Consider the following 115,343-nt stretch of genomic DNA (forward strand, 5'->3'; position numbering starts at 1 on the left):
TGGTTTGTTTTTTACTCAGCAAAAATAGAGGAATAAAAAGTTGCCTAAAAATACTTTGAATAATTAATATTTATAGTATCATAGAAATATTTTGTACATTGAAAGTGAAAAAGATAGCGTATGAAAGAAGAATTTTTACACTTTTTGTGGCAATACAAATTATTTAACAAAGCAAGCTTAACATCAGTAAAAGGAGGAGTCATTGAAGTTCTAGATTCAGGAAGTTATAATACGAATTCAGGACCAGATTTTTTAAACGCAAAATTGAAGATTGATGATCAGTTATGGGTAGGAAATGTTGAAATTCATATAAAGTCATCAGATTGGTATGCGCATCATCACGAGGAAGACGCAAATTTTGATGCTGTTATTCTGCATGTGGTTTGGAGTTATGATGCTGATGTGTTTATGAAAAATAATCTTCCTTTACCTACGGTAGCTTTGGAAGAATTTGTTCAAAAAGAAGTGTTAGAGAACTATCAAAAATTGTTTTCAGCAGAACAACGGTGGATTCCCTGTGAAAAACAAATCAATGAAGTAGATTCCTTTTTATTGAATAATTGGTTAGAGCGTTTGTATTTTGAACGTTTAGAAAACAAGTCAGTTTTTATAAAAGAATTACTTCAGCAATCAAATAATGATTATGAAGCGGTGCTGTTTCAGTTGTTAGCCAAAAATTTTGGATTGAAAGTAAACGGAGCAACTTTTTTACAACTGGCACAATCGTTTGATTTTTCAGTATTGAGAAAGGTTCGATTTAACGAAGAACAATTGTCTGCTTTATTGTTTGGACAAGCGGGATTTTTAGAAGATGAAGTTGAAGATGGTTACTATCAACAACTACAAAAAGAGTACAAATACTTACAGCACAAACATCAGTTACAGCCTTTAGCAAAAAATCGATTTCAATTTTTTAGAATGAGACCGAATAACTTTCCAACGATTCGGATAGCGCAGTTTATGGCGTTATATTTCAGACATCAACATTTGTTTTCTCAAATACTAGAAGTTTCTCGTTTACAAGATTTTTATATGTTGTTTTCGGTGGAAGTGAATGACTTTTGGAAAACCCACTATACGTTTGAAACTACTTCAAAAAAATCACCGAAAAGATTAACTAAATCGTTTGTTGATTTATTGGTCATCAATACGATTATCCCTTTAAAATTTGTGTACGAACAAGAAAGAGGATCGGTAAATGAAGAAAAATTATTGCAGTTGATACAACAATTAAAACCAGAAAAGAATTCAATTATCAGCAAGTTTTCAGCGTTGAAAATTGTACCGAAAAATGCTTTTGAAACTCAAGCTTTGTTAGAATTGAAAAACAACTATTGTTCAAAGAAACAATGCTTGCAATGTGCTGTTGGTAATGGTTTATTGCGTAAATAAAAAATCTCGTGAATTTAAAACTCACGAGATTCATCTATATTCTTTTATATAAAAAGCGAAGCAGTCTATCTTCTACCAAGATTAGTATAAACTTTTAAATTTAGCAGGATTCGCTTCGTGCATAATTTCATATACTTTTTCAAAAATATCTTCTGCAGATGGTTTAGAGAAATAATCACCATCAGTACCATAAGCAGGTCTATGTGCTTTTGCTGTTAATGTTTGTGGCTTACTATCTAAATGCCTGTAACCATTTTGATTTTCAACAATTTCTTGTAATAAATACGCTGAAGCTCCTCCAGGAACATCTTCGTCAACAACTAATAAACGATTTGTTTTAGCTACCGATTTAACTGTATCATGATTCAAGTCAAAAGGTAATAAACTTTGCGCATCTACAATTTCTACATCTATACCTACTTGTGCTAAATCTTTAGCAGCTTCTTCAACAATTCGTAGGGTAGAACCATAAGAAACAATGGTGATATCATTTCCTTCTTTGATAGTTTCAACAACACCAATTGGAGTTTTAAAATCTCCTAAGTTTGTTGGTAGCTCTTCTTTTAAGCGGTATCCGTTTAAACATTCTACTACTAAAGCAGGGTCATCACCTTCTAATAAAGTGTTGTAGAATCCAGCAGCTTTCGTCATGTTACGAGGAACTAATACATGAATTCCTCTTACGTTGTTTATTATTCCACCCATTGGTGAACCTGAATGCCAAATTCCTTCTAAACGATGTCCACGGGTACGGATAATTAAAGGAGCTTTTTGTTTTCCAAAAGTACGGTAACGTAGCGTTGCTAAATCGTCACTCATAATTTGTAAAGCATATAATAAATAATCTAAATATTGAATTTCAGCAATTGGACGTAAACCACGCATTGCCATTCCAATACCTTGACCTAAAATGGTAGCTTCTCGAATTCCAGTATCAGAAACACGTAACTCACCAAATTTTTCTTGTAAACCTTCTAATCCTTGGTTTACATCTCCGATATAACCAGCATCTTCACCAAAAATTAATACTTCAGGGTGTTTAGCTAAAATAGCCTCGAAGTTATCACGCATAATAATACGTGCATCTACCATATTTTTTTCTGAAGCATAGGTTGGAGCTTCGGCAGGAATATTTTCAGTAGCTAATTCAGTTTCACTTAATAAATGAGCTGAATATTTTACAGCAGCTTTATCAATTGAAGTTTTAATAAAGTTTTGAAGTGCAGTTTTTTCAGTGAAATCTTCATCTCTTAAGTAACGTAACGTTTTACGAGCAGCTACTAAAATATCTTTTCTAATTGGTTCAGAAATTGCGGCTAAATCATTTTTATATTTTGAAATGAAAGAACCGTTGTTACTTTTTTGTGCAATGGTATCTAACAAAGCAATAGCTTCGGCTACTTCTGCTTTTATTTCGTTTGTATATGCGCTCCAAGCATCACGTTTAGCTTTACTAACTTCTTTTTTCGCTTCTTTTTCAATATTGATTAAATCTTCTTCAGAATCAATAAATTTTAAAGTTTCTCCGTCTTCATTTTCTAATTCAAACTCTAAAATCCATTTACGCATTTGAGCAATACAATCAAATTCTTGCTCCCATTGTAAACGCTCTTTCGATTTGTAACGTTCGTGAGAACCAGAAGTAGAGTGTCCTTGAGGTTGCGTTAATTCTTTTACATGAATTAATACAGGAATATGTTGCTCTCTTGCAATTTGAGAAGCTTTGTTATAAGTGTCGATTAGCTGAACATAATCCCATCCATTTACTACAAAGATTTCATACCCGTTACTTTCGTTTTCACGTTGGAATCCTTTTAAAATTTCAGAAATGCTTTCTTTGGTAGTTTGATGACGTGCGTGTACTGAAATTCCGTACTCATCATCCCAAACATTCATCACCATTGGAACTTGTAAAACACCAGCTGCGTTGATTGTTTCAAAAAACAATCCTTCACTTGTACTAGCATTACCAATGGTGCCCCAAGCAACTTCGTTTCCGTTGATTGAAAAATTAGTGTGTTTTTCTAATCCTTCAACGTTTCTGTAAATTTTAGATGCTTGTGCCAATCCTAATAAACGAGGCATTTGTCCTGCAGTAGGAGAGATATCTGATGATGAATTTTTTTGAGCGGTTAAGTTTTTCCAGTTACCGTTTTCATCTATAGAATGTGTTGCAAAATGTCCTCCCATTTGACGACCGGCAGACATAGGCTCAATATCAATATCAGTATGTGCGTATAATCCTGCAAAAAATTGTTGTGGAGTTAATTCTCCAATAGCCATCATAAAGGTTTGGTCACGATAATAACCTGATCTGAAATCTCCATTTTGAAAAGCTTTAGCCATAGCTAACTGTGGTACTTCTTTACCATCTCCAAAAATTCCAAATTTAGCTTTACCTGTTAAAACTTCTCTTCTTCCTAATAAACTACATTCTCGACTAATACGAGCAATTCTATAGTCCTTTAAAACTTCATTTTTAAAATCTTGAAAAGAAAGCTGTTGAGTATTAGCTATTTCGGTATTTTGCATCATAATCATCTAATTTAGGTATGGTTACAAAGATAGGTTTTTTAGTTGAAATTTAAAAATTTCTCTTTTCATTGCATATTTTTCAAAAATAAAGCGGAAAATCAAAAAATATTGAAGTATCTATAATATACCTCTTCTAATAAAGTTATAAATCTGATCAATATCAGTCGTGATGATAAACCTAATTTTTGAAGGATAGGCTCTTTTATTGATTTCAAAACCTTCATTGGTGTAAATAGGAAGATAAAATTCAAATATTTCAGGAAGGAAGTTTAATCGAATACCGTTTTCATAAAAAAACTTTGGAGAGGTATTTTTGTTTTTTAACATGGCAACGTCATTATAAATTTCTGCCCACTTCCATACGCTTACACTGGTATTAATAGATGTTATAAGTTGATTAGCAAAGTATGGTTCTTTAAATTTAGATTTAAAACCTCCTTGACCAACGACAAACTGCTGACTAAAGATACCTTCACTTTCTGAGCGACCAAATAAATTTTGCTCAAACAAGTAATCATTTCCGCGATTTAATCCAAAGCTAAAGTAATTGCCTTCTGTTTTGTTTGATAAGAAGAGTCCTCCAAAAAATCGAACTTCATAGCTTTTGTTAGCAGAAAAGAATTTTTTATACCTAATGTCGGTTGAGATTTTACTGAAGCTTGAGTTTAATTCGGCGTTTAAAGCATATCTAATGCTTTTTATTGCATCAAACTTGTTATTGATATAACGTAAGTTGAAAATATTATATTTGTCTTTGTCACTTTTGATTTCACTGGAAGGAACTTCTTTATTGACACTAATTAGACGTGCAGTGAATGACTTTGAACTAATATCACGAAGTGAATTTCTTCTAAACTGAAAATTGATAAATGGGAAGAATGTGTTATACCCTAGCTCAGGGGCATAGTGAAAGTTACTTCCGCCAATTCCGTAACGTATTTTATATAGGTTAGGGCTTTTAAGAAAGTGATTGTAGGAAACTTCAAAAGAGCCTGTCAAATTCTGGCTTTTTGTACTGTAATTAGGAGTGATGCTAAATTCAAAATTTCTATTAATGATTGACTTGTTATTGATGTTAAAACCTAATATCAATCCATCATATAAATTATATTTAAAATCAGGATAATAAAATAATTGATTATAATAAGGGTTTTCAAAATCTTTAAAAAGACGAAACTTTAGAGGTTTATTAATGAGGGTGTTGTTTACATTTTTGAAATTATCTAATAAATTAAATTCTGGGTAGATATTTTCATAATTTAGTGCTAGCTTTTTAAAATCACCTCTTTTAATTTTTACTGTTTTTATTGAGTCAACATCAGTTATCCATGTTTTAAATTTAATCTTTTTATTTTGAATTCCATATAAAGCTACTGGAGCAGAGAAGTTTCTTTTGTTTTTAATAGTTATATATAGAGAATCTTTGTTTTTTGAAAAAGAAACGTTATTTATTTTATAATCTATTTTTTTGTTAGTAGTAATATAATCTCCAAAAAACCACTGTAAATCTTTAGAAGTGTTTTTTTGAAGAATATTAGCGAAATCACTATTATTCGAAGGTTTAAGTTGATGTTGAATATAAAACTCTTTTATAGATTTTTTTAAAATAGTATCTCCAACAAAACCTTGAAGGTACTTAAAACCAAGTCCTGCTTTATATTTACTAACAATTTTTTTATTGAAATTAGAAAGAGAATCGCTAGAAATGGTTAAAGGTTGATCATAGAATTTACGGGAGCTAAATTGATAAATAAGAGCATATTTATCATTTTGCTTTAATTGAGAGATATTGTATGATTTTATAGGCCAATACTTGGAGTATTTACCTAAAAGAGTGACATTGGGGTAGTATTCTTTGATGTATTCCATCATTAAAAAGGTTTGTAAGCCATCTGTTAGCCAATAGTCTTTTCTGGTATTTTGAATTATTATATCATCAAAATATTTTTGTACTAAAGCTTTAAAAAAGCTTGTTTCCCATCTAAAGTTATTAGGGTAGGGTTTCAACCATTTAGGAAGTCTATAAATTTCATTCAAAGAATTTTTACTTACAGTACGAACATCAACAAGAATTTCAGGGTGTGGATGTTTTCCAAAGAAGCTTTCAATAAACTGTATTTGCCTGTTTATAATTTGAGTAGTTTCCATGTTTGATATACTATTTAAATAGGCGTCAGTTTTTATTTCTTTATCTTTTATTTTGAAAGATTTGAATGTTTTAATGGAATCTATATGTAATATAATATCTTTTTTGTTAGCTCCGACTAAGTAGTAATCAGTAGAGTTTTTTCCGTCAGTTTTATATTGATATAAGTTGCTTTCAACAAAATGATTTTTAGGAACTTCAATAGAAATGTTATAGCTAGAAAGGTTTTCGTATAAATCATCTAGATTTATGTTACTCATGAGGTGCCATTCACCATCAAAAACTGCAGGTGTTATATACCAAAAGCGTAAATGATACCCTGTTTTCGTTTTTCCGTACTCTGTATATTTAGCGTTTGGAATTTTTAGAAAATAAGATGTTTTTATAATTAAACTGTCTTTAGGTTTTAGCTCTTCATTAAGGTGGATTTTGAGGATATCAGGTTGTTTGTTTTTTTCTTTATAGGTGACAGGTTTGTTGTTAACAGTCAAGTTTTTTATATAACTAAAACCTTTGTCTTTATCTTTGGAGAAGTGGAAATCATTTTTATAATCTTCAATAAAACGTTTAGCTAATGGAGTATTATTATTAATAAAACTATTACCCCAATTATGTAGGTAGAATTCCGTTGTACTTGAAGTAGATTTGTTGAAGTAAATTATTTTTTGTTGAATATGAAGAAGGTCATTTTTTACATCAAGAGTGGCTTTGATATCAACTGTGTTTTTTTGAGCTGTTATTTTAAAACAGTACAAAAAAAATATACATATAAAAAGGATTGTTTTTTCTTTCAACATTAAATAAAAAAGCTCGATGTAAATTCAACGAGCTTTAAAGATAAATATTTTTAGAAATTTGGTTTTAATTGGTATTTAGCATAGAATTTATTGAAATGTTCAACAGCTTCATCAGCAGTATCAACTACCCTGAATAGATTCAGGTCTTTTTCACTAATATTACCTTCTTCGATTAAAGTGTTTTTAATCCAGTCTAATAAACCTCCCCAAAACTTTCTACCTACCAATACAATAGGAAAACGACCAATTTTGTTGGTTTGAATCAACGTAATTGCTTCAAAAAGCTCATCCATAGTGCCAAAACCACCAGGCATAACCACAAAACCTTGAGAGTATTTTACAAACATTACTTTACGAACAAAAAAGTAATCGAAGTTCAGGTTTTTATCTCGATCGATCCAAGGGTTATCATGTTGTTCGAAAGGAAGATCAATGTTTAACCCTACTGAGGTTCCTTTACCACGATGAGCACCTTTGTTACCTGCCTCCATTATACCTGGTCCACCACCTGTAATAACACCAAAACCACTTTGTGTTAATTTATAGGCGACTTCTTCGGCTAATTTATAATATGGATCATCAGTTTTTGTACGGGCAGAACCAAAAATAGATACACAAGGTCCTATTTTACTTAGTTTTTCATAACCTTCTACAAACTCAGACATGATTTTAAATATAGCCCAAGAATCGTTTGTTTTTATTTCGTTCCAAGTTTTTTGTTGTAATTTTTCTCTAATTTTTCTGTCATCATTCGGACTCATAATTCTTCTCTTTTATATTAAATAACAAATTATTTGCTGAAAATTTAAATTTTAGCAAGCCTGCTAATTTAGCGGTTTTTAACAATAGAAAAAAGGTAAAAGAAAAAAACTACCTAAAAGGTAGTTGTAGTGTGGTGTTTGAAAAAATATATTTTAGTGCTCTTTTTTATAAAGTGTTTTAAATGCTTCATGTACTGCGGGATGTAGTATGGTTGCATGATCTTCATCATAATCTGGTTTATAAATACAGTTGATGTCACTTTTACTATCGAGTTTTTTTGCTAAAGAGTCAGCAATTTCATTCATAGCAGGATGCTCTTTTCCAACAGATAAAAACACGTTTGGATTAGAAAACTGCTGATTGTTTAACAAACTATCAATGTTTTTTAGCATTCGGTATTCGTTCCACCATAACGACGGACTTACAATAATATAATCGTTAAACATACTTGGGTTTTTTAATAAAACCTCCGTAGCTAATAAGCCTCCTAACGATTGACCAATTAATGTTGTATGATTGTTGGTTTTATAGTTTTTGTTGATGTGCGGTTGTGCTTCTTCCTTTAAAAAACGAATGAATTTCTCTGAGCCTCCATGGGTAGGAAAATCTTTACGATCTAAGCTATCTTTACTCGGGTGTGTAAAATCTCTATTTCTATCAATATTTTCAATACCTACAACAATTGTGGGTTGCATTTGAGCTGATAATTGCATAAACTGAACCAGTCCAGCAATGTGTTTAAAATCCTCTTCTTTAGAGCCGTCTAACAAGTAAATAGTATTATAGGTTCTAGTCGAGTCAGGGTGATAGCCATGAGGCAAATAAATGTTTAAATTTCTGTCTTTATTTAAAATAGAAGAGCTTAAAGTAGCTACTTCACCGATAGAAATTTGCTCTTTTTTATTTTCTGTTTTAACCTCTTGTTTTTCTGTATTACATGCAATTGAGGTAAAAAGGAATAGAATGTAAAAATAATTCTTCATCATAGCTTGGGTTTTTAGTTTAGTTCTTTCTTTAAAAATTTTGCAGTATAACTTGTTTTATGTTTAGCAACCTCTTCAGGAGTCCCAAAGGTTAATACTTTACCACCTTTTTTACCACCTTCCATACCAATGTCAATAATGTAATCGGCGAGTTTGATAACATCTAAGTTGTGCTCAATAATTAAAACGGTGTTTCCTTTATCTGCTAATTTGTTTAATACTTCCATTAATACACGGATATCTTCAAAATGAAGCCCAGTTGTTGGTTCATCCAGTATATAAAAGGTATTTCCTGTATCTCTTTTTGATAATTCAGAAGCTAATTTAATGCGTTGGGCTTCACCTCCAGAAAGAGTAGTGGATTGCTGTCCGAGTGTAATGTATCCTAAACCAACATCTTTAATTGTTTTTAACTTTCTATAGATTTTAGGAATGTGTTCAAAAAATGCTGTAGCTTCGTTAATTGTCATTTCTAAAATATCAGAAATTGACTTTCCTTTATAACGAATTTCTAAAGTTTCTCGGTTAAAACGTTTTCCTTGGCAAGTTTCACACTCTACGTGAACATCTGGTAAGAAATTCATTTCTATTACACGAACACCACCACCCTGGCAGGTTTCACAACGTCCACCTTTTACATTAAAACTAAAACGACCGGGTTTATACCCTCTAATAGAGGCTTCTGGAGTTTTTGCAAATAAACTACGTATTTCGCTAAACACCCCTGTATAAGTAGCAGGGTTTGAACGTGGAGTTCTACCAATAGGAGACTGGTCAATATCAATAACTTTATCAATGTGTTCTAAGCCTTCAATTTTTTTGTAAGGCATTGGTTTTTTTACTGCTCGGTAAATGTGCGCGTTTAAAATAGGGTATAGAGTCTCATTAATTAAGGTAGATTTTCCACTACCAGAAACACCTGTGACACAAATCATTTTTCCTAAAGGAAATTCAACGGAAACATTTTTTAAGTTGTTTCCAGAAGCGCCTTTTAACGAGATTGTTTTCCCGTTTCCTTCACGACGTTTTTTAGGAACCTCAATTTCTTTTCTTCTCGATAAATAGTCAGCAGTAAGGGTATCGTGACTTTTTAAATCGTCAAAGTTGCCTTCGCTAACAATTTCTCCTCCATGTCTACCTGCACCAGGACCAATATCCAAAACAAAATCAGCATTCTTAATCATATCTTCATCATGTTCAACCACTAAAACAGAGTTTCCAACATCACGAAGTTTAATTAAAGAGTCAATTAATTTTTGATTATCACGTTGATGTAAACCAATACTAGGCTCGTCTAAAATATATAAAACACCAACTAGTTGTGAACCTATTTGTGTAGCCAATCGAATACGTTGGGCTTCTCCACCAGAAAGAGATTTTGAAGTTCTGTCTAATGTTAAATAATCTAACCCAACATCCAATAAAAATTGAATTCGAGTACGTATTTCTTTTAAAATTTCAGCAGCAATAGTTAGTTGTTTTTTCGATAACTTGTTGTCAACTTTTTGAAACCAACTGGCTAATTCTAGCACATCCATTTGTGCTAAGTCACTAATGTTTTTGTCGGTAATTTTAAAATGAAGTGCTTCTTTTTTTAAGCGCTTTCCATCACAAATAGAGCAAGTAACTTCATCCATAAAACCTTTTGCCCAACGCTTGATGGAAGTGCTTTCTGAGTTTTTGTACTGATTTTCAATAAAGGCAATGATACCTTCGAAGTCAATCTCATAATTTCTGGTAACTCCCGCAGTTTTTGATTGAATTTCAAATTTTTCTTTTCCTCCATGAAGAATAATCTCCATAGCTTCTTTAGGAATACTTTTTATAGGGTCGGTTAGTTTAAAGTTATAACGCTCAGCAATAGTTTGAAGTTGTTTAAAAATCCAACTGTTTTTTTGTTCACCCAAAGGTGCAATTCCTCCATTTTTTATAGAAATGTCATTGTCTGGAATTACTTTTTGATGGTTTATCTCGTTGGTAATCCCTAGTCCGTTACAGTGTGAACAAGCTCCTTTTGGTGAGTTGAACGAAAAAGTGTTAGGTTCAGGGTTAGGGTAAGCGATTCCCGTAGTAGGACACATGAGTTCACGACTAAAATAACGAGGCTTTTCATCATCAACATCAATTACCATTAAAATATTATCACCCGTGTACAAGGCAGTTTTAATAGTCTCTTCTAGACGTTTTTCAGCAGCATCATTCACGGCTAATCGATCGATAACGACTTCTATATCGTGCGTTTTGTAACGATCGAGTTTCATGCCCTTTTCAATTTCTCTAATTTCTCCATCCACACGAACACGAACAAAACCTTGTTTAGAAATTTGTTCGAATAATTCACGATAATGCCCTTTTCTCGATTTAATTAATGGTGCAAGAATGGCAATACGTTTGCCGTCAAAATCTTTTAAAATCAATTCTTTGATCTGCTCGTCAGAATAGCTTACCATTTTTTCACCTGTATTATAGGAGTAAGCATCTGCTGCGCGGGCAAACAGTAAACGAAGGAAATCGTAAATTTCAGTAATCGTTCCTACAGTAGAACGAGGACTTTTATTGGTTGTTTTTTGTTCAATAGAAATTACAGGAGAAAGTCCGTCTATTTTATCAACATCTGGTCTTTCTAAACCGCCCAAAAACTGACGTGCATAGGCAGAAAATGTTTCGATATATCGACGTTGTCCTTCAGCATAAATGGTGTCGAAAGCTAAAGAAGATTTCCCGCTACCACTTAAGCCAGTAATTACAACTAGCTTTTCACGAGGAATTTTAACATCAATATTCTTTAAATTATGAGCTCGAGCTCCGTAAACTTCTATGTATTCTTGTTCTTTCAAAGTGAGGATTTTACCAAAAACAGCAAAGTTACCAAAACCAAATTTATTTTGAAGCAGCGATTATCAACAAATAAACTGAAAAGAGTATATTGCGAATAAAACTTAATTAATAAATGAAATTTATCCATTCTGTACGACATTTTTTTGAACGACACGGATTCAATGTGTCTTCACGATTTGCAGACCGTTTAGGTATGCGAGCTACTAATGTTCGTTTATTTTTTATTTATATATCATTTGTTACTGTAGGTTTGTCATTCGGGTTGTACTTAACCATGGCGTTTTTATTGCGTTTAAAAGATATGATTTACACCAAAAGAACTTCCGTTTTTGATTTATGACAAACACCGTATTTCAATCAAGGTTATATAGAGCAATTATTCTTTCCTCGTCAATAGTGGCGCTTGGTGTGTTGGGGTATATCCTGCTTTTTGGATATTCGTTTGTCGATGCACTTTACATGACTACTATTACAATAAGTACCATCGGATTCGGAGAAGTGCATCCGTTCGGAGTAGGAGAAAAACTCTTTACCATAGGTTTAATAATATCGAGTTTATTTGTCATTGGTTATGCAGTTTCATCGTTTTCAGAATATTTAATCAGTGGGCAATTTTTTCATCAAATAAAAGTAAAAAAAGTGCAAAAAAAAATAGAAGAATTACAAGGACACACTATTGTTTGTGGTTATGGGAGAAATGGAAGACAAGCTATTTCGAAATTAAAAAGTTATAAAAAACAAATAGTTGTGGTTGAAAAGTATGAAGGAATCGTTAAACAGTTAGATGAAAAAGGGGTGTTAACAATTGAAGGAGATGCTACGCTTGACGAAACTTTATTGAGAGCGGGTATAATGAATGCCGATAATTTAATTACAGCATTACCTTCAGATGCCGATAATTTATTTGTAGTATTAACAGCAAAACAGTTAAATAAAGATTGTAAAATTATAAGTAGAGCTTCGAAAGAAACATCTTACAATAAGTTAAAAATTGCAGGGGCTGATAATGTGATTATGCCCGATAAGTTGGGAGGCTCGCATATGGCATCTTTAGTAGTAACTCCAGATGTAATTGAGTTTGTAGATAGATTAACTATTGAAGGAGAAACTACAGCAAACTTAGAAGAAGTAGCTATTAATGATTTGCCAGAAAAATACTTAGATAAAACAATTTTAGATTTAGATCTTCGTAAAAAGACCGGATGTACCGTTATCGGTTACCGTACACCAAGTAAGGAGTATATTATAAATCCTGAAGCAGAAGTAAAGCTAGAAGCGGGGGGGAATCTTATTGTTCTGGGACGTCCAGAGCAAATAAAAACTTTACGTAGGTTGTTTTAAAAAAGAGAAAAACAAGACAGTTTGATTGTAAGGTTACTTTGTCTTTTCTAAGTTCTAACTGATGATATTTCTTTAAAATCCTGTCATAATAATTGCGAAAAATAAATTAAAATACTTTCTTTTTTACTTTATAAAAAAGTCTATAAACTTAAGGTTTGTAAATGGGAGGCGAAGAATAGTGCTTAAAGTACAGTAAAAACTAAGGGGTAAAAAAAACAGAAAAAAATACATCTAAACCCTTACTGAAAACCTAAGTAAGATTTACAAAAAATTAAAGAAAAACTAATCTTATATTCATATTTAACGATTAAAACTTGTCGTAAGTTCATTTTTTTATGATATTGCGAGCACTAAATCAAAAAAACTAATATATACATTATGAATAAAAGATTACTTGCATTGCTGTTTTTAATTACGCCGATGTTAACATTTGCACAAGAAAAAGGTTTGGATCAACAAATTGATGAAGCGTTTAAGCCTATATCTGATTTTTTTAGCAGTGTAATTTTCTTTCCTGTATTCGGAACTCCTTTTGTATTGATTTTGTTAGTGGCAAGTGCCGCTTTTTTTACGCTCTATTTTGGGTTTCCAAATATTCGTCACTTTTTTACAGCAATTAATGTTGTAAGAGGGAAATATGAAGATATTGAAAAACATGGTGCGCAATTATTGTATGGTGAAGATGGTATAGCTCAAGGAGTAGATATGAATGAGGTTGATGATATTGAAGAGCACATAGAGAATATTGAAAGCTTACATAGTGACTTAGAAATCGATGGAGATATAAAAGATACCATAAGAGATGAAAGTCATGAAGGAGAAGTGTCGCATTTCCAGGCGTTAGCAACAGCTGTTTCAGGTACAGTTGGAAATGGTAATATTGCAGGGGTTGCTTTGGCAATTGCTTTAGGAGGTCCAGGAGCTACTTTTTGGATGATTATTTGCGGTTTGTTAGGGATGTCAACAAAATTTGTTGAATGTACTTTAGGAGTTCATTACCGAGATGTCGGTAAAGATGGAACTGTTTATGGAGGTCCAATGTACTATTTATCAAAAGGATTAAGAGAAAAAGGTTTTGCAACTTTAGGTAAAATTGCAGCTGGTGCTTTTGCAGTGTTTTGTATTGGAGGATCTTTTGGTGGTGGTAATGCTGCTCAATCAAACCAAGCAACAATTGTAATTAAAGAATTGTTAGGGTTAGAAAGTACAGCAGCCGGAGCTATAATAGGTCTTGTGTTGGCAATTTTAGTAGGAATTATTATTATTGGAGGAATTAAAAGAATTGCTTCGGTTACTGAAAAAGTAGTTCCTTTCATGGCGTTGTTATATTTATTAGCTTGTTTGTATATTTTAGGAGTTAATTTCTCTTTAATTGATGATGCTATTTCTTTAATTATTACTGAAGCATTTAACCCAACAGCAATTGGAGTTGGTGGTGTTATTGGTGTGTTGTTAGTAGGTTTTAAAAGAGCAGCGTTCTCAAATGAAGCTGGGGCAGGTTCAGCTTCTATTGCACACTCAGCAGTAAAAACAAAATATTCTGCATCTGAAGGTTTAGTGGCATTATTAGAGCCGTTTATAGATACTGTATTAATATGTACAATGACAGCGTTGGTTATTATTATCTTTAACTTTGGAGGAGCTTTTGAATACGGAGGAGATGGTACAGGATCTGTGTTTATTGATGGTGTAGCCTATGAAGGAGCAGGAATTACTTCTAAAGCATTTGCAGCATATATACCTTATTCAAATGTGTTTTTAACTGTTGCAGTAGTGTTATTTGCAGTATCAACGATGATTTCATGGTCTTACTACGGGTTACAGTCTTGGAAGTTTTTATTTGGTAGAGGTAAAAGAGCTGATTTAACATATAAATTTTTATTCTTAACTTTCGTGGTAATTGGTGCTGCGGCTAGTATGAAATCTATTTGGGATTTTTCAGACGCAATGATATTTGCAATGGTGTTTCCTAATATGGTAGGTTTATACTTATTAATGCCAGTAGTTAAAAAACAATTAAAAAGATATCTAGATGCTATTAACCTAAAAAAGGAAGCAATTGAAGATTAAAAATTAAGAAGATGAAAATACTTAAACCCCATTTCTGGTATAACAAACGACAAAGAAATGGGGTTTTCTTTTTATTACTTGTAATAGTTGTTTTACAACTTATATATGTATATGTAGATTTTTCTTCGGAAAAAGTAGAAGACGTAAACAAAAAAGAGTTAGTGGCTTTTCAAAATACTATTGATAGTTTGAAAAGAATTGAAATGGATAAAAGAAAACCTAAACGATATCCTTTCAATCCAAATTATATAACAGACTTTAAAGGTTATCAGCTAGGGATGTCGGCAGAGGAAATTGATAGATTGCACAATTATAGAAAACAAAATAAATGGATTAACTCAGTTAAAGACTTTAAAGAAGTAACAAAGATTTCTGATAGTTTGTTGGCTATAATTTCTCCATACTTTAAATTTCCAGACTGGGTAGTGAAAAGAGAAAATCAAAAGAAGAATAAAACTGCTGAAACGAGTTCTTTCGAAAAACCTATATATAGCAAGATATATAAAACTTCCACCAACGATATTAATAAAGCTACACAACAAGATTTTGAAACTGTTAGTGGTGTAGGAGAAGTGCTTGCTACGAGAATTATAAAGTACAGAAATAAGCTACAAGGATATTCGCTTTCGTCTCAATTGTATGAGGTTTGGGGGTTGAATAAAGAAACTGCTAACGAGGTATTAAAAATATTTAAGATTATAGATAAACCAATTATAGAAAAAGTAAATGTAAACACTGCTACTTTTAAAGAAGTACTGAAAAATCCATATATAGATTATGAACTATGTAAAAAGATTTTTGAGTATAGAGATGAGGTGGCAGAACTTCAAAATATTTCAGAATTAAGAAATATTAAAGATTTTCCACTAGACAAATACGATAGAATAGTTATATATTTGGAAGCACAATAACAAACAACAAACAATTAGAGAACGAATGAACAGTATGTATTTTACTGAAGAGCACGAGTCTTTTCGTCAAAGTTTTAAAGATTTTTTACAAAAAGAGGTTGTTCCGCATATAAATAAATGGGAAAAAGAAGGAACTGTTGAACGTTTTATCTGGAAAAAATTCGGTGAAATGGGATACTTTGGTTTAAATCAACCAGAAGAATATGGTGGATTAGGTTTAGACCTTTTTTATACAGTAATCTTTTTAGAAGAATTACAAAAAGTGAATTCAGGAGGTTTCGCAGCTAATATGTGGGCGCATGCTTATTTAGCCATGACACATGTAAATAAAGAAGGAGACGATCGTATTAAAAGAGAATACTTAACACCAAGTATCGAAGGTGATAAAATAGGATGTTTATGTATTACTGAACCTTTTGGTGGAAGTGATGTGGCTGGAATGCGAACTACAGCAGTAAAAAAAGGAGACACCTATGTACTTAACGGCTCAAAAACTTTTATTACAAATGGAGTGTATTCTGATTATTTAGTAGTAGCTGCCAAAACAAACCCTGAAGACAAGCATAAAGGCATGAGTATTTTTATGGTTGATAGAGATACTCCAGGAATCTCATCAACTAAATTAGATAAATTAGGTTGGAGAGCTTCTGATACTGCTGAAATCGCTTTTGATAATGTGGTAATTCCTGCTGAAAACTTAATGGGTGAAGAAGGAAAAGGATTTCCGTATATCATGCAACACTTTGCGTTGGAAAGATTAATTATGGGAATTAACGCGCATGCACGTGCAGAATACGCTGTTGATTATGCTGTGCAATACATGAGTGAACGTCAAGCATTCGGTAAAACATTAGATCAATTCCAAGCCTTACGTCATAAAGTTGCTGAAATGGCAAGTAGAGTAGATATGTGTAAAGAATACAACTATTCTATTGCGAAACGATTAAATGACGGTATTTATGTGGTGAAAGAAGCAAGTATGAGTAAATTACTGTCAACTAAAATGGCAGATGAGGTAATTTACGATGCATTACAATTGTTAGGAGGTTACGGTTATATGGAAGAATATCCTATGGCACGTTTACTTCGAGATAGTCGTTTAGGACCAATCGGTGGGGGAACTTCTGAAATCTTAAAAGAGATTATCGCAAAAATGGTAATAGATAAAAAAGAATACAAGCCAGCTACCTAGTATTGTTAATTTCCAATTTTGCGAAAATGCGTCCTCGCATCGCAAAAATGGTAATAGATAAAAAAGAATACAAGCCAGCTACCTAGTGTTGTTAATTTCCAATTTTGCGAAAATGCGTTTTCGCATTGCTAAAATAGTAATAGATAAAAAAGAATATAAACCAGCAACATAAGTTGGTCGAAAACTACTGAGTAAGAATCTTGTTTTAGATAACAGGATTTTTTTTATAAAAGAAGTTTAAAAATGGTTGGTTTTCAATCAATACTTTGTATCTTTGCCGTCCAATAAATTAAAAACAACATAATCTTCTGATATACTGTGTTTTATCAAAAGGTTTTAAAAATATAGAAAACTACAATGAAAGGGGGTGCAAAAATATGTTAATCATTCCAGTTAAAGAAGGAGAGAATATCGATAGAGCGTTAAAACGTTATAAGCGTAAATTTGATCGTACAAAAACGATGAAGCAATTACGTAACAGAAAGCAATTTACAAAGCCATCTGTAGCTAAACGTGCTCAAATGATTAAAGCATCTTACGTTCAGAGATTAAGAACTCAAGAAGAAGTAGGATAGTAATCATCCTTATAATGTATAAAAACCTGTGTTGATCACAATACAGGTTTTTTTTGTACCTTCATTTTAATAAAAAGAAAGATATATGTTTATTGAAGCTTTTTTAGAATACTTAGCTTATGAAAAAAACTATTCGAAACATACTATACAGGCATACAAAACAGATTTAATTGTATTTAAAGATTTTTGTGAGGTTGAATTTGAACAAGAAGATTTAGAAAACATACATTATAACCAAATACGAACATGGATTGTTAGTTTGGTAAATAGTGGTGTTTCTAATAGAAGTGTAAATAGAAAGGTAAGTTCACTAAAAACTTTTTATAAGTTTTTACAAAAAATAGGTGAAGTAACGACAAATCCGTTAGCGAGTCATAAAGCGTTAAAAGTTCAAAAGAAAATTCAAACACCATTTGATCAAAATGAAGTAGAAGAGGTGTTGAAGTTACTAAATGAAGCTTCCGATTTTGAATCTATAAGAGATCGATTAATTGTTGAATTATTGTATTCAACAGGAATGAGAAGAATTGAGTTAATAAATGTTAAAGAGAAAGATGTAGATCATTCAAGAAAAACAATTAAAATTTTAGGAAAAAGGAATAAAGAACGATATGTAACAATCTTGCCTTCAGTCTATAGAACATTAAAGGAATATTTATCCGAAAAAAAAGTATATAAAATAGAAAATGAAGAAGCACTTTTTGTAACTAAAAAGGGAGTTAAAATTTATGAAACTCTTGTTTACCGAATAATAAATTTGTACTTTAGTAGGGTGTCGACAAAAGCAAAAAAAAGCCCTCATATTTTAAGGCATGCTTTTGCAACGCATTTATTAAATAACGGTGCGTCGTTAAATTCGGTTAAAGAATTACTAGGGCATTCAAGTTTAGCCGCCACCCAAGTATATACGCATAATAGCTTGGAGCAAATAAAAAAAGTGTATAATAAGGCTCATCCTAGAGAGTCAACGTAAAAGATCGAAGAATTATGAAGGTATTCACGCAATCAGTAAATTTCTCAGCAGACAAAAAATTAATAGATTACATTGAGAAAAAAGTAGGGGGATTAGAAAAGTTTCATGATAAGATCGTTGATGCAGAAGTATTTTTGAAAGTGCAAAAAACGAGTGAAAAAGAAAATAAAATTACAGAAGTAAAAATTAATATACCAGGAGACGAGTTAATGGTGAAAAAGCAATGTAAGACGTTTGAGGAAGGTGTTAGTGTTTCTATAGAATCTTTAAAAAGACAGTTGCAAAAGGCTAAAGAAAAAAAGAAAGATGCTCTTGTGTAAAAAAACAAAAAAAATAATTGAAAAAAGTTTTAAAAATCAAAAATTACTTTTTACATTTGCAGTCCGTTAGAAATAGCGGATTGTTTTTTTATAACAATTGCCGATGTAGCTCAGCTGGCTAGAGCAGCTGATTTGTAATCAGCAGGTCGTGGGTTCGAGTCCCTCCATCGGCTCTAAAAGAACAAAAGTTCATTAAAATTTTGATTTAAGATTTTAGGGGAGATTCCAGAGCGGCCAAATGGGACGGACTGTAACTCCGTTGTCTTACGACTTCGCAGGTTCGAATCCTGCTCTCCCCACAAAAATCTTAAGAAGCAAAATTGCGGGAGTAGCTCAGTTGGTAGAGCGTCAGCCTTCCAAGCTGAATGTCGCCGGTTCGAACCCGGTCTCCCGCTCTAAATTCGTTGCCGACATAGCTCAGTTGGTAGAGCGCATCCTTGGTAGGGATGAGGTCACGGGTTCAAATCCCGTTGTTGGCTCTATTTTAGAGTTTATTTGACAAGAGTTTAAAAATAACACTAAATATATTTAACTAAGAATTAAAATTAATAATCATGGCAAAAGGAACTTATGATCGTTCGAAACCGCACTTAAACGTAGGTACTATTGGTCACGTAGATCACGGTAAAACTACTTTAACTGCTGCAATTACTAAAGTATTAGCAGATGCTGGATTTTCTGAGCAGAGAGCTTTTGATCAAATCGATAACGCTCCAGAAGAAAAAGAAAGAGGTATCACAATTAACTCTTCTCACGTAGAGTATGCAACAGCTAACCGTCACTACGCGCACGTAGACTGTCCAGGTCACGCCGACTACGTAAAGAACATGGTAACTGGTGCTGCACAAATGGATGGAGCTATCTTAGTAGTAGCTGCTACAGATGGTCCAATGCCACAAACTCGTGAGCACATCTTATTAGGTCGTCAGGTAGGTATTCCACGTATCGTTGTTTTCTTAAACAAAGTTGATATGGTTGATGACGAGGAGTTATTAGAGTTAGTAGAGATGGAAGTAAGAGATTTATTATCTTTCTATGAGTATGATGGAGATAATGGTCCTGTTATTGCTGGTTCTGCTTTAGGTGCGTTAAACGGAGAGCAAAAATGGGTAGATACAGTTTTAGAATTAATGGAAGCTGTTGATACATGGATTGAAGAGCCGCCAAGAGATACTGATAAAGATTTCTTAATGCCAATCGAGGATGTATTCTCAATTACTGGTCGTGGTACTGTTGCAACAGGACGTATCGAAACTGGTATCGTTAATACAGGAGACCCTGTAGAGATTATCGGTATGGGAGATGAGAAATTAACATCTACTGTAACTGGTATCGAAATGTTCCGTCAAATCTTAGATAGAGGTGAGGCTGGAGATAATGCAGGTATCTTATTAAGAGGTATTGATAAGTCTGATATTAAGAGAGGTATGGTAATTTGTAAGCCAGGTTCAATTACTCCTCACGCTAAATTTAAGGCAGAGGTTTATATCTTAAAGAAAGAAGAAGGTGGACGTCACACTCCATTCCATAACAACTACCGTCCACAGTTCTACGTACGTACAACTGACGTAACTGGTAACATCAACTTACCTGACGGAGTAGAAATGGTAATGCCAGGAGATAACTTAACTATTACTGTAGACTTAATTCAGCCAATCGCATTAAACGTTGGTTTACAGTTCGCTATCCGTGAAGGAGGTAGAACAGTAGGAGCTGGTCAGGTAACTGAAATTTTAGACTAAATTATAGTTTAATTATAAATTATAAGGAGTCTCCTTATTTGTGAGACTCCTTTGTAAATACGGGTTTAGCTCAGTTGGTAGAGCACTGGTCTCCAAAACCAGGTGTCGGGAGTTCGAGCCTCTCAACCCGTGCAAAATTAAAAACGAGTTGTAGTTTTACTGCAACTCGTTAAAAGGATAAAATATGAGTAACTTTGTACAATATGTTAAAGATTCTTTTGAAGAATTAAACACCAATATGACATGGAGCTCTCGTGAAGAGGCTCAAAAGTCTACAGTGGTAGTAGCGTTATTTACAATTGTTTTTGCTTTAGCAGTAGCAGGGATAGATAAGGTTTTTCAAACAGGATTAGATAATTTCTTTAAAATGTTTTAATGATGGCTGATTCGGTGATGAAATGGTATGTTGTAAGAGCTATTGGAGGTCAAGAAAATAAGGTTAAAACTTACATCGAGACAGAAATAGCACGTCATGGGTTGTCTGATTATGTAAACCAAGTAATCGTTCCAACTGAAAAAGTTATTCAAGTACGAAATGGAAAGAAAGTAAACAGAGAACGAGTTTATTTTCCTGGTTATGTAATGGTAGAAGCTAATTTAGCAGGTGAAGTTCCTCACGTAATTAAATCAGTAACTGGTGTTATTGGTTTTTTAGGTGAAACAAAAGGAGGAGATCCGGTACCAATGCGTAAATCAGAAGTAAATAGAATGTTAGGTAAAGTTGATGAACTTTCTGTTAAAGATGAAAATGTTGCAATTCCTTACACAGTAGGAGAAACTGTAAAGGTAATTGACGGACCTTTCAACGGATTCGATGGAACTGTTGAAAAGGTAAACGAAGAAAAGCGTAAGTTAGAAGTAATGGTTAAGATTTTTGGAAGAAAAACACCATTAGAGTTAAACTATATGCAGGTAGAGAAAATATAATAGTTACACCTATATTTTGATGGGTTTAAGCTTCCAATTTAAACTCGTCGTTAAATCTTAAACAATGGCAAAAGAAGTAAGTAAATTAGTTAAACTACAAGTTAGGGGAGGTGCAGCGAATCCGTCGCCACCAGTTGGACCCGCTTTAGGTGCTGCCGGTGTTAACATCATGGAGTTCTGTAAGCAGTTTAATGCTCGTACACAGGACAAACAAGGTAAAGTATTACCTGTTGTTATAACAGTTTATACAGACAAATCATTTGAATTTGTTGTAAAAACTCCACCAGCCGCAGTACAATTATTAGAAGCGGCCAAAATTAAGAAAGGTTCAGGAGAGCCTAATAGGAAAAAAGTAGCAAGCGTTTCTTGGGATCAAATTCGTGGAATTGCAGAAGACAAAATGGTAGATATGAATGCCTTTGAAGTAGAGTCTGCAATGAGAATGATCGCTGGAACAGCTCGTTCTATGGGATTAACAGTAACAGGTGATGCACCTGCTTAAACTTTAAAAGATATTTAGAAATGGCAATTACTAGAAAGCAAAAAGAAGCTCGTGCTAAGGTAGATAGCTCTAAAGTTTATAGCTTACAAGATGCATCAGCATTAGTTAAAGAGATTACAAACGTAAAATTTGATGCATCTGTTGATTTAGCAGTACGTTTAGGAGTAGATCCTCGTAAAGCTAATCAAATGGTTCGTGGTGTTGTAACATTACCTCACGGAACTGGTAAAGATGTAAAGGTTTTAGCATTAGTTACTCCAGATAAAGAAGCAGAAGCTAAAGAAGCAGGAGCTGATTATGTTGGATTAGATGAGTACCTTCAGAAAATTAAAGGAGGTTGGACTGATGTTGACGTTATTATTACTATGCCAAGCGTTATGGGTAAATTAGGTCCATTAGGACGTGTATTAGGTCCTCGTGGTTTAATGCCTAACCCAAAAACTGGTACAGTAACTATGGATGTTGCAAAAGCGGTACAAGAAGTAAAAGCTGGTAAAATCGACTTTAAAGTAGATAAAACTGGTATTGTACACGCTGCAATTGGAAAAGCATCTTTCGATGCTACGAAGATTGAAGAAAATGCAAATGAGTTATTACAAACATTAATTAAATTAAAGCCAACAGCGGCAAAAGGAACATATATTAAAAGCATTTTTATGTCTTCTACAATGAGTCCTAGTGTTGCTATAGATGTAAAATCTGTATCGTAAGGCAGTTAAAACTTTTTAATTATGACTAGAGAGGAAAAATCACAAGTAATACAAGATTTAACAGCACAATTAGCAGATACAAGTACCATCTATTTAGCAGATATTTCTGGTTTAGATGCTACTACTACATCTAACTTACGTAGAGCTTGTTTTAAAGCAAACGTACAATTGGCTGTTGTAAAAAACACATTGCTTTCAAAAGCAATGGAAGCTTCTGATAAAGATTTCGGAGAGTTACCAGACGTATTAAAGGGTAATACTTCAATGTTAATTGCTGAGGCAGCAAACGCTCCAGCAAAAGTTATCAAAGAGTTCAGAAAAAAATCAAAAGATCGTCCTTTATTAAAAGGAGCGTATGTTGAAGAGGCTGTTTATATTGGAGATGACCAATTAGACGCTCTTGTTAACATTAAGTCTAGAGAAGAACTTATTGGAGATATTATTACCTTATTACAATCTCCTGCTAAGAATGTTGTTTCAGCATTACAATCAGGTGGAGGTAAGTTATCCGGTATCTTACAAACATTATCAGAAAAATAATTTCGCGCACTAATAAACTAAAATAATAAAATTTTTAAAAACAATTAAAATGGCAGATTTAAAAGATTTCGCAGAACAATTAGTTAACTTAACAGTAAAAGAAGTTAATGAATTAGCTGATATTTTAAAAGAAGAGTATGGTATTGAGCCAGCAGCAGCAGCAGTAGCAGTAGCAGGTCCAGCAGCAGGTGGTGGAGATGCTGCTGAAGAAAAAACTGAATTTGACGTAATCTTAAAGGCAGCAGGTGGTTCTAAATTAGCAGTTGTAAAGTTAGTTAAAGAATTAACTGGATTAGGATTAAAAGAAGCTAAAGCAATCGTTGATAGCGCTCCAGCACCAGTAAAAGAAGCAATCTCTAAAGATGAGGCAGAAGGTCTTAAAAAGTCTTTAGAAGAAGCAGGAGCTGAGGTAGAGCTTAAGTAAGGCTATACTCCCGATTTAAAACGGGGAAAACAATTAAGGTTTAGGTACTAAAAACATATGTTTTTAGGCCTAAACCATTTTGTGTATATATTCGTTCTTTATTTTTCACAATAAATTACATTGTGATTTTACGATTATAAAGTGCTGATTTTAATCAGTAAAAGCAATTAAAATTGCAGTGTTGAAACGGTTAAGTTTCAAAAATAATATTTTTAATTAAAAATAGCATATCTTTTGGCAACGATAAATACTACTGAAAGAATTAACTTCGCGTCTTCGCAGTTAGGAACTGATTATCCAGACTTTTTAGATATTCAGGTAAAATCATTCCAAGATTTTTTCCAACTGCAAACTAAAGCAGAAGAACGTGGAGAAGAAGGTTTGTACAAAACCTTTATGGATAACTTTCCGATTACCGATACACGTAATCAATTTGTACTAGAATTTTTAGACTACTTTGTAGATCCACCAAGATATAGCATTCAAGAATGTATAGAGCGTGGTTTAACTTATAGCGTACCTTTAAAAGCACGTTTAAAATTATATTGTACCGATCCTGAACACGAAGATTTTGAAACAATAGTTCAAGATGTTTATTTAGGTACAATTCCTTATATGACAAACTCTGGGACATTCATTATAAATGGAGCAGAAAGAGTTGTTGTATCACAATTACACCGTTCACCAGGTGTATTCTTTGGGCAATCTTTCCACGCAAACGGAACCAAATTATACTCTGCAAGAGTAATTCCATTTAAAGGTTCTTGGATTGAGTTTGCTACCGATATCAATCAAGTAATGTATGCTTATATTGATAGAAAGAAAAAATTACCAGTAACAACGTTATTCAGAGCCATAGGTTTTGAAAGAGATAAAGATATTTTAGAAATCTTTGATTTAGCAGAAGAAGTAAAAGTTTCTAAAGCTGGATTGAAGAAAGTATTAGGGCGTAAATTAGCGGCGAGAGTATTAAAAACTTGGCACGAAGATTTCGTTGATGAGGATACAGGAGAAGTTGTGTCGATTGAGCGTAACGAAATTATTTTCGACCGTGATACTATCATAGAAAAAGAACATATTGATGAAATAATCGAAGCTGGAGCTAAGACAGTCTTATTACATAAAGAAGATAATCAGCAAGCAGATTATGCCATCATCCACAATACATTACAAAAAGACCCTACAAACTCTGAAAAAGAAGCTGTAGAGCATGTATATAGACAATTACGTAATGCTGAACCGCCAGACGAGGAAACTGCAAGAGGAATTATTGAAAAATTATTCTTTTCAGAGCAACGTTATAGTTTAGGTGAAGTAGGACGTTTTAGAATGAATACTAAACTTCAGTTAAATGAAGATTTAGATCAAAAGGTATTAACAAAGAACGATATTATAACTATCATTAAGTATTTAATTGAGTTAATCAATTCAAAAGCTGAAGTAGATGATATCGATCACTTATCTAACCGTCGTGTTAGAACTGTAGGAGAGCAATTAGCAGGTCAATTTGGTGTAGGTTTAGCTCGTATGGCACGTACAATTCGTGAAAGAATGAATGTTCGTGATAACGAAGTGTTTACTCCAATCGACTTAATTAACGCTAAGACTTTATCTTCAGTAATTAACTCTTTCTTTGGAACGAACCAGTTATCTCAATTTATGGATCAAACCAATCCATTAGCAGAGATTACTCATAAGCGTCGTTTATCAGCTTTAGGACCTGGAGGTTTATCACGTGAAAGAGCAGGTTTCGAGGTTCGTGACGTTCACTATACACACTATGGTCGTTTATGTCCGATTGAAACACCTGAAGGACCAAACATTGGACTTATTTCTTCTTTAGCAGTATATGCTAAAGTAAACAATATGGGATTCATTGAAACTCCGTATAAGAAAGTAGATAATGGTACAGTTTCTTCTGAAGAACCTATTTATTTAAGTGCTGAAGAGGAAGAAGGAATGAAAATAGCACAATCTAATTTACCAGTAGCAAATGATGGTAAGATAGAAAGTGAAAGAGTTATTGCTCGTGAAGAAGGTGATTTCCCTGTAGAGAGCCCTGAAGTAATTAACTATATGGACGTTGCTCCAAACCAAATTGCTTCGATTTCAGCATCGTTAATTCCTTTCTTAGAACATGATGATGCGAACCGTGCATTGATGGGATCAAACATGATGCGTCAAGCAGTTCCATTGTTACGTCCAGAATCTCCAATCGTAGGTACAGGTTTAGAACGTAGAGTAGCAAAAGACTCTCGTATCTTAATCAATGCTGAAGGAGCAGGAGTTGTTCAGTATGTAGATGCCGACAAAATTACAATTAAGTATGATAGAACAGAAGAAGAGCGTATGGTAAGCTTCGATTCTGATGAGAAATCATATGACTTAATTAAGTTTAGAAAAACCAACCAAGGTACAAACATTAACTTAAAGCCAATTGTAAAAGTAGGTGATAGAGTTGAAGAAGGACAAGTACTTTGTGAAGGATATGCAACACAAAAAGGAGAATTAGCTTTAGGTAGAAACATGAAAGTAGCCTTTATGCCTTGGAAAGGGTATAACTTTGAGGATGCGATTGTGATTTCTGAAAAAGTAGTTCGTGAAGATATCTTTACTTCTATCCACATTGATGAATATTCATTAGATGTTCGTGATACGAAGTTGGGAGCAGAAGAATTAACAAACGATATTCCTAACGTTTCTGAAGAGGCTACAAAAGACTTAGATGAAAACGGAATGATTCGTATTGGAGCAGAAGTAAACCCAGGTGATATCTTAATTGGTAAAATTACACCAAAAGGAGAATCTGATCCAACTCCGGAAGAAAAATTATTACGTGCTATCTTTGGTGATAAAGCAGGAGATGTAAAAGATGCATCATTGAAAGCTTCTCCTTCATTAAGAGGTGTTGTAATAAATAAAAAGTTATTTAAACGCGCAGTAAAAGATAAAAATAAGCGTGCTCGTGATAAAGAAGCAATAGCAGCTTTAGAAGCATCTTACGTATCTAAATTCCAAGCGTTAAAAGATACTTTAGTAGAAAAATTATTCAACTTAATATCAGGTAAAACTTCTCAAGGAGTATACAATGACTTAGGAGAAGAGGTGTTACCAAAAGGTAAGAAGTTTACACAAAAAATGTTAAATTCTGTTGAAGATTTTACACATTTAAGTGGAACTTGGACTACCGATAAGGATTTAAACGATTTAGTTGTTGAATTAGTTCACAATTATAAAATTAAAGTAAACGACTTACAAGGAGTTTTACGTCGTGAGAAATTTACAATTTCTGTAGGAGACGAATTACCTGCAGGAATCTTAAAACTTGCTAAAATTTATGTTGCTAAGAAACGTAAATTAAAAGTAGGAGATAAGATGGCAGGACGTCACGGAAACAAAGGTATTGTTGCACGTATTGTACGTCAAGAAGATATGCCTTTCTTAGAAGACGGAACACCAGTAGATATCGTATTAAACCCATTAGGGGTACCATCGCGTATGAACATCGGTCAGATTTATGAAACTGTTCTTGGATGGGCAGGTCAAAAATTAGGTCAAAAATACGCAACTCCAATTTTCGATGGGGCTTCTTTAGATGAAATTAATAAATTAACAGACGAAGCAGGAATTCCAAGATTCGGTCATACATATTTATATGACGGAGGTACAGGTAAACGTTTCGATCAACCAGCAACGGTAGGGATAATTTATATGATTAAGTTAGGTCACATGATTGAAGATAAGATGCATGCACGTTCTATCGGACCTTACTCATTAATTACACAACAGCCATTGGGAGGTAAAGCTCAGTTTGGAGGTCAGCGTTTTGGAGAGATGGAAGTTTGGGCACTTGAAGCATATGGTGCATCAAGTATCTTACGTGAAATCTTAACTGTTAAGTCTGATGACGTATTAGGTAGAGCTAAAACTTATGAAAGTATAGTAAAAGGTGAGGCTATGCCAGAACCAGGTTTACCAGAATCGTTTAACGTATTAATGCACGAACTTAAAGGTTTAGGATTAGACGTTAAATTAGAAGAATAATCACAGTGAAATGTCTCAGAGCTTTTGCTCTGAGGCAAATCATTTTTTCAATATCAGTCTTATTATAAGACATTTATTTTTAATTCGAATCCATTATCATGGCAAGAAAAAACGAAAAATACACTGTTAAGAAGTTTAACAAAATTTCAATAGGTTTAGCGTCACCTGAGTCTATTTTAGAGGCTTCTAAAGGTGAGGTGTTAAAACCAGAAACTATTAACTACCGTACACATAAACCAGAAAGAGATGGGTTGTTTTGTGAGCGTATCTTTGGTCCTGTAAAAGATTACGAGTGTGCGTGTGGGAAATACAAAAGAATTCGATATAAAGGTATCGTTTGTGACCGTTGTGGGGTTGAAGTTACTGAGAAAAAAGTACGTAGGGATAGAGTAGGTCATATTAACTTAGTAGTACCTGTAGCACATATTTGGTATTTTAGATCATTACCTAACAAAATGGGGTATCTTTTAGGACTACCATCTAAAAAGTTAGATATGATTATTTACTACGAACGTTACGTAGTAATTCAACCAGGGGAGGCTAAAAACGCTGAAGGAGAGCCATTACAAAAAATGGATTTCTTAACAGAAGAAGAGTATTTAGATATTTTAGATACACTTCCGCAAGAAAACATGTACTTAGAAGACACTGATCCTAATAAGTTTATCGCTAAAATGGGAGCAGAGTGTTTAATTGATTTATTAGAAAGAATCGATTTAGATCAACTATCTTACGAGTTACGTCATAAAGCTAATACAGAAACATCCAAACAACGTAAAAACGAAGCATTAAAGCGTTTAAATGTTGTTGAAGCTTTTAGAGATTCTCAAAAGAACAGAGAAAACAATCCAGAGTGGATGATTATGAAAGTAGTTCCGGTTATTCCACCAGAATTACGTCCATTAGTTCCATTAGATGGTGGTCGTTTCGCTACTTCTGATTTAAATGATTTATACCGTCGTGTAATCATCCGTAATAATCGTTTAAAGCGATTAATGGAAATCAAAGCGCCAGAAGTAATTTTACGTAACGAAAAGCGTATGTTACAAGAGTCGGTAGATTCATTATTTGATAACACACGTAAATCATCTGCAGTAAAAACGGAGTCTAACAGACCATTAAAATCATTATCTGATAGTTTAAAAGGTAAGCAAGGACGTTTCCGTCAAAACTTATTAGGTAAGCGTGTTGATTACTCTGCACGTTCGGTAATTGTTGTTGGACCAGAGTTAAGATTATTTGAATGTGGATTGCCAAAAGATATGGCAGCAGAACTATACAAGCCTTTCGTTATTCGTAAGTTAATTGAAAGAGGTATTGTTAAAACTGTAAAATCTGCAAAGAAAATTATAGATCGCAAAGAACCAGTTGTTTGGGATATCTTAGAAAATGTAATTAAAGGACACCCAGTATTATTAAACCGTGCTCCTACCTTACACCGTTTAGGTATTCAAGCATTCCAACCAAAATTAATAGAAGGTAAAGCAATTCGTTTACATCCATTAGCATGTTCGGCATTTAACGCGGATTTTGATGGGGATCAAATGGCGGTTCACTTACCATTAGGGCCAGAAGCTATTTTAGAAGCTCAACTATTAATGTTAGGTTCTCATAATATCTTAAACCCAGCAAATGGAGCTCCTATTACTGTACCATCACAAGATATGGTATTGGGACTTTACTATATGACTAAAGAAAGAAAGTCAACTCCTGAAGTACCAATTAAAGGTGAAGGATTAACTTTCTACTCTCCAGAAGAGGTTATAATTGCCTTAAATGAAGGAAAAGTAGACCTAAATGCAGGTATTAAGGTTCGTACAGAAGATGTAGAAAACGGAGAACGTGTAGTTAAAATTATAGAAACTACTGTAGGTAGAGTTTTATTTAATGAAGTTGTACCAGAAGAAGCAGGGTTTGTTAATGAAGTTTTAACTAAGAAATCGCTAAGAGGTGTAATTAGTAGAATTTTAAAAGTTACTGATATACCTGCCGTTGGAAAATTCTTAGACGAAATTAAAAATATGGGATATAAATACGCTTTTGAAGGTGGTTTATCATTCTCATTAGGTGATATCATTATTCCAGAAGAGAAACACACCATGATTGCTGAAGCAAACAAGGAAGTAGATGGTATTGTCATGAATTATAACATGGGTATGTTAACGCAAAAAGAGCGTTACAACCAGGTAATTGATGTTTGGGGGTCTACCAACAACCGATTAACTGAATTATCGATGAAGCGTTTACGTGAAGATCAACAAGGATTTAACTCAGTATTTATGATGTTAGATTCAGGAGCGCGTGGATCGAAAGAGCAGATTCGTCAGTTAACAGGTATGCGTGGTCTGATGGCTAAACCTAAAAAATCGACTTCTAGTGGTGGAGAGATTATTGAAAACCCTATTTTATCGAACTTTAAAGAAGGTTTATCAATTTTAGAATACTTTATCTCAACGCACGGTGCTCGTAAGGGTCTTGCCGATACAGCATTAAAAACAGCCGATGCAGGTTATTTAACACGTCGTTTAGTAGATGTGTCTCAAGATGTTATTATTAACGAAGTAGACTGTGGTACTTTAAGAGGGTTAGAAATTTCTCCTTTAAAGAAAAACGATGAAATCGTTGAATCTTTAAGTGATAGAATTTCTGGGCGTACAACATTACATGATGTATATCCACCAAACTCAGATGAGTTATTAATAGCTGCAGGAGAATTAATTACTCCAGTATTAGCTGAAAAAATTGAAGCTGCAGGTGTAGATACAGTTGAAGTTCGTTCTGCATTAACATGTGAGTCAGAAAGAGGAATTTGTGAGAAATGTTATGGACAAAGTATGTCGACTGGTAAGAAAGTTCAAAGAGGTGAAGCAGTTGGTGTAATTGCAGCACAATCTATTGGAGAACCAGGTACACAGTTAACATTACGTACGTTCCACGTTGGAGGGGTAGCAGGAAATATCTCAGAAGATAATAAGTTAATAGCTAAGTTTGATGGAGACATAACTATTGATGATTTACGTACCGTAAAAGGTAAAGACGCAGCAGGAGAAGAAGTAGATATTGTTATTTCTCGTACTGCTGAAATCAAGATTATTGATAAGAAAAACGGTGTTGTATTAAGCACAAATATTATTCCTTACGGTTCTATCATTTTTGATAAAGATAGAAAGACAATTAAGAAAGGAGATGCAGTATGTCAGTGGGATCCATTTAACGGAGTTATTGTTTCTGAGTTCGGAGGAAAAGTTAAGTTCGACAATTTAGAGCAAGGAATTAACTATTCTGTAGAAATTGATGAACAAACAGGTTTCCAAGAAAAAGTAATTACTGATTCTAAGAACAAGAAAATTATTCCTTCATTAATTATTGAAGATGCTGATGGTAACGCTTTACGTTCGTACAGTTTACCAGTAGGAGCACACTTAATGGTAAGTGATGGAGATAAAGTAGAGTCAGGTAAAACATTAGTTAAAATTCCTCGTAAGTCTGGTAAAGCAGGAGATATTACAGGAGGTTTACCACGTGTAACTGAGTTATTCGAAGCGCGTAACCCTTCTAATCCAGCTGTAGTAGCACAAATTGATGGAGTTGTATCGTTTGGTAAGATTAAGCGTGGTAACCGTGAAATTATTATCGAGTCTAAAACTGGAGAGATTAAGAAATACTTAATTAAGTTATCTAATCAAATCTTAGTTCAAGAAAACGACTTTATCAAAGCAGGGATGCCATTATCTGATGGAGCTATCACCCCTATTGATATTTTAAATATCAAAGGACCTTCAGCAGTTCAAGAATACTTAGTAAACGAAATTCAAGAAGTATACCGTTTACAAGGGGTAAAAATTAACGACAAGCACTTCGAAGTAGTAGTACGTCAAATGATGCGTAAAGTTAGAATTATTGATTCAGGAGATACTTTATTCTTAGAAAATCAATTAGTTCATAAAACTGATTTCATCAAGGAGAATGACGCTATTTACGGAATGAAAGTTGTTGAAGACGCTGGAGACTCTGCAAACTTAAAACCAGGACAAATAGTTTCAGCTCGTCAATTAAGAGATGAAAACTCTTTATTACGTAGAGAAGATAAAAACTTAGTAGTAGCACGTGATGCCCAACCAGCAACAGCTGAACAAGTATTACAAGGTATTACAAGAGCATCGTTACAAACGAAGTCATTTATCTCAGCTGCATCATTCCAGGAAACAACTAAAGTATTAAATGAAGCCGCTGTAAATGGTAAGATTGATACCTTAGAAGGATTAAAAGAGAATGTAATTGTTGGTAAACGTATACCTGCAGGTACAGGAATGAGAAGTTATGACAATCTAATCGTTGGTCCTAAAGATGAGATTGAACAAAGTTTATAAAAACTTAAGTTTATAAATAATATCAAGGGTTTAGAGTTTTTACAGCTCTAAACCCTTGTTTTTTTCTAAAAAAATAAAATACTCCGATATGGACGATACTAAAAAAGAACCACAATTAAATATAGAATTAGATCAAGAAATAGCAGAAGGTACATATAGTAATTTAGCTATTATAAATCATTCTGTTTCAGAGTTTATTGTTGATTTTATCAATATCATGCCTGGTGTACCTAAGGCAAAAGTAAAATCGAGAATTATATTAACACCACAACACGCTAAGCGTTTATCAAAAGCTTTAGCAGATAATATTCGTAAGTTTGAACAAGCTCATGGAGAAATTAAAGACTATGAGCAGCCTCCAATTCCAATGAATTTTGGTGGGACTACAGGAGAAGCTTAAAATAAAAAAAATCGTCTATTTAGACGATTTTTTGTTTTTATATTTAGAAACCTTCAGACAGGTCTTTTAAGGCTTTAACATTTAAAATAAAAACTTCTTTACCTTTTAAATCTATCAATTTTTTCTTTTTGAATTCTGAAAGTAATCGAATAGCACTTTCAGTAGCAGTACCAATAATATTGGCAATATCTTCTCTAGATAAATTAACTTTTATAGAGCCATTTTCATTTTTATCAAATTTAGCTTCTAAAAATAAAAGAGTAGTAGCTAAGCGTTGCTTTACTGTTTTTTGAGCCATATCAACAATAACATCATCCGCTTTTTTTAGTGAGTTAGCCATTTTTCTTAAAAGATCTAGAGAAAAGTTAGGGTTGTTCTCTAAATCCCTAATAATTTCATCTTTCGGTATAAAACAAACCTCCATGTCATTTATGGCAATAGCTTTTAAATTTGAGGCTTCGTTGTTTATTAAGCTACGTTCTCCTAAAATATCCCCTTTTTGTATTAAATGAATAATTTGGTCTCTACCATTATCACTCATTTTAGAAACCTTACAAACACCATCTTTAATACAAAATACTCCGTTGATATGCTCTCCTTCATCAAATAAAACTTCTCCTTTTTTCACTGTTTTCGACGTTTTACACCCAGTGATTCTTATTAACTCGTCTTTTGTAAGAGTTTTTAAGGAGTTGAATTCACGGATGATACACTGCTCACACTTGCTCATATTTATGCCTTTTTTTCCACTCAAATATACAGAAAAGCTGACAATTATCATGTTTTAAAATAGAATCTTATCGGACATTTGTTGTAGGCAAAAGAGTAAATATGGAAAGCAAAATATGTTTTCATTGTGGTAACGAATGTGATACCGAAAAAATTACAGTACAAGATAAATTTTTCTGTTGTAATGGGTGTAAAACCGTCTATGAAATATTTTCAGAAAACGATTTAACGTGTTACTATGATTTTCAAAATAATCCAGGAGCTATTCCTGAAGAAATACAAGGAAAGTACGATTTCTTAGACAATCAACCAATTGTAGAAAAACTTCTTGAGTTTAACGATGGTAATATGCAGGTTATTAATCTGTATATACCGCATATTCACTGCAGTTCGTGTATTTGGGTTTTAGAAAACCTACACAAACTGCAAAGTAATGTGTCGTCGGCACAAGTTAACTTCCCGAAAAAAACTGTACGAATTACGTACAATTCAGAAAAGACTTCACTAAAAGAAATAGTACTATTATTAAGTTCTATTGGTTATGAACCGTATATCAGTTTAGAGGATTATGAAGTAGGAAAAAAGAAAGTTGACCGTAGCTTAATTTATAAGTTAGGTATAGCAGGTTTTGCTTTCGGAAACGTGATGTTTTTATCATTTCCTGAATATTTTGAAGTGTCAGAATACTGGTTAGAGCAATACAAAGATGTATTTCGTTGGTTGATGTTTATTTTTTCGCTTCCAGTAGTGTTTTATGCAGGAATTGATTATTTCGTTTCGGCTTATAAAGGCTTACGTTCAAAAATTTTAAATATTGACGTTCCGATTGCTCTAGGAATATTTGTGCTGTTTGTTCGTAGTACGGCTGAAATTCTTTTCGATTTAGGAACAGGATTCTTCGATAGTTTAACAGGATTAGTATTCTTTTTATTACTTGGGAAATTTTTTCAGCAGAAAACCTATAATTTCTTATCGTTTGAACGTGATTATAAATCGTATTTCCCAATTGCGGTAACTAAAATAACTTCCGACAAAAAAGAAGAGAATACTCAAATTTACGAGGTTAAAAAAGGAGATAGATTATTAATAAGAAATCAGGAGTTGATTCCTGTTGATGGAATTTTAATCAGCAACCATGCGCAAATAGATTACAGTTTTGTTACAGGTGAGGAGGTTCCGGTAAGTAAAAAATCAGGAGATAAATTATTTGCAGGCGGAAAACAATTGTCAGGAAGTATAGAAATGGAAGTGTTGGCGTCGGTTTCGCAAAGTTACTTAACACAGTTGTGGAGTAACGATGTGTTTCAGAAAGACAAAAGCTCATCTTTTAAAACACTTACAGATAAAATCAGTAAAAACTTTACTATTGTGGTTTTATCCATTGCGTTTTTATCAACTGCATTTTGGTTGTATTACGATTCTAGCGTGGCGTTAAACGTATTTACTTCGGTGTTAATTATCGCATGTCCGTGTGCAATTGCATTGGCAGCTCCGTTTACTTTAGGAAACATTTTACGAATTTTTGGTAGAAAGAAATTCTATCTTAAAAACGCGACAGTTGTAGAGCAGCTAGCCGCTGTAGATTCTGTTATTTTTGATAAAACAGGAACACTTACCACGAATAAAGAAAATACGATAACCTACGAAGGAAAAAGTTTGGACAGAACTCAAAAATCAATATTAAAAGGTTCGCTGCGAGCTTCGAACCACCCATTAAGTAGAATGTTGTACACTTCGTTACAAGATGAAGAGGTGTTAACCGTAGATAGCTATCAAGAGCACGTAGGTAAAGGAATTGAAGCGAATTATCAACAAACAAAAATAAAAATAGGTTCATCTTCTTTTGTTAAAAATGCAAAAGAGCAAGCGAATTTAGATACTTCAGTACACATTAGTGTTAATGATGAATATAAAGGGAAATATGTTTTCAAAAATGCCTATAGAAAAGGTGTTCAGCAATTATTTACTCACCTAAATAAGAAATATGATTTATCGATAGTATCTGGAGATAATGAAGGAGAAAAGAAGTTTTTAGAAGAATTATTACCGAAAGAAACCACCTTTTTATTCAACCAAAAACCACAAGATAAATTGCACTATGTTGAGGAGTTGCAAGAAAAAGATAAAAGTGTGTTGATGATTGGAGACGGGCTGAATGATGCAGGAGCTTTAGCTCAAAGTAATGTGGGAGTTGCAATATCTGAGAATATTAACGTGTTTTCTCCCGCTTGTGATGCGATTTTAGATGCAACAAAGTTTAATCAGATAGGAGATTACATAAAAGCATCGAAAAAAGCAGTAAAAATTATTAAATATTGTTTTTTACTATCTTTATTGTACAATGTTGTAGGGCTGTATTTTGCAGTAACAGGGCAATTAATGCCTGTAATTGCAGCAATTTTAATGCCTTTAAGTTCTATAAGTGTGGTAGTATTTACAACGATTGCTACCAATATGTTAGGAAGAAAACTAAAATAAATTTAAAATATGAAAACAGCAGCATTTTTAGAAAACTTAGAGTACAATGAAGAAAAGGTAGCTGTTTCTTTATTGTTAGAAACCGATTTTTCTAAAGAAATAAGAATAGTTTTTAAGAAAAATCAGGTAATGAAAGATCATAAAGCTCCATACCCAATAGTTGTTCAAGTACTTGAAGGAAGTATAGATTTTGGTGTAAAGAATGAGGTAAAGAGGTTGAATTCTGGAGGCATGATCTCTCTAGAAGCAAAAGCTATACATAACTTAACAGCTTTAGAAGATAGCGTTGTACGTTTAACCTTACCCAAATCAGATTCAGTAAACAGAGTAAAAGCAGTTTAGTTATGAGACTGAATAGGTATATAGATCATACGTTGTTGAAAGCTACAGCGACAAAAGCAGATATCGTTAAGCTTTGTAATGAAGCTAAAGAATATAATTTTTATGCAGTTTGTGTAAATGGTTGTTATGTAGAATCAGCAGCAAAAGAGTTACAAGAAACAGAGGTGAAAGTAGCTGCGGTTATTGGTTTTCCGTTAGGAGCAATGACTACCGAAGCGAAAGTTTTTGAAGCTAAAGATTGTATAAAAAATGGAGCATCAGAAATTGATATGGTTATCAATATCGGAAAGCTATTAGAAGGAGATGAAAAATATGTTGAAAAAGAAATCCGATTGATTAAAGAAGCGATAGGAGAAAATACTTTAAAAGTGATTTTTGAAAATTGTTATTTGTCAAAAAAACAGATAAAAACAGCAAGTAAGTTAGCTGTAAGTGCAGGTGCTGATTTTGTGAAAACATCAACAGGCTTTGGAACAGGAGGAGCAACTTTTGAAGACGTTGCAATAATGGATAGCGTTGTTGATGGAAAAGCTCAAATAAAGGCAGCAGGAGGAATTAGAGATATAGAAACTGCACTGAAGTATATAGCAATGGGAGTAACACGTTTAGGAACTTCTTCTGGAATTTCATTAATAACAGAAGGAACCGCTGATAAAGATCAATATTAATAGGAGTTTGAAAACGAAAAGTGAAAAGTTACAAGTGCGTATAGCCTACAGCATATAGCTTACAGCTTTCAGCCAAAAGTAATCTAACAATCAAATAATCCAAATATCTAAGCATCCAAGTATCCAAACATCTAAAAATCTAAAATAATGAGCGTACATATTGAAGCAAAAAAAGGAGAAATAGCAGAAACTGTTTTATTACCAGGTGATCCCATGCGCGCAAAATGGATTGCGGAAACATTTTTAGAAAATCCAGTTTGTTATAATGATGTTCGTGGTATGTTAGGATATACAGGAACATATCAAGGAAAACAAATTTCTGTACAAGGAACAGGAATGGGAATTCCTTCAGCGTTAATCTATGCTCATGAATTGATTACTGAGTACGGAGTTAAAAATTTAATTCGAGTAGGTTCAGCAGGTTCTTATCAAAAGGAAGTAAGAATTAGAGATATTGTTATTGCTATGGCAGCTTCTACCAATTCAGGGTTAAATACGATTCGTTTTAATGGAGCCGATTATGCACCAACAGCAAGTTTTGAACTATTCCAAAAAGCTATTGAAGCAGCAAAGAAAAAGGGAATTCCATTAAAAGCAGGAAATATTTTAAGTTCAGATGAGTTTTATGCCGATGAGTTTGAAAGCTATAAAAAATGGGCAGATTATGGAGTGCTTTGTGTTGAGATGGAAACAAACGGATTATATACAGTTGCAGCAAAACATAAAGTAAATGCGCTATCAATTTTAACGATATCAGATAGTTTAGTTACTGGAGAAAGAACAACTGCTGAAGAAAGAGAACAAACTTTTAAAGAAATGATTGAAATCGCTTTAGAATTGGCTTAACTGTCATTTTGATGAGGTTTTAATGAAGAATGAAACAAAATAGTATTGAGAGCATGAACTCACTTATTCAAAAATATAACATTCCAGGACCAAGATATACAAGTTATCCAACTGTTCCATATTGGGATAATGATACCTTTTCAAAAGAAAAATGGATAGCAACATTTAAGCAATCATTTATAGAAAGTAATTCTACAGAAGGAATTAGCTTATATATTCATTTACCATTTTGTGAGAGTTTATGTACATTTTGTGCATGTCATAAACATATAACAAAACGCCATGAAATGGAAGATCCGTATATAGAAACTGTTTTAAAAGAATGGCAGTTATATGTTAATTTGGTAGACGAAACTCCTGTTATAAAAGAAATTCACTTAGGAGGAGGGACGCCAACATTCTTTTCAGAAAAACAATTAAAAAGATTAATAGACGGAATCTTTATTAGTGCAAAGAAACACCCTGAGCATGAATTTAGTTTTGAAGGGCATCCAAACAATACGACAAAAGAACACTTGCAAACATTGTACAATTTAGGTTTTACAAGAGTAAGTTTTGGAGTACAAGATTATAATCCAAAAGTACAAGAAGCTATTCATAGAGTACAGCCTTTTGAAAACGTAGAAAAAGTACACAATTGGGCAAAAGAAATAGGCTATACGTCAATTAGTCACGATTTAGTGTTTGGGCTTCCGTTTCAAACAAAAAAAAATGTAATTCATACAATTAATAAGACAAAAGAGTTAGAACCTGATAGAATTTCATTTTATAGTTACGCGCATGTTCCATGGGTAAAAGGAGTAGGACAACGTGGGTTTAATGAAGATGATTTACCTAAAAATGAAGAAAAGCGAGAGTTGTATGAAATAGGAAAGGAGTTGTTTGCAGAAATGGGTTACATAGAAATAGGAATGGATCATTTCGCGTTACCAACCGATAGCTTGTATAAAGCAACAGAAGAGAAAACATTGCACCGTAATTTTATGGGATATACAGCAAACAAAACACAGTTAATGATTGGTTTAGGGATGTCATCAATATCAGATTCTTGGTATGGATTTGCACAAAACGTAAAAACTGTAAAAGAGTACGAAAGAATTGTGAACGAAGGAGAAATCCCTGTGTTTAGAGGACATATTTTATCCGAAGAAGATTTAATTATTAGAAAACATATTTTAAATATTATGTGTCATTTTTCTACTTCGTGGAAAGAAGATTCATTAAAAATTGAAAATGTAGAAAGTCACGTAGAAAAGTTAGAAGAAATGATGGCTGACGGATTGGTTATGGTAGAAGAAAGCAGGCTAACAGTTCCTGAAAAAGCTCGTCCTTATGTGCGTAATATTTGTATGGCTTTTGATAAAAAGTTGCACGAAAAACAACCCGAAACTAAATTGTTTTCAATGACGATATAACTTTTTGAAAATTAGAAATTTATAGGGGTGTTTGTGTAGGAGCTCCTAAAAAAATGATTAAATTTGAGTAAACCTTAAAACCAAATATCATGAAAAACTTTGAAGTAAATTGGTCAAAAGAAGAGCTGCAAACCTATCTTTTTATCTATTGTATCAATGCAGATTATAAAGAAACAAAAGAAGAGCTTGAAGCTATTTCATTAAAAACAAACCAATAAACGTACAAAAAAATGCACGCTGAGTTTGAAAAAGATAACGATTATGCTAGTATTCAAAAAATTAACCAATCGTTAGAACATTTAAGCTATGGTAAAGAAGAAATAAATAAGTTATTTGACGAAATAAAACAATTGTTTTTATCAGATGGTAGCTATGTTATTTTAGAGAAAAATCTTCTACGAGGTTTACAAAGACTATTTAAATAACAAGATATTATAAAAATAACATTCTGTTGTTTTTTAAAAAACTTTTAAAAAAACTTGAAACATGACATTTGTCATATTTTAAGAAAACCTTCACAGTTACCTTTGAACTATAATTATCAGGCAAGATATGAGCGTTATTTACTTATTATTATCACTAAGTATTTTAGTGGCTATTATTTTCTTTATAGCATTTATTGTTTCAGTAAAAAAAGGGCAGTACGATGATTCGTATACGCCGTCAGTTCGCATGTTGTTTGATGATGAACTGGTAAAAGAAGAAACAAAGAACTAACAATTAACAATAGATATTAAATTCAAATAGATTATGGAAATGCAACAATTTTATTACGATAATAAGATCGTAAAAAAATTCATCTACGCAACCTTACTATGGGGAATAGTAGGTTTTTCAGTAGGATTGTTATTGGCTTTTATGTTTTTATTCCCAAATTTAACTGACGGAATTTCGTGGTTAAGTTTCGGACGTTTAAGACCATTACATACCAACGCAGTAATTTTCGCTTTCGTAGGAAATGCTATTTTCGCGGGAGTGTATTACTCACTACAGCGATTACTGAAAGCGCGTATGGCGAGTAATTTTTTAAGTAACTTTAACTTTTGGGGATGGCAGTTAATTATTGTTGCAGCAGCCATAACACTTCCGTTAGGGTACTCAACTTCAAAAGAATATGCCGAATTAGAATGGCCAATTGATATAGCCATAGCACTAGTTTGGGTGGCTTTTGGTGCTAACATGATTTGGACAATATTACAAAGAAGACAACGCCATTTATATGTAGCAATTTGGTTCTACTTAGGAACTTTTGTAACCGTAGCGGTATTACATATTTTTAACAGTTTAGAGCTTCCAGTAAGTTTCATGAAAAGTTATTCTGTGTATGCAGGGGTTCAAGATGCACTGGTACAGTGGTGGTACGGGCATAACGCCGTAGCATTTTTCTTAACAACTCCGTTCTTAGGATTAATGTATTACTTTGTTCCTAAAGCGGCTAATCGTCCGGTATATTCATATAGATTATCTATTGTACACTTCTGGTCGTTAATTTTTATCTACATCTGGGCAGGACCTCACCACTTATTATATACATCATTACCAGATTGGGCTCAAAACTTAGGAGTAGCATTCTCTGTAATGTTAATAGCACCATCTTGGGGAGGTATGATCAACGGATTATTAACACTTCGTGGAGCTTGGGATAAAGTAAGAGTTGACCCAGTATTAAAATTCATGGTAGTTGCAATTACAGGTTATGGTATGGCAACTTTTGAAGGACCAATGTTATCGTTAAAGAATGTAAACGCAATTGCACACTTTAGTGATTGGATTATTGCTCACGTACACGTAGGTGCCTTAGCATGGAACGGATTCTTAACTTTCGGTATGTTATACTGGTTAGTACCAAGAATGTTTAAAACTAAATTATACTCTACAGCATTGGCTAACTTCCACTTCTGGATTGGAACTTTAGGAATCATCATGTATGCATTACCAATGTACGTAGCAGGATTTGTGCAAGCTTCAATGTGGAAACAATTTAATCCAGACGGAACCTTAACATACGGTAACTTCTTAGAAACAGTAAATGAAATCATCCCAATGTACTGGATGCGTGCTATTGGAGGAAGTTTTTATATCCTTGGAGCATTTGTAATGTTATACAACATTATTAAAACTGTAAAATCTGGTACTGGAGTTACTGATGAATTAGCTGAAGCACCAGCATTAACTAAAGTATCTAAGCACAGAACTTCAAATGAAGGATGGCACACTTGGTTAGAAAGAAGACCTGTAAAATTAACCATATATGCTACTGTAGCTATTTTAATTGGAGGAATTGTACAAATTATACCAACATTATTAGTGAAATCTAATATTCCAACAATTACAAGTGTACAACCATATACGCCGTTAGAATTAGAAGGTAGAGATATTTATATCCGTGAAGGATGTGTTGGATGTCACTCACAAATGGTACGTCCATTCAGGTCAGAAGTAGAGCGTTACGGAGAGTTTGCTAAAGCAGGAGAGTTTGTATATGATCATCCATTCTTATGGGGTTCTAAACGTACAGGTCCAGATTTATTAAGAGTTGGGGGTAAGTATAACGATAGTTGGCACTTAAACCACATGTACGATCCACAAAGTACATCACCAGGATCTATCATGCCAGCATACCAATGGTTAGTAAGAGATGAGTTAGATAAGAGTGATACTGAAAGAAAAATGAAAGCAATGGTAAGTTTAGGAGTTCCATATACTGATGAAGATATTGCCAATGCACAAGCAAGTATGGATGCTCAAGGAGCGAAAATTCAAGAGAATTTATACGCAGACCCTGATTTCAAAGCAAACTATGAAGCTGATAAAAAGTACGCTCAAGAAAACGGACAAACTTTCATTGAAATGAAAGATAGAGAAATCGTAGCCTTAATTGCTTACTTACAACGATTAGGTACCGATATAAAAGTAAAAGATGTTGAAGATCAATTAAGCGCTAAAAACTAGAAATCATGTTAAAGTTTGTAAAAAACCATATGGAAACAATTGCAGGTATTGAAATATACCCAATTATTTCACTAACCATATTCTTTACATTTTTCGTAGTGTTGTTTTGGTGGGTGTTTACAGCCAAGAAAGAATATATAAGTAGTGTAAGCGAATTACCTTTAGATAATTAGTAAAATTAAACAAGATGAAAAAATATTTTCAATCTATAGTATATATCATTTTTGTTGCAGTAACCTTTTTTGCTATTGCTACTGCAATTAAATCATACCAAAATCCATTTAGTCTGTATGAACATCCATTAGTTTGGATAGCAATTGTAGGACTTATAACTGTTGTAGTTTTAAAAGAAGCTTTAAACATTATAGCGCAACAAAGAGCAGAGCAACTTCAAATGGAAAAGGATGGAGTTAAACCAGAAGAAGTTGATAATTGGGCTTGGGCTAAAAAGCTTATCAGCAAATGGACAGAAGCGAAAGCAATTGAGCAAGAAGATGAAATTATTCTTGATCATAACTATGATGGAATAAAAGAGTTAGATAATAACTTACCACCATGGTGGTTGTATATGTTCTATGCAACAATCATTTTTGCAGCGGTGTACTTAGTAAGATATCATGTATTAGGTGCAGATAACCAAGAGATGGAATATGCGCAAGCAGTTGCTGAAGCTAAAAGAGAATTAGCAGCGTTTAAATCGACTTCTACCGAAGCTGTTATTGATGCAGAAACGGCTACCGTTTTAACCGATGCTGGAGATTTAAGTAGAGGTAAAGCAGTATATAATCTAAACTGTGCAGCATGTCACGTTGCTGATGGTGGTGGTGGTATCGGACCAAACTTAACCGATGAATATTGGATTTTAGGTGGTGGTATGAAAAATATTTTCAACACTATTGCTAATGGAGGTAGAGACGGTAAAGGTATGGTAGCTTGGAATAAAACATTAAAACCTGCTGATATTCAAAAAGTGGCAAGTTATATTATTTCTTTACAAGGAACCACTCCTGCAAAGCCAAAAGAACCACAAGGAGAATTATATAAAGAAGAAGGAGTAGCTCCTGCTGTAGCTAAACCTGATGAACAACCAAAAGACAGCATTCAATAAATAATTAGTTACAAATTAGTTTTTAATAGTTGATTATGGAAACACCCAAAAACGAACAATTTAGAGATAGTATAGGCACTATAAATGAAGAAGGTAAAAGGGCTTGGGTGTTTCCAAAAAAACCTAGCGGTAGGTTTTATAAATATAGGAGTTACGTAAGTTATTTTTTATTAGCATTTTTACTATCAGCTCCTTTTATAAAAATAAACGGAAACCAATTTTTACTATTTAATGTTCTAGAACGTAAGTTTAACATTTTTGGTTTCCCTTTTTGGCCACAAGATTTCCATTTAATGGTAATTTCAATGATAATAGGAGTGGTCTTTATCATTCTGTTTACCGTTGTTTTTGGTCGAATTTTCTGTGGATGGATTTGTCCACAAACTATTTTCTTAGAAATGGTTTTCAGAAAAATAGAATATTTAATTGAAGGAGATAGAGGAAAACAAATACGATTAGCTAAACAACCTTGGAATGCAGAAAAAATTAGAAAGAGAGTATTAAAGTGGATTGTATTTTTTATCATCTCTTTTATTATAGCCAATGTATTCTTAGCCTATTTAATAGGAAGCGACAAATTAATAAGTTACATAACAAGTAACCCGTTAGATAATATTAGTACCTTAATTTCACTATTAATATTTACAGGAGTATTCTATTTTATATTCGCTTGGTTTAGAGAGCAAGTATGTATTATCGCTTGTCCTTATGGTAGATTACAAGGAGTACTGTTAGATAATAAAACAATAAATGTTGCTTACGACCACGTAAGAGGAGAAGGAAAAACAGGAAGAGGAAAGTTCAATAAAAAAGAAGACAGAGCAGCATCAGGAAAAGGAGATTGTATCGACTGTTTTCAATGCGTAAATGTTTGCCCTACAGGAATTGATATTCGTAACGGAACACAGTTAGAGTGTGTAAATTGTACAGCTTGTATCGATGAGTGTGACCACATGATGGAAAAAGTAGGCTTGCCTAAAGGGTTGATTCGTTACGCAAGTGAAGAAAATATTGTAAAAAAAGCGCCTTTTAAGTTTACAGCTAGAATGAAAGGATACTCAGCAGTATTATTCATTTTAATCGGAATTTTAGTTGGAATGCTGTTTTTAAGAAACGATGTTGAAGCTACAATTTTACGTTTACCAGGACAATTGTATCAACATAAAGAAAACGGAATCATTAGCAATATTTACACTTTTAAAGTTGTAAATAAAACAACAAAAGAAATTGATGATGTCAGTTATAAACTGTTATCTCATAAAGGAAAAATAGAAACGGTAACACATCAAAATTTTGAAGTTCCTAAACAAGGGCTAGCAGAAGGTACATTGTTTATAGAACTACATCAATCAGAAATGAAAGATGAAAAAGAAAAACTAAAAATTGGAGTATATAGTGGCGATAAACTTATTGAAACAACCACTACCAACTTTTTAGGACCAAGGAGTTATAGATAAATTGGTCGAAAATAAATAGAATTAATGCTGAAAGCCAACAGCTAATAGCAAAAAACAAAATAAAATGAAACTAAACTGGGGCACGGGTATAGTAATAGCAATTGTAGGATTTATAGGGTTTATCATGTATTTCGTAGTAACGATGAGTACAGGTAAAAATTTTAATCACGATTTAGTAACAGAAAAGTACTATCAACAAGAACTGGAAGTTCAAAATCAAATTAATGCCACTAAAAATGCAAAAGCGCTAAAAGAAAATATTAAAATAGAAAGAGTAACTGAAGGAATTAAAGTCCATTTTCCAACGGACTTTAACCCTAAAGATATAAAAGGAAAAGTGTTCCTATACAGACCATCTGATAAACAATTGGATTTCGAAATGCCTATTTCGCTTTCCGAAACATATTTGCTCGTGCCTGAGAACCGTTTGTTGGGTGGTCGTTGGAACATAACCGTTTCCTGGAACTACAAAAGTAAAGATTATTTATTTCAGAAAGAATTAGTTTACTAATGTTTCTTTCAGCAATTATTTTTGGGCTATTAGGAAGTTTTCACTGTATTGGTATGTGTGGCCCTATAGCCTTTATGTTGCCAGTTGATAGAACAAACAAAGTAAAACAGTTCTTTCAAATAGCAAGCTACCATTTAGGACGCCTATTTACCTACAGCTTAATAGGTTTGTTGTTTGGTTTATTAGGAAAAGGATTTTACTTCTTCGGATTTCAACAACAACTTTCAATCATAGTAGGTGTTTTAATGATTTTGGTAATTTTATTACCTAAAACTTTTCAAAAGTATAATTTTTCAACACCTATTAATAAACTGGTAATGAAAGTAAAGTCTTCTTTAGGAAAAGAGCTGAAGAAAAAAGGGAATGATACTTTCTTTACCATAGGTTTTTTAAATGGGTTTCTTCCTTGCGGATTGGTGTATATGGCCGTTTTTGGAGCATTAACCACTAATAATATGCTATCAGGTAGTTTATACATGTTTCTTTTTGGTTTAGGAACTATTCCTTTAATGACAGCGGTTGTGTATGTAGGTAATTTTGCTAATGGTTTGGTAAGAAAAAGAATTCAACAAGCCATACCTTACGTGGTTGTTTTTATAGGGATCTTGTTCGTATTAAGAGGGTTAGGGTTAGGAATACCTTATGTTTCTCCACTTCCTGTAACAGATATTCATAATTCAGTAGAGGGTTGTCATTAGTAGTTTTACTGATAAAAATCATGGTTTAAATGAGAAAGTTTAGGTAACTTTATAAGGTGTATTAAACTTTAAAACTAAACGAATCATGAAAAAAATAATTGTTCCTGTTGATTTCTCTGAATATTCTGAAAAAGCATTACAAACAGCTGTGTTTTTTGCAAAAGAAACTAATGCAGAAATTGTGGTTGTGCATATGTTAGAACTTTCAAATGCTGTACTTAGTCAGTCAGAAAGTTACATACAACAAGAAATGTTATTTTATTTAGAGTTAACGGAGAAAAAGCTCGCTGAATTTTTAAAAAAGGATTATCTATCTGGTGTGAAAATAACACCGATTATCAAGCATTTTAAAATTTTTAGCGAAATAGATCTTTTAGCTAGAGAAGAAAAAGCAGATTTGATCATAATGGGATCTAAAGGAGTTAGCGGATTAAAAGAAATGTTTATAGGATCTAACACCGAAAAAGTAATTCGTTATACTCATATTCCTGTGCTAGTAATTAAAGAAAAGCCAATAACCGAAAAGATAGAAAAGGTGCTGTTTGCTTGTGATTTTTCTGATGATGATGTGAAATCCTATATGAAGGCGAAAACTTTCTTTAACGGTCTTAAAACAGAGGTAGAGCTTATATATGTAAGTACTCCTACGTCTAAGTTTAAAAGTACAAAAGAGCTAGAAGAAAGAATGGAGCGATTTTTTAAACAAACCAACGAAAGTGCTGAGGAAGGAATGAAAAAGGTGAAAATTGTTTCAGATTATTCAGTAGAAAGCGGTGTATTTTATTATGCTGATAAAATAGATGTTGATGTGTTAGTTGTAGCAACACATGGTAGAAAAGGAGTAGCTCATTTTTTTGAAGGAAGTATTTCTGAAGATATTGCAAATCACAGTAAATTACCAGTAATGTCTTTTAAGATATAAGGATGTTAAATAGAAATTAAAAAGCTCATTCAAATTTGAATGAGCTTTTTAATTATATGATAAAGAAAGGATTATTTACCTTCTTTTGTTTTGATATCATTTACAAACTTTTGTAAACGTTTTCCATATTCAGAACTTTTAACTCTATCAGTTAAACTATTGTTGATAGTATCTAAAAGTTGAATATTAGCATCGTATAATTCAGATAAAGCAATGTAAGGAGCGGCTTCGCTATCTGCATTAGCAATGGCAAAGTTTGTAGAGAATAAGAAACGACGACGTATCATTTTTTTGTAATCGTCTTCTACTTGTTGTATTTGAGCTTCATCTTGAGATTGACGAGCTTCTACTTCTTTTTTTACAAAATCTAAACGTTGCTCTAAAAACTTCTGATTTATCTTACGATATTCCTCCATCACTTCTTGGTTTTTAGAACCTTTAATTTCAGGTTTAAAACCAAACTCTTCAATATTATCATTTATTGTAATTTCACCTTCTTCACCAAAGAACATAATATGTTTATCAGTTGTGTTTCCATCAAAAGTAAGGTAGTACATTACTGGAGATTCTACATTATCGGTTAATATAAATTTATCATCTCCTAATAAAGCTAAAGAATCAACAGATACTAGTAAGGTATCGTTCATTTTTTGAAGATATAAAGTACCTTTTTTTAGTCCTTTGATTTGACCTTTAACTATCATGTTTCCCTCTTTTTTAGAGGAGCAGGCAAAAGCTACAAGAGCAATTGCGAAAAGAGCAATAATTTTCTTCATTGAATTCAAAATTTGTCTGTTGCAAATATGCAGATTTCTCTTAAACTTTTGAGGCAATTTCCATTAAAATTGTACAGAGAATTGCTCCTACGGTACCTATTGCATATCCGAAAACAGCTAATAAAACACCTACAGTAGCTAATGATGGGTGAAAAGCTTGTGCTACAATTGGAGCAGAAGCAGCACCACCAACATTTGCTTGACTTCCTACAGCCAAGAAGAAATATGGAGCACGGATTAATTTAGCTACTAAGATTAATAATCCTGCATGAATAGCCATCCAAACTAAACCAATAGCAATTAACCCCACATTGTCAAAAATTAAAGTTAAGTCCATTTTCATACCAATAGTTGCTACTAATACATAAATAAAAATACTACCAATTTTACTGGCTCCAGCACCTTCATAACTTTTAGCTTTTGTAAATGATAAAAGTATTGCTACAATAGTTGAAATACTGATTAACCAGAAGAATCCTGATCCTAAAAATGAAAAGATATTTCGCCATGTTTGAGATTCCATACTAGCAGTAATAGCAGCAAAGATTTCGCTTAAATATCCTGCAGCAAAATGACCAAAACCAACAGTACCAAAAGCAATAGCTAACATGATGATGAAATCAGTTAAAGTAGGATTTCTACGTACACCTTGTGTAAAACTCGAAACTCGTTCTTTTAAGTCTTCAATAGCAGAAGTATCAGCTTTTAACCACTTATCAATTTTATCTTTTTTACCAATTCCGATTAAAATAATTGCCATCCAAATGTTAGCTACAACAATATCAACAAATACCATTCCTCCATATTTAGCAGGATTGTATTTGTAAATTTCTAACATGGCAGTTTGGTTGGCACCACCACCAATCCAACTACCAGCAAGGGTAGATAAACCTCTCCATACTGCATCAAAATCTGCTCCGCCAACAGTTTCAGGAGAAACTGTAGAAATTAATAAAATAGCGATAGGCCCTCCAATAACAATTCCAATAGTTCCTGTAAAAAACATAATTAATGCTTTTGAACCTAAGTTGAAAATAGCTTTTAAATCAATGCTTAAAGTCATTAAAACTAAGGCTGCAGGTAATAAAAATCGACTAGATACGTAGTATAATTGCGATTTGCTTTTTACCACTTCGCCAGCAGCATTTGTAGTTTCCCATTCAGGAGAAATAACGCCTAGAGTAGTAAATATTGCTGGGATAAAGTAGGCCATGAATAAACCTGGTACTATTTTATAAAATTTATGCCAAAATCCTGAGGTTTGTGATTCTGTATAAAAAACAAAACCTAAAGAAATCATTAAAATACCAAATACGATTGCATCGTTTGTAAAAAGAGGTGCTTCCATCTAAAAAAAATTTGCCGCTAAAGTATGAAATAATAGTTAGTTCTATTTTCTGTGATCTGTGGTAATTGCAATTCCTAGTTGAATTCTATTGAAATTACCAACATTATTAACATTGATTAATTGATATCCAGCTTGAAGTTTTATAATATCAGAAACTTTGTATTTAAAACCAGCTCCGAACCAGTTTTGATTGTATGCTTCACCTTCAAAATCTAAAAAAGTTTCATTGTATAGGTATGTCGACCATTTTTCATCAATAGGATGACTCAAGGCTAATTGATATCGAAAGAAATTACTAGTGGTCGATTCAAAAAAACGTTGTTCACCTCTAAAACGGTGTGCTAAATTTGAACTAGCTATTTTATGGTTAACATTCAAATCCTCATAAATGCGATGTTCGCTAAAGTCACCAGCAGTAATGTTAAAAGTTTCATCAGTGTTTAAGAAAGCATACCCTACGGTAGCATTTACATTTTTATTGAATTTATAATTAGCTCCTAAGCGTCCAATGAATTGTTGCATATCGTCTCCAACTTCAAAGAAGCGAAAATGTGCTATAGATTTTAAGCCAAACTTATCTGAAATTTGGTGAGATCCGTTGTACATGTACCATACTCCTAATTCTTTGGTAGGGTCAGGTTGATTTTGAGAAAAACTGTTGAATGAAAATAAAGAGATAATTAACAAGAATAATTTTCGCATAATAATAGTTGTGGTTCTTTGTGATATTAAAAATCTCCCAAATAAATAGATATATGGGAGATTTTGTATTATGCTGACAAAAATATAAACTCGATAATTTTTCGGAAAAGTTATACTGTTAAAGTTCTTTGAATTTGTTTATGAATCATCGTTTTTAATTGGCTCTTCCTTCTTTAAATAGGTGTCTAAGAACTGTAAGATTTTACTATTTGCTTCTATTTGATTTTCTTTCTTTACAAAACCATGACCTTCATCATCAAAAAGAACATATTCCACAGGAACTCCGTTTTTCTTAACCCCAGCCACAATTTCATCAGACTCTACTTGTAAAACTCTCGGGTCTTTAGCTCCTTGTAAAACCATTAAAGGTTTGGTTACTTTATCGGTGTGGAATAAAGGAGAAATTCTTTTAAGTCTAACTGAATCGGCAGAATAAGGATTTCCTAACTCTTTGTATAGGGCTTCTCTAAACGATTCCCACCACGACGGAATACTTTTTAAAGTACGCATCCAGTTGGTTACTCCGTAAATATTTACCCCAACAGCAAATTCTTCAGGGGTATAGGTTAATGCAGCCATGGTCATATAGCCGCCATAAGATCCTCCGATGATTCCTATTTTTTCAGCGTCAATTTCTGGTTGGTTTGCTAACCAATTTTTCCCTTCTACGCAATCTTGTAAATCTTTTTCACCGTGATTTAAGTCATCCATAGTAAAAAAGGTTTTACCATAACCACTACTTCCACGATTATTTACAGCTAAAACAGCATATCCGTGGTTTACTAGGTATTGGATTCTGGAATTGAAATTTTGACGTGATTGCCCTCCAGGACCTCCATGTACCCAAACTAAAGCAGGGACTTTATTGTCTTCTGAAGCTTGATGAGGTAAGTAATAAATTGCAGGAATCGTAACTCCATCAAAAGAAGGGTAACGTATTACTTTCGCTTTTACTAAATCATCAGGATTAATTTCTTTGTTTAATACGTCAGTTAATTGCGTTTGTTTTTGAGTAGCTAAATCGTAAACGTATAAGTTAGATGGAGCATCAGAACCTCCAGCATAAAAACGCATCATGTTTTCATCTCTAGAAAAACCAACGCTGGTAATACTTTTTCCATTAACATTAGGTAAGGTTATGTTTTTTCCTTCAGCAACATCAAAAACTTCAATTACATTTTTTGCATCTTCGTTAATATAGGTAACTCTATATTTTCCATTGTTGGTAAAATAACTTCCAGAAATATCCCAATCTTTTACTAACACTTTTTCTGTTTCATTGGTGCTAATGGTATATTTCATTAAGGTTGCAAATTCACCTTCTGCATCTGTTGTGTAGTAGAAATCAGTATCATCAATAGAAAAATCAGCGGCAGAATTACCACTCAACGTAAGATTAATTTTTGTGATTACTTTGGTGGTTCTATCAAACAAAAACAAGTCACTGTCATTTGTGTTAACCGTTTTGCTTAGCGCTAGAATGTTTTTATTATTTGATATTGCTGCTACGTTATAACCGTCTTTATTTTCATAAATCATGATAGGGGTAAAAGTTTCAAGATCCATTTCATAAAGATCCATAAAACGCTTGTCTCTTTTATTAGAAGTAAAAAAGAAACTTTTCTCATTTTTTGCCCAACCAAAAAATCCAGCTCTAGCACCTTTAGTTGGTGTTAAATCTTTAATATTACCATCAAGTTCTCTTAAAAATATATGATAAATTTCATCACCATTATTATCCATTCTAAACAACATACGCTCATCTTTAGGGAAATATGAGGTTGCAAAAACAGAAGAGCTGTCTGATTTTGTTATTGGCTCAAATTCTCCGTTAGTTGTAGAAACTGTGTACATGTTATAAATTCCCGAACGATTACTGGTTACGAGTAATTTTGAGTTGTCTGGAGAAAAACTTCCTCCTGAAACACTCTCGTTATCCATCATTTGTTCGATAGAGTATTCTTTAAGTGTTTCAGCAACTTCTGTTGGCTTTTTTTGCTCTTTTTTACAAGCACTGGCTATAATAGTAATAGCGAGTAGAACGATTATTCTTTTCATTATGTAAGATTTTTTAATTTGAAATTATTCTACAGAAAATTTTTTGGTTTCTTTAAACGGAGATAAATCTATTTTTTCTACCTCAACTTTATATTCTTTCCAGTCTTTATCGAAAAAAGCATTGGTTTTTTCAATAGCATCTTTAAAAGCTCCTTTAAATTGATTGATTAATTGTTTTTCAGTAGCAGTTTGCTCACCAAATCTACTGTTTACGTACCAATTTGCTGTACTTAATCTTTGTGTAACTGTCGGATCTGGATTACGGATAATTCCTTGGCGTTTATCAACTTTACCAAAGTAAATATCAAGTAAACTATCAATTTTTTTAATAGTTTCGGTTGAATTTTTTATTTGCTCTTTGTAGGCCTTTTTATCCTTTTTTGAGAGCTCGGTTTTGTAGTTATTAGCGATGTCTTTGCTTTCAACTAATTGTTTAACAGCATCTGCAATAATATTTTGATACTTTTCAAGTTCTTTGCTTGTATCGTATTTTTGATTGATAGCCGTTTGAGAAATAGTTAATCTAGGATCGAATTTTACCGTGATGTTTTGTTCAGAAGTTTTATCTCCAAACGTAGTTTTAATTCTGTAAGTACCTGGTTTTACTCTTACACCACTAGGTTCACTTTTTTGTTTTCTAATGGTTCTTGAAGGTCTAGAAACTCCTTTTTCATCCATAAACCAAACACCTTTGTGAATTCCATTTTCTTTGGGAGTTTTTCTTTTTAGTGTTCTTATCAATCGTTTACCATCAAATATTTCAAATTTAATAGAATCCCATTTTACTTTATTTTCAGTTTCTGTTGAGTTCTCGACTGTGCTCGAACTGACATCATCGGTTTTTTTATCTTTTGGTTTTTCGTCAGTTTTTGGTTTGTTGATGTAGAATTGTACCAAAGCACCACGACTTCTGTTTTCTCCGTTATAAATAGCATCTGCGCCAAATCGACTACCTGTTGGTTGTTGATATGCAGCTTGATAAGCAATAGGAGGTTCAAACAATTCGATATTTTTTGTAAGGATATTTTTATCTTTAGCTAATGCTCTCAACGGACGAATATCGTCTAATACCCAAGCAGACCTTCCAAATGTTCCGATAACCAAATCATACTCTCTTGGATGAATTACTAAATCTTTTACAGGAACAGTTGGGAAACCTTCTGTCCATTTTGTCCAGTTTTCACCAGCATTTAAAGAAATATATAGTCCATCATCTGTTCCTAAAAAAAGTAAATTAGGTTCGATTGGGTCTTCAGCAATACTTAACGTAAAACTTTCTACATCATTTTCATCAACAATACGTTTCCATGTTTTACCGTAATCGGTAGTTCGGTAGGCATAAGGTTTGTAGTTAAAGCGACGATAATCGTTCGCTACTAATAAGGCTTCTCCTTTGTTTTTATTAGAAGCTTTTATTTGTGTAATCCAACTATTTTCTGGTAACCCTTTTAGGTTTTTAGCAACATTTGTCCAAGTTGCACCACCATTTTGAGTGATATGTACCTGACCATCATCCGTAGCTGCCCATAACATGTCTTTTTCTATAGGAGAAGGTTCGATAACTAAAATAGTACAATGATTTTCTGCACCTGTAGCATCCATAGTTAAACCTCCACTTTCTTGTTGATTGAGTTTGGTTTTGTCGTTGGTAGTTAAATCAGGAGAAATAACTTTCCATGTTAATCCTTTATCGGTTGATTTATGCACGAATTGACTTCCGAAGTATAAAGTTGAATTATCAAATGGATCAATATTAATAGCAGAGTTCCAGTTAAAACGTAACTTTACATCAGGGTCTGGATGTGTAGGACGAACTGTGTAATTGTTCCCTGTTTCGTAGTCATAACGAGATACAAAACCTTGTTGACTCATTGTCCAACCATAACGAGCATCTTCTTTATCTGGTATTACGTCAAAACCATCACCAAAACTAATCTCTTGCCAATACGAATTTCGGATACCTTGTGATTTCCAAACATAGGCAGGTCCTCGCCAAGAACCATTGTCTTGCATTCCTCCGTATACATTATAAGGGAATTCATTGTCAACATTAATATGATAATATTGAGCAATAGGTAAATTACCTATAAAGCGCCATGTTTTACCACCATCTTTGGTTATGTTCAATCCACCATCATTCCCATCAATCATAAAACTTCCATCTTTAGGATGTATCCACCAAGCGTGATGGTCTGGGTGGATTCCGTTATCAACTCCATAAGCGGGCATGAGTTGTTTAAATGATTTACCTCCGTCAATAGAAACATTTACATAGGTGAAAATAGAATACAACTTGTGCTCATTTTGAGGATCGACATAAATTTCTGAATAATAGAATGGACGGTCGCCAATTCCTTTTTTATCATTGATTTTTGTCCATTTTTCACCACCATCTTCACTTTTATACAACGCATTCTTTTTTGCTTCAACCAAGGCGTACACAATATTTGGGTTTGATGGAGCAATGGCAACACCAATTCTACCCAATTCCCCTTTAGGAAAACCTTCTTTATCGGTAATTTTTTTCCAGTTGTCACCTCCATCATGCGTTATGTATAAACCACTTCCTTCACCACCAGATTTAAAAAACCAAGGATCACGTTTATGTTCCCACATAGCAGCGATTAATTTGTTTGGATTTGATGGATCTATAACTAAATCGGCAGCACCCGTTTTTATATTGTTGAATAAGATTTTTTTCCACGTTTTACCTCCATCGGTAGTTTTGTATACACCACGTTCTTTGTGTTCACCCCATGGGGAACCTATAGCAGCTACATATACAATATCAGGATTATCAGGATGAATAACTACACGATGTATGTGTCGCGTTTTTTCTAATCCCATGGATTTCCATGATTTTCCGGCATCTAAGGATTTAAAAATTCCGTAACCACCATTCAAGCTGTTACGAGGATTCCCTTCACCAGTTCCTACCCAAATAACGCTTGGGTTTGATTGTTGAATAGCTACCGCTCCGATAGAGGCAGTTACCTCTTTATCGAAAATAGGTTGCCATTTAATACCACCGGAAGTAGATTTCCAAACCCCACCAGAAGCAGTACCAACGTACATAATATCAGGATTTGATTCAACTACATCGATAGCGGTTACACGACCACTCATACCACCCGGACCGATGTTTCGTGGTTTCATATTTTTAACCAGATCCATTGAGAATTCTTGTGAGAACAATATAGATGTTGCGAGCAATAAAATGAAAGAAAAAAGCTTGTTCATAATTGTTAGTTGATTGAAATTTAGTTGTGTACAATTTACAAAATAGAAAACGCCTAATTAAAAATTAGACGTTTTTTTTACAAGGAGTTAAGATTTTGAAGTTAATCTTCTTTCTTTTTGGGTTCTCTTTTTGCTTCTTTAAGTACTTGCATAAGCATCCATTCAATCTGCCCATTAGTAGATCGAAACTCGTCAGAAGCCCATTTTTCAATAGCTTTTAACATGTCTTCGTTTATGCGGAGTGCAAATGCTTTCTTTTTTGCCATGTTTGTTTTTATGTAAGAAACGGTTGTGTTTAAGAGTTAAATTACGGGTCAAAAATACAACTTCCTAATATTTAGTTATATCAAAGAGAGAATGAAACTAAAAAGGTATATGATGGTAAATAATATTATCCGTATCATAATTGTTGTACTTTATGTTTATAGGTTACTAAAACACGTTTTGCTTCTTGTTCTTTTTTGGTTCCTATAAGTAGTTTTTTGTTATTTTTTAGTTCTAGTTGAATACCGATATCTCCTGAAATATTTAAAGTAGTTCCTCTTTTTTTATTCCAAAGTAATCCGCCTTTTAACCCCCATCCTCCATATTCACCAATGGGATCATAATTTCTGACATAAGCTTTTTCAATTTCAGACCAAGCTATTTTTCTTAAGGATAGATGAAAAGGGAAGAACTGATAATGAATTCCATATTCATCAATTCTTGTAGTTAACTTAAAAATAAAAATAAAAGCAAATGAAGCTAAAATTGCAAGAAGAGTAAGTGTTAACTCTGTAGAACTCATTGTAGAATTTTCTTGCATATATTCTTTAACAATAAGTATTACGGGTACAATTAAACTTACAGCTAATATTACTAATAACCACCATTGTGTAAATCGTTGCTCTTCTTTAAAAATTTTCATTCTATCGGTTTTTATCCTTTTCAAGTACAGCTAATAAAATACTATTTCTTTCTAGAACGTTAATAACACGCCATCCTTGTTTGGCAAAATTATTTAATTGGTCCTCAAAGTTTTGTTGGGAGTTTGTCCAGCTAAATTCTTGTTTAATTATTTTATATTCCTTCATCTTTTAATCTTTTAAATTTTCAGTATTTTAACCTATTAATGATTCAACGTTCCTGCATTAACTACTGGCGACGCTTCTTTATCTCCACATAAAATCACTAATAAATTACTTACCATTGCAGCCTTACGTTCTTCGTCTAACTGAACAATTTCTTTTTTATTCAATTCTTCTAAAGCCATTTCTACCATATCAACAGCTCCTTGCACTATTTTATGACGTGCTGCAACAATAGCTGTAGCTTGTTGACGCTTTAACATAGCACTTGCAATTTCTTGTGCATAGGCCAAATAACCAATTCGTGCTTCTAAAACTTCAATACCAGCAATAGCTAAACGCTCTTCTAATTCTTTTTCTAAAGCTTCACTTACTTCATTAACACTAGAACGTAAAGTAATGTCTTCTTCATGACCTTCATCAGCAAAATTATCATACGGATACATGCTAGCTAGTTTACGTACAGCAGCATCTGTTTGTACACGAACGAAGTTTTCATAATTGTCTACATCAAAAGCAGCTTTATAAGTTTCGGTAACGCGCCACACTAAAATGGTGCTAATCATTACTGGGTTTCCAAGTTTATCATTCACTTTTAAACGCTCACTATCAAAATTACTCGCTCTTAAAGAAATAGTTTTCTTTTTGTATAAAGGGTTAGCCCAATACAATCCATTTTGCTTTACGGTACCAACATATTTTCCAAAGAATAATAAAACTTTAGAAGAATTAGGATTCACTAAAATGAAACCTAATGCTAAAATAAATGCTAATACAGACATTATTATGAATATTGGGTTTTGTGTTTTAATAGCTAATGTAATTCCACTTATAAAAAGTGCAAGAACAATAAAGAACATTAAATATCCATTAGCTGGTTTGATGATTTTTTCTGCTTTCATTTTTTGTTTTTGTTAAAGTGATATTAAAATGATATTATAAAGATATAATTTAATTTTTGTTAAATCCAAATTTTTGAGGAATTATTTTTATAATTTAGCTTTCGATTATAATTTAAACTATTCATGAAGACAAAATTTTTAATAGTATTCGCTGCATTTTTGGTAAGTGCTTCGTCAATAGCTAATAATGAAGATGTATGGGGACCAACTGGTCATAGAGCTACGGGAAAGATCGCAGAAAAACACCTGACTAAAAAAGCTAAAAAGAAAATAGAAAAGCTATTACAAGGAGAAAGTTTAGCGTTTGTATCTACGTATGCAGATGAAATAAAATCTGATAGAAAGAAATATGGTAAATTTTATACTTGGCATTATGTAAATATGCCATTAGATGCTCGTTATGAAGATACCGAAAAGAACCCAGAAGGAGATATGGTTACAGGTATTGAGAAATGTATGAAAGTACTAAAGAATGAAAATAGCTCTACAGAAGATAAACGTTTTTACTTAAAGATGTTAGTACATTTAGTAGGAGACTTACATCAGCCAATGCACATAGGTCTAAAAGAGGATTTAGGAGGAAATAAGATACAAGTTCAGTGGCATGGTAAAGGATCAAATTTACATAGAGTATGGGATGAAGATTTACTTAATAAGTGGGATATGAGTTATATTGAATTAGCAAGTAATGCTAAAGATTTATCGAAAGAACAAATAAAAGTAATTCAACAAGGAACTGTGGTAGATTGGTTACACGATACACATAAAATTACTAAAGAGGTATATAAATCTGTTGAGGTAGGAGAGAATTTACGCTACCGCTATTCATATATTTATTTTCCTGTAGTGAGAGAACAATTACAAAAAGGAGGATTACGTTTAGCTAAATTATTGAATGAAATTTATAGCTAAGAAATAAAAGTATTACTGATAGTAAAAGCCCGAAAAAGTATTTTTTCGGGCTTTTTTCTTGTTAATGTTTCGTTAATTCTGCTTTTTAACTAACACAATCAGTTAATTTTGAGAGGAAACAAATATCAAATGCATAAAATTCTAATACTTTTTTTAGGGAGTTTCATGTTGTTTTCTTGTAAAGAAAAACCAAGAGAAACAGATGAAGTTACAGAGTCTTCTATTAAAATAGCTACGCTAAATTACGAAGCGTTAAAACCGCTGCTGCATAAAAATGATGATAAGACCTATGTTATCAATTTTTGGGCAACTTGGTGTATGCCTTGTGTAAAAGAACTTCCTGCTTTTGAAAAGTTAAACGCAGCGTATAAAGATAAAAATGTAGAGGTAGTTTTGGTGAGTTTAGATTTTCCTAAACAGAAGGAAAGTAACCTAATTCCATTTGTTAAAAATAGAAAATTAGAATCTAAAGTACTTCATTTTGATGATGCAAATGAACAGTTTTGGATACAAGACATTGCTGAAAATTGGTCGGGTTCTATACCAGCAACGTTAATTTACAATAAAGAAAAAAGAAAGTTTTACGAGCAATCATTTAGCTATGAAGAGTTACAAGACGAATTACAAACCTTTTTAAACTAAATAATTATGAAAACATTTAAAATAACATTGTTATTGTTAGTAGTTGCAACTATATCTGCATTTACTATTAATCCATCAAAAGGATATAAGGTAGGAGATGAAGCCACAGATTTTTCACTAAAAAATATAGACGACACTATGGTTTCTTTAGCTGATTATTCAGAGGCAAAAGGATTTATTGTAGTATTTACGTGTAATATGTGTCCGTATTCAGTAGCAAATGAAGACAGAATTATTGCGTTGGATAAGAAATATAAAAAGAAAGGGTTTCCTGTAATAGCTATTAACCCAAATGACCCAGAGGTTTCAAAAGGAGATAGTTTTGAAGCGATGAAAGTACGTGCAAAAGAAAAAGGTTTTACGTTTCCTTATTTGTTTGATGAAGGTCAAGAGGTGTATCCAAAATACGGAGCAACTAAAACACCACATGTTTACATATTAAATAAAAAGAAAGGTAAATTAATTGTTGAATATATTGGTGCTATTGATGATAGCACTCGTAACGAGAATAATGTAAAAGAACGTTTTGTTGAAAATGCGGTTGATGCTTTGTTGAAAGGAGAAAAGCCAACAAAAACTGATACTAGAGCAATAGGATGTACTATAAAAGATAAAAGAAACAGTTAATAAATACCAATAGGATATAAGAATCCCACTTTTTTGTGGGGTTTTTATTATTTAAACAGAATTAATACACAAATTCAACTGTAGTTATAACAATCAACTTAAAATTAAATAATGAAGAAATTATTACTATCACTACTATTTGTTAGTGCGACATTAACGGCACAAACAGTCGATTTAAATTATTACCTACCACAAGATGTTTCTTACAATCAAAACATACCAACACCAAAATCAGTTTTAGGACACGAAGTAGGAGAGTGGCATGTAACCCATGATAAGTTGATAGAATATATGAAAGCACTTGCGAATGCTTCAGATAGAGTGGTGCTTGAAAACAGAGGAACAACCTATGAAGGAAGACCGTTGGTGTTGTTAACGATAACTTCCCCAAAAAATCATCAAAATTTAGAAGAAATACGAGAAAATCATATAAAAGCAACAAACGATGCTTCTGTAGATGTGTCTAATAATCCAATAGTGGTATACCAAGGATTTTCAATTCACGGGAATGAGGCAAGTGGAACCAATGCGGCGTTAGCAGCTGCTTATTATTTAGCAGCGGGAGAAGGGCAAAAAATTGAAGAATTATTAGATAATTCGGTAATTCTTTTTGATCCAGCGATGAATCCAGATGGTTTACAACGTTTTGCATATTGGGCAAATACAAATAAGGCAAATAATATTAATCCTGATCCAAATGATAGAGAATATCATGAGGTTTGGCCAGGTGGAAGAACGAATCATTATTGGTTTGATATGAATCGTGATTGGTTACCAGTTCAGTTGCCTGAGAGTAGAGCTAGAATTCAAACTTTTCACAAATGGTTGCCGAATATTTTAACCGATCATCATGAAATGGGAACGAACTCAACTTTCTTTTTCCAACCAGGGATTCCGAGTAGAACAAATCCGTTGACTCCAAAAATGAATCAGGAATTAACTAAGGAAATAGCAACCTATCATGCAAAAGCATTCGATAAAATAGGTTCAACCTATTATTCAGAGGAAAGTTTTGATGATTTTTACTACGGAAAAGGGTCAACTTTTCCAGATATTAATGGAAGTATCGGGATTTTATTTGAACAAGGAAGTTCTCGCGGGCATGCGCAAGAAAGTGAAAACGGAATATTAACCTTTCCGTTTACCATTCGAAATCAGTTTACAGCAGCATTGTCAACACTAGAAGCTGCTAAAAACATGCGAACAAAAATCTTACAATACCAACAAGACTTTTATAAAAACTCTAGAAGCTTAGAAACAAACAAAGCGATAGTATTTGGTGATGAAAAGGATGCAACGAAAACAAATCATTTAGCAGAAGTTTTACAACGTCATCAAATAAAACTCCACGAGTTAAAAGAAGATTTTACATCGAATGGAAAACGTTTCAAAAAAGGGTATAGTTATGTCGTGCCTATGAATCAGAAAAATCACAGGTTGGTAAAAGCAATGTTTGATGTACGAACAACCTTTAAAGATAGTTTGTTTTATGATGTATCTGCTTGGACCTTTAATTATGCCTTTGGAGTTGATTATGCGGATAATGTTTCATTATCAAAAGCAGGAGTTGAGGTGACTCAATTACAACCAAGACAAGGAACAATTCAACAAAAAAGTAGTGTGGGATATTTATTTCCTTGGAATGAATATAACACTCCTAAAGCATTGAATTCTATTTTAGAAAAAGGGTTACGAGCGAAAGTAGCGATGAAAAAATTTACAAACGATGGTAATTCGTATGACTATGGAACTATTTTTATTCCAGCTCAAAATCAAGAGTTAAACGGAAATGAGTTGTTCGATTTTTTAGGAAAGATAGCGAATGAAAATCATATTGCAATTAAAGGTGTGTCTACAGGGTTAAATGAAGGAATTGATTTAGGAAGTAGAAATTTTGAAACCGTAAAACAGCAGAAAGTAGCGATGTTAGTAGGTAACGGGATTACAAGTTATGATGCAGGTGAAATTTGGCATTTGTTAGATCAGCGTTACGATATGAAATTAACGAAGTTAGATACTGATTATGCTACGAGAGTTAATCTTGATAGGTATACAACGATTATTGTTCCTAATAGTCGCTCGTTGGATAAAAACTTAGAAGAGAAGCTAAAAGTTTGGGTACGTAATGGAGGTGTGTTAATTGGATATAGAAATGCAGTAAATTGGTTATCTAACAGAGGGTTTATTAATGTAAAGTTTAATAAAACTAAGATAGATTCTATAAATAATGTATCGTTTGAAAATCGTTCGTTGCAATCGGGAGCGCAAGTGATTGGAGGAGCAATTTTTGAAGCTAAGATTGATCGCTCACACCCAATCAACTTTGGATACAAAAATGATAAAATAGCTTTGTTTAGAAATACAAAACAGTTTATTCAACCAGATGCGAAGAGTTTTAACAATCCAATTCAGTATACAAGCAATCCGTTATTGAGTGGTTATATTTCAAAAGAAAATTTAAAAGAGTTGAAAAACACTGTTCCATTCAAAACAGGGCGCTTAGGTAGTGGTAGAGTAATCGTTTTTACGGATAATACTAACTTTAGAGCGTTTTGGTTTGGAACTAATAAACTATTGATGAATGCTATTTTCTTTGGAAAGTTGATGTAGAAAAAGTTTAACTGTAACAAAATCCTAATTAACTCGTCTTTTAAGTATACTAACTAAAAAAGTACTATGAGTTTATTAAGAGTTTTATTAGCAATATTTTTTCCACCATTAGCAGTGATAGGTAAAGGCTGTGGATCAATTATAATTGTATTTTTATTGACACTTTGCGGGTGGGTTCCAGGAGTTATTGCAGCACTAATTATATTAAATAATCCGAATTAACTTTGTGTAATGTAGCAATTTGGTAATTTGAAAATGTATCAATGAAAAAACTCCAATTTGATGAAATCAAATTGGAGTTTTTTTACGGTCTACTCTCTAGTTTCTCTTTTCTCATTTCTAAGTTTCCTATTCAAGAACTTCTTCAATAATTTTTCCAGTAGATCCGTTAGGGAATTCTATCTGTAATAAATTAGAAATCGTTGGAGCAATATCTACAATTTCATATTTCTTTTTAGAAACTCCTTGTTTAATTCCATTTCCATAAAAAATCATCGGAATGTGTGTATCGTACGAGTATCCAGAACCATGCGTAGTCCCTTTTTTTGAACTACTAGCAATAGTTGATGGATTTGGAATTAAAATAACATCACCCGAAAACTTTTGATTGTAACCATTTTGTAAAACATGTAAAATTCCGTTAGTAAACGTTGTGGTTTGCATGGTTCTAGCAGTTACCGATTTATAAATCTTTTTATGATTAATAGCTTCATCCGCTATAGTTTGTGCTACGTTTTCATAGTTAAGGTTTAACTCTCTAATCTTATCTTTATTTAAGAACACTTGAAAGTTTGAAACATTTTCAATAATCTCATTAGATTTAAAATGTTTTAAGGTAATTTCATTTAAAAAGTTTTTGAAAGCAACAGGCTTTACATAACCAGCAGGTATTTTTAAAGACTCTAAGTATGAAGGAACTTGCACAGCAGCATGATCGGCAGTTAAGAATAGGGTATAGTTGTCTTTTCCAACCTGTGTGTCTAAAAACTTAAATAAATCAGCTAAATCTTGATCTAAACGTAAATAAGTATCTTCAATTTCTTTAGAAGCAACTCCAAACTGATGTCCAACATAATCAGTTGAAGAATAACTAACCGCTAAAAAGTCAGTGTACTCAGATTTTCCTAAGTTTTCACCAATAATAGCCGCTTTAGCAAAATCAGTAGTAATAGAGTTACCAGCAGGAATCCCTTTTATTATACTGTAATTATTATTACTCTTTCTTAACGTTGGAATATCATGAGGGAATATAGGTCTCTCTTGTCCTTTAAAAGTAACTTCAAAATCGTTGTCATCTTCAATACTTTGAGTGTACGTACTGATGTCATATAAAGTTTCCCAAGGTTTACTTAAATATTCATCAGCTTTCCCTGAAGCATTAAATTCTTGTACCCAAGTAGGTAATTCATTTAAGTAAAAAGAAGAAGAAATCCATTGCCCTTTATCACCACCGTCAAACCAATAAGCAGCATTAGCTGTGTGTCCTGCAGGTAAAATAGCAGAACGATCTTTTATGGCAATACCAATGGTTTTTCCTCTCATATTTTGAGCAAGTTTTAACTGGTCGGTAACGGTAGTCGTTAACATTCTATAAGGAGATTTTTTTCCTCCTTCACCGTCATTACCAATTGTATTGTAGTTGTCATCATCTACACAATAAATAGTCTTCTTTAAGTATTTATCGTACCAATGGTTACTTATAATACCATGATTAGTAGGCGTTGTTCCTGTGTAAATAGAAGTATGCCCTACAGCAGTGTAAGTAGGAATATAATTGTAATGAGCGTTTTCTAAAGAGTATCCTTCTCTAAGTAAACGTTTAAAACCGTCGTTACCATATCTATTAGCAAAACGAGTAAGGTAATCGTAACGCATTTGGTCAACAACAACACCAACTACTAGTTTTGGTTTTTGAGTATTTGTTTTTTTATTAACAGAGCAGCTGGTTAAACATATTATAGCTGCTAAAAAAGCTATTTTTCTCATTTTGTTTTTTGAAAATTAAAACTCAAAGGTACATAAAAAGCAAGCTAAAACTTATAAATAAGGCGATGAGTTAATGGTTTTTTAATACTTTAGCAAAAAGAAAAAATATATTTCATTTAATGAATTACATTGAGCATATTGGTAAATACTTTTCAATGCTAAAACAGGTTTTTTCAAAGCCACAAAGAGCAAGAGTATTTCGGGAAGCTTTATTTAGAGAAGTAGATGAGTTGGGGCATAAGTCGATAGGAATTATAGCTTTTATATCGTTTTTTATTGGAGGGGTAATCGCCTTGCAAACAGCATTGAATTTAGAAAGTCCGTTTATACCAAAATCGTTGATTGGTTTTGCAGCAAAACGATCAGTAATTTTAGAGTTTGCACCTACGTTTTGTTCTATTATTTTAGCAGGTAAAGTAGGCTCGTATATAACTTCAAGTATAGGAACTATGCGTGTTACAGAGCAAATTGATGCACTTGAGGTGATGGGAATTAACTCATTAAACTATTTAGTGCTTCCTAAAATAATAGCTACAGTTTTCTTTTATCCGTTTTTAATAATTCTAGGAATGTTTTTAGGAATTTTTGGCGGATGGATGGCAGGGGTATTATCGGGTTTGTTTTCTGGAGCAGATTATATAGCAGGAGTTCAATTAGATTTTGATCCGTTTCTTATAACCTATGCGTTGATAAAAACAGTGGTTTTTGCTTTTTTAATTGCCACAGTGCCTTCCTATCATGGATATTATGTAAAAGGAGGTTCATTAGAAGTTGGAAAAGCAAGTACACAGTCTGTAGTTTGGACTACAGTGCTTATTGTTATAGCGAACTATTTCTTAACTCAAATGTTATTAACCTAATGATAGAAGTAAACAATTTACACAAAGGATTTAATGGTGTTGAGATTTTAAAGGGGATAACAACTTCATTTAAACCAGGAGAAACAAGTTTAATTATTGGTCAGAGTGGTTCAGGTAAAACAGTATTTTTAAAATCATTAATTGGCTTACACACACCAGAGCAAGGAACCATTGTTTATGATGGACTAGCGAATACTGATATGACGATAGAAGATAAACGTCAATTTCGTCAAGAATTAGGAATGGTATTTCAAGGAAGTGCCTTGTTTGATTCACAAACCGTGGAAGAAAACGTAATGTTTCCTTTAAAAATGTTTACCAAACAACCTGAAAGTGAAATGCTAGACAGGGTGAATTTTGTGTTGAACCGTGTAAACCTAGAAAATTCAAACAAAAAGTTTCCTGCTGAATTATCTGGAGGAATGCAAAAACGTGTAGCAATTGCCCGTGCAATTGTAATGAAGCCTAAATATTTGTTTTGTGATGAACCTAATTCAGGTTTAGATCCGCAAACGTCTATTGTTATAGATAACCTAATTCAAGAAATTACCGATGAGTATAAAATTACTACAGTAATAAATACACATGATATGAATTCGGTGATGGAAATAGGAGATAAGATTGTTTTTCTAAAAAATGGAGTAAAAGCATGGGAAGGATCACATAAAGAAATCTTCAAAACAGATAATGAAGCAGTGGTAGATTTTGTGTATTCATCTAATTTATTTAAAAAAGTAAGAAAAGCATACTTAAATGATTTTTAGGTAACTTTCTGTTAATTAATAGATAACAAAAAACATTGAAAATTTTTCAAAAAAACTTCTAAAAAATGTTTGCAGGAACAATAAAAGCTTCTATATTTGCACCCGCAAACGCAGAAAAGCAAAAGCAAAAAATGACCGGGTAGCTCAGTTGGTAGAGCATCTCCCTTTTAAGGAGAGGGTCCTGGGTTCGAGCCCCAGCCCGGTCACTAGTAAAGCTTCTCGATTTTACGGAGAAGCTTTTTTTAAAAGCTTTGGGGAGATTCCAGAGCGGCCAAATGGGACGGACTGTAACTCCGTTGTCTTACGACTTCGCAGGTTCGAATCCTGCTCTCCCCACGAAAACTCAATCATAACGATTGAGTTTTTTTGTTCTTATTGTAATTTTGTTTAATTTTTTTTGTTTTTAATTAAACAAAGCATGTATTTTTGTTAGATCTTAAATGTTTTGATATGAGAAAAGTGTTGATACTCTTGGTTTTACTTCAGTCTTTCGCTGTTGTATCTCAAAATAGCGGGGAAATTTCAGGAAAAGTTATTGATTCTAAAACAAGAGAATTGCTTCCTTTCGTTAATGTTTTAGTATATGGAACAGAAATAGGAGCGGTTTCAAATGAAAAAGGGGAGTTTGTCTTGAATAACGTTCCTTTAGGTTATAATAAAATACAAGCTTCGTTTGTGGGCTATAAAACGTTAATTTCAGATGAGTATTTAGTAACAAAAGATAACTCACCTTATATAACCTTAGAGTTAATTGAAGATGCAACACAGTTAAAAGAAGTTCAAATACAAGCACCATTATTTAAAGAGTCTGTAGATAGTCCTTTGTCGCTTCAAAGTTTGGGTATAGCAGAAATAGAAAAGAACCCAGGAGGAAACAGAGATGTGCTAAAAGTAATTCAGTCTTTTCCAGGAGTAGCATCAAATCCTGGATTTAGAAATGATATTATTATTAGAGGTGGAGCAACCTCTGAAAATAAATTTTATTTAGATGGTATTGAAGTTCCTGTAATTAACCATTTTCAAACACAAGGAGCTACAGGTGGACCTGTAGGAATCATGAATGCAGATTTAATCCGTAAAGTTGATTTTTATTCAAGTGCATTTCCTGCCAATAGAGGTAACTCTTTAAGTTCTGTTATAGAGTTTACTCAAAAAAGAGGGAATCCGACTTCGTTAAATACTAGAGCCACTATTGGAACCTCAGATGCAGGAATTACGTTAGACGGACCATTAGGGAAGAATACAACCTTTATGTTTTCTGCACGTCAATCGTATTTACAGTTTTTATTTAAGTTGATAAAACTACCTTTTTTACCAACCTATAGCGATTTTCAAGTAAATGTTAAATCGCAATTATCAAAAAATAGTGAATTATCAATAGTTGCTTTGGGAGCTATTGATGACTTTGAAATAAATAAAGAGGTAAACGATGGAGAAACAGATTTAGAAACGATAAAGAGAAATAAAGTTATTTTAAATTCTGTTCCCGTAAACAGTCAATGGAATTATACTGTAGGAGCCAGTTATAAGTATTTTGCACCAAACTCAACACACTTGGTCGTACTAAGTAGGAATGAGTGGAAAAACAAGGCGGTGAAATATTTTTTAAATGAAGAAATACCAGCAAACTTATTGTTAGATTACTCATCTAAAGAAATAGAAAATAAATTACGATATGAAAATAGCTTTGAAACTGTTAACAAAATTGATTTTAACTTAGGTTTTAATTTAGAAACAGCGAGGTATACGAATAGTAATTATCAGAAAAATGCTAATTCAGATGGAGTAACTATCTACGATTTCAATTCAGCCATAGATTTTATTAAATATGGAGTTTTCGGACAAGTTTCAAAAAGATATTTAGATGAAAAATTAGGAGTTTCTTTTGGGTTTAGAATGGACGGAATAGATTACAATTCAGAAATGAAAAATCCATTTAACCAATTTTCACCACGATTGTCGTTAAGTTATAATTTATCTGAAAAATGGACGGTGAGTTCTTCAGTAGGTCGTTATTATCAATTACCATCGTATACAGTATTAGGATATAAAAACGATATAGGTGAGTTTGAAAATAAAAATGGGTTGAAATATATACAATCAGATCATTTTGTAAGTGGATTAAGTTACAAGCCTAATACAAGCTCAAAAATAACTTTTGAAGGGTTTTATAAAGGATATAAAAACTATCCATTCTCGCTAAGAAATCAAATAAGTTTAGCAAATCTAGGTGCTGATTTTGGTATTATAGGTAATGAAGCTGTTAGTTCTACATCTGAAGGTCGAGCGTATGGATTTGAGTTATTGACACAGAAAAAGTCGTATAGCGGATTGTACGGAATAGCGTCGTATACTTTTGTGAGAAGTGAATTTAAAGATGCACAAGGAGCCTATATTCCCTCAACATGGGATAATAAACACCTATTAACAATTACAGCAGGGAAAAAACTAAACAGAAACTGGGAAATAGGAACAAAGTTTCGATTAGTTGGTGGTAAACCTTATACACCATACGATTTAGATGCTTCTTCATTAAAAGGTAATTATGATGTGCAAAACGGCGGAATTTTAGATTATACCAAACTTAACACAGAAAGATTAGATACGTATACACAACTAGATATCCGTGTAGACAAAACATGGTTCTTAAAAAAAGCGGCTGTTAACTTATATTTAGATATTCAAAATATATATGCTAGTAGCTCTAAACAGCAACCTTTTTTATTGCCTATTGAAGATGGAAATGGAAGAGTAACCGATCCTAACGATAGTTCAAGGTATCTACTGGAAGAAATAGAAAGTACAACTGGGAGAGCTTTACCACGTATAGGCGTTATAGTAGATTTTTAACACTTTTGAAGTTTCATAATCTTTTAAAAAGAGTAAATTGCTTGCTTAAATTATCATAAGGTTTTTAAATATGAAAAAAATTCTATTAGGAGCAGCATTTACTTTTTTAAGTATAACTTCAACTTCAGCACAAAAGTATCAGTTTTCAACAGTAAAAGACATTGAAGATACTGAAGTTAAAAACCAAGGAAGAACAGGAACGTGTTGGAGTTTTTCTACAACCTCTTTTTTAGAATCAGAAATTATCAGATTAACAGGTAAAAGCATTGATTTATCTGAAATGTATACGGTTCGTAATACGTATTCTGATAAAGCAAATAATTATTTATACCGCCAAGGAAAAGCACAATTTAGTGAAGGAGGTTTGGCGCATGATGTTATTAATTCAGTAGAAAAATACGGATTAGTGCCTGAGCAAGTTTTTACAGGTTTAGATCTTGGACAAGACAGACATAATCATGCAGAAATGATTGCGGTATTAAAATCAATGTTGGATGCTTATATCAAAAATCCAGCAGGAGAATTAAGTCCAAAATGGAAACAATCAATAGAAAGTGTTTTGGATGTATACTTAGGAAAAAATAAAGAAGAGTTTACTTTTGAAGGGAAAAAATATACTCCTAAGTCTTTTGCAGAATATGTAAAGGTAGATCCTTCAAATTATGTAACAATTAGTTCGTTTGAACATGCAAAAAAATACGATCAATTCATTTTAAACATTCCAGATAATTTTTCAAACGGGGCATTTTATAATGTTTCTTTAGATGAATTAGTAGCTGTAACAGAAGAAGCAATTCAAAAAGGCTACACAGTAGAATTGGATTGTGATGTATCTGAAAAAACATTTTCATCAAAAAATGGAGTAGCAATAATTCCTGCAAGTAACACAGAAAATGAAAAAGCACTAACAGAAATAGTTGAAGAAAGAACTGTTACACCAAGTTTACGTCAAGCAGAATTTGAAAACTTTAATACAACGGACGATCACTTAATGCATATTGTAGGTTTGGTAAAAGATCAAAAAGGAAATACCTATTTTAAAGTAAAGAACTCTTGGGGTAAAAATCAAGGAAATCAGGGGTATGTATATATGTCAGTTCCTTATTTTAAATTGAAAACAATATCTGTTTTATTACATAAAGATGCAATTACACCAAAGTTGAAAAGTAAGCTAGGTATTAAATAATAAAAAACTTTTTAAGAGTATATAAAACGCTTGTAGGCATTGAATCTACAAGCGTTTTTTATATCTTTTCTAACTTGGGAATTTCGTATCTTTCCGAAGTTAACAAAAATCAGAATTTATGGAAGAAAATAAAGAAGAAGTAGCAGCGGAGCAATCGAAACAATCGATACAGCAAGATGCAAAAGGTTTATGGGAAAAAGTAAAAAAGTTTATTTTAGAGTTACTCGATTTTAGAGATGATACAGACCAAGAAGCAACAATAGAAGCAATAAAAAGTGATATTTCTTTTAAAGGAGCCACAGCTTGGATTTTAATCTGTTCTATTTTTGTGGCATCTATTGGTTTAAATGCAAACTCAACAGCAGTAGTAATTGGAGCCATGTTAATATCTCCACTAATGGGACCTATTTTAGGAGTAGGAATGTCTATTGCTATTAATGATATTGACACATTACGAAAATCGTTAATAAACTTAGCAACTATGATTGTATTGAGTTTATTAACTGCATTTCTATTTTTCTTTATATTTCCACTTCGTGAAGAAACTTCAGAGTTATTAGGTAGGGTAAGACCAGATATTCGAGATGTGTTAATAGCCTTTTTTGGTGGTTTAGCATTAATTATAGCAAGAACCAAAAAGGGAACTATTGCTTCTGTGATTTTTGGTGTTGCAATTGCAACTGCTTTAATGCCTCCATTATGTACAGCCGGATATGGTTTAGCAATAGGAAACTTTGATTATTTCTTAGGGGCAATGTATTTATTTACCATAAATACAATATTTATTGCGCTGGCAACTTTCTTAGTATTAAAACTGTTAGGTTTTACTATGATTCGTTATGTAAACTCAGCTAAGCGTAAAAGAATAGCGCAAATAGCGTCTTTTATAGCCTTTTTAGTAATGGTTCCAGCGGTATTTACTTTTGTAGGAGTGTATAATGAGAGTGTAATAGACGCAAACTATAAAAGGTTTTTAAAAGCAAAAGTATACGATAATCCTAACTTGTGGCTACAGCGTGAAAGACTAGAAGTTAAAGATAAAACAATAAGCTTGTTTTTTAATGGTGATGTAAGTGATGCAACAGAGTCATTTTTACGAAATGAATTAAAAACTTTCCCGAAAATAGATTCTTATTCTTTAATAATCAACGAAAACAAGGCTAAAAGTGTGGATAGAGTAGTAGATGCTTATGATAGAGCTGTGAAAGAACTGGATGAAAAAGACAATATTATAACAGGCTTACACATGGAAATTGATGACTTGAAAAGAACAATTTCTAGTTTAAATCAAAGAATAGAACAGGATGCTTTGTATAGAGATAAAAACTCAATTCCGTTTAGTAAAATAAGTACAGAGGCAAAAATCAGGTTTAATGATATAAAAGAAATGAGTTTGGCTAAAGTGTTGTCATCAAGTGATTTTATTAAGGTAGATACTACTACAGTTGTTTCAATAAAATGGAATGATAAACTGAAAGATTCTATTAAAGTAAGAAATGAACGAGAGTTAAGAACTTGGATGCAAAAAGAGTTGAAAACTGATAAAATTCAAATAAGAAGAAACTAAACTTGAAAATGAAAAAACCTCGCTGCTGCGAGGTTTTTTTTATTTTGATTTTTTGTTAAGTTATACTAGCGTGTATAATTTTAACTCATTAAATAAGACACTATTTTTTAAAATAGTCACATACAATTACTTAATAAATGGTATTATTTTTGTTAATTTGAAGCATAGAGTAGTACATATGAGGAATTTATTTTTATTAGTAGCAGTATTTTTTTATACCATAGCATGGTCTCAAGAAACGCAAAACGATAGTTTAAAAGCTATTATTTGGACAGAATCTTATAAAGACGCTTTGAAAAAAGTGAAAAAAGAAGGAAAGCCTTTGTTGATTTATTTTAAAGGATCTGATTGGTGCGTGCCTTGTAAAAAGTTAGATAAAGAATTGTTTAGCACAGAAAAGTTTAGAAACTTATCGAAAGAAAATTTTGTGTTATATGAGGCAGATATACCTTTTAATCAAGATTTAGTAACAAAGGAAAAGTTAGAGTTGAATCAAAAACTAGCTGAAAAGTATAAAGTTTCTTCTTATCCAACATTATTATTTGTTGATCATAAACAAAAAGTAATAGCTTATAAAAAAGGGTTGTTACTAACAGAATATTACTATCCATTTTTTGAATCAGTTATAAATAAAAACCGCGGATAATATCCGCGGTTTTGCTTTTTTACGAAACAGTTGTATTACTGACTGATTACTCTAAATTCAGTTCTTCTGTTTGCTCTGTGTTCAGCTTCAGTACAAGTAACACCATCTGAACATCTATTCTTTAATTTAGATTCACCGTAACCTTTAGCAACTAATTGGCTTGGGTTAATTCCTTTTGAAATTAAATAGTTTGCTACAGCTTGTGCTCTTCTTTCAGATAAATCTTGGTTAGATTCCTTAGTACCTCTCGAATCTGTATGAGAAGCTAATTCAACTTGTACACCGTCTTTTAAAACTGGTAATAATCTTGAATCGATAAGTCTTTTAGCTGTTGATGTTAAAGTAGCACTTCCTAAGTTCCAATTAATAGGTAATGGGTTGTAAGTTAATAATTCACACTCAACTTCTTTCCAAGTAGTTAAGCCTCCTTTACTTACTAATACTTCTTTACTTACTGTTTGGTATTTAGCAGGAACAATAACTTCTTCTTGCCAAGCATCTTTAGATAAAACTGTTTTAGTAATTTCTTTATACTCAGCAGGAATTTCAATAACTCGAGTAGTAGGTGGAGTTACCATTACTCTTTTAGTATAGGTTTTTTCAAAACCAGGTACTGAAGTTCTCTGTGTAGTTGCATCGTTATCTAACTTAGTTAAAGGAACGGTAACAAATTGTGCTGGAATTGGTTTGTAACACCAGTATCTACAATCGTTAGGATCGCTTGATTCACAATCGGGAGCTTTTTCACTCATTTCCCAAATAGCAGAAGCAGCTTTAGTTTCAATAACTTGCTCGTCTGGTTTAAAAGTAGCTTTAATTACCTTTAAACTACTCGCATCTTCTTTCGCTTGATACGTAACAACTTTGTTTTCCCATACTGCAGGAACAATTTCTAAACGTTGTCCAGCTTCTTTTACCATTACTCTTTCAGTAACAGTTTTGTATTCAGCTGGGTGAGTAACAATTCTTTTGTAGGCAGGAGCAACTTCGATGGTAACATCTTCGTTTTTCCAAACTTCTGGCGTTTTACAACGAACGTAACATTTTCCTGGTTCTGGATTTTGAGGTAGGTCTTGAGCAAAGCTAGTTAGTCCAGTAGAAACTAGTACCCCTAATAATAGTTTTTTCATAATTGATAAATTTACTTGTGTTTATTTAGCTTTTTTTATGTGACAGATTTAGGGGGAGAAAGTCACATATAACAAATATAGTAAATTTTATTTTATGTTAAAAACTGTTAAAAATAAGTTATAACTTATTGAAGTATAAGCTTTTGATAATTCCGTCTGAAAGTCCAATTTTAGGAACATATATTTTTCTGGCTCCGCTCCATTTCATGGCAGAAAGGTATATTTTTGTAGCAGGAACGATTACATCAGCTCTATCAGGATTTAAGCTTAACTCAGAGATACGATCTTGATAGCTCATTTTTTTCAAGAATTGGTATTGAGCGTTTAAGTAAATGTAAGAGATAGGTTTACCTATATCTCTACCAGACATCTTAAAGAGTTTGTTAATGTTTCCTCCTGATCCAATTAAGGAAATTCGTTTGTAGCCGCTTGTGTTTTCTTCAATCCAGTTTTGTACTTTACTAAAAAGAACCTTGTTCTCAGATTTTTTATTATTAAGTAAACGTACGGTACCTATTTTAAAAGATTTAGAGCGGATAATTTTTCCTTTAGAAAATAAGGTGAATTCAGTGCTTCCTCCACCCACATCAACATACAAGTATGTTGAATCAGACTCTATTAATTGGTTTAAATCGGTAGAAGATATAATGGCTGCTTCTTTTTTACCGTCAATAATATCAATTTTAACTTCGGTATTTTTTAAGATAGAACTAGCAACTTCTTCGCCGTTTTCTGCTTCTCTCATTGCAGAGGTAGCACAAGCTTTATATCGTTCAACTCCATGAATTTTCATGATAAGTTTAAAGGCCTGCATTGCATCAATCATACGTTGGGTATTTGCTTCTGAAATTCGTCCAGAAACAAATGCGTCTGCACCTAAACGAATAGGTACACGAACTAATGATGATTTTTTAAATTTGGGTTCTCTATCTCTTTCTTCAATAACGTTAGCTACTAATAACCTTACAGCATTAGATCCAATATCAATAGCGGCATACTTTTTTATTTTCAAAATATATAGATTTATCTATGGTTCTTAGGAAACTCTACCAGTATAGTGCTTCCTTTCTTAATATCTTTCCAGTGTTTAATATTAAATTGAATTCCTATAACACCACAAGTAGTTACATGAGCAATAGGTTTGTTGCCAAATTTATTCACAAAACTATTTATACCGTGGTCATGACTAAATACAATGGCACTATCAAAACTATCATCAAGTGCTTTTACTGTTTTTACCAAATAACCATCGCTAAAATTATACAGTTGACGTTTTATTTTAAGGTTTGATAACGGGTATCCAAAGTTTTCACAAAAAATAACCGCTGTATGTAACGCTCTATTAGCGCTACTAGAAAGAAAAACATCAGGTTTGTTAATTTTCTTAGCCAGGTATTTAGATAAAAGGTGGGCATCGTTAATGCCGCGTTCTTTTAAGGGTCTGTCAATATCTTTAACGCTATCATACTCCCATGATGATTTAGCGTGACGAACGATATATAGTGTTTTCATTCAAATATAAATACTATGTAAATATAAAACTAAGGAGCCAAACGTTCAAGTTTCCAAGAAAAATCTTTTTGTAAGGTGTATCGAATGCGATCGTGCATACGATTCGGACGCCCTTGCCAAAACTCAATAGAAACAGGTTTTACTAAAAAGCCACCCCAATGTTTAGGCCTTGGAATTTCTTGATTTTCAAACTTTTTTTCAAAGGAAGCAAGGTTATTATCTAACTCATTACGAGAGGTAACTACTTCACTTTGATTAGAAGCCCAAGCACCTAATTTACTTCCATCTGGTCTCGATTCGAAATATCCGTCGGATAAATTCTCAGCAAGCTTCTCAGCTTTTCCTTTTATAATAATTTGTTGTTCTAAACCAGACCAAAAGAAAGATAAACACACGTGGTTGTTGTTTAAAATAGCTCTTCCTTTTTCTGAATTGTAATTGGTATAAAAAATAAACCCTTCCCAAGTATATTTTTTTAATAAAACAACTCTACTTTTCGGAAAACCATCCAGTCCTATAGATGCTATAGTCATAGCATTGGCTTCATCTACCAACTCAGATTCGTCGGCAACAAAAAACCAATCTCTAAATAACTCAATTGGATTCTCAGGACAGTTGCTTTCTAACAACTCTTTTTTCTCGTAAGATTTTCTATAGTCACTTAAATCGTGTGCCATTATTGTTAATTTATACTATGTAAAAGTACAATTTTATCAGATGTTTTGTTGTTTTTGCGTTTTAATATTTAACAAACTTTGCATAAAGAGAAGTTAGAAAGATGCTTGCTAAAATAGTGTTTAGCATGAGTTTTGAATATGAAATAATAATATTGAAAAACTGGACTAGTGCTTTTAATAAGAGTAATTACTAGCGGTAATTCTTTATTCTTTCAATTGTTTTATACTCCATTTTGTTCCATAAATCAGATAGCGTAAAAGGAAGAAAATAGAAAAGAGAAAAATCCCAAGTACAAAAATTTCTTCATCTCTAATACTACTGTTAAAAAAAGAGTCTTCAGTTTTTTTCAGTTCCGTTTCTAATGGTAGAATCTTGGTAAAATAGTTTTCTGATTCATTGTCTTTTGAAATTTTATCTAAAAACTCATCTTTTGTGCTGCTAATGTTTCCTTTTTCTTTTATGTAATCATAGATTTTAGAGGCATTTTCTGTGTCTTTAAGGTCAGAAATGAACTTTTCACTGTCTTTCATTTTATTCCAAGAGTTTTCGGTAATATCATTATTTATATAATAGAAAACTCTTAATCGATAAGGTAACTTTTCGGATTCGGTTAATTTTTCAATTTTGTCTTTAAGTTTGTATTCTTTATTGTGGTTTGAATCATTTAAGATTATCCAAATAAAAAGAATAACAAAAAAAAGAATTGTTGTTCCAAGTAAGAATAAAAATTCTTTCGCGATTATTTTTTTAGTTTTCTTGTTCATTCAAATTAATGCATATGTTGCGTATAACCGTCAGTTACGGGGGGTAAAGTTAATGGTTTTCGGTTAAGAATAAGCGATAGTAATTACCGAGTGGATTCAGACGAAGCCGAATCTGCCGTAATTGCGGTTATACATCTTAAGTTAGTAATAGTATTTATTTTATAATTTTTAATATTTCTAGTAATCTAGGTATTTTATCAACTTGTGTTTCAGTCCAGAAAGTATAATTTTTAAATTCACTATCGTCATAACTATTAAGTTTTATGGTTAATCTTCTTTTCTTTTCATAAACAAAATATGATAGTGTCATTTCATTAGCTTTGAAAATAAATTCTGACGATTTGTCTTTAAATCTTAAATCTAAATTGGGGATTACATTGTTTTCTATAAAACTTATGAATTCATTAATTTCTTCTAAACCAATCCAAGCTGTTTTAAAAACATCAGGTTTTTTTATATTCATGTCCAATTGTAGTGCATTTGTTTTTTCTCCAGTTTTAAGATTTATAACTTCTATTGGATAAAATTCGACTGTTTCTCCTATTCCAGATTTGAATTCGGCAATTGTAGACCAATCTTTATTAATTCTTGTGAATTGGGCTTCATCTATAAATTTTCGAGTTGATGATTCAATATTTTGGCTAAAAGATATTGTAGAAACTATAAGGAAAAGATAAGTTAAAAATGATTTTTTCATAAATTTTGATCTATTGAGTTTGGCAATTTTATTCCTTTTCATTTTACGAACTAAATATAGTGAAAAAAAGAAATATAGTTTTTTGTAAAATAAAAAAAAGCCCTCTAAAAAGAGGGCTTGAAATATATTGTAGAAAAAATATTAAGCGAATAAACTATCAATCTTTTCTTTTTCTTCTTGTGCTAAAGCGGCATCAACTAAGATACGTCCACTATGCTCGTCAATTGTAATTTTCTTACGGTTAGCAATCTCTAATTGTACCTGTGGTGGAATTGTAAAGAAAGAACCTCCAGCAGCACCACGCTCAATAGCTACAACAGCTAATCCGTTACGCACTTTAGTTCTAATCCTTTTATAAGCAGATAATAAGTGATCGTCGATAGATTGAGCGAACTCTTCTGATTTTTCTTTTAATAACTGCTCTTCTTTTTCAGTTTCTTTTAAGATAGCATCTAATTCGCCTTTTTTGTGAGTTAAATGGTTTTCTTGTTGTGCTAATTTCTCTTTAGTATTCTCGATAACCTCGTTCTTTTGAGCGATTTTAGCTTTGAATTCTTTAATTCTTTTTTCTGATAATTGAATTTCTAATTCTTGATATTCAATTTCTTTTGTTAAAGAATCAAACTCACGGTTATTACGAACGTTTTTTTGCTGTTCTTCGTATTTTTTAATTAATGTTTTAGACTCATCAATAGCTAATTTTTTATTGCTAATATCAGTTTCTAAATTTTTAACATCTTCAGCTAAATTAGAAAGTCTCTTGTTTAATCCGGCAACTTCATCTTCTAAATCTTCAACTTCTAAAGGTAATTCACCGCGAACGTTTCTAATTTCGTCAATTCTAGAATCGATTAACTGTAAATCATATAACGCTCTTAATTTTTCTTCTACCGTTACTTCTTTTTTTGCCATCTGTTAAATATAGTATATTGGATTTGTACTCTTTTCGCTTAAAATAATTGCAAAAGTACTAATTTTTTTGTTAAGATAATCAACTAAAAGGTTTTTTGTAAATTGTTCGCTTTCATAATGTCCGACATCTGCAAGTAAGATGTTTTTTTCTGCTTTAAAAAATTCATGATACTTAAAATCAGCACTTATGTAAGCATCGGCACCGGCACGTATTGCGTTTTTAATAGCAAAACTTCCTGAACCTCCTAATACAGCTACTTTTTTAATAGGTTTACCTAACAGTTCTGAGTGTCGTACACAACCAGTTTTAAAGGCTTTTTTTACAAATAATAAAAAGTCTTTTTCATTCATTTCTGATGGAAGTTCTCCAATCATTCCCATGCCTACGTTTTGGTTTTGATTATCTAAGGTAACGACTTCGTAAGCAACTTCTTCATATGGATGATTTTTAAAGAGAGCAGAAAGTATTTTTCCTTCTAAGTAAGAATCAAATGTTACTGTAATACAAGTTTCTTCTTCAAACATTAATTCTCCTTTTTTTCCTACTGTAGGATTAGAGTTTTCGTTTCCTTTGTAGCTTCCTTTTCCTTCTACATTAAAAGAACAGTTGTCATAATTACCAATATTTCCTGCGCCCGCTTCAAATAGTTTTTCGCGTAAATTAGAAGCTTCGGCAAACGGAACATAAGTGGTTAACTTTTTAATAATTCCTTTTTTAGGAATTAGTGTTCTCATGTTTTCTAAGCCTAAAACTTCTCCCATTTTTGCTGAAACACCATTATTTACATTATCTAAAGCAGTATGTGTAGCATAAATAGCAATGTTATGTTGAATAGCTTTTAATACAACTCGTTCTACATAATTGTTACCATTGATTTTTTTCAAACCACTAAACACAATAGGGTGAAAGCTTACAATAAGATTACAATTTTTGGCAATTGCTTCATCTACGGTTTCTTCAAGAGTGTCAAGAGTGACTAAAATTCCAGTAACTTCAGTAGTATAGTTTCCTATTAATAAGCCAACATTGTCAAAGTCTTCAGCATACGAAAGCGGAGCTAGTTGTTCAATGTAGTTGGTAACGTCTTTTATTTGCATTTGGGTGAGTTTAATGATAGTTCAAAGTTAGTAAAACTAGTTGTGACTATAAAGGTTACTTAACTTTGTTCGTAATGAAGAAATAATTTTTACTTTTGATGTAATGAAGCTACTTCGATTTTTATTATTTCCGTTTGCTATTTTGTATGATGTGATTACGAGAGTCCGTAATTGGTTTTTTAATTTAGGTATTTTAAAAGCTACTTCTTTTAATATTCCTGTAATTGCTGTTGGAAATTTAAGTGTAGGAGGAACGGGTAAATCTCCACAGATAGAATATTTAATACGTTTACTAAAAGATAATTATAGAATTGCAGTCTTAAGTCGAGGATATAAACGAAAAACGGAAGGTTTTCAAATAGTGAATGATGCTCATACAGCGGAAGATGTTGGCGATGAGCCACTACAGTTTTACAAGAAGTTTAAAACAGCTATTACCGTAGCTGTGGATGCTGATAGAACGAACGGAATTCAGCAGTTGTTGCAGCTTAAAAACCCGCCAGAAGTTGTGTTGTTGGATGATGCTTATCAGCATAGAAAAGTAACAGCGAGTAGCTATATTTTACTTACAAAATACAATGATTTATTTGTAGATGATTTTTTGTTGCCTACAGGGAATTTACGAGAAAGTAGGATAGGCGCTAAACGAGCAAAAGTGATTGTGGTTACAAAATGTCCTGAGAGTTTATCGAAGGCAGTGCAAGAAAAAATCGTGCGAAAACTCAATCCGAAATCGTATCAAAAAGTATTTTTTACAACGATTGCTTATGACGAAAATTTAAAAGGAGCTGAAGAGTTAACAATTGCTGATTTGCAGGATAAAGAAGTGTTATTAGTGACGGGAATTGCGAATCCGACTCCTTTATTGAATTTCTTGGAAGAAAAGAATGTATGTTTCAAGCATCTAAACTTTCCGGATCATCATAATTTTACTCAACAGGATATTGAGAACATTAAAAAATCTTATGAAGCATTAGCTTCTCAACAAAAAATCATACTAACTACCGAAAAAGATTATATGCGTTTAGAAGGAAAGGTTAATCCTCTTAATTATATTTCTATAAAAAGCGATTTTCTTAATGGAGGTGAGCAGTTTGATAAAGCTATTTTAGAAAGCTTAAAAAACTTTAAAAGGAATTAATTTTACACATACTTTTCTCCAAAAGTATCTTTAGCCTCTTCTCGAAGTTGTTTAATGTCCTGTTCGTCTTTACGTGGACAAATAACTAACACATCGTCTTTTTCTACAATAATAAAATCTTGTAACCCTTTAACTACTAATTTTTTACCATTTTTAGTACTAACTATGTTTCCATTAGTATCTTGAAAAATAGTTGTGGCTCCAACTGTTGCGTTTTGATGAGTGTCTTTACCAAGTTTGTTGTATAAAGAACCCCAAGTGCCCAAATCATCCCAACCAAAATCTACAGGGAGTACATGTACTTTTTCAGAGCGTTCCATAATCCCGAAGTCGATAGAAATGTTTTCACACTTTTCATAATTACTTTTAATAAAATCGTCTTCAAAATCGGTATTATAAACATTCGTTCCATCATCTAAAATAGCAACCATTTCAGGAAGATGTTTTTTAAAGGAATCTAAAATGCTAGCAACAGACCAAATAAAAATCCCAGCATTCCATAGATAATCACCACTCGCTAAAAATTGAGTAGCTTTTTCTAGGTTTGGTTTTTCGGTAAACGTTTGTACTTTTTTTATTTCAGAAGAGTTTTCTTCAAATTGAATATAACCATACCCTGTATTTGGGTGGTTTGGTTGTATTCCTAAAGTCATTAATATGTTTTCCTTTGCACAAGCGTTAAAAGAAGTTTCTATGTTCTTAATGAATTCGGTTTCGTTTTCTATCCAGTGATCTGACGGAGCTACTAACATCACAGCATTTTTATTTTGCTGACGAATTTTTAATGCAGCATATAAAATACAAGGAGCAGTATTACGCATTGTAGGTTCAAGTAGTAATTGTTTACTGCTAATTGTAGGAAGTTGTTCTAACACTAACCCTTCATAACGTTGATTCGTAGCAATTAAAATATTTTCAGAAGGAATTAATTGATTAATTCTGTTGAAAGTTCTTTGCAGTAAAGATTCACCAGTTCCTAATAGGTCGTGAAACTGTTTTGGGTACTTTTCGGTACTTACTGGCCAAAGACGTGAACCTACACCTCCCGCCATAATTACTGCATAATAATTACTGCTCATACTGTTTTATTTATTTTGAAGCTACTAGTTCCACTTCTGCATTTTGATTGAATAAATACACGCGTTTGTTACTCAAATTTAAGCATTCATAGCGTGTTCTTCGTTTGCTTCCTCTTTTGTACAGCGTCTCTTTAAATTGAAAAATGCTTCCGTTAGGAATTTCAAAGATAAAATTCTTTCCGTCTTCAGATTTTCCTCTTCGTAAAGCTAGCGATAAATTCACATCAGTATCTGTACTTGCCTTTGGGTTTTTTAGGTAATTAGCTAAATAAGGTAATATATCTTTCGGATAAATTGCTGGTTGTAAAAAAGGCAGCATTAAATGTTGAAAAACGGTTTTCCATTCTTTACCATGAGGTTGTACCCTTCCAAATTTTTGATAGGTAACATGATGTGCAATTTCATGAATTAACGTTAACAAAAACTGATAAGGATTTAAGTTGTTATTCACTGTGATTTGCATATGACCGTTGGGTAGTCGACGAAAATCACCATGTTTGGTTTGACGTTCGCTTACTATTTTTAAGTTGATTTTATGCTCAATAATTAAATATTCAACTAACGGAATTGCTTCTTCAGGTATGTATTTAATCAGTGTTTTTTTCAAAAGTTAGTTCGAGTGGTTTTTATTTTGAAATAAAATGGAAAAATAAAAACTGTATCGAGAACTAGCTACTACTTCACGATACAATTTTCTTTTCAGCTATGTTGAACGAAAATCACTCGAAGTGACAGTCGTTATTTTTCTATGGAGTAGAACTAGAAACTTGTAATACTTTTCCGTTATAGTATTTGTTGCCTGTTAAAGCGAAATCAAAAATATAGTTAGCCATTTCTTTAGCTGATAAAGGTGCTTCATATCCAGGGAAAGCCTCTTCTAACATTTCTGTTTGTACAGCACCTAAGGCTAAGACGTTAAAAGCTATTTGCTGTTCTTTATATTCTTCGGCTAATAATTCTGATAAGGTTATTACAGCACCCTTGGCAGAACTATAGGCAGCTAATCCAGGGAATTTCATACTTCCTTGTATTCCGCCCATACTACTCACTGTTACTACATGACTTCCTTGTTGCATAAAAGGTAGTAGGTTTTTAGTCAACTGAGCAACCGCAAAAACATTCACTTTATAAACCTCTTCAAAATCTTGCGTAGTTAATTGTTCAAAAGGTTTGTTAATCAATTTTCCTGCATTATTGATAAGAATATCTACCTTTTTCCATTCTATTGAAACAAAATCAACTGCTTTTTTTATATCATTTTCGTTAGATAAATCAACTGAAATAGTTGTAATATTAGAGTGATTTATTTGCTCTAAAGGTTTTGTGTTTCTTGATAGAGCTAAGACTAGATGTCCTTGATTAGCAAACTGCTGAGCTAATTCAAATCCAATACCTCTACTAGTTCCTGTGATAACAATATTCTTCATGTAATTGTCAAAATTTAAAAGGGCAAGCTACATAAAAATCACTACATTTAGTGTCTAATCATTCTTAAATTATCATGAAAAATGAAGTAGTTTATAAAAAATCCCGTTTCTTAATTATTTAGGAAACGGAATTTTTTTATTTTTAATGAAGAGATTATTTATTGTTTGATCAACTCAATTTCAAACAACTTCCCCCAATGTTTTCCGGTAACAAACAAACGATTATTTTCAGCATCGTAAGCAATTCCGTTTAAAACCTCGTCTTGATCTAAAGTTTGTTCTTTTAAAATAACATCACGTAAATCATCTAAACCTATTAAACCTTCAACCGCACCACTGTTAGGATCTATGATGGCAATGGTAGCTTTACCTTTTCCGTCAGTTTTCCAGTAATTAGAAAAGATTTTACCGTCCATATACTCTATTTCATTCAGCTTGTCTAATGCTCTATCGTGAGTGTACACCTGAATACTTCTTTTTTCTTGTAGGTTTTCAGGGTTTAAAAACCAAATTTTGTTAGTTCCGTCAGTTTTTATTAATTCAGAATCGTTGTGTGTTAATCCCCAACCTTCATTACTGTTGTTATAATCGAAAGAACCAAGTTGTTTAAAAGTTTCTAAATCATAGATGAAACCTTTGCGAGATTGCCATGTTAACCAATAGATTTTATTATTGAAAATGGTCATTCCTTCTCCAAAGTATTTCGCATCTAAATCAATTTTTTGTAAAACTTTTCCAGTTTTAATCTCCACTTTACGTAAAGTAGATTGACCTCTACGTCCTGTACTTTCATATAAATATCCGTTTTTATACTCTAATCCTTGAGTATAAGCTTCTTTGTCGTGCGGATAGGTGTTAAGAAGTTTGTAAGAATAGACTTTTGGAGCTTTTTTTGCTAAAACTTCAATAGAATTGTTTAGTTTTTTAGATTTATTCGGATAAAAAGCCAAGGCTGTAACCGCATGTTTACCTACACCAAAATCGGCTGTGTTAATGATAACACTAGGTTCGTTTTTATTAACACGTTTGTTGTTTACATATAACTGAACAGAATCTATTTGATTACCTTCTAATTGTTCAAATTTTATCGCTGCTTTTTCACCTAAAGTAGTTTTCTTTGTTGTATCAAGTTTGAATTTGTAATTAGTTTCACTACAAGAAGTTATCAATAAAGTAGTTAGTCCTAAAGTTAAAAATGTATAAAAACGCATATATTAAAAGTTGTTTTCTGTGATTTAAAATCTTGTTGTACAAATTAAAGCAAATTATTTGTTTGCAAATTAAAAAAAAGGGTTAAATTTGCACCCTCAAAGAGCCATTGCAGGTTTTTGAATTATGAAATGATTATAAAGATTTACCAACTTTATATTTTTCAACAAAAATAAAAGATTTAAATTTACAAGAGATGAAAAAAGGTATACATCCAGAAAATTATAGAATGGTAGCGTTTAAAGATATGTCTAACGGAGATGTTTTCTTAACGCGTTCAACTGCTAATACAAAAGAAACTTTAGAAGTAGATGGTGTTGAATATCCATTAATCAAATTAGAAATTTCAAGAACTTCACATCCTTTCTACACTGGTAAGTCTAAGTTAGTAGATACAGCAGGACGTATTGATAAGTTCAAAAATAAGTACGCAAAATTTAAAAAGTAATTTTACGTATTTAATATATACGAGAAGCTCTGGCTATGTGTCAGAGCTTTTTTTATAGTTTAAAATCGTATTTTTGTCCCCAAAAAAATAAAGAAATGAGAGATACTATCTTATCTGTAGTTTTAGCCATTAATATTCTGTGCGGAGTATTAGTATACTTTATGCCAGATATGGGAAATGTAATATTGTTAACAATAGCAACAGCTGTTACTTCATTAGCAATATATGATGCTTTTATTCAGAAGAAACACTCGCTTATGAGAGCGTTTCCTGTCATTGCTCGTATGCGATGGGTCTTTGAAGAAGAACGTGAAAAAATTCAACAATACTTTATTGAAGATGATTTAAACGGAAAACCAATTAACCGTGAAAAGAGAAGTATTGTTTATCAACGTTCAAAAAAAGAGATAGAAACAGTTCCTTTTGGTACCCAGCATAACGTATATGCAAAAGGGTATGAGTTTGTAAAACACTCATTATTTCCTAAAGATCACCACAATGTTGGTGGAGATCGAGTTTTAATAGGTTCTGATAAGTGTACACAAAAATACGATGCTTCTATAGTTAATATTTCTGCGATGTCTTTTGGTTCGTTAAGTAAAAATGCTATTATGGCATTGAACCAAGGAGCGAAAATGGGGAATTTTGCACACAATACAGGAGAAGGAGGAATATCTCCTTATCATTTGCAAGGTGGAGATTTAATCTTTCAAATAGGAACAGGGTATTTTGGAGCAGGAAAAAGTATAGATGGAAAACGTGTCTTTGATCCAGAAGTTTTTAAGAAAAATGCAGAACGACCAGAGGTAAAGATGGTTGAAATAAAACTTTCTCAAGGAGCAAAACCTGGTCATGGAGGAATATTACCAGCAAAGAAGAACACGAAAGAAATTGCTGAAATTCGTTCTGTAGAACCTTTTACACGTGTTGATTCGCCTCCTGGACACGATGCTTTTTCTAATTTTGAAGAAATGATTGAGTTTATTCAACAAGTCAGAGAGTTATCAGGAGGAAAACCAGTAGGAATTAAGTTTTGTGTTGGTGATAATGAAGAGATAGAAGGTATGATTAAAGCATTTGCAGATGCTAATAATTACCCAGATTTTATAGCTGTTGATGGAGGTGAAGGAGGTACTGGTTCAGCGCCTTTAGAGTTTTCAAACTATATAGGAACCCCGTTGTTAGAAGGACTTTCCTTTGTAGATAAAACATTAAAAAAATACGGATTAAAAGGGCAAATAAAAATTATAGCAAGTGGAAAAGCTATTGATGCCTTTGATATTATTAAATACCTATCTTTAGGTGCAGATGCTATTGGAATGGCACGTAGTTTTATGTTAAGTTTAGGATGTATCCAAGCTCGTGAATGTAACATGGATACATGTCCGGTAGGAGTAGCAACTCAAGAGAAAGATTTAGTAAAAGCTTTGGTTGTTAAGTATAAAAATATGCGTGTAAAGAATTATCATAATAAAACAATTAGTGCTGTAAAAGAAATGACCGCCGCAATGGGTAAAGACTCTATCACAGAAATAGAAGCAAAACACATTTTTAGGAGAGATAGAGGAGGAGAAATAACTTCGTTAGATAAAATTTATTATCCAGAAGAAGAAGTGTTAACGTATTAAAAACAGCTTGTTGGAGTTTAATTCTCAAACATATCAGTTAGAGCGTTACCCAAAAACGTTCGATAAAAGTTTGCGAGCTTGGAGTAATGCCGAACTGTTGGTGTTGGATGTTGTTTCTGATAGAAACACCAAAACGGTACATGTTTTTAATGATCGTTTCGGGGTATGGAATTGTGCTTTACAGCATAAAAAAGTTACTACTGTTTGGACGTATGCTAGTCAACAAAAAGCAATTCGTCAAAATTTAGTGTTGAACAAGTTGGCTGTTGAGGTTGACTATAAAACTCCTTTAGACGATTTACAAAGTGTTGAGTTGGCACTGATTAAAATTCCGAAGTCGATAGAATTGTTTGAGTTGTTCTTACAACAAATCCATAAAGCTTCACATGAAAAGACTGAAGTAGTTTGTGGGTTTATGACCAAATACTTTTCAACTTCTTTTGTAAAAGTTGCTGAGCAGTATTTTGAAGAGGTAACTCAGTCACAAGCGTGGAAAAAAGCACGGTTGTTGGTGTTGAAATCGCCTAAAAAATCACTTCTGAAGAAAGAATTTATCAATACACTTCCATGGAAAGATAATGTTTTGCAACAATATTACGGAGTGTTTTCTTCAGGAAGTATCGACATTGGGACCCAATTTTTTTTAGAGAACTTACAATTAAAACCTAATGAGTTAAAAGTATTAGATGTAGCTTCAGGGAATGGTATTATCGCTTATGAAGTGATGAACCAAAATCCTGATATAGAAGTAACTTTACTAGATGATTTTAACTTAGCTATTGAATCATCTAAAATAAACTTAGAAGGAAAAAAAGCACAGTTTGTATGTGATGATACTTTAGAAAAATTAGATAAAAACTCATTTGATTTAGTGGTGTCAAATCCGCCTTTTCATTTTGAACATGAAAATAATATAGAAGTAGCACTCAATCTTTTTACAGGTGTAGAAAGTTGCTTAAAAGTAAATGGAAGATTTTTACTAGTTGCTAATTCACATTTGAATTATAGTACGCATCTAACAAAGCTTTTTTCTTCAGTAAGTGTGTTGCAACAAAATAAAAAGTTTCAAATTATAGAATGTATAAAAAAACGCTAAGAGGAATTTTTAGCGTTTTTTGTTTTGTTAGGGCTCTAACTTAATGAAAAATCATAGGAAAACTCTTCTTCAATAATTTGTTCAGTGCAATTTTTTAAATCGCTTACAAATTCATCAATCTGTGCTTTTGTTACATTGGGCATACAAATTACGTGAGAAATAGCTCCTTCGGTAGCTAATTGCCATTTGTCTTTTATACTTTTCGGAGTTTTTGGTAATACCACAGTAATCGCATTAGGGTTTCTCCAAGCATTTACTCCAATTTTTTGTAATTCAGCTTCGCAGTATTCAGCTACAGCTAAACTATGCTCATAACGTTGCTGTAAACCTTCAATTCCTAATTGCTTTAAGGCATACCATAAAAATAACGGTGAATGCCCATTACGAGAACCTGTAATGGTAGTATCAAACGAACCGATATAAGAAATTCCCTTGGCAATTCTATCTCTGTTAGATCGCTTAGCCATCAATACTCCCGTAGGAATAGGAGAGCCTATAAATTTATGTCCACTGATAGATATACTGTCAGCACCGTCCATAAAGTCAAAAGATAAACGAGGTTGCATAAACGGTCCAAATGACCCAGCCAAAGCAGCATCACAATGGATATAATGATCTTGAATTGCTAGGTTGTGTAAAATTCCTTTAATTTTACCGATGTCATCTTTTGCCTCTTTCATGGTTGTGCCAAAAGTAGCCAATACGATTACTGGCTTATGACGATTCATACGAACAGTATTTTCAAAATCTTCATAATCCATTTCTCCATTTTCTTGCGATTTAATAACAATACTTGGGATGTTTAATAAATGGATATTCTTTCGAACACTGTAATGCGTAGACTCAGAATAGTATACCATGGCTTTCGGAAATAACTCGCGAGCGATATACAGTCCGTATAAATTACTTTCAGAACCACCGTTGGTTACATATCCCCAAAAATCTTTCGGATTTGCTCTGAATAACTTAGCGAAAAAGGCGATAACCTCACGTTCCATTTCATGAGTTTGTACGCGGTAAGTACCTTGCTCAAAAGGATCTCCAAGGTTGTTAATTGGATATTGAAAGAATTTATTTAGTTCAGAATAGTCAAAATCTTTTGATACAGGATAGCCTAAAAAAGTATCACGAGCAGTACTTAATTCTTGCTCTAGTTTATGTAGTTTCTCTTGATTTTCTACTGATAATTTTTGCTCGTTTGCCATGAGTGAAATTTTAAGCGCGCAAAAGTATGTTAAACAATAGTATTTGTCATTTAAAAGATTGAAAGTTAGATTATTTTTCTAATAAAAATATTTTAACCGTTAAATAATCGGTTTTGAACTCTTGATACTAGTTTTTAATGAAGGATTTTAATCTGAGTTAATAGTTAAGCATAAAAAAAGCTCATCAATTTGATGAGCTTTTATAACTTGTAATTTAAATTTGGATAGACCTTAGTTTGCAGCTTTATCAACAACAAGGCGATTTTCACGGTTGGCAACTTCCCAAGCAGTATGAAAAACTAAACGAGTTCTTTTTTCTAACATCTCGTAGTTAATCTTGTCAGGAGTGTCGGTTGGTCTGTGATAGTCGTCATGTGTTCCGTTAAAGTAAAAAATAACAGGAATATTATGCTTTGCAAAGTTATAATGGTCTGAACGATAGTAAAAACGGTTAGGGTCATTATCATCGTTATATTTATAGTCTAAGTTAATATTAGTGTACTTTTTATTCATTGCTTCAGAAACATTATGCAATTCAGTACTTAGCTTGTCTGCTCCAATTAAATATATATAGTTCGGATTTCCTTTATGGTGATCGTCAACTCTACCAATCATATCCATATTTAGGTTGGTAACTGTATTCGCTAATGGGAAAATTGGGTTTTCAGAATAGTATTTAGACCCTAATAATCCTTTTTCTTCTCCAGTAACGTGTAAAAATAAGATAGAACGTTTTGGACCTTTACCAGCATCAGCAGCTTGTTTAAAAGCTTCAGCAATTTCTAAAATAGCTACTGTTCCAGAACCGTCGTCATCAGCACCGTTGTAGATTTCACCATTTTTAACTCCTTCATGGTCTAAATGAGCTGAAATAACAATTATTTCTTCTGGCTTTTCAGATCCTTTGATGTATGCAAGAACGTTTTCAGAATCTTTTAAAATGATTCCTCTACGGTTATTGCTTAAATATTCAGAAGGTACTTCTTGGTAATAATCATCGCCACCTAGCGGAGAAGCAATTCCTTGACTTACGTAGAAATCTTTTAAATACTTTACTGCTTTTTTCTGCCCAGGTTCACCGGTATTTCTTCCTTCAAATTCATCCGAAGCATAAATAAATAAGTGTTTACCTAAGTCTTTAGCAGTAATGGTTTTGGCGTATTTAGCAGCAAAATCAGTGGTAGTGTCATTGTCAGTACTAGCTGTGTCTTTGCTAGAACCACATGCTACCAATGCTATTGCACCTGCCATGTAAAGTAATTTTTTCATCGATAATTAAGGTTTGTTTAGTTCGATTAGTTTCCAAATGTAACAAAACGTTACTAGGAGTCAAATTTAATTTTTCTTAATAACGAATTGTTCTAACGTTTTGTTAAAACTTATAAGTTCTTTCGGAAAAAGTTCTTCAAAAGCATTTTGCTCAATCAATTCTTGAGAAGTTCCAGTATATAATTGATTTTCTGAAAGTAAAATGAACTCATCTGCTAATTGAATAGCAAGGTTTACTTCGTGTGTAGAAATAATGATAGTTTTACCAGTCTTTTTCACTAGTTTTTTCAATAATGAAAATACTTTAAAAGTATGGTGTATGTCTAGGTGAGCTGTAGGTTCGTCTAAGATAATAATTTCGGTGTCTTGAGCTAAAGCTCGAGCAATTAATACACGTTGTAGTTGACCGTCACTTAACTCATAAAATCGTTTGTCTTTTATATGGGTGATTTCAGTTTGCTCAATAGCCCAAAGTATTTTTTTTAGGTGCTCTTGAGTAAGTTTGTCAATCCAGTTAGTATAAGGTTGTCGTCCCAATGCAACCAATTCAAAAACGGTAAGTTGACTTAAAGGTAAACGCTCGGTAAGTACTAAGCTTAAACAAGTTGAAAGTTCTTGATTCGAATAAGAAGAAAGTTCTTTTTGATTAATTTTTACGACGCCTTTCAGTGGTTTTTGAACTTTAGAAAGTGTACGAAGTAAAGTAGATTTTCCAATCCCGTTTTTACCTAATAATGCAACAAATTTTCCTTTTTCAATTGCAATATTTATGTCTGAAGCAATAACTGTTTGTTGCTTTTTTGATTGATAACCAATGGTTAATTGTTCAGTTTGTAGTTCGGTATGTTTTTCAGAATTTATCAAAACGACTTATACGTATATTTTCTTTTTTCTAACGAGTAACCAAATTACAATAGGAGCTCCAAACAATGAGGTTATGGCATTAATAGGTAAGGTGTATTCACTCGTTGGTAACTGTGCTATACAGTCGCAAATTAGTAAAACAATTGCTCCAATCAAAGCAGCGGATGGGAGTAGTATTTTGTGGTTAGAGGTTGAAAATAACATTTTAGCTATATGTGGAACTGCTAACCCAACAAAGGCTATAGGACCAGAAAAAGCGGTAATAACCCCTGTAAGAATACTCGTAATTAGTAAAATGATGTTTCTGCTTCTCTTAATGTTTATTCCTAGACTTTGCGCGTAGTTTTCACCTAAAAGAAAACTGTTTAAAGGTTTTATAACAGAAAAAGTCCCAAGGATACCTACAAGATAAATAAGGCCAAAAATAGAAAGTTCTTCCCAAGTTAGGTTTCCTAAACTTCCAAAGCTCCAAAACAGGTATTGTTGTATTTGTTCTGCTTGACTAAAAAAAGCAAGTACACTAATCACTGCTGATGTTAGAGAGCCAAACATTAATCCAATAATAAGTATAGACATGGTGTTACGAACTCTATTGGCAGCAATAATCACCGCAGACAATACAAAAAATGACCCAATACTAGCAGCAATTGCCAAAGCCCAATTAGAAAACATAAATGTTAAAAAGAAACCTCCAAAAACGCTGGCTCCTAAAATAAGTAACGCAACACCTAAACTAGCACCAGAAGAAATACCTAAAACAAAAGGACCTGCTAGTGGGTTTCGAAATAAAGTTTGCATTAACAAACCACTTATAGACAAACCAGATCCTACTAAAATTGCAGTAATAGCTTTTGGTAAGCGATAGCTTATAATAATAGTTTCCCAACTACTTTTTGATGCAACACCTCCTGATAATAAGTTGAAAATTTCTTTTATGGGGATAGAAACAGAACCTAAACTAATATTGGTAATAAATAAAATAACCAGCAGTACAAACAGGAGTGTAAAATGTGTTGTGTATGTTTTTGATACGTTCAATTAGCTAATTGATTTTAGAAATGAAACTAATTGCTGAATAGCTAATCCTCTGTGGCTAATTTTGTTTTTTTCTTCTGCTGTCATTTCAGCAAAAGACTTCTTAAAACCTTCGGGTTGAAAAATAGGATCGTACCCAAAACCTAGCTCACCTTGTTTTTCAGATAGGATTTGTCCCTTACACACGCCGTCAAATAAAAATTGTTCTCCGTTTAAGTTTAAACAAATCGAGGTTCTAAACTGAGCATTTCTATTAGTTTTGTTGTGTAATTCGTTTAAGAGTTTTTGCATGTTGTTCTCTGCATTGGTAGGTTCACCTGCATATCGTGCAGAATACACTCCAGGAGCCCCGTTTAAAGCAGAAACTTCTAAACCTGTGTCATCAGCAAAACAGTTGTAACCGTATTTTTCGCTAATGTGATTGGCTTTAATTTGAGCATTTCCTTCTAAGGTTGTTGCTGTTTCTTCAATATCATCAAAACAATTAATATCTTTTAAAGAAAGTAACTCGATAGTAGTAGGAAGCATTTTTTGTACTTCAGCAAGCTTATTTAGGTTGTTAGTAGCAAAAACTAATTTCATGTATTGGTAATTAACTAAAGCAAATGTATTCAATTTTTATCATCTTTACTGTTGTTTTTCTTATTTGTAGAAGGAATACAGTTGCATAAAGCGTTCACATAGAAAAATAAAAAAGAGGCTTTAAAGCCTCTTTTTTTTATCCTTTAATTTTTGATAATTCAAGTTTTTTAGCGTCTATTTCGTTTTCTATTTTAAGTAAACGAGTTTCGATTTGGCTGATGATAGCTTCTTTTCGTTCGATACTTTCTTTAGAAGTAGAAGCGTCTTTTTTAGCTTCTTCTAGTTTCGATTTCATTTTTGCTAAACCTTCTTTTCCACTAATCAAAATTTCTTCATTAATGCTAATATCATCTTCAAGATCACTTATTAATGTGTTTTTCTCTTTGTTAATGTTTTGCTCCTTAGCCTTAATTTGATTGCTTAATTGCTTCAGTTTTTCTTCTTCTAAACGTAAAGCTTCTTGTTCTTTTAAGTAAGCAAGCTCTCTAGCTTTTCTTTCTTCGTCTAATTTTTTACGAGCATCTTCTAATTTTTGCTTTTGTAAAAGAATTTCTTTTTGTTCACTACTAATGTTGTCTTCGTATACAATACTTGTGTTTTGAGCAGGAGTTTCAGTCTTTTCTGTTGTAGGTTGCTCTTTTTTTAGTTTTCTAGCTAGTTTTTTTTCAAGAGAAGCTAAATCTTGTTTGTGTAAATCAATTTGAGAATTTAATTTGGTAAGTCTTCGTTGCATATTTGCAACAATTTTTTCTTTTCTCTCTACTTCTTCTTTTGTGGCTTTTTTACTTTTCTTAAAGTTTTCTAAGTTTGCTTTTACACGTTTTAAAGCGCTAACGCCACTCATTAAAATTTCTTCATTAGCACTAATTTGATTTTTTTTGTGTTTAACCTGAGTCTTTAACGTTTTAACGTCACTTTGCGCATAAATTTGTTGCGAGCAAATAAAGGTTATAAAGAAGATAGATGCTAATATTCTTAATGTTTTCATATTTAATAAGTTTAATTTTTTGGGGCGCAAAAGTACAGCTTATTACTAAAAGAACATTGCTTTATATGGCTTTTTTGAAAAAGGAAATAATTTACTCGTGATGATACGGTTCGTTACGAAGAATGGTAAATCCGCGATAAATTTGCTCTACAATAAATAAGCGAATCATTTGGTGAGAAAAGGTCATTTTTGATAGTGATAATTTTCCTTGTGCTTTAGTATACACAGCATCAGAAAAACCATAAGGGCCGCCAATAACTAATACTAATTGTTTAATGCCAGAATTCATTTTCTTCTGAAGATATTGCGAAAATTCCATAGAAGTATGTTGTTTTCCTTTGTCGTCTAATAAAACTAGTTGGTCGGTAGCTTGTAGTTTAGATAGAATTAATTCTCCTTCTTTTTCTTTTTGCTGAGGCTCGCTTAAGTTTTTAACATTTTTAATATCAGGAATAATTTCTAACTCAAACTTTACATAATGTTTTAATCGGTTTTGATATTCGTCAATTAATTGCTGTAACTGCTTATTGTCAGTTTTACCTATGGCGAGTAGTTTTATTTTCATACGGCAAAATTACGAATGTTTGGTAAATTTTTAAAAATGGGTTTTAGGATAAAAAAAAGTGAGTGTTGAGTGAAGTCTTAGGGTAGTTAAATTTGCGATAATTGTATTTATATATTCTTGTATGGAGTTTTTTTATTTTTATTCGGTTTTATTATGTAAAACAAATAAGTATATACAAAAACCAAAAGTGGTATCTGAAAAGTGAAATAATTAAATTTTTCTAATGGTATTTCAGTCAGTAGCTTCACGATTGGTAAAATCATAAGAATGAAACTTAATATTTTTCTAAGTATCAGTTTTCCATACTTTGTGAAATTTAGAATGAGTCCGATTAGTCCGCTAATTGCGAAAATCTGGTCGCTATTTCCAAAATCAAAACTTGTAAAAATCAACCATAAAATAAATGGAAGTCCAATCATTTGCCCCATAAGAATTATGAGTGAGTATAAAGTCAGAGAAACAATTTTTAGTTTGTTATCCATTTATTTTTTTCAATTCAATTACTGTTTTTATTTCAGTTTCGGTCATTTCGTAAATTGCGTACAACGGTCTCTTTTATCGCCATTTGGCCGAGTAAGAGACGCGGATTTGTCGGCTTAGTATTGGTTTATTGGTCAAGTTAATTATTTTCTTACAAACGAAGCCGCTTATTGGCGATGAACCGTTGTTGTGCGTAAGCTTATTAGTGTTAATGTTTTAATTATGCTTTTTCACATTATTTTGGTAAACCGACAAGCAGCTTGGAAATATTGGTAATAACTTTTGCATTTGTTCTTCAATTCCAATTTTAATAATCTCGATATATTCCGCTTGAATCTTGCAGTTGAACATTTACAATACGCTTTAGTCAAATCAGGATATTTTACTGCCATTTCTTTAGAATTTGCTAAACATTTTTCCGTTAATATATTAGCGCTTTAATTTGTACAACGTTTAGTATATGAAGCGTAGCGCCCGAATGGGAGCTATGATTTTATAAACAGTGTTATGAGCTTTTTTACATTCTTCATTGTCACTGGAAAATTGTCCATGCTTAAGTCTCTTATCTCCATTCCAAGACCCCTTATTTAGTTCTACATTTGTAGTGTAACAAAAATAAGTCAAAATGAAATTTAAAAGTTTAATCAAATTAAGTAGCCTAGTTCTCATTCTAGGGATAACAATTCAAGCATTTTCTCAATCTAAAAAAAATAATATTATGGACAACACAAAAAATGAAAACATCGGATTATTAGTAATCATGAAAGCGAAAGAAGGTAAGGAGCAAGAAGTGAAAGAGTTTCTTCTAGGTGGTTTATCATTGGTAAATGCAGAACCAAAAACTGAATCTTGGTTTGCATTTCAAATAGATGAACAAACTTTCGGGATTTATGACACATTTGAAACTGAAGAAGGCAGACAGGCACACTTAAAAGGAGAAGTGGCAAAAGCCTTATTGGCCAATGCTGGAGATCTTTTAGAAGGTTTTGATTCTAGCAGTGACATTAAGACCGTTGATGTTCAGGCAAGTAATCATAAAGTGGGTAATCTGAATAAGGGATTGTTGGTGATTATGAAAGCCAAAGAAGGAAAGACTTCTGAAGTGGAGGATTTCTTACAAGCGGGCAAGTCATTGGTAAGTTCTGAGCCTGCAACTTTATCATGGTATGCTTTTAAAATCAATGAAGAAACCTATGCCATTTTCGATACGTTTGCAGATGACGCTGGCAGAGATGCTCATTTGACAGGAAAAGTAGCAGCAGCGTTGATGGAGAATGCGCCTGTAATTTTGGAAGGCTTTGATGCTTCAGCAATTCAAAAAATTAACATTCTAGCTTCAAAATAAATATTTGATTTAAGAAAGGAGAGGAGTGCTTTTGGCACCCCTTTTTTTTAAATTTGAATGAGCTATAAAATAAATTTAGCATGGCCCAAATAATTATAGACAAACAAAACGGGGAACTTGCGTTTAGATTAGAAGAGTTCAACAACCTAAGTCAGTTTGATCATTTACAAAGAAGAAATTATTATTCTATCGTTTTATTAAATGGAAATAGCTATGAACTAAGCGTTGATTTTCAAAGTTTTGAATTGCAAGGAAATCATATGATTTGTTTGGCTCCGTATCAACCTTTCATGATACGTTCTGAAGAAAAGTGTCATGGTTATTTATTGAATTTTCATCCCGATTTTTTTTGTACATATAGACATCAAAACGAAATAGAGACCGAGGGATTCCTTTTTAACAATTTCCATGGTTTACCCTATTTTACTGTAAACGAGCAAAGCTTATTTCTTAATTTGATTGATCAAATTTCGAAAGAGATGGACAAAGACTCAATCGCTCAGCATGAAGTTCTTGTGGCATTTTTAAAAGTGTTTTTAATTGAAGCGGTCAGACAAAAGAAACAATTTGATCAACAATTAACTCCCAGAATGTCAGATTCACAAACAGAAATTTTACAGAATTTAGTCGATGCAATAGAGAGTAATTATTGCAAACTCCATTCTCCCCAAGAATACGCAGATGAACTAAGTGTAAGTCCTAAAACTTTAGCCGGTATCGTCAAGAAATACCTCAATCAAACGACTTCATCCTTAATTTCAAATAGGATCATTATTGAGGCGAAACGAGAACTTTATCTAACTTCTAAACCAGTGAAACAAGTTGCTGCTTTTTTAGGTTATGACGATGAATTCTATTTCAGTCGTTTTTTTAAAAAGAAGGTAGGAGTATCACCTGATATTTATCGTAAGACAGTTGGTTTTGCTAAACTAGAGTCAAATTAATTGTTCCTAACGTATTTGTGTATTAGTAGTAGCGGATTTTTACTCACTAACCTTTCGGCTATGCAATGACGTTTGTTTTATCACTTAAACCACTATTACTTATACAAATTGTTAGCCATAGTAATTATACTTTTTCAAATTCAATTCCCATAATTTTCAAACCAGTTATTTTTTTATAGTCATCTCTTATGAAGGTTATTACGTCTGATGAATAGTCAAAAGCATCTTTGCAAAGTGGTTCTATTTCATTTTTCCAAGCACCATTTCTGCTAAAAACAAAAAGTTTACCGTCTATTAGTTTGATTTTTTTACTGATTTGAAAATCTGCATTAAAGTATTGTCCTTCAAATTCTTTTAATTGCTTTTCGTTGTAAGTAGTAGGATTGTATTCTTTAAATAGCCAAGGTAATTCGTTTTCAGAATCATAATATTTATAACTTTTTTTATTAGACTCTATGTCAAAAACAACTAATTTATCATTAAACATAAATTGATGATTTCCAATAGGCTTTAATCTTGTTATTTCTTCTCCATCAGTCGTAAGTACAGTTAGCTCATCTTTGTTAAGTTGTATTTTGTTCATTTTGATAGTCTCGACATCGCTACCTGCAAAAAGATAGTTTCCTTCATACAATTTTAGCTCTTTTTTTGAAAGCTTTACTTTTTTCTCACTTTCGCTATTTTTCGATTTATTATTAAAATTATTGTTCGGAATGTATAAGTTAACTAACTGAAAAAATTGTTCTTCAAAATCTGAATCAAACGTATTTTGCGTAGTGAAAAACATCATATCTAATTTTGGAAAATAAAGATACTTGGATACAAAGCCACCTAATATCATTCCGTCAAAACCAAATGCTTGATAGTTATTATGAGTTTCAAATTCTACGCCTAAACCATAATCGAGAATATTACCATTATTTAACTTGGCTTTGGTGTGCATTTTTTTATACAATTCAGGGTATTGGTTTTTCACTTTCTGTAAACCTAAATGCCACTTAAACATATCTTTTGGGGTGGTAAGTACTTGCCCGTCTCCATTGTAAATAAAGGCGTGTAAGTGTGTTTTGTAGAAATTGCCTTCATCTTCTATATATCCAATTGCCCTGTTTTTAATTATAGTATAAGTGCTTGTTTTCTTTATGGTATTTTCCATTCCAAATGGTTCAAAAACATCTTCTTGCATGAAATCCGCAAAAGATTTCTCAGAAACTTTGGATATGATATCAGCAAGTAAAATATAGTTTGAATTGGTGTATTGAAAATACTCTCCTGGTCTAAAATTTAATGATTTCGTTTTTGTAATGAAATTCATCATTTGGGATTGAGTAAGTAAATCATTTCTGCCTAAATCCGCAATTCCCGCAATGCCATCGACTTCTTTAATGCCACTTGTTTGATTCAATAATTGCTCAATGGTTGGATTTCCCTTTTGGTAACGAGGTAGATTTTTGATGTATTTATAGGCAGGTTCTTTAATGGATAATTTACCTTGTTCTTCTAGTAATAGTATTGCGTAAGCAGTAAATTGTTTAGCAATTGAACCAATGTCGAAAACTGTTTTATTTGTTGTTGGTATGTCATAATCCAAATTAGAAATTCCATATTGTTTTTCTATCAAAATTTCTTTGCCTTTAGTGATTATAATAGAGTAACCAGGTGTGTTATCTTCTACTTGATAAATTTTGTCTATTTGGGCATCTAAATTTTGGCAAAATCCAAATGTTGGCAGTATTGTAAGTAATATAACTAGAGTTCGTGTTATGTTCATTTAATCTCTTTAATTGTAAGGACTGAATAAATTTTCGGTTGTTACAGTTGGTGTTTTTATTATGGTTAACGGTTTTCTTTACTTTGATATTATTAAATTTAACAAGAGTAGAGAGGAGAACTCGAACGGTCTATAGGTAATACCTATTACACGTAATAGTCCTCTCTACTTCTTGCACGACGTTTAGTTGAACTACTTGGAATACCTAGCCACTATGGCTCATTAAAGGAAATAGTTGCAAAACGTCATTAATCATTAATTTTTTAAATATATGAAAAAAGTAAGAGATGTGATTGGGATTGATGTATCAAAAAAGACCATTGATGCCACCTTATACAACAGTAGGCAACATGCGGTATTTTCAAATGATGAAGAGGGATATAAAGAGCTTATCCGATTGATTAAACGACATTTAGAAACATCAGAGTATTTTTTCTGTTTTGAAAATACAGGGAATTATTCCTTAAAGCTATCGGTTTTTTTGTCGTCACTATCACTTATTTATGTAGAAGAAAGCCCTATGCGAATTAAACGTAGTACAGGTCTTGCTAGAGAGAAGACAGATAAACTAGATTCCTACATGATTGCCCGATTTGGATGGATGTACCGAGAAGAATTAGAACCCAGTAATGTAAAGCCAAAAGAGTTTCAAGAGATTGGTAGGCTTTTAGCTTTGCGAGATCAAATGGTAAGAGACCGTAGTGGTTTAAAATCTACTTTAAAAGAGCAAAAGCATTTGCTTTCAAGTCGGTCAACAGCCCCTTGTTGTAAGATATTAGAACGCTCAATAAAGTACATTGACAAGCAAGTATTATCTATAGAGAAACGTATGAAAGAATTATTAAAGACAGATGATAAGTTACAGCACAACTATGAGTTGTTAAGGACTGTAAAAGGAGTAGGTCTGATATTAAGTTGTCAATTACTTTATCATACATCCAATTTTATGAAATTTAACAACTGGCGTTCATTTTCAAGTTATTGTGGAATCGCCCCATTTGAATATAGCTCAGGAAGCTCTATTAGGCGACGAAAACAAAGCCACTATATAGGCGATAGAAAAATGAAGACATTATTAAGTATGGCTGCTGTTTCAGCGATACAGTCTGATCAGGAGTTAAAGAATTATTATCACAGAAAGTTAGAGGAAGGCAAACATAAAATGATTGCATTAAACAACGTTAGAAATAAAATTTTAGCACGCAGTTTTGCAGTAATTAAAAGAGGTACTCTCTTTGTAAATATAGCAGCAGTAAATTTCTAAAAAAAACTTGTTTTTTACCTTGGAATACGTGTATGAGCAGTAGCTGAGTAGGAAATCCGAACTTTTCAATTTAGACTGACGTTAGCTGCTTGCAAAGTTTATCTGCTAATTTTACAAAAAAGTTAATGAATTTGCAAGTAGCGACAAAGAATGCAATAACCTTGAATTAAGCACTTAACCCGCTATTGCTCATACACATTGTTAGCTACAGTTTTTTATTCAAAAATATCTTCTTTGTCGAGATTGTTTATTGAATTTTTTCTTGCCCAAAGGAAGAAAGCAAAGTGAATTAGAAGAAATATTCCCCAATAAACCGCAACCAAGATAGATACATTCAAATTTTCATATTTTGAGCCGAATCCAAGTCCAATCCATAAAAGAGATATTCCGTTGTGAATTAAATAAGTTGTTAGATGGAATCTGAATCCGACATCATATATTGGTAAATATTCTCCGTCTTTGCGTCCAAAATACCAACCCGATGCAAACATTAGTAGTCCGTAAGTTACTGCTGAAATTGTAATTAAGATTCCAGATTGATTTTCAATTCCATAACTCAAAAAATATCTAAAAATTATGGTCAGCACGGTTGCAGTCAATGCAAATCTTAATAAATATTGTGTAATTGTTTTCATTGTTCGTTTAATTTTAAAATGTTTTTAATTTCGGTTGAGTAGAATAGTTTGATATTTCTATCGACAAATTGATTGAAAAGTTCTTGGCCGAGATTTGTCAAATAATAGTACTTTCTGTCAGGACCTTTATTTCCTTCTTTCAAGTCGTAAGTCAAAACATCGATATGCTCGTATTTTCTCAATGCTCTGTATAGACTTTGCTCTTCGCAACTAATTGTTCCGTCCGATTTCTTTTCAATGAAGTTTTTAATTTCATCAACATACTTTTTGCTTTCTTGAAGAGCCATAAAAATCCAAAGTGTCAATTGACCTTTTTTATATGTGTTTTCCCAAGAAAGCAATAATTCATTTAGTTTTTTATCATTTTTCATTATTATTTTATTTGTATTAAACAAGTTGAATAATACAAATGTAATAATATTTTTGATTTCGACAAATGAATTTTTAAATTTCAGGAAATTAAGGTTGTGGGTTGGTCAAAATTGTAGCTAACGTTAGCGTATAAATTTCAGTTGCGGAAAATCGGCACGATTTTCCGATTGAAACTGAAAGATAGAAAATTGCGGCTGAATTTCCATAGGAAATTCAGCCGCAATTGAATTTATACATCTTAAGTTAGCAATTGTTTAAATTTAGTAATAAAAACCAGAAAGAAAAAAGCGTAGAGTAAGGTTATGATATACGTTGAAACCTAGATTTCGTCAACATTGATAATCCCTACGCTTTACTACTTTAAATTCGTTCAGTTCTGTGAGACCAAGATCTCGATTTCAAGTTGTTGAATTGATAGTAGTTATTTTCTTTCCAATCCTTTTTTCTTATGAGTAAAAATAAACAATTTTTAGGAATCGATGTAAGTAAAGATGTTTTAGATGTGTATGATTATCAAGGTAATTGGTATCAGTTTAAAAATGATGCATCAGGCTTTAAAGAGCTGTTGTTAATCACAAGTGATTTAACTCATTGTATAATGGAAGCACAGGGTATTATCATGTACGATTAGCTTATTTTTTAACAGAAAAAGGAGTTTTGGTATCAGTAGAAAATCCGTTGAAGATAAAACGTTTTATTCAAATGAGTTTATCAAAAGTAAAGACGGATAAGAGTGATGCAAAACAGTTATATAATTATGGCGTAAGTCAAGCTCCTTCTATATGGAAAGGAGAAAGCAAGGATCAACAAGAATGTTTACAAATAGTACGTTTGTTGAGTGTTTACACGAAACAATTTACTCAATTAAAGAATAAGCTTCATGGCGAATCAGTATTAGGAACTCCATCGAAATTGGTAGTTAGTTCCTTAAAAATACAGCTAAAAAATATACAAAAAGAGATGGTTAAATTAGAAGATTTGTTGCTATAGAATGTAAAAAAGAGCTATCAAGAAGAGGAGACTTTATTAAAGTCTATTCCAGGAATAGGAGGTAAAACAGCATTAAAGTTATTAGTTTTTACCGATGGATTTAAGCGCTTTACTTCGGCAAAGGAGCTGTGCAGTTACGCAGGTATAACTCCTGTTATTAGAGAGTCAGGCAGTAGTATAAAAGGAAGACCACGCATAAGTAAAATGGGGAATCCAAAGCTTAGAAATTTATTGTTTATGTGTAGTTTTAATGCTTGTAAATACAACAAAACATGTAGAGAACTTTATGACCGAATTGTAGCTAAGGGTAAGAGTAAAAAACTTGCTTTAATAGCGGTGTGTAATAAGCTACTAAAACAAGCTTTTGCAATAGTAAAAAGTGGTTTGCCTTATGATGCAAATTATAAAAGTACTTTGGTTTAAAAAAGTATAAAATTTACTTGTTTTTTACCTCAGTTCTTTGTTATGTGTTGTTTTTTTTAGAAAAATGAATATCCAAATATTATTGATAGTGTTTTATAATTTGAACTCCAAAAGGAATAGTTTCCTAAAATCTCTCTATTGGTTTGAAACCTTGCTTCTAAACTATATTTATTATTATGTTTATAGCCAATTCCCATAGCTAGGTTATTTCTTGTCTCAATTTCTAATGAGTTTAAATTTGAACCATCATCCCTTGTAAATTCAATTGATGATTTTGAACTTATATCAAAGATGTAAGAAGCATTTATAAAAATTTTAGAATTATTATTTAGAAAGAAATAATGTCTTAAACCTACTGGGACTTCAATGGAACTGTAATCAACATTTGCTATTAATACTCCTCCAGAAACATTATTTACATTAGTTGTTTTTTCAGACTTGAAACTTTGATAAGTTGGCTCAATTGTAATTGCCCATTTGTTTTTGTTAAAAGGTAAAATAAACTCAGCCTCTAATCCAAACCCAAACCCTATTTTATTTTCAAAATCAATATTTCTAGAATTAGAAACAGAGTTTTGTATTGTTAATGAAGAACTATTTATACGAGGTCTGATTGTCAAATTAAATAAATCTCTTTTTTGTTTTGGTTCGAAATTAATTAATTCGTTATTATGGCATTTGCTGTATTCAGTAAAAAATCGCACTAAACTATTTTTCTTATATTCTACATTTTCAATTTTACTGGTTTTGAAATTAGGACATTTTAAATCAACAAATAACTGTTGTCTAAATTTATTGTTTTTGCCAACATTATTCTCAGATGTTTTATAACTTTTAAAGATTAATTGTTCAATATTAGAGTTCTCTTTATTATAAAAATATCTTTTTAAGTTATTATCAACATATTGATATAAGGTAGCCTTACCTTCAACTAATACTTTTAAAAAAAGCTCTTCTTCTTTAAATATAGGATTTTTGTCATTGCTTAAATTATTGATGCTCTCGCTAGACCTATCAATATTAACATTACTTCTTACATATTTTGAAATATTATCAATACCAAATTCTTTAATTGTTTTTATAGTTGTTTTTTTAGATTCACTATTTTCGGATAGTTTATATTCAAATTCAGTTGGGTTATTTTTCCAATCAATATTTTTTATTAGACAATTAATTTTTTGATTCGTATTATCAATATAATACCCTTTTTCAAAAGAGACTTGTGAATAAGAATTAAGAGTTGAAATTGTTATTAAAAAGAAATAAAATTCGTTTTTTCATTATTATTTTAAATTTGTTAATATTTGTATAGTTGAGTTTAAATAACACATAACTCGTTATATGTCAAACTTTAGTTGTTTTATCCGGAGAATAGTATGGGATATCGTAAAGTTTAGCAATTTTTATACGTTATCAAATATAGTAAAACCAATGCTTTACCAAAAAGAAAAGTTATTAACGAGTTACAGTTATTTTTTAATTAATTATTCAATTCCTGCTAACCTAATACAAAGTATTTACAAATTCTTAAGGGATTCCATAAATCCTTTTAATAACCTACCAATACGGAGGACCTGCAACCCAACCTACAATAGACTTACGAACCCCTTTAGTAATAGGAGTTACACAATGCATCATAAAAGAAGGAAAAACAATGATGGTACCTTTCTCTCTAGGGACCCTTACAATTTTTTGATTCAACATAAACTGTAAATCACCGCCCTCATACTCATCAGGATAATACTCAGTTTTCTATCAGAAATTCACCTGCACCAAAATCCAAATGCCAATCAAAAAAGTCACCCTCAGTATAGCTAGCCAATTGTAAATTATTGTGAAAACCTAACAAATCAAACCAATATCGTTCGTTATTACAATGAATAGCCAAACCTGCCAATCGGTTGTAAATCCATTCAGTTTCAGGCGTATTTTTGATAAACATCACATCACTTTTTCTAAGCTCATCATCATAAGTGTCAGATCCGCTAACCGAAGCCTTAATTTTTTGATTATCAATCTATAAATTCAAAACTCTATCCGTTTCATGCGGAAGAAATAAACCGTTGTAGTGTACAAACTCAGCAAAATTATGTTTTAACGGAAGACTAAAAGGATAGTTTATAGCCATGATATAAGATTAGTTATAAGTTGAAAGAAAATTTTTTAATCTTTACAACACGTAAGTTTAAAAAAAATCGGTTAGTTTTAGAAAGCAAAATATAAAAAACAAACAAGAAGGAGTAAAAAACAGTCGTAAAAGCAAGAAAATAAATCAAGAGTTTCAAACCAGTTGATGCCTTTAGAGACAGGAATATAGAAAACTGTCAGTTCGAGTGATTTTGAGGTACGAAAATCGTACGTCGACTTCGCTCATTAGAACTATCGAGAACTAATTTAAATGCAATAACTAAAAAATTCCTAAGAAAAAGTGTTTTTTCTATAGACAAGCAAAGAAAACTAATAAACCATGATAGGAGAAAGTAAACTAAACACATACCATACACAGAAAGTAGTAGAAAAATGAAAAACAACCTGTAACAGGTTTAGAATTTTGTAAGTAAAGAAACGGTAAAAATTACACAACAATAAGCAGTAAACTAAAAACAGAGAACTAAAAATAATTGTATTTTTACCTCAACAATTCAATACTATGATTTCACAAGAACAATTTAATAAAGAGTTAGATTTAATTATAGCAAATGCTATTAGAGAAGATATAGGAGATGGGGACCATACATCATTATCATGCATTCCTGCCGATGCAACAGGAAAAGCAAAATTATTAGTAAAAGACGAAGGTATAATAGCCGGAGTAGAATTTGCTAAAATGGTGTTTAACTATGTAGATGCCGATTTAAAAGTAGAAACGTTGATTAATGATGGTTCACCTGTAAAGTACGGAGATATTGTTTTTTATGTATCAGGAAAATCACAGTCTATTTTAATGGCAGAACGTTTGGTACTAAACGCAATGCAACGTATGAGTGCTATTGCAACCAAAACTAAGTTTTTTGCCAATTTGTTAGAAGGAACCAAAACCAAGGTGTTAGACACTCGTAAAACCACACCAGGAATCCGTGCTTTGGAAAAATGGGCGGTAAAAATAGGTGGTGGTGAAAATCACCGATTTGCTTTATACGATATGGTAATGATTAAAGACAATCACATTGATTTTGCTGGCGGAATTACACAAGCTATTACGAAAACTAAGAAGTATTTAGCTGAAAAAGGGCTGGATATTAAAATAATTGTAGAAGCACGAAGCCTAGAAGAAATTGAAGAGATTTTACAAAACGAAGGTGTATACAGAATTTTGATAGATAACTTTAATTATGAGGATACCCGTAAAGCAGTTGAGTTGATTGGAGAGCAATGTTTAACAGAATCTTCTGGAGGAATTAATGAAAAGACCATTAGAGAATATGCAGAGTGTGGGGTTGATTTTATTTCGTCTGGAGCCTTAACACATTCAGTTTACAATATGGATTTAAGCTTAAAAGCTGTTGATTAATAAAGAATAGTCATTACGAGTGAAACGAAGTAATCTTAACAGGTAATTACGTTCACTTTAATTTGAATAATAAAGACCAAAACTCATGAAACCGATATGCTTTAAATAATCATTAAATATTCAGCAGAATGATTATTTTAAGTATCAAAGGTTACATCTGACCAATAAAAAACAATAAAAATAAACAGATGAAAAAACAACTATTACTCATAGCAACGCTAGTAGTAGCTATGTCGTGTAAAACAGAGCAAACTAAAAAAGAAACCACTTCAAACATGGTAGAAAATCCATTATTAGTAAAAAGTTCTTTAGATTTTGGAGCACCAGATTTTACTAAAATAAAGAACGAACACTTTATGCCTGCAATTTTAAAAGGTATGGAAGTTCAAAATGAAGAGATTGCTAAGATTGTAGCAAACACTGAAGCGCCAACTTTTGAAAATACCATTGTAGCGTTAGAGGAAAGTAGTAAAACATTAGACAATGCTACATCGGTTTTTTATGCATTAGCAGGAGCGCATACAAATGATACGATTAAAGAAAATCAAAAAGAATTAGCGCCTAAGTTTTCTAAACACAACGATGAAATTTTATTAAACACTAAGTTGTTTGAAAAAATTAAAGCGGTACACGATAATGTAGAAAATCTTGATTTAGATGCTGAGTCTAAACACTTGGTAAAAGAGTATTACAAAAACTTTGTAAAAGCAGGAGCAAACTTATCTGAAGAAAAGAAAAACGAGTTAAAAGAAATCAATGCTGAGTTAGCAAGTTTATCTAACGACTTCGGAAAAAAGTTATTAGACGCGAGTAAAAAAGGAGGTTTAACAGTTACCGATAAAGAGCAGTTAAAAGGACTTTCAGAAGAAGCAATTAAAGGTTTAGAAAAAGACGGAAAGTACGAAATCCAACTGATTAATACCACACAACAACCTTTATTACAAACTTTAGAAAACAGAGAAGTTCGTAAAGAATTGTTTGAAAAATCAATTCACAGAACAGATGCAGGTGAGTATAACACAAGCGACTTGGTAAAGAAAATGGCATCGTTACGTGCTAAAAAAGCGCAAATCTTAGGTTTTGACAACTATGCAAGCTGGAGTTTACAAGGAACAATGGCATCTACACCAGATAAAGTTTTTGAAATGTTCAACGGATTAATTCCAGGGTCGTTATCAAAAGTAGCTGCTGAAACGAAAGAGATTCAAGCAGAAATCAACAAAGAAGGAAACGATTTTACTTTAGCACCATACGATTGGAATCATTTTGCTGAAAAAGTGCGTAAATCTAAATACAACTTAAATGAAGACGAGGTAAAACCGTACTTTGAGTTAACCAATGTATTAGAAAAAGGGGTGTTTTATGCAGCTACAAAATTATACGGAATCACCTTTAAAAAACGTACCGACATTCCTACCTATCACCCAGATGTAGTAGTGTATGAAATCTTTGAAGAAGACGGAAGCAAGTTAGGATTATTCTATGGAGATTTCTTTGCAAGAGACAGTAAGCGCGGTGGCGCGTGGATGGGAGCTTTTGTAAAACAATCTAAATTAAGAGGACAAAAACCAGTAATTTACAACGTTTGTAACTACCCTAAACCAGCAGAAGGAGAACCAGCATTAATCAGCTTTGATAATGTAGAAACTACCTTCCATGAGTTCGGACATGCGTTACACGGTTTATTCGGAAATCAAAAATATGCATCAATTTCAGGAACAAGTACGGCAAGAGACTTTGTTGAGTTTCCTTCGCAATTCAATGAAAATTGGTCAACACATCCAGAGGTATTAAATAATTACGCCTTACATTATAAAACAGGAGAAGTGATTCCAGATGCGTTATTACAAAAAATTAAGAATGCAGGAACGTTCAATCAAGGGTATTCAATTATTGAAAACTTAGCATCTTCTAATTTAGATATGCAATGGCACACCATATCAGCAGATACGAACATTGAAGATGTAGCTAAATTTGAAGAAGAAGCATTAGCTAAAATGAAGTTAAAGATTGATGAGGTGCCACCAAGATACCGTTCAACATATTTCGCGCATATTTTTAGCGGAGGATATGGTGCAGGATACTACTCGTATTTATGGACAGAAATGTTAAGTCACGATGCGTACGATTGGTTTAAAAACAACGGATTGTTAACTAGAGAAAACGGTCAGAAGTTTAGAGAGCAAATCTTATCGAAAGGAAACACAATGGACTATGCAGAAATGTATAAAGTTTTCGCAGGAAGAGATCCACAAGCTGAACCAATGTTAAAAGCGAGAGGGTTACAATAAATGAATGACTTTTTTGATAACGAAACATTTACAAAAGTTGATTTTACACTAACAAAAATCAACAAAGGAGAATATGACAGCTGTACGTTCGAGAATTGCAATTTCGAGAACGTACATGCTTCAAATATTGAATTTTTAGAGTGTGAGTTTATCAACTGTAATTTTAGCAATACAGTGGTAAACCACACTTTTTTTAAAGATTGCACTTTTGAAAATTGTAAAATGGTTGGGGTAAAGTTTAATGAATGCAATAACTTTTTGTTAGAAATGAGCTTTCATAACTGCCAACTAAACTTATCTTCTTTTTACCAATTAAAAATTCCTACTACAAAATTTATAAGTTGTAATTTGCAAGAAGTAGATTTTGTTGAAGCTGATTTAAGTAGAGGTCTCTTTAAAGATTGTGATTTAAAAGGAGCAATTTTTGATCAGACGAATTTAGAAAAAGTAGATCTTACAACTGCCACTAATTTTGCAATAGATCCTGAAAATAATAGTATTAAAAAAGCTAAATTTTCCAATGAGAATATTGTAGGATTGTTATATAAATATGATATTGTGGTGGAGTAATGTGGTTGGGGTTATTGAAGTGGCAAAGATGCTGAGAAGTGAAGTTAAAAAGTTGCTAAATTAAAAGCTAGAAGCCAAGAGCAAAAAGCTAACTACAAACAAAAGAAAATGACAAAACCAATAGAAGATAACCTTGAAAAGATTCCAGTAATAAACAGGTTGGTAGCCTTTGGAAAGAAAATTAAAATTCCGGGGTTAGAAGGAATGTCTTTGTATGATGTACTCGAAATGTATGTTATCGGTATTGTAAAAGGAGCATTAACAACAAGGGCAGGAGGTATTGCTTTTAGTTTCTTTATGGCAATCTTTCCATTCTTATTATTCATTTTAACACTCATTCCATACATCCCGATTGAAGGTTTTCAAGAAGGGCTACTTTCATTAATGCAAGAAGCATTGCCACCTAAAACCTTTGAAGCGGTAGATTTTGTGATAAAAGATATTATTAACAATCAATATGGCGGATTGTTATCATTCGGTTTTTTAGCTTCTATTTTTTTAATGACTAACGGAGTAAATGCTATATTTGGTGGATTTGAATATTCTTATCATGTAAAAGAAATGAGAAGTGTTTTTAAAGCCTATTTTATTTCTTTAGGCGTATCGTTACTTATGTCTTTTTTCTTAATCGTTACCGTAACACTGATTATCTTTTATCAAATAGCATTGACAAGAATCCATAAGTTTGGGTGGTTAAATACAGGAGATTTAGATTTGTTTTACTACGGAAGAGGTTTCTTGTTTCTTGTAATGATTTTTACCATTGTATCCTTACTTTTTAGATACGGAACCAAGCAAGGTAAAGATGTAAAATTCTTTTCTCCAGGAGCTATTTTAACCACTGTTGTTTCGATGTTTACGTTTTACTTATTCGGAATTTATGTAGTGAAATTTGCTCAGTATAACCAATTATATGGTTCAATAGGAACCTTATTGATTTTAATGCTTTTTGTATGGTTAAACGCAATTATTCTGCTTCTAGGTTTTGAGTTAAATGCTACGATTTACCGTTTAAAGCGCAAAAATAAAGCGAGAGCTAAATAACATTTTTCTTCATATTTTTTCGGATATTTGCAGGCTAAAACGCAAATCAAATTACGAATTTTTAATTACGAATTATCAATAAGTTCATAATTAAAAATTCATAATTCATAATTAACAAAAAAAATGAAACCAGGAATCCCAAAAGGAACAAGAGATTTTTCATCAACGGAAGTAGCAAAGAGAAACTATATTTTTAATACGATTAGACATTCGTTTGAAAATTTCGGATTTCAACCTATTGAAACGCCAAGTTTTGAAAACTCTTCTACATTAATGGGAAAATATGGAGAAGAAGGGGATAGATTGATTTTTAAAATCTTGAATTCAGGTGATTATTTAAAGAAAGTAGATGAAAACCTATTGGCAGATAAAGACAGTCAAAAAGTTACGTCGAAAATTTCTGAAAAAGCATTGCGTTACGACTTAACAGTGCCGTTTGCACGTTACGTAGTACAACACCAAAACGAAATTATATTTCCGTTTAAACGTTATCAAATTCAGCCAGTTTGGAGAGCTGATAGACCTCAAAAAGGACGTTTCCGCGAGTTTTATCAATGTGATGCCGATGTAGTAGGAAGTAAGTCGCTATGGCAAGAAGTTGAGTTTGTGCAATTATATGATACCGTTTTTAGTAAGTTAGGATTAAATGATACGACTATCAAAATCAATAACCGAAAAATCTTATCTGGAATAGCTGAGGTAATTGGAGCATCAGACAAATTGATTGATTTTACAGTGGCTTTAGATAAGTTAGATAAAATAGGAAAAGACGGTGTGGTTAAGGAGATGTTGGAGAAAGGAATTTCTGCTGAAGCCATTGAAAAAGTGGATCCGTTATTTAACTTTTCAGGAAGTAATCAAGATAAGTTAGCTTCTTTAGAGGATATGTTACAAGGGTCGGAAGAAGGATTACAAGGAGTGGCCGATTTAAGAACTGTGGTTGATAATGTAGAAAGTATTGGATTAGCTTCGGCAAGCTTAGAATTAGATGTAACCTTAGCTAGAGGATTAAACTATTACACAGGAGCTATTTATGAAGTAGCAGCACCTGAAGGTGTAAAAATGGGTTCTATTGGTGGTGGAGGTCGTTATGACGACTTGACAGGTATTTTCGGTTTAAAAGATGTTTCAGGAGTAGGAATATCTTTCGGATTGGATAGAATTTACTTGGTTATGGAAGAATTAGGACTGTTTGAAGCAGTAGAATTGCCAAAACCTAAAGTATTGTTCTTAAACTTTGACGAAAACGAGAGTTTAGATAAAATAAAAGCCATAAAAACATTAAGACAAAACAATATTAAGTCAGAAATGTATCCAGATGTGGCAAGCAGTAACAACCAGCAAAAAAAGCAATGGAAGTATGCTACAAATAGAGAAATAGAGTTTGTAGTTACCACTGTTGAAAACGGTACGCTTGTTGTTAAAAATATGTCGACAGGAGAGCAAACTACTTGTTCTTTAGACGAATTGATAAATAAAGTGCAGTAAATTACCAACAATGTTGTAAATTTGCGCCCTACTAATTTTAGATAGAAATGTTTGAAGTGAACAACAACAAAATGAATGACGATAGAATTGACGAAATAGGAGAGAACCACATTGCTACGTCGGCTAAAACACCTTTACGTGCAGATGCTTTCGATATTTCTGACGAAGAAAAAATAGAAAGAATTCAAGAAAGTGTTAAAGAAATTCTTGAAACTCTAGGAATGGACTTAACAGACGATAGCATGCAAGGTACTCCTAAAAGAGTTGCAAAAGCTTTCGTAAATGAGTTGTTTATGGGATTAAACCCAAAAAACAAACCAAAGGCATCAACATTTGACAATACCTACAAGTATGGTGAAATGTTAGTTGAAAAAAACATTATTGTATATTCAACATGTGAACATCATTTATTACCAATTATTGGTAGAGCTCACGTTGCGTATATTTCAAATGGTAAAGTAATCGGTTTATCTAAGATGAATCGTATTGTAGAGTATTATGCTAAGCGTCCGCAAGTGCAAGAGCGTTTAACAATGCAAGTAGTACAAGCAATGCAAGAAGCATTAGGAACGCAAGATGTTGCTTGTGTTATAGATGCTAAACATTTATGCGTTAATTCACGAGGAATTAAAGATATTGAAAGTAGTACAGTAACTGCTGAGTTTGGTGGAGCATTTAAAAACAAAGAAACCAAGCGTGAATTCTTAGATTACATAAAATTAAACACTGATTTTCAATAGAAAATAAGTTGTGAATAAATAAAAAGCTCATTCGAAAGAATGAGCTTTTTTATTTTATGCTTTTGCTTTAAATCTCTTATATCCAGTAAAAAAGAAGAATAAACTAAAGATAATTTTTATACCTAAATAAAAATATTTATCAGTTGTAGTCCATGAAAAAAGCAATTTGTATATTTCTTTATTTTCTAAGAATTGAACAATACCATCAAATAATATTACAATACCAAAAATAAGATAAAAATAAGGCATTACTTTACTCATTATTGAACAGGGATTTTTATTTCGTATAGTTTTCTACTACGGTTATTTAACTTATTTTCACGTAACCAAGAATTATGTAGCTTCAGGTCTTTGTATGTAGTTCCGAACTTTTTAGCAAACAAAGCAATATTAGTAATAGCAGTATCTACTTTTACAGTATAAGTTTCAGGTAGTGTGTATAGATCTTCTTTATCAAAAGAGAAACCGTATTTTTCTGGGTTAGATATAATCTCTTTTAAAGCCAAGATTCTAAAAACGTAACGTTCAGTCTCATCAGGTAATAAAGCATCGTAATAACTAGTTACTCCTTGCTCATCTAATCTTCTAGAAACACCATAGTTACCCGCATTGTAAGCTGCAGCTGCAAGTGTCCATGAACCAAAACGTTCTTTTGATTTCTTTAAATATTCAGCAGCTACTTTGGTAGATTTTTCTATATGGTAACGTTCATCAACATTACTATTAATTTCTAATCCATATTCTCTTCCTGTTTGCTTCATAAAGTGCCACATACCAGCAGCGCCCGCATGTGATGTTTCATCAATAAATCCACTTTCAGCCAAGGCTAAAAATTTAAAATCGTCAGGTAAGCCATATTTTTCTAGTAGAGGTTCTAAAATAGGAAAGTATTTATTAGCACGTTTTATAAGTAACAATCCGTTAGACTGCCAATAAGTGTTTACCAATAGCTCGCGATCCATTCGTTCTCTAATGTCAGGTTTTTCAATAGGAACTCGTTCTCCAGCTAAATTTAAATCGTTAGGTAGTTTTAAAGCTTTAACCTCATAGCTTTCTGCCACATTTTTAATGGTAGGTTCGTTTGATTTACTTATAGTATTGGTAAATAAAATTCCAACAAATACTATAGTTAAGATAGATAAGAAGCGGATTGATTTGTTCATTTGTTCTTTTAGTTTTTGTCAAGTTGTGTAATGGTATTAATCCATCAAAAAACATTCCTTTTTTAATATTTCAGAAATAGTTTTTGCCTTTGTCAGTATCATCACATGTGTACCATTTTCAACTTCAATTGCGTTTTTGATATACTTTATAGGAAAAACCTCGTCTTTTTTTCCATGAATATGTATTATTCCAGGAATCGATTTTTCTTGTTCCCAATGTAATACGTTGTATATAGCCCATTGCAAATACTTTTTATCTCTTATGGATAAATATATTTTATATAGCTCAGCTCGTTTTTTTAAATAATCATTAAAAAAGTAACGTTCATAACTTTCAATATTAGAAATAACTTTAGAAGGGAAAAGTTTATAGGCTTTTGTTATTTGTGCTAATTTAAAACGTTTAGGAAACTCTTTATTGTTCTTAACACTAGAAATTATAATTATTTTTTTACAATTAATAATTTTACTCATTTCTTGTACCATAATACCTCCAAAAGAAACTCCAATTAATACAGGGTTTTTATGTTGGATTTTAGCACACAATCGTTGGGCGTATTCTTCAATACTTTCATCGATAGATGTTGGAAGCATCCAATCTAAAAAGTGTAATTCAAAATGTTCTTCTGGTAAAGAAATACGCTCAAATATTTTGGTATTGGCAGCTAAACCAGGAACAAAATATAGGTGAGTTTTAGGCATTATTCAATAAACTTTTTGTCTAATAAAATACCATCTATGTATTCATGTATATCAATAAGTTCATCAGGAATATCTTTCCATAAGCGAATTAAGATTTGTTTTCCATCATGAACTATATAGGTACTAGATAAATCGGGTATTCTAGGATTGTTATAAGCGTCTTTAAAATTTTTAAAATCCTTTTTAGCAAGTTTTTCGTTTAACTCTTGTAGTTGTTTTTCAGAAAGCGTAAATTTCTGAATACCTTTTACAAGTACATATTCTACTCCGTTGTAAACAACGCTTCCTTCTTTATCAATGGAAACAGTATATACTGGGCAGTCACCAAAACATTGAGTTTTAGTAATTCTTAATAGATTGTTTTTTTCTTCGGAAATAATGTTAGTTAATTTTTCTTCCGTATTGGCATCAATCAATCTGAACTCACCACTTTCTTGTAATTTATCAATCCAAAAATCACGTTTCCCTTCTGGAACTTCAACAATACCTATTTTTGAAGCATCTGTTTCATAAGCCATTTTACTCCAAGTTAAACCGCTATTTTTTATAAGTGATTTTACATCATCAATACTTTTAGCGTTTTTAAGAACAACAATCAGTTGATTTTGAGAAGCTATAGGTTTAGTAGCTTCTTCTTTAGCAATTATTACTTTTTCAGTAGGCTCAGCTAGTTTAGTTTCAGAACCTTTTTTTGGAATACCACAAGAGATTCCTGTAGCTAAAAAAGAGTATAATAAATACTTCATAGGTAGTTTTTTTGATTGAGTGAACTAGTTGACAAGTTAAGCAATAACTTCAGTATCCACAAAATCAAAACGAACTAAACCATCTTCATCAATTTTTGTTAACGTAACTGTGTGTAATGTATTTACTAATTCAGGATTCCAAGGAGCTTTAACCTTTACGTAGTTTTCGGTAAATCCATGGATATACCCTTCTTTGTTTTCACTTTCAAATAAAACAGTTAACGTGTTACCTAACTGACTTTCATAAAAAGCTCTACGTTTTTTAACAGATAATCCGCGCAGCATTTTACTTCGTTTTGCACGTGTTTTCTTTGGAACCACACCATACATTTCAATGGCTTCAGTATTTGGTCTTTCAGAATACGTGAAAACGTGTAAGTAAGAAATATCTAAATCAGCTAAATAGTTATAGGTTTCTAAAAATAATTCATCTGTTTCACCAGGGAACCCAACAATAACATCTACACCAATACAAGCGTTAGGCATTACTTCCTTAATTTTTGCAACTCTATCAGTATATACTTTACGTAAATAGCGACGCTTCATTTTCTTTAAAAGTGTGTCACTTCCTGATTGTAGAGGAATGTGAAAATGAGGAACAAACGTATTTGAGTTGGAAACAAAATCAATTGTTTCATCTTTTAATAAGTTAGGTTCAATTGAAGAGATTCGTAAACGGTTAATTCCTTCTACTTTATCGAGAGCTTGTACCAACTCTAAAAAGGTATGTTCGTGCTTTTTGTTACCGAATTCACCTTTTCCGTAGTCACCAATATTTACTCCTGTTAAAACAATTTCTTTAATCCCTTTTTCAGAAATTTCTTTGGCATTTTTCAATACATTTTCTAAAGTATCACTTCGAGAAATTCCACGAGCTAGCGGAATGGTACAGTAAGTACATTTGTAGTCGCAACCATCTTGCACTTTTAAGAAAGCACGGGTACGATCTCCAATAGAATACGAACCTACATAAAAATCGGCATCTTCAATTTCACAAGAATGTACTTCACCAATATCATTTTTGGTTAAGTCGTTAATATAGCTAGTTACATTAAACTTTTCCGTAGCACCCAATACCAAATCTACACCATCAACAGCAGCTAATTCTTCTGGCTTTAATTGTGCATAACATCCTACACCAATAACAAAAGCTTCTTCATTTTTCTTTAAAGCAGATTTTACAATACTCTTAAAGCGTTTATCAGCATTATCTGTTACCGAACAAGTATTAATCACATATATATCAGCTTCCTCTTCAAACTCAACACGCTCAAACCCTTTATTAACAAAGTTTCTGGCAATGGTTGAGGTTTCTGAAAAATTTAATTTACAACCTAAGGTGTAAAAAGCTACTTTCTTATCTACATTCATCTTTTTTCTATCCTAAATAAAAAACAAAAGCCTTGTACAAGTCTTTAATTTTTTAGAAGTTCGTATAGTTTATTTAATCTACGACTGCTTAAAGCAGTTTTGGGTTTGCAAAAGTACGATAATATTCATGATTTTTGAAACGAAAAGATTACTTATTCGAAAGCTTCAAGTTGTTGATATAGAACCTTTTTATGAGCTAGAAAGCAATCCGAAAGTATTGCAATATGCAACAGGGGAACCTAAAAATTTAGAAGAAAGTAAAGAGGATTTAGAACAACTTATAGCACGATATACTAATAAAGAAAATGATTTTTGTATATATGCCATAGAATGTAAGTCAGACAATGAATTTTTGGGTACGGTTGCTTTGGTAAAAGATGAAGAAGGCAATGATGAAATAGGATATAGGTTTATAGAACGATACTGGGGAAATGGTTTTGCAACTGAACTTTGTGAAGGATTAATAAAGTACTGTAAATCGGTAGGAATGAAAAAACTTATAGGGTGTGTGGTGGATAAAAATGTTGCTTCCGCTAAAATATTAGAACGATTCAACTTTGTTGCGATAGAGAAATTTATAAGTGACGATATTGGCTTACCAGAAACTAAATATGAACTAATTTTATGATAGTAGATAATTTAAAACTTCCGTATTACGCAGTAATTTTCACGACAACTCTTTCAGATGATACAGAAGGATATTATGAAATGGCTGAAAAAATGGACAATTTAGCTAAAGAGCAAGATGGGTATTTAGGTGTTGAGTCGACAAGGAGCAATGTAGGCATTACGGTTTCTTATTG

106 protein-coding genes, 7 tRNA genes and 1 pseudogene (1 of these 114 cut by a window edge) are annotated in these 115,343 nt (G+C 32.4%); 68 read left to right on the top strand and 46 right to left on the bottom strand.

What is annotated here, in order from left to right:
* Positions 1 to 120: 120 nt before the first annotated feature.
* Positions 121 to 1,392 carry a DUF2851 family protein gene (locus Q0663_RS03930; RefSeq protein ID WP_299006681.1) on the top strand — a complete coding sequence of 424 codons (1,272 nt, stop codon included), beginning with the start codon at positions 121 to 123 and terminating at the stop codon, positions 1,390 to 1,392.
* An 81-nt stretch (positions 1,393 to 1,473) separates the two neighbouring features.
* Here the strand turns inward: Q0663_RS03930 and Q0663_RS03935 are convergent, their stop codons facing one another.
* The 5 genes from Q0663_RS03935 to uvrA all read right to left on the bottom strand — a co-directional run bounded on the left by Q0663_RS03935 (position 1,474) and on the right by uvrA (position 11,452).
* Complete coding sequence (locus Q0663_RS03935; protein WP_299006685.1) at positions 1,474 to 3,927, bottom strand: thiamine pyrophosphate-dependent enzyme; 2,454 nt, start codon at positions 3,925 to 3,927, stop codon at positions 1,474 to 1,476.
* Between the two features lie 117 nt (positions 3,928 to 4,044).
* Entirely contained in the window at positions 4,045 to 6,828 is a 2,784-nt protein-coding gene (locus Q0663_RS03940) for an aminopeptidase (RefSeq protein ID WP_299006690.1), read from the bottom strand.
* Between the two features lie 92 nt (positions 6,829 to 6,920).
* Entirely contained in the window at positions 6,921 to 7,631 is a 711-nt protein-coding gene (locus Q0663_RS03945) for a TIGR00730 family Rossman fold protein (RefSeq protein ID WP_299006695.1), read from the bottom strand.
* A 153-nt stretch (positions 7,632 to 7,784) separates the two neighbouring features.
* Positions 7,785 to 8,618: an alpha/beta hydrolase-fold protein gene (locus Q0663_RS03950; protein WP_299006699.1), complete on the bottom strand. Its 834-nt coding sequence runs from the start codon at positions 8,616 to 8,618 to the stop codon at positions 7,785 to 7,787.
* A gap of 11 nt (positions 8,619 to 8,629) precedes the next feature.
* On the bottom strand, positions 8,630 to 11,452 hold the full coding sequence (uvrA, locus tag Q0663_RS03955) for an excinuclease ABC subunit UvrA (protein WP_299006704.1): 2,823 nt from the start codon (positions 11,450 to 11,452) through the stop codon (positions 8,630 to 8,632).
* A gap of 113 nt (positions 11,453 to 11,565) precedes the next feature.
* Here uvrA and Q0663_RS03960 point away from each other — a divergent pair, with 113 nt between their 5' ends.
* The 23 genes from Q0663_RS03960 to Q0663_RS04070 all read left to right on the top strand — a co-directional run bounded on the left by Q0663_RS03960 (position 11,566) and on the right by Q0663_RS04070 (position 32,494).
* A complete protein-coding gene (locus Q0663_RS03960) occupies positions 11,566 to 11,793 on the top strand; it encodes a PspC family transcriptional regulator (RefSeq protein WP_099214064.1) in 228 nt (75 codons plus the stop codon).
* On the top strand, positions 11,790 to 12,794 hold the full coding sequence (locus Q0663_RS03965; protein ID WP_299006708.1) for a TrkA family potassium uptake protein: 1,005 nt from the start codon (positions 11,790 to 11,792) through the stop codon (positions 12,792 to 12,794). Before Q0663_RS03960 ends, Q0663_RS03965 begins: the two co-directional genes overlap by 4 nt.
* 378 nt (positions 12,795 to 13,172) lie before the next feature.
* Entirely contained in the window at positions 13,173 to 14,864 is a 1,692-nt protein-coding gene (locus tag Q0663_RS03970) for a sodium:alanine symporter family protein (RefSeq protein WP_299006710.1), read from the top strand.
* An 11-nt stretch (positions 14,865 to 14,875) separates the two neighbouring features.
* The gene (locus tag Q0663_RS03975) at positions 14,876 to 15,775 is read left to right on the top strand and encodes a helix-hairpin-helix domain-containing protein (protein ID WP_299006712.1); all 900 of its coding nucleotides are present in this window, start codon (positions 14,876 to 14,878) and stop codon (positions 15,773 to 15,775) included.
* Positions 15,776 to 15,800: 25 nt separating this feature from the next.
* Positions 15,801 to 16,967, top strand: a complete 1,167-nt coding sequence (locus Q0663_RS03980) for an acyl-CoA dehydrogenase family protein (RefSeq protein ID WP_299006714.1) — start codon at positions 15,801 to 15,803, stop codon at positions 16,965 to 16,967.
* A 377-nt stretch (positions 16,968 to 17,344) separates the two neighbouring features.
* Positions 17,345 to 17,542, top strand: coding sequence for a 30S ribosomal protein S21 (gene rpsU / locus Q0663_RS03985; protein WP_028892869.1), 198 nt, complete (start codon positions 17,345 to 17,347; stop codon positions 17,540 to 17,542).
* Between the two features lie 85 nt (positions 17,543 to 17,627).
* On the top strand, positions 17,628 to 18,515 hold the full coding sequence (locus Q0663_RS03990; RefSeq protein WP_299006718.1) for a tyrosine-type recombinase/integrase: 888 nt from the start codon (positions 17,628 to 17,630) through the stop codon (positions 18,513 to 18,515).
* Between the two features lie 14 nt (positions 18,516 to 18,529).
* Complete coding sequence (raiA, locus tag Q0663_RS03995; RefSeq protein ID WP_299006720.1) at positions 18,530 to 18,835, top strand: ribosome-associated translation inhibitor RaiA; 306 nt, start codon at positions 18,530 to 18,532, stop codon at positions 18,833 to 18,835.
* 99 nt (positions 18,836 to 18,934) lie between these two features.
* A tRNA-Thr gene (locus Q0663_RS04000) sits at positions 18,935 to 19,008 on the top strand.
* A 43-nt stretch (positions 19,009 to 19,051) separates the two neighbouring features.
* Positions 19,052 to 19,134: transfer RNA gene (locus Q0663_RS04005), tRNA-Tyr, on the top strand.
* A 23-nt stretch (positions 19,135 to 19,157) separates the two neighbouring features.
* A tRNA-Gly gene (locus Q0663_RS04010) sits at positions 19,158 to 19,230 on the top strand.
* An 11-nt stretch (positions 19,231 to 19,241) separates the two neighbouring features.
* A tRNA-Thr gene (locus Q0663_RS04015) sits at positions 19,242 to 19,314 on the top strand.
* Positions 19,315 to 19,389: 75 nt separating this feature from the next.
* Positions 19,390 to 20,577, top strand: a complete 1,188-nt coding sequence (gene tuf / locus Q0663_RS04020; protein WP_299006723.1) for an elongation factor Tu — start codon at positions 19,390 to 19,392, stop codon at positions 20,575 to 20,577.
* Positions 20,578 to 20,636: 59 nt separating this feature from the next.
* Positions 20,637 to 20,709: transfer RNA gene (locus tag Q0663_RS04025), tRNA-Trp, on the top strand.
* A 52-nt stretch (positions 20,710 to 20,761) separates the two neighbouring features.
* On the top strand, positions 20,762 to 20,953 hold the full coding sequence (gene secE, locus Q0663_RS04030) for a preprotein translocase subunit SecE (RefSeq protein ID WP_299006726.1): 192 nt from the start codon (positions 20,762 to 20,764) through the stop codon (positions 20,951 to 20,953).
* 2 nt (positions 20,954 to 20,955) lie between these two features.
* Positions 20,956 to 21,504, top strand: coding sequence for a transcription termination/antitermination protein NusG (nusG, locus tag Q0663_RS04035; protein ID WP_299008059.1), 549 nt, complete (start codon positions 20,956 to 20,958; stop codon positions 21,502 to 21,504).
* A gap of 64 nt (positions 21,505 to 21,568) precedes the next feature.
* A complete protein-coding gene (rplK, locus tag Q0663_RS04040) occupies positions 21,569 to 22,006 on the top strand; it encodes a 50S ribosomal protein L11 (protein ID WP_047790105.1) in 438 nt (145 codons plus the stop codon).
* A 20-nt stretch (positions 22,007 to 22,026) separates the two neighbouring features.
* Positions 22,027 to 22,716, top strand: a complete 690-nt coding sequence (gene rplA, locus Q0663_RS04045) for a 50S ribosomal protein L1 (protein ID WP_099214074.1) — start codon at positions 22,027 to 22,029, stop codon at positions 22,714 to 22,716.
* Positions 22,717 to 22,737: 21 nt separating this feature from the next.
* Complete coding sequence (gene rplJ, locus Q0663_RS04050) at positions 22,738 to 23,256, top strand: 50S ribosomal protein L10 (RefSeq protein WP_299006737.1); 519 nt, start codon at positions 22,738 to 22,740, stop codon at positions 23,254 to 23,256.
* A 49-nt stretch (positions 23,257 to 23,305) separates the two neighbouring features.
* Complete coding sequence (rplL, locus tag Q0663_RS04055) at positions 23,306 to 23,680, top strand: 50S ribosomal protein L7/L12 (protein ID WP_299006740.1); 375 nt, start codon at positions 23,306 to 23,308, stop codon at positions 23,678 to 23,680.
* Between the two features lie 234 nt (positions 23,681 to 23,914).
* Positions 23,915 to 27,724, top strand: a complete 3,810-nt coding sequence (rpoB, locus tag Q0663_RS04060; protein ID WP_299006744.1) for a DNA-directed RNA polymerase subunit beta — start codon at positions 23,915 to 23,917, stop codon at positions 27,722 to 27,724.
* 98 nt (positions 27,725 to 27,822) lie between these two features.
* Positions 27,823 to 32,094 carry a DNA-directed RNA polymerase subunit beta' gene (gene rpoC, locus Q0663_RS04065; RefSeq protein ID WP_299006747.1) on the top strand — a complete coding sequence of 1,424 codons (4,272 nt, stop codon included), beginning with the start codon at positions 27,823 to 27,825 and terminating at the stop codon, positions 32,092 to 32,094.
* 88 nt (positions 32,095 to 32,182) lie between these two features.
* Entirely contained in the window at positions 32,183 to 32,494 is a 312-nt protein-coding gene (locus tag Q0663_RS04070; RefSeq protein WP_274633621.1) for a DUF3467 domain-containing protein, read from the top strand.
* Positions 32,495 to 32,537: 43 nt separating this feature from the next.
* On the opposite strand, the gene Q0663_RS04075 is transcribed toward Q0663_RS04070, so the two are convergent.
* On the bottom strand, positions 32,538 to 33,224 hold the full coding sequence (locus Q0663_RS04075) for a Crp/Fnr family transcriptional regulator (protein ID WP_299006750.1): 687 nt from the start codon (positions 33,222 to 33,224) through the stop codon (positions 32,538 to 32,540).
* A 101-nt stretch (positions 33,225 to 33,325) separates the two neighbouring features.
* Between Q0663_RS04075 and Q0663_RS04080 the strand changes: the two genes are divergently transcribed.
* The 15 genes from Q0663_RS04080 (at position 33,326) to Q0663_RS04150 (ending at position 46,620) form a co-directional block, all read left to right on the top strand.
* Positions 33,326 to 35,701 (top strand): heavy metal translocating P-type ATPase metal-binding domain-containing protein, encoded by a 2,376-nt coding sequence (locus Q0663_RS04080; RefSeq protein ID WP_299006752.1) that lies wholly within the window; start codon positions 33,326 to 33,328, stop codon positions 35,699 to 35,701.
* 9 nt (positions 35,702 to 35,710) lie between these two features.
* Positions 35,711 to 36,043, top strand: coding sequence for a cupin domain-containing protein (locus Q0663_RS04085; RefSeq protein ID WP_299006754.1), 333 nt, complete (start codon positions 35,711 to 35,713; stop codon positions 36,041 to 36,043).
* A 2-nt stretch (positions 36,044 to 36,045) separates the two neighbouring features.
* Positions 36,046 to 36,711, top strand: coding sequence for a deoxyribose-phosphate aldolase (deoC, locus tag Q0663_RS04090; RefSeq protein ID WP_299006757.1), 666 nt, complete (start codon positions 36,046 to 36,048; stop codon positions 36,709 to 36,711).
* Positions 36,712 to 36,858: 147 nt separating this feature from the next.
* The gene (gene deoD / locus Q0663_RS04095) at positions 36,859 to 37,557 is read left to right on the top strand and encodes a purine-nucleoside phosphorylase (protein ID WP_299006760.1); all 699 of its coding nucleotides are present in this window, start codon (positions 36,859 to 36,861) and stop codon (positions 37,555 to 37,557) included.
* 53 nt (positions 37,558 to 37,610) lie between these two features.
* Positions 37,611 to 38,972 (top strand): oxygen-independent coproporphyrinogen III oxidase, encoded by a 1,362-nt coding sequence (gene hemN / locus Q0663_RS04100; protein WP_299006762.1) that lies wholly within the window; start codon positions 37,611 to 37,613, stop codon positions 38,970 to 38,972.
* Positions 38,973 to 39,061: 89 nt separating this feature from the next.
* Positions 39,062 to 39,190, top strand: a complete 129-nt coding sequence (locus Q0663_RS04105) for a hypothetical protein (protein ID WP_299006763.1) — start codon at positions 39,062 to 39,064, stop codon at positions 39,188 to 39,190.
* A 12-nt stretch (positions 39,191 to 39,202) separates the two neighbouring features.
* Complete coding sequence (locus Q0663_RS04110; protein ID WP_299006766.1) at positions 39,203 to 39,397, top strand: hypothetical protein; 195 nt, start codon at positions 39,203 to 39,205, stop codon at positions 39,395 to 39,397.
* A gap of 127 nt (positions 39,398 to 39,524) precedes the next feature.
* Positions 39,525 to 39,689, top strand: a complete 165-nt coding sequence (ccoS, locus tag Q0663_RS04115; protein ID WP_073184498.1) for a cbb3-type cytochrome oxidase assembly protein CcoS — start codon at positions 39,525 to 39,527, stop codon at positions 39,687 to 39,689.
* Positions 39,690 to 39,722: 33 nt separating this feature from the next.
* Positions 39,723 to 41,924, top strand: a complete 2,202-nt coding sequence (ccoN, locus tag Q0663_RS04120; RefSeq protein WP_299006777.1) for a cytochrome-c oxidase, cbb3-type subunit I — start codon at positions 39,723 to 39,725, stop codon at positions 41,922 to 41,924.
* 5 nt (positions 41,925 to 41,929) lie between these two features.
* Positions 41,930 to 42,097, top strand: coding sequence for a cytochrome c oxidase subunit IV (locus Q0663_RS04125; protein ID WP_028892889.1), 168 nt, complete (start codon positions 41,930 to 41,932; stop codon positions 42,095 to 42,097).
* 14 nt (positions 42,098 to 42,111) lie between these two features.
* Positions 42,112 to 43,032, top strand: coding sequence for a cbb3-type cytochrome c oxidase N-terminal domain-containing protein (locus Q0663_RS04130; protein ID WP_299006785.1), 921 nt, complete (start codon positions 42,112 to 42,114; stop codon positions 43,030 to 43,032).
* A 35-nt stretch (positions 43,033 to 43,067) separates the two neighbouring features.
* Complete coding sequence (gene ccoG, locus Q0663_RS04135) at positions 43,068 to 44,489, top strand: cytochrome c oxidase accessory protein CcoG (RefSeq protein WP_299006791.1); 1,422 nt, start codon at positions 43,068 to 43,070, stop codon at positions 44,487 to 44,489.
* Positions 44,490 to 44,553: 64 nt separating this feature from the next.
* On the top strand, positions 44,554 to 45,000 hold the full coding sequence (locus tag Q0663_RS04140; RefSeq protein ID WP_274633632.1) for a FixH family protein: 447 nt from the start codon (positions 44,554 to 44,556) through the stop codon (positions 44,998 to 45,000).
* The gene (locus Q0663_RS04145; RefSeq protein WP_299006800.1) at positions 45,000 to 45,698 is read left to right on the top strand and encodes a sulfite exporter TauE/SafE family protein; all 699 of its coding nucleotides are present in this window, start codon (positions 45,000 to 45,002) and stop codon (positions 45,696 to 45,698) included. Before Q0663_RS04140 ends, Q0663_RS04145 begins: the two co-directional genes overlap by 1 nt.
* 85 nt (positions 45,699 to 45,783) lie before the next feature.
* Positions 45,784 to 46,620, top strand: coding sequence for a universal stress protein (locus tag Q0663_RS04150; RefSeq protein ID WP_299006804.1), 837 nt, complete (start codon positions 45,784 to 45,786; stop codon positions 46,618 to 46,620).
* Positions 46,621 to 46,691: 71 nt separating this feature from the next.
* On the opposite strand, the gene Q0663_RS04155 is transcribed toward Q0663_RS04150, so the two are convergent.
* The 9 genes from Q0663_RS04155 to Q0663_RS04195 all read right to left on the bottom strand — a co-directional run bounded on the left by Q0663_RS04155 (position 46,692) and on the right by Q0663_RS04195 (position 56,713).
* Positions 46,692 to 47,396 carry a DUF4369 domain-containing protein gene (locus Q0663_RS04155; protein ID WP_299000525.1) on the bottom strand — a complete coding sequence of 235 codons (705 nt, stop codon included), beginning with the start codon at positions 47,394 to 47,396 and terminating at the stop codon, positions 46,692 to 46,694.
* Between the two features lie 40 nt (positions 47,397 to 47,436).
* The gene (locus tag Q0663_RS04160; protein ID WP_299006807.1) at positions 47,437 to 48,744 is read right to left on the bottom strand and encodes a DUF819 family protein; all 1,308 of its coding nucleotides are present in this window, start codon (positions 48,742 to 48,744) and stop codon (positions 47,437 to 47,439) included.
* A gap of 42 nt (positions 48,745 to 48,786) precedes the next feature.
* A complete protein-coding gene (locus Q0663_RS04165; RefSeq protein ID WP_299006810.1) occupies positions 48,787 to 49,446 on the bottom strand; it encodes a DUF2490 domain-containing protein in 660 nt (219 codons plus the stop codon).
* A 138-nt stretch (positions 49,447 to 49,584) separates the two neighbouring features.
* The gene (locus tag Q0663_RS04170) at positions 49,585 to 51,504 is read right to left on the bottom strand and encodes a S9 family peptidase (protein WP_299006814.1); all 1,920 of its coding nucleotides are present in this window, start codon (positions 51,502 to 51,504) and stop codon (positions 49,585 to 49,587) included.
* Positions 51,505 to 51,528: 24 nt separating this feature from the next.
* Positions 51,529 to 54,744 (bottom strand): hypothetical protein, encoded by a 3,216-nt coding sequence (locus tag Q0663_RS04175; RefSeq protein ID WP_299006817.1) that lies wholly within the window; start codon positions 54,742 to 54,744, stop codon positions 51,529 to 51,531.
* Between the two features lie 101 nt (positions 54,745 to 54,845).
* Positions 54,846 to 55,010 (bottom strand): Arc family DNA binding domain-containing protein, encoded by a 165-nt coding sequence (locus tag Q0663_RS04180; RefSeq protein ID WP_274635151.1) that lies wholly within the window; start codon positions 55,008 to 55,010, stop codon positions 54,846 to 54,848.
* Between the two features lie 134 nt (positions 55,011 to 55,144).
* Positions 55,145 to 55,651 carry a hypothetical protein gene (locus Q0663_RS04185; RefSeq protein ID WP_299006820.1) on the bottom strand — a complete coding sequence of 169 codons (507 nt, stop codon included), beginning with the start codon at positions 55,649 to 55,651 and terminating at the stop codon, positions 55,145 to 55,147.
* 1 nt (position 55,652) lies between these two features.
* Entirely contained in the window at positions 55,653 to 55,817 is a 165-nt protein-coding gene (locus Q0663_RS04190; RefSeq protein ID WP_274635153.1) for a DUF4177 domain-containing protein, read from the bottom strand.
* A 35-nt stretch (positions 55,818 to 55,852) separates the two neighbouring features.
* Positions 55,853 to 56,713, bottom strand: a complete 861-nt coding sequence (locus Q0663_RS04195) for an SPFH domain-containing protein (protein ID WP_299006823.1) — start codon at positions 56,711 to 56,713, stop codon at positions 55,853 to 55,855.
* A 123-nt stretch (positions 56,714 to 56,836) separates the two neighbouring features.
* Between Q0663_RS04195 and Q0663_RS04200 the strand changes: the two genes are divergently transcribed.
* From Q0663_RS04200 to Q0663_RS04220, 5 genes are all read left to right on the top strand, one after another.
* Complete coding sequence (locus Q0663_RS04200; protein WP_299006825.1) at positions 56,837 to 57,625, top strand: S1/P1 nuclease; 789 nt, start codon at positions 56,837 to 56,839, stop codon at positions 57,623 to 57,625.
* A 129-nt stretch (positions 57,626 to 57,754) separates the two neighbouring features.
* The gene (locus tag Q0663_RS04205) at positions 57,755 to 58,267 is read left to right on the top strand and encodes a TlpA disulfide reductase family protein (RefSeq protein WP_299006828.1); all 513 of its coding nucleotides are present in this window, start codon (positions 57,755 to 57,757) and stop codon (positions 58,265 to 58,267) included.
* Positions 58,268 to 58,273: 6 nt separating this feature from the next.
* Positions 58,274 to 58,894 carry a thioredoxin family protein gene (locus tag Q0663_RS04210; RefSeq protein WP_299006831.1) on the top strand — a complete coding sequence of 207 codons (621 nt, stop codon included), beginning with the start codon at positions 58,274 to 58,276 and terminating at the stop codon, positions 58,892 to 58,894.
* A 111-nt stretch (positions 58,895 to 59,005) separates the two neighbouring features.
* On the top strand, positions 59,006 to 61,504 hold the full coding sequence (locus Q0663_RS04215) for a M14 family metallopeptidase (protein WP_299006834.1): 2,499 nt from the start codon (positions 59,006 to 59,008) through the stop codon (positions 61,502 to 61,504).
* Positions 61,505 to 61,570: 66 nt separating this feature from the next.
* Entirely contained in the window at positions 61,571 to 61,726 is a 156-nt protein-coding gene (locus Q0663_RS04220; protein WP_073184478.1) for a YqaE/Pmp3 family membrane protein, read from the top strand.
* Positions 61,727 to 61,852: 126 nt separating this feature from the next.
* Here the strand turns inward: Q0663_RS04220 and pafA are convergent, their stop codons facing one another.
* The gene (pafA, locus tag Q0663_RS04225) at positions 61,853 to 63,490 is read right to left on the bottom strand and encodes an alkaline phosphatase PafA (RefSeq protein ID WP_299006838.1); all 1,638 of its coding nucleotides are present in this window, start codon (positions 63,488 to 63,490) and stop codon (positions 61,853 to 61,855) included.
* 119 nt (positions 63,491 to 63,609) lie between these two features.
* Here pafA and Q0663_RS04230 point away from each other — a divergent pair, with 119 nt between their 5' ends.
* The 8 genes from Q0663_RS04230 (at position 63,610) to Q0663_RS04265 (ending at position 71,363) form a co-directional block, all read left to right on the top strand.
* Positions 63,610 to 64,350 carry an ABC transporter permease gene (locus Q0663_RS04230; RefSeq protein WP_047790134.1) on the top strand — a complete coding sequence of 247 codons (741 nt, stop codon included), beginning with the start codon at positions 63,610 to 63,612 and terminating at the stop codon, positions 64,348 to 64,350.
* Positions 64,350 to 65,114, top strand: coding sequence for an ABC transporter ATP-binding protein (locus Q0663_RS04235; protein ID WP_299006841.1), 765 nt, complete (start codon positions 64,350 to 64,352; stop codon positions 65,112 to 65,114). Before Q0663_RS04230 ends, Q0663_RS04235 begins: the two co-directional genes overlap by 1 nt.
* 133 nt (positions 65,115 to 65,247) lie before the next feature.
* A tRNA-Lys gene (locus tag Q0663_RS04240) sits at positions 65,248 to 65,320 on the top strand.
* Between the two features lie 47 nt (positions 65,321 to 65,367).
* Positions 65,368 to 65,450, top strand: a tRNA-Tyr gene (locus Q0663_RS04245).
* 114 nt (positions 65,451 to 65,564) lie between these two features.
* Positions 65,565 to 67,964: a TonB-dependent receptor gene (locus Q0663_RS04250; RefSeq protein WP_299006844.1), complete on the top strand. Its 2,400-nt coding sequence runs from the start codon at positions 65,565 to 65,567 to the stop codon at positions 67,962 to 67,964.
* A 70-nt stretch (positions 67,965 to 68,034) separates the two neighbouring features.
* Positions 68,035 to 69,150 (top strand): C1 family peptidase, encoded by a 1,116-nt coding sequence (locus Q0663_RS04255; protein ID WP_299006848.1) that lies wholly within the window; start codon positions 68,035 to 68,037, stop codon positions 69,148 to 69,150.
* Positions 69,151 to 69,268: 118 nt separating this feature from the next.
* Positions 69,269 to 70,717, top strand: a complete 1,449-nt coding sequence (locus tag Q0663_RS04260) for a DUF389 domain-containing protein (protein WP_299006851.1) — start codon at positions 69,269 to 69,271, stop codon at positions 70,715 to 70,717.
* A 178-nt stretch (positions 70,718 to 70,895) separates the two neighbouring features.
* Positions 70,896 to 71,363 carry a thioredoxin fold domain-containing protein gene (locus tag Q0663_RS04265; protein ID WP_299006854.1) on the top strand — a complete coding sequence of 156 codons (468 nt, stop codon included), beginning with the start codon at positions 70,896 to 70,898 and terminating at the stop codon, positions 71,361 to 71,363.
* Positions 71,364 to 71,398: 35 nt separating this feature from the next.
* Here the strand turns inward: Q0663_RS04265 and Q0663_RS04270 are convergent, their stop codons facing one another.
* The 8 genes from Q0663_RS04270 to Q0663_RS04305 form a co-directional block, all read right to left on the bottom strand.
* Positions 71,399 to 72,493: an OmpA family protein gene (locus Q0663_RS04270; RefSeq protein ID WP_299006857.1), complete on the bottom strand. Its 1,095-nt coding sequence runs from the start codon at positions 72,491 to 72,493 to the stop codon at positions 71,399 to 71,401.
* A gap of 118 nt (positions 72,494 to 72,611) precedes the next feature.
* Entirely contained in the window at positions 72,612 to 73,508 is an 897-nt protein-coding gene (locus tag Q0663_RS04275; RefSeq protein ID WP_299008062.1) for an exopolyphosphatase, read from the bottom strand.
* A gap of 8 nt (positions 73,509 to 73,516) precedes the next feature.
* Positions 73,517 to 74,005 carry a histidine phosphatase family protein gene (locus Q0663_RS04280; protein WP_299006860.1) on the bottom strand — a complete coding sequence of 163 codons (489 nt, stop codon included), beginning with the start codon at positions 74,003 to 74,005 and terminating at the stop codon, positions 73,517 to 73,519.
* Between the two features lie 29 nt (positions 74,006 to 74,034).
* The gene (gene pdxH / locus Q0663_RS04285; RefSeq protein WP_299006865.1) at positions 74,035 to 74,682 is read right to left on the bottom strand and encodes a pyridoxamine 5'-phosphate oxidase; all 648 of its coding nucleotides are present in this window, start codon (positions 74,680 to 74,682) and stop codon (positions 74,035 to 74,037) included.
* 204 nt (positions 74,683 to 74,886) lie between these two features.
* Positions 74,887 to 75,447: a hypothetical protein gene (locus Q0663_RS04290; RefSeq protein WP_299006868.1), complete on the bottom strand. Its 561-nt coding sequence runs from the start codon at positions 75,445 to 75,447 to the stop codon at positions 74,887 to 74,889.
* Between the two features lie 154 nt (positions 75,448 to 75,601).
* On the bottom strand, positions 75,602 to 76,144 hold the full coding sequence (locus Q0663_RS04295) for a hypothetical protein (RefSeq protein WP_299006871.1): 543 nt from the start codon (positions 76,142 to 76,144) through the stop codon (positions 75,602 to 75,604).
* A gap of 141 nt (positions 76,145 to 76,285) precedes the next feature.
* Positions 76,286 to 77,056: a hypothetical protein gene (locus tag Q0663_RS04300; protein WP_274635316.1), complete on the bottom strand. Its 771-nt coding sequence runs from the start codon at positions 77,054 to 77,056 to the stop codon at positions 76,286 to 76,288.
* A 3-nt stretch (positions 77,057 to 77,059) separates the two neighbouring features.
* A complete protein-coding gene (locus tag Q0663_RS04305) occupies positions 77,060 to 78,154 on the bottom strand; it encodes a Nif3-like dinuclear metal center hexameric protein (RefSeq protein ID WP_299006876.1) in 1,095 nt (364 codons plus the stop codon).
* Positions 78,155 to 78,257: 103 nt separating this feature from the next.
* Between Q0663_RS04305 and lpxK the strand changes: the two genes are divergently transcribed.
* Positions 78,258 to 79,295 carry a tetraacyldisaccharide 4'-kinase gene (lpxK, locus tag Q0663_RS04310; RefSeq protein ID WP_299006879.1) on the top strand — a complete coding sequence of 346 codons (1,038 nt, stop codon included), beginning with the start codon at positions 78,258 to 78,260 and terminating at the stop codon, positions 79,293 to 79,295.
* 2 nt (positions 79,296 to 79,297) lie between these two features.
* Here lpxK and Q0663_RS04315 read toward each other — a convergent pair whose 3' ends face one another.
* The 4 genes from Q0663_RS04315 to Q0663_RS04330 form a co-directional block, all read right to left on the bottom strand.
* Positions 79,298 to 80,374, bottom strand: coding sequence for a mannose-1-phosphate guanylyltransferase (locus Q0663_RS04315; RefSeq protein ID WP_299006882.1), 1,077 nt, complete (start codon positions 80,372 to 80,374; stop codon positions 79,298 to 79,300).
* Positions 80,375 to 80,384: 10 nt separating this feature from the next.
* Positions 80,385 to 80,981: a SprT-like domain-containing protein gene (locus Q0663_RS04320; protein WP_299006885.1), complete on the bottom strand. Its 597-nt coding sequence runs from the start codon at positions 80,979 to 80,981 to the stop codon at positions 80,385 to 80,387.
* A gap of 139 nt (positions 80,982 to 81,120) precedes the next feature.
* Positions 81,121 to 81,801, bottom strand: a complete 681-nt coding sequence (locus tag Q0663_RS04325; protein ID WP_299006889.1) for an SDR family oxidoreductase — start codon at positions 81,799 to 81,801, stop codon at positions 81,121 to 81,123.
* 158 nt (positions 81,802 to 81,959) lie between these two features.
* The gene (locus tag Q0663_RS04330; protein ID WP_299006895.1) at positions 81,960 to 83,012 is read right to left on the bottom strand and encodes a glutaminyl-peptide cyclotransferase; all 1,053 of its coding nucleotides are present in this window, start codon (positions 83,010 to 83,012) and stop codon (positions 81,960 to 81,962) included.
* A gap of 194 nt (positions 83,013 to 83,206) precedes the next feature.
* Between Q0663_RS04330 and Q0663_RS04335 the strand changes: the two genes are divergently transcribed.
* The 3 genes from Q0663_RS04335 to Q0663_RS04345 all read left to right on the top strand — a co-directional run bounded on the left by Q0663_RS04335 (position 83,207) and on the right by Q0663_RS04345 (position 86,182).
* Positions 83,207 to 83,458 carry a type B 50S ribosomal protein L31 gene (locus Q0663_RS04335; protein WP_133537019.1) on the top strand — a complete coding sequence of 84 codons (252 nt, stop codon included), beginning with the start codon at positions 83,207 to 83,209 and terminating at the stop codon, positions 83,456 to 83,458.
* Positions 83,459 to 83,553: 95 nt separating this feature from the next.
* Positions 83,554 to 85,086 (top strand): FMN-binding glutamate synthase family protein, encoded by a 1,533-nt coding sequence (locus Q0663_RS04340; protein ID WP_299006900.1) that lies wholly within the window; start codon positions 83,554 to 83,556, stop codon positions 85,084 to 85,086.
* Between the two features lie 10 nt (positions 85,087 to 85,096).
* Positions 85,097 to 86,182: a methyltransferase gene (locus Q0663_RS04345; RefSeq protein WP_299006907.1), complete on the top strand. Its 1,086-nt coding sequence runs from the start codon at positions 85,097 to 85,099 to the stop codon at positions 86,180 to 86,182.
* Positions 86,183 to 86,217: 35 nt separating this feature from the next.
* Here Q0663_RS04345 and Q0663_RS04350 read toward each other — a convergent pair whose 3' ends face one another.
* From Q0663_RS04350 to rlmH, 7 genes are all read right to left on the bottom strand, one after another.
* Positions 86,218 to 87,387, bottom strand: coding sequence for a histidine decarboxylase (locus Q0663_RS04350; protein WP_299006914.1), 1,170 nt, complete (start codon positions 87,385 to 87,387; stop codon positions 86,218 to 86,220).
* A gap of 231 nt (positions 87,388 to 87,618) precedes the next feature.
* A complete protein-coding gene (locus Q0663_RS04355) occupies positions 87,619 to 88,656 on the bottom strand; it encodes a M28 family metallopeptidase (protein WP_274634842.1) in 1,038 nt (345 codons plus the stop codon).
* Between the two features lie 66 nt (positions 88,657 to 88,722).
* A complete protein-coding gene (locus tag Q0663_RS04360) occupies positions 88,723 to 89,520 on the bottom strand; it encodes an ABC transporter ATP-binding protein (protein WP_299006918.1) in 798 nt (265 codons plus the stop codon).
* 6 nt (positions 89,521 to 89,526) lie between these two features.
* Positions 89,527 to 90,558 carry an iron ABC transporter permease gene (locus tag Q0663_RS04365; protein WP_299006921.1) on the bottom strand — a complete coding sequence of 344 codons (1,032 nt, stop codon included), beginning with the start codon at positions 90,556 to 90,558 and terminating at the stop codon, positions 89,527 to 89,529.
* Positions 90,559 to 91,137, bottom strand: a complete 579-nt coding sequence (locus Q0663_RS04370; protein WP_299006924.1) for a non-canonical purine NTP diphosphatase — start codon at positions 91,135 to 91,137, stop codon at positions 90,559 to 90,561.
* Between the two features lie 136 nt (positions 91,138 to 91,273).
* Positions 91,274 to 92,125, bottom strand: coding sequence for a hypothetical protein (locus Q0663_RS04375; protein ID WP_299006927.1), 852 nt, complete (start codon positions 92,123 to 92,125; stop codon positions 91,274 to 91,276).
* A 91-nt stretch (positions 92,126 to 92,216) separates the two neighbouring features.
* Entirely contained in the window at positions 92,217 to 92,690 is a 474-nt protein-coding gene (gene rlmH, locus Q0663_RS04380; protein ID WP_299000612.1) for a 23S rRNA (pseudouridine(1915)-N(3))-methyltransferase RlmH, read from the bottom strand.
* 1,105 nt (positions 92,691 to 93,795) lie between these two features.
* Between rlmH and Q0663_RS04385 the strand changes: the two genes are divergently transcribed.
* Positions 93,796 to 94,515 carry a hypothetical protein gene (locus tag Q0663_RS04385; protein WP_299006929.1) on the top strand — a complete coding sequence of 240 codons (720 nt, stop codon included), beginning with the start codon at positions 93,796 to 93,798 and terminating at the stop codon, positions 94,513 to 94,515.
* 80 nt (positions 94,516 to 94,595) lie between these two features.
* On the top strand, positions 94,596 to 95,459 hold the full coding sequence (locus tag Q0663_RS04390) for a helix-turn-helix domain-containing protein (protein WP_299006931.1): 864 nt from the start codon (positions 94,596 to 94,598) through the stop codon (positions 95,457 to 95,459).
* Between the two features lie 124 nt (positions 95,460 to 95,583).
* On the opposite strand, the gene Q0663_RS04395 is transcribed toward Q0663_RS04390, so the two are convergent.
* The gene (locus tag Q0663_RS04395; protein ID WP_299006935.1) at positions 95,584 to 97,230 is read right to left on the bottom strand and encodes a serine hydrolase; all 1,647 of its coding nucleotides are present in this window, start codon (positions 97,228 to 97,230) and stop codon (positions 95,584 to 95,586) included.
* Positions 97,231 to 97,501: 271 nt separating this feature from the next.
* Here Q0663_RS04395 and Q0663_RS04400 point away from each other — a divergent pair, with 271 nt between their 5' ends.
* Positions 97,502 to 98,494, top strand: coding sequence for an IS110 family transposase (locus tag Q0663_RS04400; RefSeq protein WP_299006938.1), 993 nt, complete (start codon positions 97,502 to 97,504; stop codon positions 98,492 to 98,494).
* A gap of 215 nt (positions 98,495 to 98,709) precedes the next feature.
* Here the strand turns inward: Q0663_RS04400 and Q0663_RS04405 are convergent, their stop codons facing one another.
* Together Q0663_RS04405 and Q0663_RS04410 are read right to left on the bottom strand one after the other, a co-directional pair.
* Positions 98,710 to 99,054, bottom strand: a complete 345-nt coding sequence (locus Q0663_RS04405; RefSeq protein ID WP_299006941.1) for a hypothetical protein — start codon at positions 99,052 to 99,054, stop codon at positions 98,710 to 98,712.
* A gap of 71 nt (positions 99,055 to 99,125) precedes the next feature.
* On the bottom strand, positions 99,126 to 99,500 hold the full coding sequence (locus Q0663_RS04410; RefSeq protein WP_119058543.1) for a PadR family transcriptional regulator: 375 nt from the start codon (positions 99,498 to 99,500) through the stop codon (positions 99,126 to 99,128).
* A 449-nt stretch (positions 99,501 to 99,949) separates the two neighbouring features.
* On the opposite strand from Q0663_RS04410, the pseudogene Q0663_RS04415 reads away from it, so the two are divergent.
* Positions 99,950 to 100,914, top strand: a pseudogene (locus tag Q0663_RS04415) (IS110 family transposase).
* Between the two features lie 56 nt (positions 100,915 to 100,970).
* On the opposite strand, the gene Q0663_RS04420 reads toward Q0663_RS04415, so the two are convergent.
* The 3 genes from Q0663_RS04420 to Q0663_RS04430 form a co-directional block, all read right to left on the bottom strand.
* Positions 100,971 to 101,618, bottom strand: a complete 648-nt coding sequence (locus Q0663_RS04420; RefSeq protein ID WP_299006956.1) for an autotransporter outer membrane beta-barrel domain-containing protein — start codon at positions 101,616 to 101,618, stop codon at positions 100,971 to 100,973.
* A gap of 853 nt (positions 101,619 to 102,471) precedes the next feature.
* The gene (locus Q0663_RS04425) at positions 102,472 to 102,618 is read right to left on the bottom strand and encodes a hypothetical protein (RefSeq protein WP_299006958.1); all 147 of its coding nucleotides are present in this window, start codon (positions 102,616 to 102,618) and stop codon (positions 102,472 to 102,474) included.
* 40 nt (positions 102,619 to 102,658) lie between these two features.
* A complete protein-coding gene (locus tag Q0663_RS04430; protein WP_299006960.1) occupies positions 102,659 to 102,856 on the bottom strand; it encodes a hypothetical protein in 198 nt (65 codons plus the stop codon).
* A gap of 708 nt (positions 102,857 to 103,564) precedes the next feature.
* Between Q0663_RS04430 and nadC the strand changes: the two genes are divergently transcribed.
* The 6 genes from nadC to folE all read left to right on the top strand — a co-directional run bounded on the left by nadC (position 103,565) and on the right by folE (position 110,558).
* Positions 103,565 to 104,425, top strand: a complete 861-nt coding sequence (nadC, locus tag Q0663_RS04435; protein ID WP_299006962.1) for a carboxylating nicotinate-nucleotide diphosphorylase — start codon at positions 103,565 to 103,567, stop codon at positions 104,423 to 104,425.
* A gap of 188 nt (positions 104,426 to 104,613) precedes the next feature.
* On the top strand, positions 104,614 to 106,716 hold the full coding sequence (locus Q0663_RS04440; protein WP_299006965.1) for a M3 family metallopeptidase: 2,103 nt from the start codon (positions 104,614 to 104,616) through the stop codon (positions 106,714 to 106,716).
* Positions 106,717 to 107,286 carry a pentapeptide repeat-containing protein gene (locus Q0663_RS04445; RefSeq protein ID WP_299006968.1) on the top strand — a complete coding sequence of 190 codons (570 nt, stop codon included), beginning with the start codon at positions 106,717 to 106,719 and terminating at the stop codon, positions 107,284 to 107,286.
* 108 nt (positions 107,287 to 107,394) lie between these two features.
* On the top strand, positions 107,395 to 108,330 hold the full coding sequence (locus tag Q0663_RS04450) for a YihY/virulence factor BrkB family protein (RefSeq protein ID WP_299006971.1): 936 nt from the start codon (positions 107,395 to 107,397) through the stop codon (positions 108,328 to 108,330).
* A 123-nt stretch (positions 108,331 to 108,453) separates the two neighbouring features.
* Positions 108,454 to 109,818 carry a histidine--tRNA ligase gene (gene hisS, locus Q0663_RS04455; protein WP_299006974.1) on the top strand — a complete coding sequence of 455 codons (1,365 nt, stop codon included), beginning with the start codon at positions 108,454 to 108,456 and terminating at the stop codon, positions 109,816 to 109,818.
* Between the two features lie 47 nt (positions 109,819 to 109,865).
* Positions 109,866 to 110,558 (top strand): GTP cyclohydrolase I FolE, encoded by a 693-nt coding sequence (gene folE / locus Q0663_RS04460; protein WP_299006979.1) that lies wholly within the window; start codon positions 109,866 to 109,868, stop codon positions 110,556 to 110,558.
* A gap of 54 nt (positions 110,559 to 110,612) precedes the next feature.
* Here the strand turns inward: folE and Q0663_RS04465 are convergent, their stop codons facing one another.
* From Q0663_RS04465 to mtaB, 5 genes are read right to left on the bottom strand one after another with little or no spacing between them, the layout of a single operon-like run.
* The gene (locus Q0663_RS04465; RefSeq protein WP_299006983.1) at positions 110,613 to 110,819 is read right to left on the bottom strand and encodes a hypothetical protein; all 207 of its coding nucleotides are present in this window, start codon (positions 110,817 to 110,819) and stop codon (positions 110,613 to 110,615) included.
* Positions 110,819 to 111,721: a lytic transglycosylase domain-containing protein gene (locus Q0663_RS04470; RefSeq protein WP_299007013.1), complete on the bottom strand. Its 903-nt coding sequence runs from the start codon at positions 111,719 to 111,721 to the stop codon at positions 110,819 to 110,821. Before Q0663_RS04470 ends, Q0663_RS04465 begins: the two co-directional genes overlap by 1 nt.
* Before the next feature lie 36 nt (positions 111,722 to 111,757).
* Positions 111,758 to 112,423, bottom strand: a complete 666-nt coding sequence (locus tag Q0663_RS04475) for an alpha/beta hydrolase (protein ID WP_299007016.1) — start codon at positions 112,421 to 112,423, stop codon at positions 111,758 to 111,760.
* A complete protein-coding gene (locus Q0663_RS04480; protein ID WP_299007019.1) occupies positions 112,423 to 113,169 on the bottom strand; it encodes a DUF6438 domain-containing protein in 747 nt (248 codons plus the stop codon). The genes Q0663_RS04475 and Q0663_RS04480 overlap by 1 nt, the downstream gene beginning before the upstream one ends.
* 36 nt (positions 113,170 to 113,205) lie before the next feature.
* Entirely contained in the window at positions 113,206 to 114,540 is a 1,335-nt protein-coding gene (mtaB, locus tag Q0663_RS04485) for a tRNA (N(6)-L-threonylcarbamoyladenosine(37)-C(2))-methylthiotransferase MtaB (protein WP_299007022.1), read from the bottom strand.
* Between the two features lie 127 nt (positions 114,541 to 114,667).
* Between mtaB and Q0663_RS04490 the strand changes: the two genes are divergently transcribed.
* Both Q0663_RS04490 and Q0663_RS04495 read left to right on the top strand, forming a co-directional pair.
* A complete protein-coding gene (locus Q0663_RS04490; protein WP_299007028.1) occupies positions 114,668 to 115,168 on the top strand; it encodes a GNAT family N-acetyltransferase in 501 nt (166 codons plus the stop codon).
* A protein-coding gene (locus Q0663_RS04495; protein ID WP_299007030.1) for an antibiotic biosynthesis monooxygenase crosses the window boundary here: on the top strand, positions 115,165 to 115,343 show its 5' portion. It continues 142 nt past the right edge of the window; only the first 179 of its 321 coding nucleotides appear in the window; the start codon lies at positions 115,165 to 115,167; the stop codon falls past the right edge of the window. Before Q0663_RS04490 ends, Q0663_RS04495 begins: the two co-directional genes overlap by 4 nt.

The sequence above is a fragment of the uncultured Tenacibaculum sp. genome (assembly GCF_947504135.1).
Taxonomy (GTDB): Bacteria; Bacteroidota; Bacteroidia; order Flavobacteriales; family Flavobacteriaceae; genus Polaribacter.

Excerpts from the sequence above, each read along its gene's own strand:
- Q0663_RS04395 (WP_299006935.1), bottom strand. The coding sequence starts at position 97,230 with ATGAACATAACACGAACTCTAGTTATATTACTTACAATACTGCCAACA.
- nadC (WP_299006962.1), top strand. The coding sequence starts at position 103,565 with ATGATTTCACAAGAACAATTTAATAAAGAGTTAGATTTAATTATAGCA.
- Q0663_RS04390 (WP_299006931.1), top strand. The coding sequence starts at position 94,596 with ATGGCCCAAATAATTATAGACAAACAAAACGGGGAACTTGCGTTTAGA.
- Q0663_RS04190 (WP_274635153.1), bottom strand. The coding sequence starts at position 55,817 with ATGAAGGAATATAAAATAATTAAACAAGAATTTAGCTGGACAAACTCC.
- Q0663_RS04255 (WP_299006848.1), top strand. The coding sequence starts at position 68,035 with ATGAAAAAAATTCTATTAGGAGCAGCATTTACTTTTTTAAGTATAACT.
- Q0663_RS04280 (WP_299006860.1), bottom strand. The coding sequence starts at position 74,005 with ATGAAAACACTATATATCGTTCGTCACGCTAAATCATCATGGGAGTAT.
- Q0663_RS04125 (WP_028892889.1), top strand. The coding sequence starts at position 41,930 with ATGTTAAAGTTTGTAAAAAACCATATGGAAACAATTGCAGGTATTGAA.
- Q0663_RS03980 (WP_299006714.1), top strand. The coding sequence starts at position 15,801 with ATGAACAGTATGTATTTTACTGAAGAGCACGAGTCTTTTCGTCAAAGT.
- rplL (WP_299006740.1), top strand. The coding sequence starts at position 23,306 with ATGGCAGATTTAAAAGATTTCGCAGAACAATTAGTTAACTTAACAGTA.
- Q0663_RS04205 (WP_299006828.1), top strand. The coding sequence starts at position 57,755 with ATGCATAAAATTCTAATACTTTTTTTAGGGAGTTTCATGTTGTTTTCT.
- Q0663_RS04445 (WP_299006968.1), top strand. The coding sequence starts at position 106,717 with ATGAATGACTTTTTTGATAACGAAACATTTACAAAAGTTGATTTTACA.
- lpxK (WP_299006879.1), top strand. The coding sequence starts at position 78,258 with ATGAAGCTACTTCGATTTTTATTATTTCCGTTTGCTATTTTGTATGAT.
- Q0663_RS04410 (WP_119058543.1), bottom strand. The coding sequence starts at position 99,500 with ATGAAAAATGATAAAAAACTAAATGAATTATTGCTTTCTTGGGAAAAC.
- Q0663_RS03935 (WP_299006685.1), bottom strand. The coding sequence starts at position 3,927 with ATGATGCAAAATACCGAAATAGCTAATACTCAACAGCTTTCTTTTCAA.
- Q0663_RS04195 (WP_299006823.1), bottom strand. The coding sequence starts at position 56,713 with ATGAAAGCAGAAAAAATCATCAAACCAGCTAATGGATATTTAATGTTC.
- Q0663_RS03945 (WP_299006695.1), bottom strand. The coding sequence starts at position 7,631 with ATGAGTCCGAATGATGACAGAAAAATTAGAGAAAAATTACAACAAAAA.
- Q0663_RS03970 (WP_299006710.1), top strand. The coding sequence starts at position 13,173 with ATGAATAAAAGATTACTTGCATTGCTGTTTTTAATTACGCCGATGTTA.
- Q0663_RS04340 (WP_299006900.1), top strand. The coding sequence starts at position 83,554 with ATGAGAGATACTATCTTATCTGTAGTTTTAGCCATTAATATTCTGTGC.
- rlmH (WP_299000612.1), bottom strand. The coding sequence starts at position 92,690 with ATGAAAATAAAACTACTCGCCATAGGTAAAACTGACAATAAGCAGTTA.
- Q0663_RS04265 (WP_299006854.1), top strand. The coding sequence starts at position 70,896 with ATGAGGAATTTATTTTTATTAGTAGCAGTATTTTTTTATACCATAGCA.
- rplJ (WP_299006737.1), top strand. The coding sequence starts at position 22,738 with ATGACTAGAGAGGAAAAATCACAAGTAATACAAGATTTAACAGCACAA.
- mtaB (WP_299007022.1), bottom strand. The coding sequence starts at position 114,540 with ATGAATGTAGATAAGAAAGTAGCTTTTTACACCTTAGGTTGTAAATTA.
- Q0663_RS04270 (WP_299006857.1), bottom strand. The coding sequence starts at position 72,493 with ATGAAAAAACTATTATTAGGGGTACTAGTTTCTACTGGACTAACTAGC.
- Q0663_RS04075 (WP_299006750.1), bottom strand. The coding sequence starts at position 33,224 with ATGAGCAAGTGTGAGCAGTGTATCATCCGTGAATTCAACTCCTTAAAA.
- Q0663_RS04425 (WP_299006958.1), bottom strand. The coding sequence starts at position 102,618 with ATGTTGAATCAAAAAATTGTAAGGGTCCCTAGAGAGAAAGGTACCATC.
- Q0663_RS04400 (WP_299006938.1), top strand. The coding sequence starts at position 97,502 with ATGAAAAAAGTAAGAGATGTGATTGGGATTGATGTATCAAAAAAGACC.
- Q0663_RS04220 (WP_073184478.1), top strand. The coding sequence starts at position 61,571 with ATGAGTTTATTAAGAGTTTTATTAGCAATATTTTTTCCACCATTAGCA.
- Q0663_RS03930 (WP_299006681.1), top strand. The coding sequence starts at position 121 with ATGAAAGAAGAATTTTTACACTTTTTGTGGCAATACAAATTATTTAAC.
- Q0663_RS04165 (WP_299006810.1), bottom strand. The coding sequence starts at position 49,446 with ATGCGAAAATTATTCTTGTTAATTATCTCTTTATTTTCATTCAACAGT.
- Q0663_RS04290 (WP_299006868.1), bottom strand. The coding sequence starts at position 75,447 with ATGAACAAGAAAACTAAAAAAATAATCGCGAAAGAATTTTTATTCTTA.
- Q0663_RS04260 (WP_299006851.1), top strand. The coding sequence starts at position 69,269 with ATGGAAGAAAATAAAGAAGAAGTAGCAGCGGAGCAATCGAAACAATCG.
- Q0663_RS04130 (WP_299006785.1), top strand. The coding sequence starts at position 42,112 with ATGAAAAAATATTTTCAATCTATAGTATATATCATTTTTGTTGCAGTA.
- Q0663_RS03960 (WP_099214064.1), top strand. The coding sequence starts at position 11,566 with ATGAAATTTATCCATTCTGTACGACATTTTTTTGAACGACACGGATTC.
- rpsU (WP_028892869.1), top strand. The coding sequence starts at position 17,345 with ATGTTAATCATTCCAGTTAAAGAAGGAGAGAATATCGATAGAGCGTTA.
- deoC (WP_299006757.1), top strand. The coding sequence starts at position 36,046 with ATGAGACTGAATAGGTATATAGATCATACGTTGTTGAAAGCTACAGCG.
- Q0663_RS04305 (WP_299006876.1), bottom strand. The coding sequence starts at position 78,154 with ATGCAAATAAAAGACGTTACCAACTACATTGAACAACTAGCTCCGCTT.
- Q0663_RS04175 (WP_299006817.1), bottom strand. The coding sequence starts at position 54,744 with ATGAACAAGCTTTTTTCTTTCATTTTATTGCTCGCAACATCTATATTG.
- Q0663_RS04160 (WP_299006807.1), bottom strand. The coding sequence starts at position 48,744 with ATGGAAGCACCTCTTTTTACAAACGATGCAATCGTATTTGGTATTTTA.
- rpoC (WP_299006747.1), top strand. The coding sequence starts at position 27,823 with ATGGCAAGAAAAAACGAAAAATACACTGTTAAGAAGTTTAACAAAATT.
- rplK (WP_047790105.1), top strand. The coding sequence starts at position 21,569 with ATGGCAAAAGAAGTAAGTAAATTAGTTAAACTACAAGTTAGGGGAGGT.
- Q0663_RS04470 (WP_299007013.1), bottom strand. The coding sequence starts at position 111,721 with ATGAACAAATCAATCCGCTTCTTATCTATCTTAACTATAGTATTTGTT.
- Q0663_RS04375 (WP_299006927.1), bottom strand. The coding sequence starts at position 92,125 with ATGAAAACATTAAGAATATTAGCATCTATCTTCTTTATAACCTTTATT.
- Q0663_RS04085 (WP_299006754.1), top strand. The coding sequence starts at position 35,711 with ATGAAAACAGCAGCATTTTTAGAAAACTTAGAGTACAATGAAGAAAAG.
- Q0663_RS04140 (WP_274633632.1), top strand. The coding sequence starts at position 44,554 with ATGAAACTAAACTGGGGCACGGGTATAGTAATAGCAATTGTAGGATTT.
- Q0663_RS03965 (WP_299006708.1), top strand. The coding sequence starts at position 11,790 with ATGACAAACACCGTATTTCAATCAAGGTTATATAGAGCAATTATTCTT.
- pdxH (WP_299006865.1), bottom strand. The coding sequence starts at position 74,682 with ATGGCACACGATTTAAGTGACTATAGAAAATCTTACGAGAAAAAAGAG.
- deoD (WP_299006760.1), top strand. The coding sequence starts at position 36,859 with ATGAGCGTACATATTGAAGCAAAAAAAGGAGAAATAGCAGAAACTGTT.
- hemN (WP_299006762.1), top strand. The coding sequence starts at position 37,611 with ATGAACTCACTTATTCAAAAATATAACATTCCAGGACCAAGATATACA.
- Q0663_RS04475 (WP_299007016.1), bottom strand. The coding sequence starts at position 112,423 with ATGCCTAAAACTCACCTATATTTTGTTCCTGGTTTAGCTGCCAATACC.
- Q0663_RS04070 (WP_274633621.1), top strand. The coding sequence starts at position 32,183 with ATGGACGATACTAAAAAAGAACCACAATTAAATATAGAATTAGATCAA.
- ccoG (WP_299006791.1), top strand. The coding sequence starts at position 43,068 with ATGGAAACACCCAAAAACGAACAATTTAGAGATAGTATAGGCACTATA.
- Q0663_RS04210 (WP_299006831.1), top strand. The coding sequence starts at position 58,274 with ATGAAAACATTTAAAATAACATTGTTATTGTTAGTAGTTGCAACTATA.
- Q0663_RS04440 (WP_299006965.1), top strand. The coding sequence starts at position 104,614 with ATGAAAAAACAACTATTACTCATAGCAACGCTAGTAGTAGCTATGTCG.
- Q0663_RS04145 (WP_299006800.1), top strand. The coding sequence starts at position 45,000 with ATGTTTCTTTCAGCAATTATTTTTGGGCTATTAGGAAGTTTTCACTGT.
- tuf (WP_299006723.1), top strand. The coding sequence starts at position 19,390 with ATGGCAAAAGGAACTTATGATCGTTCGAAACCGCACTTAAACGTAGGT.
- Q0663_RS04155 (WP_299000525.1), bottom strand. The coding sequence starts at position 47,396 with ATGAAGAAAATTATTGCTCTTTTCGCAATTGCTCTTGTAGCTTTTGCC.
- Q0663_RS04110 (WP_299006766.1), top strand. The coding sequence starts at position 39,203 with ATGCACGCTGAGTTTGAAAAAGATAACGATTATGCTAGTATTCAAAAA.
- Q0663_RS04150 (WP_299006804.1), top strand. The coding sequence starts at position 45,784 with ATGAAAAAAATAATTGTTCCTGTTGATTTCTCTGAATATTCTGAAAAA.
- Q0663_RS04450 (WP_299006971.1), top strand. The coding sequence starts at position 107,395 with ATGACAAAACCAATAGAAGATAACCTTGAAAAGATTCCAGTAATAAAC.
- Q0663_RS04185 (WP_299006820.1), bottom strand. The coding sequence starts at position 55,651 with ATGAAAATTTTTAAAGAAGAGCAACGATTTACACAATGGTGGTTATTA.
- Q0663_RS04250 (WP_299006844.1), top strand. The coding sequence starts at position 65,565 with ATGAGAAAAGTGTTGATACTCTTGGTTTTACTTCAGTCTTTCGCTGTT.
- ccoS (WP_073184498.1), top strand. The coding sequence starts at position 39,525 with ATGAGCGTTATTTACTTATTATTATCACTAAGTATTTTAGTGGCTATT.
- pafA (WP_299006838.1), bottom strand. The coding sequence starts at position 63,490 with ATGAGAAAAATAGCTTTTTTAGCAGCTATAATATGTTTAACCAGCTGC.
- Q0663_RS04170 (WP_299006814.1), bottom strand. The coding sequence starts at position 51,504 with ATGAAAAGAATAATCGTTCTACTCGCTATTACTATTATAGCCAGTGCT.
- Q0663_RS04230 (WP_047790134.1), top strand. The coding sequence starts at position 63,610 with ATGAATTACATTGAGCATATTGGTAAATACTTTTCAATGCTAAAACAG.
- Q0663_RS04105 (WP_299006763.1), top strand. The coding sequence starts at position 39,062 with ATGAAAAACTTTGAAGTAAATTGGTCAAAAGAAGAGCTGCAAACCTAT.
- Q0663_RS04335 (WP_133537019.1), top strand. The coding sequence starts at position 83,207 with ATGAAAAAAGGTATACATCCAGAAAATTATAGAATGGTAGCGTTTAAA.
- Q0663_RS04480 (WP_299007019.1), bottom strand. The coding sequence starts at position 113,169 with ATGAAGTATTTATTATACTCTTTTTTAGCTACAGGAATCTCTTGTGGT.
- Q0663_RS03990 (WP_299006718.1), top strand. The coding sequence starts at position 17,628 with ATGTTTATTGAAGCTTTTTTAGAATACTTAGCTTATGAAAAAAACTAT.
- ccoN (WP_299006777.1), top strand. The coding sequence starts at position 39,723 with ATGGAAATGCAACAATTTTATTACGATAATAAGATCGTAAAAAAATTC.
- nusG (WP_299008059.1), top strand. The coding sequence starts at position 20,956 with ATGGCTGATTCGGTGATGAAATGGTATGTTGTAAGAGCTATTGGAGGT.
- Q0663_RS04235 (WP_299006841.1), top strand. The coding sequence starts at position 64,350 with ATGATAGAAGTAAACAATTTACACAAAGGATTTAATGGTGTTGAGATT.
- Q0663_RS04300 (WP_274635316.1), bottom strand. The coding sequence starts at position 77,056 with ATGGCAAAAAAAGAAGTAACGGTAGAAGAAAAATTAAGAGCGTTATAT.
- Q0663_RS04295 (WP_299006871.1), bottom strand. The coding sequence starts at position 76,144 with ATGAAAAAATCATTTTTAACTTATCTTTTCCTTATAGTTTCTACAATA.
- Q0663_RS04385 (WP_299006929.1), top strand. The coding sequence starts at position 93,796 with ATGAAATTTAAAAGTTTAATCAAATTAAGTAGCCTAGTTCTCATTCTA.
- Q0663_RS04080 (WP_299006752.1), top strand. The coding sequence starts at position 33,326 with ATGGAAAGCAAAATATGTTTTCATTGTGGTAACGAATGTGATACCGAA.
- Q0663_RS04370 (WP_299006924.1), bottom strand. The coding sequence starts at position 91,137 with ATGAAATTAGTTTTTGCTACTAACAACCTAAATAAGCTTGCTGAAGTA.
- Q0663_RS03950 (WP_299006699.1), bottom strand. The coding sequence starts at position 8,618 with ATGATGAAGAATTATTTTTACATTCTATTCCTTTTTACCTCAATTGCA.
- Q0663_RS04350 (WP_299006914.1), bottom strand. The coding sequence starts at position 87,387 with ATGGCAAACGAGCAAAAATTATCAGTAGAAAATCAAGAGAAACTACAT.
- Q0663_RS04465 (WP_299006983.1), bottom strand. The coding sequence starts at position 110,819 with ATGAGTAAAGTAATGCCTTATTTTTATCTTATTTTTGGTATTGTAATA.
- Q0663_RS04315 (WP_299006882.1), bottom strand. The coding sequence starts at position 80,374 with ATGAGCAGTAATTATTATGCAGTAATTATGGCGGGAGGTGTAGGTTCA.
- Q0663_RS04355 (WP_274634842.1), bottom strand. The coding sequence starts at position 88,656 with ATGAAAAAATTACTTTACATGGCAGGTGCAATAGCATTGGTAGCATGT.
- raiA (WP_299006720.1), top strand. The coding sequence starts at position 18,530 with ATGAAGGTATTCACGCAATCAGTAAATTTCTCAGCAGACAAAAAATTA.
- secE (WP_299006726.1), top strand. The coding sequence starts at position 20,762 with ATGAGTAACTTTGTACAATATGTTAAAGATTCTTTTGAAGAATTAAAC.
- Q0663_RS04200 (WP_299006825.1), top strand. The coding sequence starts at position 56,837 with ATGAAGACAAAATTTTTAATAGTATTCGCTGCATTTTTGGTAAGTGCT.
- Q0663_RS04490 (WP_299007028.1), top strand. The coding sequence starts at position 114,668 with ATGATTTTTGAAACGAAAAGATTACTTATTCGAAAGCTTCAAGTTGTT.
- Q0663_RS03975 (WP_299006712.1), top strand. The coding sequence starts at position 14,876 with ATGAAAATACTTAAACCCCATTTCTGGTATAACAAACGACAAAGAAAT.
- Q0663_RS04325 (WP_299006889.1), bottom strand. The coding sequence starts at position 81,801 with ATGAAGAATATTGTTATCACAGGAACTAGTAGAGGTATTGGATTTGAA.
- folE (WP_299006979.1), top strand. The coding sequence starts at position 109,866 with ATGTTTGAAGTGAACAACAACAAAATGAATGACGATAGAATTGACGAA.
- Q0663_RS04330 (WP_299006895.1), bottom strand. The coding sequence starts at position 83,012 with ATGCGTTTTTATACATTTTTAACTTTAGGACTAACTACTTTATTGATA.
- hisS (WP_299006974.1), top strand. The coding sequence starts at position 108,454 with ATGAAACCAGGAATCCCAAAAGGAACAAGAGATTTTTCATCAACGGAA.
- Q0663_RS04180 (WP_274635151.1), bottom strand. The coding sequence starts at position 55,010 with ATGGCAAAAAAGAAAGCATTTGCACTCCGCATAAACGAAGACATGTTA.
- rplA (WP_099214074.1), top strand. The coding sequence starts at position 22,027 with ATGGCAATTACTAGAAAGCAAAAAGAAGCTCGTGCTAAGGTAGATAGC.
- Q0663_RS04430 (WP_299006960.1), bottom strand. The coding sequence starts at position 102,856 with ATGTTTATCAAAAATACGCCTGAAACTGAATGGATTTACAACCGATTG.
- Q0663_RS04215 (WP_299006834.1), top strand. The coding sequence starts at position 59,006 with ATGAAGAAATTATTACTATCACTACTATTTGTTAGTGCGACATTAACG.